A 104,555-nucleotide genomic window follows, 5' to 3' on the forward strand; every position below is an offset into this window, starting at 1 on the left:
AGGCCGTCGGCGGCCGCGGCGACCGCCTCGCCACCCTGATCCGCGAAACCCGGGACCTGGTCAACAACCTCGCCGCCCGCTCCGACCGCATCCGCGACATCCTCGCCACCACAGGCGATCTGAGCGCCACACTGGCCGGGCAGCGACAAAGCGTGACCGACGCGATGGCCTCGGCCGGGCCCGCGCTGGAGGTCATCGGCGACAACACCCAGACCATCGTCGACCTGGTCGGCCAGGTGAACCGGATCTCCACGCAGATCGCCAAATTCCCCTCGATCCAGGGAACCAACGACCGCAGCCTGATCGACTCGGTGAACAAGCTCGCCGACGGCCTCAACGTCGCCTCGAACACCCCCAGCGCGAACCTGAACGGACTCATCTCGGTCGTTCCGATCATCCTCAAAGCCACCGACTCGTCGTCGGCACACGTAAACATCGACATCGTCAAACTCGCGATCGGCACGACCGCGGATCCGAACACCCCCGCCGACTCCGGCGCCAGACCCCCCGACACCACGGACTGGACCAACTTCATCGGATCGCTGACCTACACCCTCGACCGCCTGAAAGACAAAATGACCGGACCAGGCCGTTGACGCGCCTCGCACACGCCCGGGCGGCACTCGGCGGCGCGCGGTCCAAGCATCCATGCGGGCGAGTTCGGCACCGGTGAGCGAGCATCTTGGTCCCGTTCATGTAAGGCCGGCGTCGGGGGTATGTAGTTGTATCGGATCTCAGCGAGGCCGGACGCTGTCCAAGGTCCTGGCCAGATAGTCCTCGATCACCTCGTCACGGGTGGTCCGGGCGCTCATCGTGATCAGCAGTGCATACAATCCCAGCAGGAAGAACACGGCACTGTTCATCGGGTTGACGGCCTCGTCGACCTCGCCGCGCTCCTGTGCCTCTGCGAACTCCCTTACGACCAGCATGATGAAGGGATGACCCTCCTCGGTGTTCTCCGCCTCGACCGCAGTACGCGTTTGCGAGAAGTGAAGCGCCAGCAAATCTTTGAATAACACCTCACCCAACCTGCGCTCCAGACCGAGCACCAGCCGAACCGCCTCCTGCAAGGCGGAGGCAAGGTCGTGGTCGGTGTCGAAAACCCGGGCGAACTGGGCGGTAATGCGTTCTTCCTCGCGTTGCTCCAAAGCGAGCAGCACATGCTCCTTGGTGGGAAAATGGAAGAAGAACGTGCCATGCGCCACACCGGCCGCTGCCACAATCGCACCCACATCCGCTGCGGCCATACCCATTCGCTTGAACTCCGAGACCGCCGCGCCCAGCAACCGCTCCCGAGTCTGCAAGCGCCGAACTTCGCGCGCCGACAGACCGTCCGCCACCGCCATCACCACCACCCCGTCTACCCATCGACACAAGCCGTCCCGGCACCCTCGACAGTATCCCTAGCGGCAGGCAGACCCGTCTCGCTGCGGTCCCGCCGGTGGCGTCGACCAGGTGCCACCGCTCCCGGCTCCCGCTCTGTACCCCTGGTTCCTGGGCAGCGGCCAGTCGCAATTCCTTCGAACAGATATGGATGAGGTCAAGCAGATCGAGCCTGAGTGGGTCCGGTGCCACCAAACCGCATCAACGTACGGCGCGGGCGATCGTGGTCGACCGACCCGGCAGTGAACTGCCGATACCCGGTAGGGAAGGGAGCGATCGAGTTCACCCGGATCCCACTGGGTGCAAGATCAATGGCCCAGCTGCGCGTGAGCGCGTCCAGAGCCGCTTTCGACGCACCGTAATAGGCCCCCTGGCACCGACCGGCATCAGCCCGATACCCACGACAGCGGCCCGCTGCGCCGACGAAACGACGGCGCGGCGGACGGGCGCGAGCATGGTTCGCGACCCTGACCTCGGGTACGGCGGATACAGGCGACGCCGCCTCGCGGGTTCGGCCCTTCTGCCGGTACCCGATACCCGAGGTCAGGAGATGAACGATGCAGAGAAACACTCACCGTGGAGACCCGGGGAACTCTGACCTGCCCGACGCCGTACCGGTCGACCGGCCTTCGGGGTGTCTGCGATCGATGATGCCGTCGGCGGTCACCGCACGGCTGACATTGTTCGACCGGTTCGCCAGTCGCACAAGTAAACTCGTCTCGCGGGCCTGGTTTTTCGTGCTGTGCGTACTGATCGTGACGGTCTGGCTGCCCACCGCGTGGGTCATGCCCAGCATCGACACCTGGCAGCTGGTCATCAACACCGTCACGACGATCATCACCTTCCTGCTGGTCGCCCTGCTGCACAACACCGAAACTCGCGCCGACGGCGCCACCCAGCGCAAACTCAATGCCGTCGCCGACGGGCTCTGGGATCTCATGGGTGAGCTGAGCACCCGCTACCCGGAGCTGGGCAGGCATCGAGACGAACTGGCCGCCGCGGTCGGCCTGGAAACACGGCAGGGCTCGCAGTGAGCATCCAACGCCCGTCCCGCCCGTGCCGTTTCTGCGGAACTGCCGCTACCCGTGCAGGTTTCGCGGTCAGGTGGCGAGGAACGAGAGCAGCTCGGCGTTGACTTCCGCGGCGTGGGTCCAGGCGATGTTGTGCGGGCCGTTGTCGACGGCGACCACCCGCACGTCCTTGACCAGTCCCGGCAAGCGTGCCGCGGTCGCTTCGAAGGGCAGGATGCGGTCGGCGGTCCCGTGCACGACCAACGTGGGGACGTCGATGGCGAACAGATCGGCGCGGAAATCGGTGAGCCACGCGTCCACACACACCCGCGTCGCATACGGCGACGCCGCCGCGGCGACATTGAAACTCGCCTCCCACACCTGCCGGCTGACACGGGTACCGCCGAACACGTCGACGTTGTAGAAGTTGTCCAGGAACTCCTCGAAGTAGGCGTAGCGATCCTCGTCGATCAACGCCTTGATACCCTCGAACAGCTGCCCGTCGACGCCCTCCGGGTTGTCGCCGGTCTTCAGCAGAAACGGCGGAATCGCTGCCAGCAGAACCGCCGACAAGGTCGACATCGGACAGATCCAGATGCTCCAGCAGCACCTCGAGGTCGGCGGCGAGGGTGTCGTAGTCGTAGCCGACCGTCGGCTGGCTGGACCGGCCGAACCCCCTCCGGTCGTAGGTGATCACCCGGTACCCGGCCGCGAGCAGGACTCGTTCCTGTTTCTCCCAGGAATTCCCGTCCAGCGGATACCCGTGGATCAGCACGACCGGCCGCCCGCTGCCGTGATCGCGGTAATGGATCACGATATCCGCGCTGTTCTCCGTGCCCACCTTGATATCCGGCATGAGAAGTCCTCCTGAACGGTGATGGCCCCGCGCCGATTCTCCCCCGCCCGTGCGCCTGTCCGGCAGATCCCGCAACCGACCCCTAAAGGGTCGATTCGGTTGCGGCACAGGGGGGTTGACGCTCACGGGGAACGGCTCACGCGTCTCCTCCGGACCAGTTTCCCGCGACGAACGCCCTGCGACCTCGCATCGCGGCTGATCGAGGACAGCTGTTGTGGCACATGCACTTACACCGCCCATCCGATGCGGTTGGCGGCCACGGGCAGCGGCGTTACAAAGAACTGGTCCTCGTCCGTCGTGGTGCGGGAAAATTTCGTAGCCGAGCCGGCCCCGAGTCGAGGCCGGACCTGCCATGCCGACGTTCGCCTCAATCGTGATGGTGCTTTCTTCGCTGCTGCGCAATGTAAACCGGTGAGAGGTCGAGGAGACCTCCGAGGCATCGCTGGTAATGCCTGCCTACCGTCCGGCCAGCTCAGCAACGACCGGTGCGAGAGCACCGGCGACGTCAGCGCCGAACACGAAGTAGGAGAAACCGATCTCCTCACGTCGCCGTTGGATCTCCTCGGCGGCGGCTGAGGGATCACTGGGCAGGAACGCCAGCGAGTCCGCGGCTCGGACGGCGGTGGTGTCGGTGTCGGGTCCGGCCATGAACGCGGCGACCGAGTCGCCGATCACGGGTACGTGCAACGCCAGTTCCGCACCGCGACGGTTGTCGAAGCGTTGTACCCGTTGCATCGTCGCGGCCCGCGTCTCGGTCTGGGGCATCACGAAGGTCACCGTGTCGGCGAGTTCGGCGGCGAGCGCTTGTGCCTTCGGGCCGCCCACGGCCATGACGACCGGGGTGTGCAGGTCCGGGCCGTCGAGGTCGCGCAGGGCCACGACGACGTCACGCACTTGGTTCGACCGTTGGCTCACTGGAGTGTCCGGTAGACCCAGCTCGCGGAGTTGGTCGGCGATCCCGGGCCGGCCGGTGCCGATACCCATGTCGAAACGACCGTCGGTGAGCACGGACAGCGAGTGTGCCTCCCACGCGGTGATCCACGCGGGGCGAACCGGAGACGCGTAGACCCAGGTGCCCACTCGCAGGTCGGTGATCGTTGCCGCCATGGCGAGCGCAGGGCCCGGCGCCGGTTGCCACTGCGGCACATCGGGCATCAAGATCGTCGAGTAACCACTGTCCGCAAGACCACGTAGTTGATCGTGCCATGTCGGAATGTCGGTGGTGATCGGCGCGAGGACCCCGAACCGCAACGGCCTGATCTCGCGTGTCGGGTTACCTGTCATGGTGCACCTCTTCCCGTCGAAGCAGTGGTGGATGGAGGATGCGGGTGGCCGAGGTGATGGTGGTTGTCATGGCGGGTCTTTCGATGAGCAGTCGCCGGGATTGGTGGATCAGGGCAGGGTGAGCAGGGTTTTGCCGATGCTGCGGCCGTTTTCGACGGCGCGGTGTGCCTCGGCGATGGACTCGAGGTTGTAGCGGGCGGCGATGCGGTGGGTGAGCGTGTTGTCGGTGAGTAGACGGGTGATGTGGTCGGTGCCTGCGCGGAGGGCGGGGGCGGGCATCACGAACACGAGGACGGTGCGGATGGTGACGCCGCGGCGCATGAGGGTGTAGAAGGGCAGTGCCGGCTCGGGGTCGGCGTCGGACGAGTAGGTGGCGATCGTTCCGCCGGTGCCGATGACTGTGGAGGTCAGGGGCAGGTTGGCACCGAAGGCGACGTCGACGATTCGGTCGACGCCGGCGGGGACCAGGTCGAGGATCGCTTGGGCGGCATCGGGTTTGCGGTAGTCGATGACGTGGTCGGCGCCGGAGCCGCGGGCGGCGGCGGCTTTGTCGGCGGTGCTGGCGGTCGCGAGGACGGTGGCGCCTGCCTGTTTGGCGAGTTGGATGGCGTAGTGCGAGACGGCGCCGGCGCCGCCGGTGACCAGGACCGAGGCGCCGTCGATGGGGCCGTCGGCGAACAGTGCGCGGTGGGCTGTGAGGGCCGGGACCCCGAGGCAGGCACCTTCGTCGAAGGAGGTGCGGTCGGGTAGCTCGATGGCTTGGGTGGCCGGCACCACCACGTACTCGGCCGCGGTGCCGAATGCGCTGGTGTGGTTGGCGGAGTGGACCCACACGCGGTGACCGACGCGGGCGGCGGGCACACGAGGGCCCACCTTGTCGATGATGCCCGCGCCGTCGTCGCCGGGAACGACTCTGGGGTGGGTCATTGTGCGCCCGCCGACACCCGAGCGTCGTTTGACGTCGGCGGGGTTGATCCCGGCCGACTTCATCCGGACGCGGACCTCACCGACGCCGGGCTCTGGATCGGGCAGCTCCCCAACGCTGAGCACCTGGTCGGCGGGGCCGTTGTGGTCATACCATGCCGCGCGCATCACCGACCCGCCTCGGGCGCCACGGCAGGTACGAACGCGGCGAGCGCGGCGGCGACCAGGTCCGGCTGTTCGAGGGTTTGCATGTGCGGTGTACCGGGCAGTTGCTGGTAGCGGGCGCCGGTGATGCGGTCGGCGATGCCGCGCATGATGTCCGGTGTGGTGGAGGCGTCGAGTTCCCCGGCCAGGACGAGGGTCGGAGCAGGGAAGTCGGCGAGCTTGTGTTGCACGTCGAGGCCGACGAACGAGCGCCACGCGGTGGCCCAATCGGTGGGATTGCCGTGCAGCACCATCTCGCGGGCATAGCGCACGCCCCAGCCGTTGAGTGCCAGGGCGGCGGGAGTGAACCAGCGAGTCAGTGACGGCACGATCTGCGCGGGCATGCCGTCGACCTCACCCGAGTGGGCGCGGGCCTCGAAAGAATCGAACGGGTAGTCGGTGGTGGCCAGCAGCGACAGCGATGCGAAGCGTCCGGGGTGGGCCAGCGCGGCGGTTTGAGCGATGCCGCCACCATAGGACAGGCCCACGACGTGGGCGCGGTCCAGGCCAAGGGCGTCGAGCACGGCGATGAGGTCTTCGGCGGTGTCGTCCATGGTGAACGGTGTCGGCGAGCCCGCGGCCCAACCGTGCCCGCGGATGTCGTAGGCGTAGACGCGGCGGCCATCGGCGAGTTGTTCCATGACCTGGTCCCACATGCGCCAGTCGAGTCCGAGTGCGTGGATCAACACGACGGGCGGGCCGTAGTCGCCGCGCTGGGCTACCACGGTTTCGTGGTCACGCACCCGGATACGTTGCAGGTGGGCCGGTCGGGCGATGCCCTGTTCGGTCAGTACCTCGTCGATCACGGCGAGGGCATCGAGGGCACGGGGGAAGCCTGCGTACACCGCGACGTGCTCGGCCAGCGCGAGCAGTTCCGACGCCGCGGCCCCGTTGTGCAGCGCAGCTCGCGTGTGACTGGCCAGGTGGCGTTCGGCGCCGCCCTCGGTGGCGAGCATGGCGACTGTGGCGAGTTCACGAACCGCGCGTGGGAGTTCGGCGTGGGATAGTGAACCGCCGAACGCGCCCTCCACGACCGCGTCATACAGCTGCGGCGAGCGTTGCTTGACCTCCGCCAGGGCGTGTTCGGGGGCGGCGCCCATCAGGACGGCGTACTCGCGCTGTCCGCGTTCGATGCGATTCATTCTTGCGTCCTTGTCTGCGGTGCTCGGGCCTGTGCACACCAGACTGGCCGCCCGCCGATCATCAGTCCAAGACATGATTGCGCTTTTGGTCAGTCGATTGAGATATCACCGATCGAGCCGGTGTCGGTGAACTCGGGGTGTCCGACCAGGTAGGTGGTGAATGCCGTCTGCGCGGGTGTCGGCCGACGGGTTGCCGACCGCGCCAGGGTCGGGGTCCAGACCGGTTCGGGTTCCAGCCGCACGATGGCTATCGGCGGGCCTGCGGCTTCGGCGACCGAGGCGGGCATGATCGCGGCGGCCAGTCCGACACTGGCCAGGGCTCGAGCCGTGGTGTAGTCGCGGCTCTCGAAGCGGGCGCGTACCCACACCTCCGCGGTGGCCAGAGTGGCGGTAATGATCGCTCCCACCGCAGAACCGGTGGGGTAGACGACCAGGTCGTGGCCGTCGAGTTCGGCAATGGCGATCGACGTCCGTCCAGCGAAGGCGGCGTCTGGACCGGTGACGAGGACAAGCGGTTCTTCCCCGAGCCGATGCCAGGACAAACTGCGCTCGCCCACGGCGGGAACCTCCGCCAGAGTGGCGATGTCGAGACGTCCCATGTGCAGCCCGGCGATCATCTCCTGAGTGTTGAGTTCGGATAATTCGATCTCGACGGCCGGATACGTCCGGCAAAACCCGGCCAGGACGCGGGCCAACTGGAGCATCAGGCCCCGAGCTGCGCCGAGGCGTATCCGGCCGCGAACACCTCCCGCCCAGCCCAGCATGTCCTCTTCGACCGCCGTCAGGTCGGACAGTATGCGTTCGGCGTGTTCGAGCAGGGCGGTACCGGCCGGGGTGAGCTCGACCCGATGGTTATTGCGCTCGAACAGCACCAGCCCAAGCTGGCGTTCGAGTTTGCGAATCTGCTGAGACAGGGCCGGCTGCGCAATACGCAACGCGGCAGCGGCCCTGGTGAAATGCAGCTCACGCGCCACCGCCTGGAAATATTCGAGTTGCCGCGAGCTGATCATCACTAAATCCTCTCACCAGCCGGGTTCGTGAGAAGACCAGCATTCCACCGGCGAGAGTCGATAGCATCGGTGAAATTCGAGTCACGGTCATGCGTGACACCGCCGAGCAAGCGTTCGAGGCGCTGATCTGGCGCTCGCAGCAGACCAACACCTACCTGCGCGCCACCGCCGCGCAGGTACCCTCCGCCGAGCTTGCCGAGCGGCGCACCACGCAAACGGGCGCAGTCTTTCGGCATCTGGCGGCTCAGCTCACATCGTCGAGCGCCGCTGTGATCGGCAGTCGAAAACGAATGCTGACCACCGGAAATCTGAGCAAAGTGACACCAAAGTGACACTTTGGGGACCTGATCAACTGATCACAAGCCCCTGACCAGCGGAAAGAGCTATCCCTTCTTCATCAGCTCGTAGATGCGCCAAAATCGGCCGCTGACCAGGCAATCTTGGCGGGTTAACTATTTGACCCGGCTTTTCCGATTCCCAACGCGTCCGCCCAGATCTCACTGGAACCCCAGAATTCCCACCGTTTCGGCCGCAAAATGGCACTCAAAATGGCACTGCGGTTCCCGGCACATCCCGACATTGCAGGCCGCCGGCAAGCGTAGGACGGCACAAACCGCTCCTGGAATCGAGACCGACAGACGGTCTCACGGTCCCACCCGAACCACGCAGGGCGCGCCATCAGCACGAGCCGAGTCGGCTCCGGTTCACTTGAGCCGTTGATCTTCCACATAGTAGTACGACCGCGTCAGAACGACCGGATCGGCGGCTATTAGGAGACTGGTGTCAGGATCGGATCCAATCTCCGAGAGCGGTGAAGGCCTCATCGCTGTCGAGTTCGTGTCCGCGGTCCAGGCTCTTCAATCGGGCGATGGAGCCAGTGATGCGGTCGGGGTAGTAGAGCTCGGGTGTGAGACACGTAGGACAGTCGCTGAGCAGACAGAACGGCGACAGCAGCAGAGGTGCGCCGCGTGGCGAGATGAGATACAAGTGGCTATCGGCCAGGGGGTGTGTGGTCTCGAAGGTGGTGGTCGCAAAATCGGGGTGGTCTCCCATCAACGCCAGTCCAGAGACATGGAATTGTCCAGAGCCGGGGTGCCATTGAAGGCGGTCGGTGTGAACCCACTTGCTGCGTGCGAGGAACGCGCACCTTGCCAGGCTGCTGAGCAGTAGCTTTTCGATGCGTTCGAGGCTCCTTTCGAGCTCCGCCCTTGTGCGTGGCGCCGCACCGTGCCTGAGCTTGTTGCGCACGGTCACCAGCTGGTCAAGATCGGAAACTAGCCCGTTTGCGCCCTTCTTGCGAGCCATGGCCTCAGCGAGCCCCACAGCCGAATCACCGTGTTGCCGTGCATCTTCGGCGACAGATTTGATGGACGCGACCCAATGTCCGAGCGAGACGCCGCCTTGGGACAGGGACTGGGACCACTGCGCGACCGCTGGCAGATCCCTGCGGCCGCGGTCGGCGGCCACCGCTAGTGCCATGATCCCCAAGGACAGGATCAACGATTCAGCGCATTGGTTCGCTGCTTCGTGCCTTTCCGCCAAGGTTTGAGAATGACGGAACTTGCGGACCGCGCGTGCGATCGAATAGGGATAAGACTCTTGGAACAGCCTGTACGGGTCGCTGTGCTGGCGTAGGTTCTGGGCAGTCAACGAACTGATGGCCCCGGCATCGTCGAGATGCTTGCGTCGGACTGACCCCGGCCCGCTCTCGAATATCTTGGCTCTGGCCTGCTGAAGCTTCTCGAGGAGGAGATGTGCCTCGTTTTCTCCGTCCTTGAGCATGGCCAGTGCTGCACGAATTTCTGCATGGTCACCGTCACAGCGGGGGATCCACATCTCGGCCATCGATGACGCCTTAATGCGCGGGATGACTGTGCCTGACCGGGGAAACTGCTGTTCGGCCCTGGGACTGGACAGATAGGCGATCAAATAGTCGACGGGCACTGTCTCGTGGGTGAGCCGGATGACGATCAGACCCTGCCCAGGCTGGACACCGTCGTAATGCATCGGAACAACTGTCCAGTGGCGATTCCCGGCGAGGTCTCGACCGACGATGTCACCCGGGCGCAGGCGCCGTTGCGGCTCACGAAGACTCGCACGTGACGGAAGGTCGACCGAATCGGGCAAGGTAGCCGACAGCAACTTCGCGGTCAGTACCCGCTGCTGGGCAGCCGGGAGGGTATCGGGGTCAGTGACCAGGTCCGACTTGGGCACGAATCCCGGGAAGATCTGAGCAAAGTCGCCGAGGCGGATACCCTCCTTCGAGGCCTGAAGTCGTTCATAGATCAAGCGAAAGCCGTTCAACTGCAGATCATAGGAGGCAGCGGTGATGTCTGCGCGGCTGACACAGAAGCTCTGGTCCGACCGTTTCCGGCTGCGTTCACTGCCTTGTCGTAACTGCCACCGCTGCAGCAGATCTGGAAGGTTGTTGCGTGTGAGGTCGCTACTGTCGAGTTGCCCGCTGGGGCATACTCCGAGCTTGTCCTGGTCCAGCAGAGGTAGCCGCCGGTCATCGAGACTCCAGCCATCCGCAGTGAGATCGTAGAACCACACGAAATCCTTGGGGCCCGCGTCTTTGGTGAAGATCACGATCGCGGCCGACACCCCCGCATACGGTTTGAAAGTGCCTGAAGGCAGCTGTATTACGGCCTCAAGTCCGTGCTCTTCCACCAGCATTCGCCGCAATGCGGTGTGTGCGTTGCTGGAGCCGAACAGTAGGCCGGTAGGCACGATGACCGCAGCGCGCCCACCGGGTTTCAACAGGTGCAGGATCGAACCGACATGGAGGATCTCGGCGTTCCTGGTGGGCATTCGCTCCCGCAGATACGGGGCGACCGAGTCGTAGTCAATGGAACCGCCGAACGGAGGATGCGCCAACACCAAGGAGTAGCGTTCGCGATCGTCGCCGAGATCGTGGGCAACGATGTCGTTGTACCGCAGTTCAACCCCGTCGAAACCGCCGAGTGCAAGTCGCATACTGCTAAGGCGAAGCATCGTCGTGAAGCGATCAAAGCCATACAGTTTCTCGAACATGGTGGTTTGTGCGGCCGACTTCCCTGCTGCGGGAGAGAGGAATTGAGCCGCCGCGATCAGTAAGGCACCTGTGCCACATGTCGGGTCACAAATCTCCTCGTCGACCGTGGGCCTCGTCAGGGCGACCATCAACTCCGCGAGGTGCGCAGGTGTTCGAGGAATACGTGATGCCGCGGCTTTGAGGAGAAGGTGCTCATACAGGTGCGCAGCTTCGAAGTCCCCAGCGGCACAGATGGATTCGAGCAGCGCGACGGCCCTGGCCAATAGGCCGGGTGACCGGATCGTGAACCGCGCATCGCGAAAATGCCAGGAGTAACCCACTCCCACAAATGTTCGATTACGAATCGACGGAAAGACCTCAAGCTCAAGTGCGGCATGCATGTCCTGCGGATTCATGGCGATGAGCGTGGACCAGCGCAGCCGCTCATCGATCGGTGGTGAAGGAACCGAGTTCGGTTCAGGTGCGGATGGCTCGGCACTAGCGGGTTCGTGTGCGCAATCGAGTGCGCGGATGTAGAGCAGATGCGATATCTGCTCGACGATCTCGAGCGGGTCCGACACGCCCGCTGACCAGAAGGCATCGAAGAGTCGCGCGCCAGCGGTTCGCATCACACCGTCGTTAATCACGTTCGGGACACTAGCTCTGTGCAGGATACGAGCACCAGTGAGTTCAGGTACCGATCACGCAGCGCAGGCGCTCCAGCCCGAACCTCACCGAGCCCGCAGCCGAGTTCTCGGTAGAGATCAAGGCTCAGATCTGGATAGTTGAGGGTCGCGACGGTCTACTCAGCCGGGTGGTCGCTGGTCGACTCCACCGAGACCTGTTCGGCCTGGTCTAGCAGAACGCGGACATCCTTGGTGAGTTCGCTGCGGGCGGCAGTTCGCAATCCGCTGACCAGTAGATGCGGCCAGCCCTCGCTCATCGTCTCGCCGATTGTAAGGACTCGACGGCGTTGCCAGTGCCACAGGACACGAACCCACGACCTAACGGTCGGTTTCCAAATACTCTATTACGCACTCGCACTGAATGACTCGGACTTGTCGGTGGGCACCGCTATCGTCGATCGCGCACTAGGCCAGCCACACTCAACACCATTTGCTGCGGGTTCCAATCAGACATCGGAGCGCATCCGACACGGAGTCGAGATCACTGGATTCCATTGCTCCACTGCTTGTTCCGAACCGCGCGGCTTCCAGAGGAGAAGCGATGGACCCGATTTCGATTGGCACTGCGGCGGCGGTGCTGCTTGGCACGAGGCTCGGCGAGGAGTTCGCCAAGAATGCTGGCGCCAGCGCCTGGGAGGCCGCGCTGCGCTTGCGGGCGTTGGCCCTAGCCAAGTTCCGAGACAACCAGCCCGGCCGAGCCGCGATCGAAACGCTGACGGAAGCGCCGTCCGAGGAGAATGTCACAATAGTCGCGGAATTCGTCGACGAAGCCGCGCGGGTAGACCCAACATTCGCCCACGAGGTCCGCCAGCTGGTCGAAGAGGCGCGCGGCCGGACACAACTAGGGACCTTTCGGCCCCAGGCGTTCGACCAAGCCAAGCAGGTCAATGTCGTGGGTGACAACCACGGACCGGTCACTCTGTCATGACCACCGCCGACTTCCTCCCCAAGGCCGATGGGGCTGCCCGGCAGGTGAACATAGCGGGTGACAACCACAGCCCGGTGCACCTCGCCGACCAGCAATACGTGGTTCACGTTGGCGGCGACACGCAACTCCAGATCGGGGCGTGCAGCGCGGTCAGCATCACAATGCCAGCAGATGCGAAGCGCTCTCGCTACTTCCACGAGTCACTCGCGTTGGTATCGGTTGAAGCGCCATTCGGCAGATTGCCCGAAGCTGTCGTCGGCCGTGACGACGTCGTCACGGCCATCATGGATAGGACGAGCGATCGGCCCCCACGCATTGAGGTCCTCTCCGGTATGGGCGGAGTCGGGAAAACCACCGTTGCATTGAGTATCGCCGAACACGCCAAGTGTGCCGGAGCCGACGTCTACTGGGTCCCCGCGGGATCAGCCGCAGCGGTGTCGGATGGTATGCGACAGGTTGCTCTGTCGGTTGGCGTGCCCGCCGACCAAGTCACCCATGCATGGGAAGGCGGAGGGCGTCCCGCTGCAGATCTCGTCTGGCGTCATCTCAAGTCCCTCGATCGCCCTTGGATCCTGGTGTTCGACGATGCCGATGAGTTGGACGTTCTGTCCTGCGAAGGAGCCGCGCTCGCTGATGCGACTGGCTGGGCTAGATCCCCCGTCGGCCGATCGCAAGGTGTCCTGGTGACGACACGCGACCGGAATTCCCGATCGTGGGGCACCCGCATCGCGCGCATCCATCGGCTAGGCGTTCTCAAGCTCCAATTCGCCGCCACAGTGCTACAGACACTCGCGCCAATGACCGCGGGGGACACTCGCGCTGCGGAGGCGTTGGCCGATCGCCTCGGATGCCTGCCACTAGCCTTACATCTCGCGGGAACGTATCTCGCCCAGGCGCAAGACGATCCGCTGGCCGACGCCCACACGTTCGAGAAATACGCCGACCGTCTCACTGACTCGCCGCTACTACTCGACGATGCCGCCGAGGGTATCCGCGGAGATCTTCGCAGCGCGGAGGATCGCGCCCGCGCGACAATCGCCGACACGTGGAACCTTTCCCTTGACCTCCTTGAACGCCAAGACATAGCCCACGCACGCGTGCTGTTGCAGCTGCTCTCATGTTTTGCACCGGCAACACCACTGCCCCACGCACTGGTCGATCCGAAAGCCATTGCAGCACTACCGATGTGGGCTGATCCAGTGACGCATCGCACGGTGTGGATGACCATTCGCGGCCTGCACCGCTTCGGGCTGGTGGATGTCGACGGTTCCGCAGACGAACCAGTCCACCAGATTCACCGGCTCGTCGCCGAAGTCTCATTGGCCCCCATGCTTGCGGCGCCGTCAAACTATCGACGGGTGTGGGATTCAGCCGCTGATCTGCTAGCTGAGGTCACACCGTATGAGGAGAATCCACGCGGTCCTAGTACCTGGCGCGCATGGCAAGGACTGATTCCGCATTGGCGAGTCATGATCAACCGTGCGCCGGATTGGGGTTCCGGTTCCGAATCCCGTTTCGACGCGGTCCTACTCTGCACAAGTATCGCGGTGTCGTACCTCCACTTTCGTGGCGAGTACACAGCCGCCTGCACACTCGCAGATACGGCATTGGGTCGCTCCGAAACCGCACACGCCGACCTGACGATCGTGTCCAACGTTCGCCGTCACAGGGCTGTCGCCGTGATGAGTAGAGGCGACCTCAAGCTTGCCGAAGCCGAGTTCGACGATATCGTTGACAATTGCGTCACACACCTCGGTGCTGCGCACCCCATGACGGTCTCGGTCCGGTACGACCGTGCTCGAGTACTCACGATGCGAGGCAAGAACAAGCAGGCAAAGGAAGAGTACGACGAGGTAATTCGACAGGAAACCGCACTTTACGGCGCTGATGCCGTCACGACGCTGCTCACACGTCACGATCGCGCAATATGTGTCAGGAGTACTGGGCGGTTCCAGGAAGCAGCGGACGAAGGAGAACTCGTCCTGGCAGGGCTGCAAGCCGCGCTCGGCGAATCACATCCTGATGTACTCCAAGCCCAGCATGAATATGCTGTCTCGCTGCGTGACCGAGGGAACTTTGAGGAGGCGGCGGCGGCCTTCGTTCGGGTTCTGGAGGCTGAAAGGGAGATCCTTGGGATCAACCATCCCTCCACTCTCATCACCAGAGTCAATCTGGCTCTCACCCTCATGCTGTGTAAGAACATCGACGCAGGCGAAGCCGACCTTCGAGCCGTGGTCGATATACGCAGCGAGATCCTGGGCTCCGATCACCATGACACGCTAGAAGCGCGCGGAGCGCTGGCCATGATCTTGGTACAGAAAGGCGAACTCGACGCCCAGAGCGCTGAAATGGAGTTCTCCGAGCTCACTGCAAGAATTCGAACCCAGTTCATCGACGACCATCCAACCGTGCTCGCAAGCCGAGGAAGCCACGCAGCCGCGCTCCGCCTACTCGGCGAACGGATCGACGCCGAAGTGCAATGCCGGACGGTCCTGGATGCCGCGAAATCGCGCCACGGCGAGGATCATCCCACCACGCTCGGCGCAAACTTCGACTGGGCAGTTGCCCTGGGAGATCTCGGTCGAACCACCGAAGCAATCGCAGAGATGCGCACTGTTCTCGCCCGTTTCGAAGCAGTTCCCGGAACCTCGTATCGTATGATCACGAGCGCACGACATACCCTGGGCTCATTTCTGCTCGACCAAGGTCAGTTGGTCGAAGCCGAAGAGATCTTCCGGGCTGCCCTGGATGAGCTCCCCGAGTGCAGCGACAGGCACGACGACATCCAACACGATCTAGCTGCCGTGCTCCTGGCACGCGGCCAATTTCAGGACGCGATCAACCGTCTGCGCGTCATCGTTGAGGAGCGCCGACGGGCTTCGGGGCCAACGCACCCGGACACACTGACCGTCCGCAACAACCTCGGCATCGCGTTGAAGGAGTTCGGCGAATTGGAACAAGCCGCGACGGTATATCGTGCGGCGCTGCACGATTCGGCCAGCAATCACTCCAATGACCAGCCCCTCACATTGACTCTGCGCCATAACCTTGCCGTTGTTCTCCGCATCCAGGGCAGGCTCGACGAAGCCCACGACGAACTCGTGCAGATCCTCAAGATACAGCTGCGCAAATCCGGTCCCGAACATCCCGAAACCCTTGCCACACGGAAATCGCTAGCACGTGTGCTTGACGACAAGGGAGCGGCAACCGAGGCTGAAGCAGAGTACAGGGATATTCGGGCCATGTGTAGCCGGGTACGAGGTGAAAACCACCCTCACACCTTGTATGTTCAGGGAAATCTCGCGTACTTTCTGCTTGCACAGGGAAGGTTCCGAGAAGCTGAGACCGAGTATCGCGACGCACTCAAGCGGTGCCTCAAGCACTTGGCGCCCGATCATCCGGAAACTCTTCGAATGAAGCATAATCTGGCGATGGCGCTCGCACAACAGGGAGGATTGCCTGAGGCCATCACTCGTTTCCAAGACGTAGTCGAGCGTCGACAGCGAACGCTTGGCGCGAATCATTCCGAAACCTTGACAGCACGAACCAATCTCGGCCACGCACTGTATAGACTAAATCAGCCAGCAGAGAGCGCAGAACAGTTCCGGCTCGTGGCCGACGGCACGGCGGCCACCCATGGGCCAGACCACGACTCCGTATGGGACGCACGCGCACGGCGAGCCCAGCACCTCTGGGAAGCCGGCCAACCCCGCCAAGCGCAACGGGAATTCGAAGCCTTACTGTCAGATACCTCCGGGGCACGACAGCTGGATGATCCTCGCGTCCTTGCGGCCGAGCGAGTGCTTGAATTCGTGCGCGCCGACGCGGACTGGACGGATGATGTGTAGGCAGGGCAGGCCGAGGCACTCAACGCGAACCTTCCGCGGCGAGCAGAGTATCCGCGAATCCCGCTTCTAATCATCAGCCCGCCAGCCTTCGGAGGCAGACCGAACCTCCTGTACTGCCTGCATGTTCAGCCCGTGCTGCGGCCTTCAGGTATGGTCTGTGACTCACTACCGTGAGAGCGGCGAGATACCCTGACCATCTCGAATACGACGGCGATTTGCCCGACGCGTTCCCCGAGTTCCTCGCCAATACCCAAGCCAAATTTGAAGACTGCGGCGACTGCCTCTACCGGGTCCCGGTCGACCTCGCCGCGCGCAGATCACCGGGTTCCGCGAGGATGGGGAGTTGGACATGACTCAACTTGCGTGGGCCAGTTGACGAGGCACAGGCGCTCAACTCGGCTAGTTAGACACTTGCTGTCAGGATCAGGTCCGGCCAGGATTTGATCCAGGTGCCCGGTGGGGTGCTCCCAATATTCGGCTGGCCGAACCCTCTCGAACCAGCTCAAAGTGGCACCCAAAATGGCACTCCGCAGCCACAAACGCCCATCGAGCGGGCGAAATGCCGGGTCTTAGCGCATCACTTTTTCATCAGTTCGTAGATATGCCAAGACCGTGCGGCGACCTGGCGACCTTGGGGTATTTAACCGCCCTGAACTGGTATTTCACCGTCCCAACACGTCCTACGAGTTCCGACCGGAACCCTGGGATTCCCACTGTTCCGAAGCGAAAATGGCACGCAAAATGTCACCCGAGTTCCCGCTGCATCCCGCCACTGCCGATTGGCCGGGACGCCCCTCGATCGCTTCTGGAGGCTCAGGAGGAGCGGCCTCCAGCTCATCAGGCAGATACTGGTTCAGGTGGACCAAGGCTGTAATCCTCGGTTAATCAAGACAGCTCGGACCCTCGTCGCCGTCATCGGTGCACTTGTCCAGTTGCGATCTTCGGTCGTCCCGGAGGGCGGACCGCCAGGTCGTCGAATCCGATCATAACGAGCCAGTATTCGAGGTTGTTGCGATCCTCGGTCGCTCCAGAAGACGACCGCCAGTGGGCTATACCCACCAGCACCCTCGCTTCACCGGGGGCGCTGGGATACTCGGCTACCCTAAAGGCCGACCCGTCGGCATGCGACAAATCCGACATCAGTTGCCGGTTTCCATTTATTGCGATCCTCAGCCGTCCCGAAAGGCGACTGCCAACAGTTCAAGCTCAAACCCGTCGAGGTCTTCCTTGCCGTTGCGATCCTCGACCGCCCGAGGACAGCCAGCAGTCGGCTGACCGACAGCATCAACAAAGGTGTACTGGCGGTTGCGATCCTCGGCCGCCTGGGAGGGCGGCCGCCAGTGATGCGATCCCATATCTGAGCGCCGCCCGCGGTGTCGTTGCGATCCTCGGCCGCCATAGAGACAGACCGCCAGTCCCAGGCCAGCTCCACGTCCTCGACTTGGTCCACGTTACGATCCTCCTCCCCCTTGTGGCGAACGCCCTGGGAGCTTCCGCCAGCAGCGCCGGCCTGCGCGTCGAACGCGCACCCATCGCGCAGTTGCGATCCTACGTCGCCTGGGGGCGGCCGCCGATGTCATTCCAGCCAGACGAAAGTTACGATCCTCGGTCGGCTTAGGGCGACCGACGGCAGCGCCTGCCAGCCGATTTCAGCCTCGTAGGTGTTGCGATCCTCGGGTTGCCCTATGGTGGCCCGCCAGCTCAAATATAACAGTTCAGCCGAATGCGTTAAAAATCGTTACTATCCTCGGTCGCTCAGGTGGACGACCGCCAATGCTCAAGACACACCAAATGAGGCCGTCCGCCGGCGGTTGCGATCTTCGACTCTCCGGAGCGACCGCAGGCTTCGAGGATGTCGTTGAACATGTCGAACCAATATTTGTTGCGATCCTCAGTCACCCGGAGCGACCGCCAGCTCGAGCCCCCACTGGTAAGTTTGTGGGATGGGGATTGGTTGCGATCCTCGGTCACCTCTGAGAGCTACCGCCAGGCTGAATGAAATGGGCTTTCGGTCCCCATTCACACTTGCGGACAGAAGGTAGGTCTGTGGTCATGTTGTTTACCCTTGGCGGCTGACTAGGAACCTTCCTGCTGTTCGGCACGCACTTAGGGTTCCGAACCGAGTTCGTTGTGTTGACGCTCCGGTCATCGTTGTAGTCCTTACGTGAGTTGTGTTGGGAGCCAAAGTTATCCGATGAGTGTGGTGAGAGTGATGTCGTCGGGGATGGCAACGTGGTTGACGGTGATGGTGTAGTCGGTGAAGGCCCGGATAGGGGCTGTAGGTTGTTGGGCTGCGTCGGGGGTGATGGTGATGGTGTCGGTGAGTTTGTGGGCGGGGATGGTGCCGTAGGGGTCAGGGTGGGTGAAGATGTGCAGGCCGCGCAGGGTCATTTCGGTGCGAGCGGATGCGCGGTCGTGTTCGAACATCAGGGTGAAGCTGCGCCAGAGCAGGGTGAGGTCGTCGGAGGTGACGCCGGTGCGGGCGGCGAGCGGGGCGCTGTAGTGGCCGATGCCGCGGTAGAGACCGTAGGGGATGGTGTGTTTGCTGCCCATTTCGGTTTCTTTGGTGTCGGCTTCGCGGGTGCGGGTGACGCGGGTGATGCCATGTTCCTGGGTAAGGACGGGGTGAATGCTGCGGGAGAAGCCAAGCTGGAGCGGGCCTTGCACGCGGCCGGCAGTTTTGGCGTCTTTGCCGTTCTCGCCTTTGCCGGTGGACATGACGGCGCCGAACATGCGGACGTCGTAGAAGGTTTCACACATCCACCGCCGCGCGATGGGGACGGAGTCCTTACCTTCGGTGAGTCCGAGTGCGGAGTAGGCGCGTTCGTGCTGGGAGTTGAGGGAGATTCCAGCTTGGACATAGATATCGGTGCCGGGTTTGCCTTCACCGAGGAGGCTGACCATGTTGCGGATCTTGCGTTTGATGGCGACGTCGGTGACCAGGCCCTGCATGGTTTCGGGGTCGGTGCGGGGCGTGCCGGCGGCGTCAGGGTCGCCGTTGGGGTTGCCGTCGGTGATATCGAAAAGGAACACGAAGTCATGTTTGCGTGCCGGGTCGGTGTGCACGGTGGCGGTTGTGGTCATGCGGATAACTCCTGAGTCGTGAATAGTGAGAATTGGATGGTCAAGCGGCCGGCGCGTCGCCGGTTTCAGTCTGCTTGGCGGCCTTGGCTTTTCGCACGGCGGTCAGGTCGGCGGCACGCTGATGGTCGTAGCCGAGGATGAATTGGGATTGGCCGCGACCGTCGAGATTTTCGGGGATGCCGGTGTCACGATCGAGGAGTTCGGTGAGTTGGGCAAGCCGGCGGTCGAGTGCGATGCCCTTGCCTTTGGTGGCGTCTCGTCCAGTGAGTTTCTTGATGTGGGCGTTGGCATTGGTACGCAGGCGTCGCATGGTGGTGGCGGGCTGGATCATGGCTGCGGTGAAATAGCGGTCACGGATGGTGGCGTTGATACCAGGAATCGCGGCGCTCTGGATTGCTTCCAGGACGGCGAACATGCGGCCCCACACATATGCGGGGTCGGTGGCGGTCTCGTCGAGACCGGGCATGATTTTCTCCTCGTTGCGGGTGAGGTAGGGCGAGCGGTTGGCGGCCAGGCGCAGCAGCGCCACGCGGGGCAGGTCGACGTGATGGTCGTTGCGAATCCGGTGCAGCAGCCCGGCGACCAGGTGCGGTGGCGGTGCGGTGCCGTGAAGCGCGCAGCGCAGCAGGTCTTTCTCGATGCCATGGATGCTGCTGCCGGGGACATAGGTATTGCGGTGGTGATCCCATCGGCCGGTGGCGCCCACCATGGCGCGCAGGGCGACGTAGTGGGTGCCGTCAGCCCACAGCTGGGTGGATTGGTGGTCGTTGAACCAGGCGGCGAGCCGTCGTTTGATCCTGGGCACCGGGATGTCCATCCAGTCGCGGACGATGACCCGGCTCCGGTTGGCAGACAGGGTGAGTGCGTAGAACTGGTTGGAGTCGTCGTCCTCGTCGTCTTCCCTGTCGTCGGCGCCGGTGTGCACGCCACGGTGTGCTTGGGCCAGGAGTGCCTCGACGGTTTCGCGGACAGGGGCGTCGAGGTCCATCCAGCTGGTGTCATCGGGCTCGCGGAGCCACCAGGTAATGACGGTGTCCTCGCCGCGACGGCGTTGGTCCGGGTCGGACAGCAGATCGGTGAGCGCGGCCATGGCGCCGTTGCCACAGTCGGCACAGAGGGGGGTATTAGCGAGTTTGATCGTTCCGCTACGGCCCTGCGCGGGGGTGTTGATCGACACGATCGCGGCGTCGCGGCCCCGCTTCGGGCGGCCTTTGTTGTCGACACCGACGGGGATCAAGGCGCCTGCGATCATCTGAGGCATGCTGGTCAGCAGCGGGCCAGGCTCGCCGCAGGCCAGGCATAGACCGTCGGAGCCGCTCTTCTTGCGGGCACCGGCCACCCCGGTCCAGAACTCGACGGCGGAATCGCGGCGGTGGGCCCAGTGCTCGTCGACCATGACACCAACCAGAGCGCCGGAGGTCAGTTCGCGTTCTTTCGCCTCGTCGAGTCGACCGAGTAGCGTCAGATGGCCTTCGCGGGTGAAGAATTCGTCGACGATCCGCGCGACTGGGTCGGGCGTGGAGTGAGCCCAGTCTCGCAGGAGGTCGAGGTAGGCGTCGTTGCGTTGGATGGCGTCCGTGTAAGACTTTTCGGTGTCGTCCTTGGCGACGCCGAATACGTATTCGGCGGTGTCGACCAGAAACATCGGCGGCGGTTTCTGCCCTGACCGCACCAGATACGGCGTCGGAATCGGTGAACCGGACTTGTGCTCGGCGGTGGCGCGGTCGATCAGGGCAGCCGTGCCGGCAGCCGGGTCGATCGAGATCACCCACCGCACCGGCCGCTCGCGCTGGTAGTGATCGCGTGTGTCGCCTTCGCGGGTGGAAAGGGCGACGAGCGCGGTGATCAGCACCGGGCCTCCCGCGGGCCTCGACTGGTGCTGTGGTGCTGGGTGCGGCCCGCTGGTGGGCGGGCGGAGGGGAGTTCGATTCCCTGGGGCGGGACGTGCAGGGTGCCTCCCTCGAGGGCGGCGTGGAACCAGTCGTAGGTTTCGCTGCCGTCGGGGTGGTAGCGGATGCGGTGGAGCATCACTCCGAGGTCCTTGTTCGCGTCGCGTCCGCGGATCGGTTTCCGGCTGGTGGGTTTGCCGAAGGTGGCGGAGAATTCCCGGCAGCCCAGGAACGGCTGGGAGAAGCAGGCGCCGCGGTCGACGCGGCGGCGGAACTGCTCGCGGTATTTCACCTCGGTGCCGTGCGCGCCGGGCAGGAGTTTGATCTGGGCGTAGATGCGGTAGGCGACGTCACGCAGGGCGACGGTGTTGCGTTGGTCGCGGTCGGCTTCCGCGTCGAGGTGCAGACCGGGATCAGCTTGCGCGCGGCGGACCCAGTCGTCGGTGGTGACGGATTTGACTTCGTTGCGGCGGATCGAGAACCAGCGGATCGGTTCCAGCACCTCGATTTTCGTGATTACATACTCGAATCCGGGTTTCCAGAAGATCGCGTCCAGGATCCCCCGGGCTGCGGACGGGGTCATGACCTCGTAGCTGAGTCGTTCGGCCTTCAACTCTGGGCGGGTGAAACATGCGTAGTCACCACGCACCTCCACCACTAACGCCGGATGCTGGTATCTGGGATGGGTGTTCAAAAGATGAAACCTCCTGTGCCATAGTCGATTCCACGGTCCGGGTGATAGTCACCGGTCCATTCGTGCAAGTCGCTGAGTAGCGGGCGGGCGTACCCGGCGGTCGCCGCCCGCACGGCCAGTGGCCGCGGCAGGGCGGCCAGGTACGGTTGCAGGCGCCGATACGCCGACCGATCCACCGGTCCGTCCGCCAGCAACTGGTCAAGAATCCGGTAACGTTCCGCCGAATCGCCGTAGGGAACGAGGACGGGGACGGTGCGCTCGTCGATCATCGTGAACAGGTCGGCGACCTTGGTGAAGTTGAAATCCCGTCGTAGCGTCGTTATTTGTGTTGCGGTGGAGGAGTTTTCGATGTTGTCGACCGCGTACCGTATTTTGTAGTAACGGGCCAACGCGTCCAGCCGGTCCAGGTCGCGGCCGGGTCCGAACTGTGCTCGGGTGATCTCCAGCGCCGCCCCGTACATCAACTGCGCGGCCCTCGCATCGCCGTCGGCGGGTTCGAACACAACCACTGTGCCCTCCGGCAGCAGCCCGTTGCGGTTGCAGCGACCCGCGGCCTGCAGCAACGCCTCCGCCGGCGCGAACGCCCGGTACACCCGTGGGAAATCCAGGTCCACTCCTGCCTCGACCAGCTGCGTGCTGACTACCGCCACCGGCTGTCCGTCCCGCAAACGCGTCTCGACCGTCCTCATCACCGCCCGCACGTGCGCGCCCGCCATGCGAGTCGACAGATGCAGCACCGGGCCCCCGCAGCGGCGGACCGCAGCGAGGTGACGATGCACCCGGGCCGCGTCCCGGGTGGTGTTCACGATCAGCAACACCTGATGCTGGTCGGCCGCTTCGTCGGCGATCTCTGCCAGCGACAGTTTCGGTGTGGTGCGCCACTGGAACCGCACCCGCCGTATCGCCTGGAGTTCGTCGAACAACTCCTGTGGCTGCTTGATCACCTGTGTGGGTGTGAGATCCCGGAAGATGTCGAGGCCGAAGAACTCCGGCTGGGTGGCCGAGGCCAGCACCACGCTCGTACCGAAGTACTCGGTCAGATGCCGCAGCACTGTCAGGATCGGCATCAGCATCGCGTCGGGCAGCGCCTGTACCTCGTCCAGCACGATCACTGCGCCCGCGAGCCGGTGCAGCTTCCGCATCGCCGCTGGCCGGCGATCGAACAGCGACTCGAACAGCTGCACCGTCGTGGTCACCACCACCGGCTCATCCAGTTCTCCGCCCCCAGTCGATGCCGCCGCCGTTCGCCCTCGGGCAGTGCGTCCACATCCACTCCCGAATGGTGCTCGAGCACATGCTCGGCACCGAACAACCGCCGATACACCCGCGCGTTCTGACCGGTGATCGAGGTGAACGGCACCGCCACGATCAACCGCGACCCGCCCCGCGCCCGCGCGTGGTGCACACCGAGCCCAGCGACCGCGATGGTCTTGCCCGCACCAGTCGGCGCCGCAAACGGGAACAACGCCGCCTCTCCCGCCGCCACGCCCGCGGCAACCGCCTGCTCGTAGACCCGCGACCGCACTCCGTCCACCGGCGACACCCCACACGCCGCGGCCTGCTCAGCCAAATACTCGACACGGTTGGCCTCGAACACCTCCACCAGCGATGCCAACGAAACCGCCTGTGGTTCAGTCTGTTCGGCGTAATGGCCGCGGGTGTCGAGAACATCGGCGTCGACCACCGCGCTGAATACCAACCGCACCAGCAGCTCGATAGCTTCCCGGTTCTCATCCCGCAGCACCCACTCGGGCACCGGGACCGGGCTGCCTCGCTGAACCTCCGGGACGATCGCCGCGACCGCGCCGACGGCTTCCTGCACCGCGTCGCGTTCACCCCGGACCTCTTGTCTGACAGCATCTTTCAACAGCAACAGATCGGACAGGCCACCGTGGTGGCCCCACACCACCATTGCGAACACCGGCGGCCGGATATGTTGGGCCGCAAGCCACGTCCCCGCCCGCTTGTGATCGATCGACTGGCCATCGACCCCGACCACGCGGCCGCCCGACGCCTCGGCACGCAGCAGGCCCTGCTGCCACACCAACCTCGCCTTCCCCGCATCATGAACCAGCGCAAGGTAATAGGCGATGCACTCGGCGCCGAACACCGCCGCGAAGCTCCCCGCCAGCCCGGCGGTCCCCCGCAAATGCGCCACCAACGGATGACGCACCCCTCGGGCGTTCTTGCTGTGCGCCCACAGATCCGACATACACACCCCTGCTCGCCGAACAATGAGCCAGACCGTACGCCCGAGGTACGACAAGAACGCACACCACCCGACGAACGCACCGGTCCAATGAGTGTGGAGAGCCGAACTCATTGCCACCCATCGAATTTAGGGTTGAAACCGTACCGTGTGCCCGTTCTCGTCCGTCCAGAAATCACAGCCGCTCGACACCGGCATATCGGCCTCGGCGGTTTCGCGTCTCACCGCTTCCGGTGCCGACTGGTGTCCGTCACGCTGTGCGGCGTCGGGTTGTGGGGTGTTACGGCTGTTATTCGGATAGGCCTTCGGCGGTCAGCGCATCCACCAGCGCCTTGGCGCTTGCGCGTAGCGTGTCGCTCTCGGCCTGCTCCGCCAATGCGAACAAATAGTCGAAGAACGCTTGCAGACCGAGTTCATCCTTGCCGTTCTCGGTTCGCGTGGTCCTTGAGATCGCTTCTGCCCCAAGGGTGAGGAGGGTGTCCAAGACTTTGGCCAGCGCGGTCTCCGGCGAATCCTTCATCGCCTCGGCCACGGTGCGGTTTAGGAACGCTTGGACCACCGACGCTTCGACGGTGGAGGTGGCGAACTGCTGTCGCGACCACAGGTCATCGTCGCTGCGTTCGTTCTTTCCGGCGGCGTAAGGCGCGAGGTAGCCGCGTTTGCGTGCTTCGCTCAGCCAGCGACTTGCGGTGATGCGTGAGACACCCCAGTGCTCCGCTATCGCTTTGCGGGCGGCGACACCGTCGGCCTCCGCCTTGATATACCACCAGGCGACCTGCATGTAATGCTCTGCGTGCCATGACCGTCCAGACTTTGGCGTCTGGGTTCGAGCATCGCCGAGCAACTGCGAGACGCGATTTCCCCATTCCGTCTTCAAGGCGCGTTTGACGCGGTTGAGAATCAGGCGCAGCTGCACGCGACGCAATCCGGTCTGGGTGATCGCCACGGGTACGGACGGATCACGCTGGCTCACCAACAGCTCCGTGATCATGGGCACTCCGTTCACGAGGCGCCCTTCGGCCGCGTATTTCCACGGCCCTGGCGCATCGTCGTAGCTCACCACGACCGATTCGGTCCCGTCGTCGTTGGCGAGGACCCGACCGCCCGTTCCAGGGCCTCCGAACGGCGGAACGCTGAGCATAGCGACGACCTTGTTTTCGTCCGAAATGATAAGCCCCTGACATAGTGATGTATCTCTGATCGTAGACAACGACCCAGTGCGGGTACCAGGCTGGATACCAGCAGATGGCCATGAGCGGCCGTCCGATTTGGTGGACATCCAGAGCGAAAGGCGTCGTCACGTGACATCTAGCACCGCGAACCGGTCCGGTTCGCACCCCGACCCCGAACGCTTGTCGTTGCGCTGGTTCGTGATCCTCACAACCGCAGGGGCGAGCGGGACAGCCATCGGGGCGATCACCGACGTGAGCCTGGGAGTCGGGATTGGCCTCGCGGTGATCGGCTTGCTGCACACGATCCTCGACCGGTAACAACCGGCCGCCAGCTCCGACGCGTCCGGCGAAGGGCGTGTCGGAGCAGCGGACGAAGGCTGGCAACAAATAACACCAGCCACAGCTGTCTTGTGTGATGCCCCGGGGTCTCCCGCACCGGCGCACACCTGGGCACCGCGGAGCTGGCCGACCAGGCGGACGCGGAGACCCGCCGGAGGTGCGCCGCGCCCGCCACCGCAAGGTGCGTGTCTCGCCTGGCGAAGGCACGGAATCGACTAGATTTGACCAATTGGCCGCTGATGAGGGTGCGGCACGTTTCGAAGCCGGAGGTTTAGTAGGCATGGATCCGCTGAATGGTCGCGGGGGCGGTGGCTATAGGTGCATCCGAAGGGGCACGTCAGACCGTCAAGAAGATAGTCACCGATTCGTATGACGCACTGCGGCAGTGGATCGTTGACCGCTACGCGGTTGCGACTGCAGCTGTCGAAGAGATCGAATCCGATCCCAGCGAAGAACTGCGGCGACAACTGCTGGCCAAGAAACTCCGCCAGGCCGGTGCGGGCGAGGACGCCGAACTGCAGGATCTCGCGCAAGCGCTGCTGAACCAGATCGAGGAACATGCGCCCGGCGCCGCGGCGGCAGTGGGCGTCCGACTTCAGCGCGTTGAGGCCGGTGGCGATATCGAAGTCATCGATGTCGAGGTCGAAGGTGGCAGTGGAGTGACGGCCGAGGATGTGTCCGCCGGCGGGTCCGTGAGGATCCAGGGTGTCAAGGTGCGGGCCACTCAGGAGCCGCCCCACCCTCCCAGGGCGCGGCGGTAGACGGCGAAACTGCCTCCGCGCTAGTCGGTTACACCTCCAGTCAGAGCCATCTGTCCGCCGGAGGGGACATCAATACCTACCTCGGCGCAAGCCCGATGGGCGGCAACGGTGGCCGAGTTCGCGCAGTCACAGTGTCGGTGGACAGGAATCCACTAATCGAGAACTGCTGGAACATCAAAGTCAACAACGGCACCCCCGGCCCGATCACGGCCCTCGCCGTGGACGTCTACTGCGTCGACGACCTGGGGAACCGCACCGTTGACCAGTGCGTTCCCGCGAAAAGACGCATTTCGATCCAACAGGTATTCGAGAAGATGCTGGGCCAGGTGCTTGAGGGCACGTTGGGAGCCATCGGCAACCGAGCGCAGATGTATCCCGGGTTCCCGCCAGGTGCAGGTGCCGGGCTGGGCGCCTACGGGGGGATGATGGCAAACGGCTTGGCTTCCGACCCAACGGCAGCGGCTCGTCTGCAGCAGGTTCAGGCAGCCATGACCGACTCGTTTCCGGAGGTCCTGTACGCGGTGACCACCGCCGAGGTGGTGTTTTTCGCCGAGGGTGCAGGTCGGGTGCGCGCGGACATCACATTCGACGATGAGGACGGGACGCGGTGGACTCGCCGTTTCGGCGAACTTCCGCAGAAGGCCGGATAATTGTTGCCCGGCACTGACTGACTAGCCTTACTGACGAAGAAGGACCCCCACCGGGTGAGAGTTACATGCGTACGGCTGGGGAACGCCACCGCAGAACGCATCGTCGACCTCGCCCGCGCCGGCCGCACCGTCGATCAGATCGCCGAGACCGTGGCCCGAGAATCCCGAACCTTCCCGGAGCGGGTAACCGTCGATGTCCTAGGACTGCTCGACCGCTTGGCGCCCCCACACGAGAACAGGGCTGCGTGATGAGCCTCGCCACCACAGAAAACCTCACATCCCGGCAACGCTACCGCCGCGACCTGGGGCTGCTCTTCGACCCCAATATCGGGGCATTCCATCGGTTGCGCAACGCTGTCGCCAAGCAAATGGTCGACCAGATCTACTCCGGCGCCGACCACCAAGACGTCGTCGAAGCCGTCACCGACCGGTATCACGCCGACCCTGCCAGGGTCGCCGCCGACCTCAACACGCTCATCACCACCCTGACTGCACCGCAGCCGCCATCCTCGACGCACGGCGGATCGCTGCTCGAGATCGATAAACGGTTCGATGCCCGGCTCAAATTTCCGCTGCGCATGGAGATCGAGCTGACCGCGGTCTGCAACTGGGACTGCGGTTTCTGCTACAACGTGTGGAAGATCGACCCCACGATGTCGGACCGCGATGTCCGCCGTGCAGTCCGTGAACTGCCCGAAAAACATATCCCGACCGGCTTGGCCATTTCGATCCTCGACGAGTGCGCAGAGCAAGGCTGTTTCGTAATCCGCTACAGCGGCGGCGAAACCCTGCTCCATCCGGACGCAATGGAAATCTTCGAGCACGGCGGACGGCTCTGCTTGTATCAGGTGGTGTTCACCAACGGGCACTTCATCACCGCCGACCGCACTGCGCGCCTGGCCGCCGCGAACGTGCGCTGTGCTCTGGTGTCCATCCACGGCGACCGCAACCAGCACAACCAACTCACCGGCCATCCCCGGGCCTACGACAAAGCCACCACCGCCATGCGGCTGCTGCTCGATGCCGGCATCGCCGTGGTCGCCGAGCTCACCCTCGTTCAGGAGAACGTGTCCGGCGCGCTCGATGTCATCCGCGACGCCTACCGGCTCGGAGTGCGCGAGTTCGGCGTCATGCGCTACGTACCCACCGGCCGAAACGACGACCGCTACGGCGTCCCGGTCTCGGTGACCTTGCCGCTGATGCATGAGATCGACCGGCTCATCGCCACAGAATGCCCCGGCATGACCGTCGCGTGGCCGTGCGCGCAGAAGCTGTGCACCAGTGACGCTGACACTCCGCTCCGCTCCGACGACCCCACGCTCGGGTTGAGGTTCTCCCAATTGGCAGGGCACTGCGAATCCGGCATGGTGTGGGCGAGCGTCAGCTACGACGGCCAGCTGCGTAACTGCCCGCACAGCAACGTCTACTTCGGCCGTCTCGCCGGCGGGGCTGCTGCACGGATAGGTGACAACTGAGATGGCTGGCCGGGAGGCGGGCCTGAGAGGATGTCACTGTGCCCAAGCCGTATCCGCAGGAGTTCCGCGATGACGTGGTCCGGGTTGTTCGTAACCGTGAGGACGGGGTGACGCTGGAGCAGATCGCCGCCGATTTCGGTGTGCATCCGGTGACGTGTCGAAATGGATGCGCCAGGCCGACGTCGACGACGGGGACAAGCCGGGCACGACGCGAACCGAGTCGGCCGAGTTGCGTGATGCGCGGCGTCGTATCCGGTTGCTGGAGCAGGAGAACGAAGTCTTGCGGCGGGCCGCGGCGTATCTGTCGCGGGCTCAGCTACCGGGAAAAGGCTCTACCCGCTCGTGAAAGAGCTTGCCGCCGGCGGGATTCCCGTGGCGGTGACGTGCCGGGTACTGCAGCTCGCTCGCCAACCGTACTACCGATGGCTGGCCGAACCCGTGACCGCCGGCGAACTCGCCGCAGCGTATCGGGCCAACGCGTTGTTCGACGCGCACCGAGACGACCCCGAGTTCGGATACCGGTTTCTGGCCGACGAGGCCCGCGAACCCGGTGAGGCGATGGCCGAGCGGACCGCGTGGCGGATCTGTTCGAGCAACCGGTGGTGGAGCGCGTTCGGCAAACGCCGCAGTGGCAAGAGCGGACGGCCGGGACCGCCGGTTCACGATGACCTCGTCCGCCGGAACTTCACCGCCGATGAGCGAAACCGGCTGTGGCTCAGTGATATTATCGAGCATCGCACCGATGAAGGAAAGCTCTATCTGTGCGCGATCAAGGATGTGTTCTCGGGCCGGATCGTGGGCTGCTCGATCGACTCACGCATGAAGTCCAGGCTCGCGGTCGCGGCCCTGCGCAATGCGGCGGCGCGCCGTGGTGAGGTCTCTGGCTGCATCCTGCACACCGACCGCGGGTCTCAATTTCGTTCCCGCCGGTTTGTCCACGCGCTCAACCGATTCGGCATATCCGGATCGATGGGCCGGGTCGGCGCGGCCGGCGACAACGCCGCGATGGAGAGCTTCTTCAGCCTGCTGCAACGCAATGTCCTGGACCGGCAGCGATGGGCCACCCGTGAACAGTTGCGGACAGCGATCGTCACCTGGATCGAACGCACCTACCACCGCCGCCGACGGCAAGCCCGCCTCGGCCGGTTGACCCCGATCGAATTCGAAACCATCATGACCCCAGCAGCCCCACAGGCTGCTTAACCACTGTCACCTCATCGTGCAGCAGCCCCATGAACCCGGTCACCCTGCTCGGTGTGCTCGGCCCCGAACCCTGGCGCGTTGCCTACGTCGAACCCTCCGTCCGGCCCGACGATCCGCGGCGAAGGAATCGTCATCGACCGTGATGAACGCCGCGCCATTGTGGTCCGCACGGCCGGCGACCTCGCCGCCAGTCGCAACGGCACGATCGACACCGACGCGGAAGCAGGACTCATCGACGAGATCACCAATTTGGTCGAGACTCTCGTCGGCGTTCTTGGCCGGTTCGATGGGAAGTACCTGCAATTGCCGGAGCAGATCCTGACCACGGTAATGCGCAAACACCAGCGTTACCTACCCATCCGCGACGCCGACGGCCACCTGCTGCCGCTGTTCGTCACTTTCGCGAACGGGGCCTGCGATTCCAACGCCGTCCGCGACGGCAACGAAAACGTGCTCCGCGCCCGCTTCGAAGACGCCACCTTCTTCTGGAACGCCGATCTACACACCACGCCCCAGCAGTTCCGTTCGCAGCTCACCGCACTCACCTTCGAGAACCGACTCGGATCCATGGCAGACCGCGCCAACCGCATCGCCACCGCCAGCCGCGACCTCGCCACACGAATCACCTTGTCTCCCAATGACTCCAGCACACTCCAACGTGCCGGCGAACTGGTGAAGTTCGACCTGGCCACACAGATGGTCATCGAGATGACCTCCCTCGCTGGCACCATGGCCCGCGAATACGCCCGCAAGGCAGGCGAATCCGACGCCGTCACCGACGCACTGCTCGACACCGAACTGCCACGCCACCACCACGATCGCCTCCCTGCCACGACGCCGGGCGCGATATTGGCCCTGGCCGACCGGTACGACCTGCTCGTCGCCATGCTCGCCATCGGCGCCAAACTCACCGGCACCTCCGACCCCTACGGGCTCCGCCGCGCGGCCCTCGGCGTCATCCGCATCCTCCCCGAATCCCCACAGCTCGAAACACTCACCTACCGAGACGGACTCACCACCGCCGCGGACAAGCTGCGCGCACAAGGCATCACCGTCGACGACGCCGTACTCGACACCGCCGAAGACCTGCTCGCCACCCGCTACGAGCAACGACTGCGCGATGAGAACGTCCCCATCGCCCTGATCGAAGCAATCCGGCCGGGCTCAGAAAACCCACGGCGAGCGGACCGACTGCGCATCGACATCGAACACGCACGCAACACCGCTCCCCAGGAACTTGCCGAGATCGTCGAAGGACTCCAACGCATCGCACGAATCGTTCCGCCCGGCACACCCGCAACCATCGAGACCGAAACACTCACCGAGCCCGCCGAACGAAACCTGATCACCGCGCTCAGCAGGCTCGCTGACAGCCAGGAACAGCGTCTGACCGCTTGGGCGGTTACCGCACAGCCGCTGGCGGCCGCCCTTAGGACCTTCTTCGACGAAATCCTCGTCATGAGCGACGCCCCTGCGACCCGCGCAGCACGCCTCAGCCTACTCGCAACCGTTCTTCACTCTGCACCGTTCGAAATAGATTGGAAAGCGTTGCACCACTTGCGGTCTGACACATTCGACGACATCGCAACCGATGCGGTGGTTGTCGAGTCTGTGTGATAGGACGACGACCGTTGCCGCCGGGTACCTTGCGCACGCGCTTATCCCGCCTGGCATGGAGCCGTACCTGGGTCTGACCAATCCGTAGTAGTCGCGTTCGAGAGGCCTAAGCCGGCTACCAGGCGAATCGTGGGCTGGCCGATTCGAGGCCAATCGAACGCGGCTACCGAGTCGAGGATGTTGTTCACAGCGCTGGGGGTCCATGCGGGTTCGGAAGTCCCGAAGACCAGCTCATCCGCCTCGAGCCAGACGGCGGCCTGACACTTTTTCGCGACCTCGGCTCGCCGTTCGCGAGTGTTCTTACCGTTCAGTTGCGCGGCACTCTTGGCTTCTCCCACGGTGAGTTTCCCATCGTGGTAGGCGATCAGGTCTAGCTCGACCCTCGATTTGGCCTGCCCGACCAGTTCAATTTCTGCCAGGTCATGGTAGGGCAGGGCCTTTTCGCCTGAAGCCGCAAGATGAGCGGCGAGGGCGATGGGCACGTCACCGTGGTCATCAAGCAGTTGCCTCCCGACCGGGTGCAAATCATAGAACCACCGCGGCTCGGCCAGAGGCAGATTCCATGCTGGCTGATCGAGATCGTTCATGGAGTCGCATCGCTCGCACGTCCACCGTTGCCCCAGCCTGTCAATCGGCTGAAACTGGACTTCTGTACAGACGACACACCGGAGTACGAGTCCGCAGCGAATAACGCCCGCCCGTAAAGCTGTGTCCAGTAGGTACCTGATCTCTGGCTCCGTGATGGCTGGGGATGAGACGACGAATCCGTTGAAATTCAAGACGCCGTAACCAGCACGGATCCGAACCCCCTCGTCATGCGGGTAGCAGTCGATAGTCCGTTTCGCCTTGGCGTCCATCTTGTGCAGCGCAGGCAGGAGCGGACCAGCAAACAATTCCACAACCGCTGCACGATCACCGAGCATCCGCGCCAGTTGGGCGGTCTTCTGGCCCGCCGAGCTAAGCCTGCTGGTCAGGCCGTGCTGTGCCAGCTTCGCATCGACCCAATCGGCGAGGCTCAAATCACGAAGTTTGATGCGCGGCAACCGGTTGACAGCCGGGATCCCATCGAGGACAAGATCGTAACGTCGTGATGGATAGGAGGTCCCGTGTCTGCTGCTGCGTGCGAGCGTCATCTGAAGGCCCTCGGTCGAGGGCAATAGATCTCGGCCCGTAAGTCCACAACCGAGGACCGATTGATCATCCAGCCACGTGATGTCGATGTGCCACGTCATGTTTGGATGTTGCGCGAGCAGATTGTCTTCCAGTAACGGTGGCGGCAACGGAGCCAACATCGTTCTCGTCCCAGTCGAATCAGCTTTGGTTGGGACCGTGAGTACCTCGTCGAACTGCTCCCTGACCGCGAGATAGGTGGTGTTACGTCGTGGCCAGGCGAGATCGCGTGCGCCCGCTGCCTGGCTGATGCCATCGGGATTCTGGTCTCCACCCGGCCATTCGATAACTGCCGCTCTGAACCGCTCCAATACATCGGCGATGTCTGCCTCGGGCAAGGAAGCAGAGGTGACCGTCAACTTTCTCGGGCCCACACTGCAACTGTCGAAAATCCTGGCTAGCCCTTCCACAAAGGCAGACGGAAGAGGATCGCGATCGATTCCGAGGAAACTGGGCAACCAGACACCCTGCCCGTAGGTGAGCTGCCACAGCCGGGCCAGGGCGAAGTCGTCGGGCGAATCGCCCACTACCAGTAGAGCTTCGGCCGGAACAAGGGACTCAGAAACCTGCAATAAACTAGTCATCGTGTAGCCCCAGGCACGACCGACCTCAGAATGTGCGGCACCGTCACGCGGCAGCCTGATCAAACACGCGGGAGGCGACGGCCGGGTTCCCATCAACCAGGCGGTCAGGCGACCGAGCGCGCGATCGTCGATGTCGGGCTCGATGGCCGCAGGGTTCGGCGAATCGACGAGCCCGGCGTGCGACGCGACGGCGACACCGAGCAACCCACCCCAGTTCGGAGGACACTGCACGCAGTTCCCAACAGCCAAACCCGGCATGAGATTCACGTCCGGGAACTCCGCACCCTTGCGGTACTCACGAACCGGTTCAACCCGCGAAGTGTTGTGAACTCGCATGTACGGCGAACACACGGCAGCAACCTGATCCCTCGCCATACGATCGCCGGCAGTCACCGTGTCCGACAGCACGATCCCCTCCGCCAACGCGTTCCAGCGTTCCGGACCTTCCAGCAGCTGCCCATCGACTCCGCGAACTTGCAGTTGGCCCTGCATGAAGTACTCGAAGTCCACAAGTTCCCGCGGATAAGTCACCACGTAGTCCGGATCGTAAATCCGGCAAGCCCTCAAGATCGCGGCGCGACCTGCCCGTCGTGATGGGGCACAAGCGCGAAGCCCGACCCGCCCCACGTCTGGTTAGCAAGCCACAGAGCTCGTCGTGCCCAGTACGACCAGTCCTGCCCACCGTCGAATACGAGCGCGACTCGGGCCGAACCCAGCCCTCGCCTGACGGTGGAGTACGTGACCTCCGACGCTGCACACACTCGGCTACCAAACCACATCCAACCCACAGCGACCGGAGATTCGATTGCCATCGTGATCGATCCACCCGAGGTCGACCGGTTCACTAGTCTTTCGCGGGCGGCATACTGGACGACAGGCCCCGTTCGGGTCCCTGTCCACGCGAGCCGTCAGGGTAGGTAGAGGTCCCGCAGTCCCGTATCGACGGCTGCGATCGCGCCGCCGGAGTGCGTCGCAAGCCATGCCTCGAAACTATCCGCATCGTGTTCGGCAACGGCAACGGTGAACATGGCTTCCGCTCCGTACTCGATGCCCTGGAGTCTGTAGGCCGAGTTGCGCAGGTCGTTCTCGAGACGCCCGGACCGGGCATGCGGGGATTCGAGGAGGAATATGTGGTGGCGAACGCAACGGAGTTCTCCGACGAGGTCCAATGTCTCGGCCAGGACGCCGGAGTAGGCACGGATCAGGCCGCCGGCGCCGAGTTTGGTACCGCCGAACCAGCGCGAAACAACGGCGACGACATCGGTTAGGTCCCGGCGGGCGAGCACTTCCAGCATCGGGACGCCTGCAGTGCCCGCAGGCTCGCCGTCGTCATTGCTGCGGGCGCCGAGCCCGCCGGTGGCCGGATCACCGACCCGCAGGGCTGTGCAATGGTGACCGGCTCCGGGGTTGGATTTCCGAACTCGCGCGATGACCGCGGAAGCGGCTTCGATGTCGCGGACCCGGGCGACTGTGCACAGAAACCGAGACCGACGTATCTCGACCTCGTGGGTACCGTCCCGCGCGATTACTCGCACAGCGGCTTTGCGGGCAAGGTGACCTTCATCGACGGGTCCTTCCATGGCACCGATCGGCTTCGCAGACGGGCGAGCGGTGCGGTCGGCCACTGGAATGGATGCCGACCGCGCCCACCGATCTCAGCTCGCCTTGTTGTACGCCGCCACGACATCCGCCTGAATACGGCCGCGGCTCGACACGTTGTAACCGTTCTTCCGAGCCCAATCCCGGATCGCCGAGGTCTGCTCCCGATCGGTCGACGAGCGCGCCGCCGCCTTGTTCTTGCCCTTCGGGATCCGGCCGACCTTCCGTGCCGGGCCGGTCCACGGTTCGAGCGCTTCACGGAGCTTGCCCGCATTCGCCATCGACAAGTCGATCTCGCATTCGACACCGTCGATACCAAATCGAACCGTCTCCGCCGCCTTGGACTTACCGTCGTAGTCGTCCACCAACTCGACGGTGACCTTCTTTGCCATACAATCGCCCACTTTCTTACGAATAGTACGAGTGCAACTACTGTAATCTGCACACAATACAAAAATCAATTCAATGAGCTGAAGGACGGGCTCTCAGCCGAGAATTACATCGGTTAATGAGCAGTGGAAGGTCTCTGTCGGGCAAGCGACCGCAATGTGGTCGACTCAGTCGAGCAGAAGGCGTTCGACGACAGCGAGGATTTGATCACGCGTCAGCGCCTTACGGCCCGCCAGGCTCACATCCGACGTAGATCTCCGCGTGAGCTGCACAAACCTTGCGTCTTGTTCGTCGATAATTGACGAGGAGGCGTGCACACCGTATTCACCGTCCTGAATGCCGGCGGTACCGCGAACGAAAACAACGAACTGTTTCTGAGCGATGGCGGTGACATGGACCGGCTCGTCTCCCAATGACAAGAGTTGCCCTATGCCCCGCAGATGACGGGCCAAGATTTGGTGGTCCTCGTCCAGGTCGGCCCTGGCCGCCCACACCTGCCACATCGGCGGTGCAGTCCGGCACCGATAGATCCAATCCAGCTCACTACGACTGATGATGAACCGTCCGGGCTCGCCCGACGCGTAGACCGCGACCGTCTTCGCCGCCCACGCCACCAAGCTATCGGCTCGAGCCGCGACAATTTCCGTCTCGCGCCCCTCAGCGAGATCGACCAGAATTGTCTCCACAGCCAGATCGAGGTCGTTCATCCAGCCGTTGTTGCACGGCGCGCACACCGTCTTGACCTGCCAGTCGTACAACGAGTTCTGCGCGGCCCGATCCTGCACCTGTGGGCCGTCTTCATCCAGCCAAGCTCGCCAAAACCGATGAGTCCAGCCACTTCGAAGCGCGAGCTTATTGCCCATTTCCTGGCGAAACACATGCTCACGAGAGGAATTCCCGACCATCTCACAGAACAAGCATGGCCTGGCACCACCAGTCATCATTACCTCCACGCAGCGAAGTCCGGGCTCCCCGCCTCAATCTGCGGAGTCGGATACCGGGCCAGAATCGCTACAACGCACAGCGGGGCTACCTCAGTAGCCCGACTGGGACACAAGCCGAAACGCGGCATCGGCACCTCACTACGAGAGACGCCGTCACGCATTTGTTGTCACGCACCGGCTAGCGGCCCGCAACGGCGGCTCCCAGGCCCCGGCTGCGACACCCGTGCGCCAGGCCAGCATATGAGGTGGCCATGGTGCACCACCGAGTCCGACCAACCAGGCAGGCGCCCGGAGCGGACTTAACCCCGCGACCCAAACCAGCACAGGGCCAACCGAAAGCATCACATCCACAACCACCGACCCCGAGCAGCGCCGAAACCCGCTTTCGGACGCCCTCCCCCGTTGCCCCGAGCCAAACCAACTCACCCCGATGAACCGCCCTTACAGTGGCGGCCCAAAACGGACCTTGACCACCGGGAATCCGGGCAAAGTTACACCAAAGTGACAGTTAGGGGTCCTGGTCAACTGACCACAAGTCCCTGACCAGCGGAAAGGGCTAGCCCTTCTTCATCAGCTCGTAGATGCGCTTGCATTCCGGGCAGACCGGGGAGCCGGGCTTGGCGGAGCGGGTGACCGGGAAGACCTCGCCGCACAGGGCCACTACGTGGGTGCCCATGACCGCGCTTTCGGCGATCTTGTCCTTCTTCACGTAGTGGAAGTACTTGGGGGTGTCGTCGGTGGTCGACTCGTCGGTGGTCGTATCCGGACGTACGAGGGTGTCGGTACTCACGGGATCCATTTTGCCAGCATCGCGGGATCGGGTCGCATCGCCGTGTGCAATCGGCGGGCTCGAGTGGAAGACTCGAGGTATGCAGCGTGACGGCGAATCCCCCGATGCCGAAGACCGCGACGGCGAGGTTCGCCCCGAGTTCGAGCGCCTTCCACCCGGTTCGATCCCCCGTCCGCCGCGCCGCTCCGAAGGCTATTTTCCCGGTCAGGAGGAACAGCGGCCCGTCCTCATCACCGAGGCCGCGCCCTCCCTCGAGCAGCAGCATCGCGCGCGGGTCCGCCGATATACGGCGATCATGGCGTTCCGTATTCCGTGCCTGATCCTGGCCGCGGTCGCCTACGGCCTGTGGGCCAATCCGCTGATCTCGCTCGCCATCATCGGCGTCTCGATCCCGCTGCCCTGGGTCGCGGTGCTGATCGCCAACGACCGACCGCCGCGCCGTAAGGACGAACCCAGCCGCTGGGACGAGCGCCGCGCGGCCAAGGCCCTCTAGTCAGGCCACCACCGCTCGATCGACGGGTGAGCCCCGGCGCACCGCGGCGGACATGAGCGCCGCGGCGCCGCACAGGCCGCCCGCGATGTACCAGGCGAGGTCGTAGCTGCCCTGGAGGTCGCGGATGACGCCCGCGCCGGTGGCGGCCAATGCCGCGCCGACCTGGTGGGAGGCGAAGACCCAGCCGAAGGCGATCGGACCGTCGTCGCCGAAGTGCTTGCGGCACAAGGCCACAGTGGGCGGCACGGTCGCAATCCAGTCGAGGCCGTAAAAAATGATGAACACCCACATGCTCGGGCGGGTATCGGGCGCGAACAGCGCGGGCAGGATCAGCAGCGACAGCCCGCGCAGCGAGTAGTAGCCGATCAGCAGGTAGCGCGAGTCGACGCGGTCGGTGAGCCAGCCGGAGGCGATGGTGCCGGCCACATCGAAGATCCCGACCACCGCCAGTAGCCCGGCCGCGGTGGTCGGCGGCATGCCGTGATCGTGCGCGGCGCTGACGAAATGCGTGCCCACCAGGCCGTTCGTCGAGGCCCCGCAGACCGCGAAGCCGCCCGCCAGCAGCCAGAACGCGGGCGTCCTGGCGACTCTGGCCAGTACGGTCAGCGCCCGGGTGGCTCCGCCCGTCACCGCGGTCCGCACCCCGGCCGTACTGTCCGGCGCGGCGCCGTAGGCCCGCTCGCCGATATCGCTGGGATAGTCCCGGATGAACAACAGCACCAGCGGGACGACCGCCAGCGCCGTCCCCGCCACCACCAGCGACGGCACCCGCCAGCCGTGGGCCTGCGCCAGCGCCGAGATCAGCGGGAGGAATACCAGCTGACCGGTCGCCCCGGCCGCGGTCAGGACGCCGGTCACCAAGCCGCGGTGACGCACGAACCAGCGGCCCGTGATGGTGGCGACGAAGGGCATCGACATCGAGCCGACGCCAATACCCACCAGCAGCCCCCAGGTCGCCAGCAGCTGCCACGACTCGGTCATGAACACCGTCAGCCCGCTGCCCGCCGCGACCAGCAGCAGCGCGCAGGCGACCACGCGGCGGATGCCGAAACGGTCCATCAGCGCCGCCGCGAACGGTGAGATCAGCCCGTACAGCAGCACATTCAGAGACACCGCCGAGCCGATGGTGCCGTGCGACCAGCCGAACTCATCGTGCAGCGGGTCCATCAGCACGCTGGGCACCGACCGGAATCCGGCGGCGCCGATCAGCGCCACGAATCCGGCCGCCGCCACCGGCCAGGCCGGATGCACGCGTCGAAATCTTCTGGGCCGCACCGCGGCCGCGGTGGGAGCGGGGTCTCGCACGTCGGTCACCACCAGATCGTGCAGCACCGGCCGGTTGCGGACGAGTGGCCTGAATGCCACAATCCGTCAATATCTGGCCACTTCGGGAGGACGGCATGATCTATTGGAACTGGGCCTTCATCGACCGCCCCGCCGCCGCGTTCGACGAGGCATTCGCGTTCTGGACGACCGTGACCGCGACACGACTGTCCGAACGCCGCGGCGAGCACGCCCAATTCACCACGCTGCTGCCCGAGCACGGTGACGCGTGTGTCCGGGGTCAGGCCGTGGGCGGTCCCGGTGGCGCGCATCTGGATCTCGATGTCGAGGATCTCGGCGCGGCCCGCCGCCGGGCGCACGCGCTGGGCGCGACCTCCGTCATCGATGAGGACAACTTCAGCTACCTGAAATCCCCTGGCGGTACGGCGTTCTGCCTGACGACCGAGCAGGGCGGGCGGGTGCCGCCGCCGGTCGCGGGCCCCGACGGCACCCTCAGCCGCCTCGATCAGGTGTGCCTGGATATCGGTGCCTCCAGCTTCGATCGCGAGGTCGCCTTCTGGACGGAGCTGACCGGATGGGGAACGCGCCCCACCTCCCTGCCGGAGTTCGCCCGGCTCGACGTCCCAGACGGCCTTCCCATCCGAATCCTGCTGCAACGCAAGAACACCGACGAACCGCCCACGGCCCACCTCGACCTCGCCTGCGCGGATGTCGACGCCACCGCCGCCTGGCACGAATCCCTCGGCGCCCGGCGCATCTCCCGCGGCGCGCACTGGATGGTGATGAACGACCCGACCGGCGGTGTCTACTGCCTCACCGGCCGCGACCCCCACACCGGGCGAGTGCCGGCATGAGCGCGGCGGGCAACGGCGGTGAGGGTGTAGGTGGGGCCGTCGTGGCGGAAGGCCGTGCTGCGCAAGGGATCGGGCGGCATCGAGTGGCGGTGCTGGCGCTGGCGCCGGTGGTGGGATTCGATATGACCATTCCGCCGACGGTGCTGGGGAACGCGACCGCCGCGGATGGGACGAAGCTGTACGACGTGCGCGTCTGCGGCCTGGACGAGCGCCCGGTGCCCGCGACGATGGGGTACAGCATCGTCCCGCAAGCCGGTCCGGACTGGCTGGCCGGAGCGGAGACGGTGATCGTTCCCGGCACGCAGATGCCCGGACCGCGCGAGCACGGGACGCTGCCGCCCGCGCTCGCCGAGGTGCTGGCGAGTATCCGCCCCGGCGCGCGGATCGTGTCGATCTGCACCGGCGCGTTCGTGCTCGGCGCGACGGGACTGCTCGACGGCCGCCGCGCGACCACGCACTGGTCCTTCGCCGACGATTTCCGCCTGCTGTTCCCGCGGGTTCGCCTGGACGAGAACCTGTTGTTCGTCGAGGACGGGAACCTCTACACCTCGGCGGGTCTGGCGGCCGGTCTGGATCTGTGCCTGCACCTGCTGCGCACCGACCACGGCAGCGAGGTCGCCAATCGCGCGGCGCGCTACTGCGTGGTGCCACCCTGGCGCGAGGGCGGCCAGTCGCAGTTCATCGACCGCCACGTGCCCGACGACGGTTCCGACGGCACCGCGCCCACCCGCGCCTGGGCACTGCGGCACCTCGACCGCGAACTCGATCTGACCACCCTGTCCGCGCACGCCCGGATGAGCGTGCGGACCTTCACCCGCCGCTTCAAAGCCGAAACGGGACTCGCGCCGGGCGCGTGGCTGCTGCAGCAGCGGCTCCGCCACGCCCGGCACCTCCTCGAATCCACCGACCTGCCGATCGACGAGGTCGCCCGCGCGGCGGGGCTGGGCACCTCCGCCTCCCTGCGCCACCACATGCGCGCCGAACTCGGCGTCCCGCCGCTGGCCTACCGCAAGACCTTCCGCTCGGGGACGCCCGCCGCCGTCCGGTGAGCGAAACCTAGTGCCGCACGGCCTTTTCCGCACCCGCACCGGTCAACGCGCGCACCTGCATCTCGACGTACTTCCGCTCGTCGTGCTCCCGCGACAGCATGGTGCCCAGCCAGCCGAGGGCGAACGACACCGGAATCGAGACCAGGCCCGGATTCGACAGCGGGAACCAGTGGAAGTCGGCGGATTTGATCATCGCGGACGAGGATCCGGACACCGCCGGCGAGAAGATGATCAGCACGATCGTCACGAGCAGCCCGCCGTAGATACTGAACAGCGCGCCGGTGGTGTTGAACCGCTTCCAGAACAACGTGTACAGGATGGTCGGCAGATTCGCCGACGCCGCCACCGCGAACGCCAGCGCCACCAGGAACGCCACATTCTGATTCTTGGCGAGAATGCCGCCGACGATGGCGACCGCGCCGATCACGACGGCGGTGATGCGCGCCACCCGCACCTCGCCGTCCTTGCTGTCGGCGCGCCCGCGCTTGATCACATTGGCGTACACGTCGTGCGCGAACGAGGCCGACGCGGTGATCGTCAGCCCCGCCACCACGGCCAGAATGGTCGCGAACGCCACGGCCGCAACGAATCCCAGCAGTAGCGGCCCGCCCAGTTCGAGCGCCAGCAGCGGCGCGGCCGCGTTCTCCTTACCGGGCGCCGCGGCGATCTTCTCCGGGCCGACCAGCGCCGCCGCGCCGTAGCCGAGGACGAGCGTGAACAGGTAGAACACTCCGATCAGCCCGATCGCCCACACCACCGAGCGGCGCGCCTCCTTCGCGGTCGGGACCGTGTAGAAGCGCATCAGCACGTGCGGCAGGCCCGCGGTGCCGAGCACCAGTGCCAGTGCGAGCGAGAGGAAGTCGAGCTTGCTGGTGTCGTTCTTGCCGTACTTGAAGCCGGGCTCGAGCAGTTTCGCGCCGGTCTTGCCGCCGTGGTCGACGGCGTCCTGCAGCAGCGACGACAGGTTCAGCCCGTACTTGGCCAGCACCCACACCGTCATCGCCGCGGCCGCCGCGATCAGCAGCACCGCCTTCACGATCTGCACCCAGGTGGTGCCCTTCATCCCGCCGACGAGCACGTAGACGATCATCAGCGCACCCACCACGGCGATCACCAGGTTCTGCCCGAGATCCCCGGACACGCCCAGCAGCAGCGAGACCAGCACGCCCGCGCCGGCCATCTGCGCGAGCAGGTAGAACAGGCTCACCGCCAGCGTCGAGGTGGCCGCCGCGGCACGCACGGGACGCTGCCGCATCCGGAACGCCAGCACGTCACCCAGCGTGAATTTGCCGGTGTTGCGCAGGAGTTCGGCCACCAGCAGCAGGGCCACCAGCCACGCCACCAGGAAGCCGATCGAATAGAGGAACCCGTCGTACCCGTAGAGCGCGATGGCCCCGGCGATGCCTAGGAAGCTGGCCGCGGACAGGTAGTCGCCGGAGATGGCGATGCCGTTCTGCGGTCCGGAGAAGGCCCGCCCGGCGGCGTAATAGTCGGCGGCCGTGCGGGTGTCGCGGCTGGCACGGAACACGATGACGAGCGTGATCAGCACGAAGATCGCGAAGATGGTGACGTTGAGCCAGGGGCGGCTGCCCTCGACCGCGGCGGCGAGGTGGGTGGTCATCGATCGGTTCCCTCCAGCTCGGCGCGCAACTCGTCGGCGATCGGATCCAGTTCACGATCGGCGTAGCGCACGTACAGCCAGGTGATGACGAAGGTCGAGACGAACTGCAGCAGCCCGAAGATCAACCCGACGGTGATGTTGCCCCACACCTTCTGGGACATGAAGTCGTGTGCGTAGTCGGCCAGCAGGACGTACAGCGCGTACCAGGCCAGGAACAGTGCGGTCATCGGAAAGACGAAGAGCCGGAATCTGCGTCGCAGTCGCTGGAAGTCGGGGCCGTCGTAGATCCGGGACCATTCGCCGGCGGGTTCCGCGAGGCGTTCTTCGGTTGTCACTCCCACTTACCTCCTCGTGAGCCAGGTCACAATATCAATAAATCGGACGTTTGGTATGTCGTATTGCCGCAGGTAGAGGTGACGAATTCGGTTGCGCGACATGCAACACCGACCACTCCGGCCGCTCCCGGCGGCGCCGCGCGGCCGCGAAGGCGGGGCTTGGCGGGATGCCCGATTGTTGCGGTGGCAGAGTTCTGGTTCATGCCGACTGCCGCTGCCGCCACCGGATCCGCGCTCGCCGCCCTCGCGCCCGACCTGCGCACCGCGCTGACCCGCACGCGCTACGACGCCGACACACTCCTCGAAGCGCTCGGCGCGGACGCGCACACCGCCCTCGGCCGGTCCGAACCGGTGCCGGTGCGCCGGGCCGTGCGCGGGGCCGGGGACCTCGGCACGCTGGTCCGGCTGCTCCTGCTCGGCGATCCGGTACCCGAGCGCGAGGCCGCCGCGGCGTTCGCGCCCGTGGGCATCGACCGCGCGATTGCCGCCGGACTGCTGGAACGCGACGGCGGCGAGGTGCGCGCGGCCCTCGATCTGCGGCCGCTGGATCTGGGCAACGACGACCGCTGGGTGCTGTCGGATCTCGACGACAGCATGCGGCGGCGCACCCTCACCGCCGACCATGTCCTGGGCGTCGGGCAGGCGTCGCTGTCGCTGTTGCGGGCGACGCCGACCGCACCCACGGGCACGGTGCTGGATCTGGGCACCGGCTGCGGGGTGCAGGCCGTGCACGCGGCGGGCTACGCGCGGACGGTCACCGGCACCGACGTGAACCGGCGGGCCCTGTGGCTGGCCGGCGCGACCGCGGCGCTCAACGACCTGGACATCGAACTGCTGGAGGGTTCCTGGTTCGAGCCGGTCGACGGGCGGCGGTTCGACCGGGTCGTCGCCAATCCCCCGTTCGTGGTCGGCCCGGCCCGGGTGGAGCACACCTACCGCGACTCCGGGCTGGCCCTGGACGGCGCCAGCGAGCTGGTGATCTCGCGGGCGCCCGAGTTGCTCGCGCCCGGCGGCACGGCGGCCATGCTGGCGTCCTGGGTGCACGTGGACGGCGAGGACTGGCGCACCCGGGTGTCGTCGTGGCTGCCCGGCCACGGCGTCGACGCCTGGATCGTGCAGCGCGATATCGCGGATCCGGCGCTGTACGTGGGGACCTGGCTGCGCGACGCCGGACTGGATCCGCGCGACCCGATCGCCCAGGAGCGGGCCGAGCGGTGGCTGGCGGCGTTCGACGCCGCGGACGTCGAGGGCATCGGCTTCGGCTTCGTCTATCTGCGGGCCGTCGACGGGCCCACCGAGGTGCTGGCCGAGGACCTCACGCACGGCTTCGACGATCCGCTCGGCGCGGAGGCCATCGCGTACTTCGAACGCTCGGCCTGGCTGCGCGCGGTCGCCGCCGACGAGGAGATCGCCTGGAACGCGCGGTTCGAGGTCGACGCGGCCACCGCGCTGGAACGGGTCTTCCTGCCCGGATCGGACGGCTGGGATCAGGCCGTGGTCCGGCTGCACCGCGGCAACGGCCCGCGCTGGCAGCACGAGGTCGACGACACCGCCGCCGCCCTGCTGGCGGGAATGCGCGCGGACGGTCTGCCGTTGGAAGAACTGGTCGAACTACTGGCAATCGGCCACACCGGCACCATCGCCACTCCCGAGTTGCGCTCCGCGGCCCTGGCCGTCACCACGGGACTCGTGCGGCACGGTTTGATCCGTCCCCTCTAGTCACGTTTGGATGCCTTCTCGGTAGATATCCGGCAACAGTGCGAGCCCGGCGTTCCCCGCCTGCGTCGTTCTTAGGAACTTCTCAGACGGAAGTGGCGAAATCCGCAGCTCAGCTACTGTTTATCGGGACAGTGGCGGGGAACTTTCCCAGTGTCGGGTCCGTTGTTCGGAGTGAGACACCACCGACAGGAGGCAAGTCATGACAAGCCCCGCCACCACTGGAATGCGCGCCAGCGATGGGGACCTCGACGCCCAGAGCCCCGCCGCCGACCTGGTACGCGTGTACCTGAACGGGATCGGCAAGACGGCGCTGCTCACGGCCGCCGACGAGGTCGAGCTGGCCAAGCGCATCGAGGCGGGCCTCTATGCCCAACACCTGTTGGAGACTTCCAAGCGACTGGCCGCCACCCGCAAGCGCGATCTGGCGATCCTCGTCCGCGACGGCAAGGCCGCCCGCCAGCACCTGCTCGAGGCCAACCTGCGCCTGGTCGTCTCGCTGGCCAAGCGCTACACCGGCCGCGGCATGCCGTTGCTGGATCTGATCCAGGAGGGCAACCTGGGCCTCATCCGCGCGATGGAGAAGTTCGACTACAGCAAGGGCTTCAAGTTCTCGACCTACGCCACGTGGTGGATCCGTCAGGCCATCACCCGCGGCATGGCCGATCAGAGCCGGACCATCCGCCTGCCCGTGCACCTGGTCGAGCAGGTCAACAAGCTCGCCCGGATCAAGCGCGAGCTGCACCAGCAGCTGGGCCGGGAGGCCACCGACGCCGAACTGGCCGCCGAATCGGGCATCCCGGAGGAGAAGATCGCCGATCTGCTCGATCACAGCCGCGACCCGGTGAGCCTGGACATGCCCGTCGGCAACGACGAGGAGGCTCCGCTCGGCGACTTCATCGAGGACTCCGAGGCCACCTCGGCCGAGAGCGCCGTCATCGCCGGCCTCATGCATCGCGACGTGCGCAGCGTGCTGGCCACGCTGGACGAGCGCGAGCAACAGGTCATCCGGCTGCGCTTCGGTCTCGACGACGGTCAGCCCCGCACGCTCGACCAGATCGGCAAGCTGTTCGGCCTGTCGCGCGAGCGCGTGCGCCAGATCGAGCGCGAGGTCATGGCGAAGCTGCGCAAGGGAGAGCGGGCCGACCGCCTCCGCGCCTACGCCAGCTGACCCCACAGACGCTGGGCCGTCCGGAATCCGGCCCAGCATCCCCGCGGTGATCACGTGGGTTGGTGATCACCACGAGCGCCGGTCGGCGCACGCGCGCCCTGTCCCCTCCGGGCCCAGCGCGAACCGGCCGGCGTCATGAGCTTTCCTCCGTTGTAGCGGCCGCGCCGTCCCGGTCTCCGTTCGCCGACACGCGCAGTGGGATCCCGGTTTTCGGCCGCAGAACACCCCCTGTTCCAGCATGCCGCCCGAGCCTGTGCCCGTGATCTCGCGACACCGGCCGGGCGCGTCGACCTGCCGGGTGTGCGGGGTCCAGCGGGAACAGTCCCTTCGTGTGCGACGTCGACGGGTACGCCGGTCGCCGCGGCGAGTGTCCGGCGAGTAGCCACGATCGGTGATGCGGGGACGGGCAGATCGGGGATACTGGCCCGTGCTACGCGCACAACGGAGGGATTCACATGTCATACAGGGCCGTCCGCACCGCCGGCCTCGTCCTGGGCAGTGCGGGGATCGTGCTGCTCGGTACCGCGAGCGCCTCGGCGAGTACCAGGCTGGACGTGAACGGTCAGGCCGTGCAGGGCTGCAAGACCACCGTGACGGCGACGACGTCGTCCAGCAATCCGATGCACATGGATTTCTACGACGACGAGATCTATCTCGGCCGGGTGCAGGTCACCAATCAGGACGGGAAGATGCGGGCCGACGTCGACTGGACGCCCGGCACCACGGGCGACCATGTGATCACCGCCCGCGCCGTCGGCTCCTACATCGCCCCCGAGGACCAGGTGAGCACCCTGTACGTGCGGGTATCCACCGGCACCGACCTCGGATCCTCGTGCGTCCCCATGCCCTTGGGCTGACCGCACCCCCGGTCCTCCGGGCTAGCCGGAGTTCCGCAGGGCGGTGGCCAGGCCGTTCATCGTGAGCAGGATGCCGCGTTCGACGAGTTCCGAGTCGTCTCCGGCGCGGCGGCGGCGAAGCAGGTCGACCTGCATCTGGTTGAGGGGTTCGAGGTAGGGGAAGCGGTTGCGGATGGATTCGGCGAGGGCGGGGTTGTCGGCGAGGAGCTGATCACTGCCGGTGACGGCGGCGTGCATGCGAGCCGTGCGGTCGAATTCCTCGCGGATCATGCCGAAGATGGTGTCGCGCAGGGCCGTATCCTCGACCAGCTCGGCATAGCTGGCGGCGATGTCCATGTCGGCCTTGGCCATGACCTGCGCCAGATTCGACATGACCGTGCGGAAGAACGGCCAGCGGCGATAGAGGTCCGACAGCCGCGCCACACGCTCCGGATCTCCGCCCACCCACTGCTCGATGGCCGAGCCCGTGCCGTACCAGCCGGGCAGCATCACCCGCGACTGGCTCCACGCCATCACCCAGGGGATCGCGCGCAGGTCGCTGACGGAGTTCGTCGGCTTGCGCGAGGCCGGGCGGCTGCCGAGATTCAGATCGGCGACCTCGGCGATCGGGGTGGAGGCGCGGAAGTAGTCCACGAATCCGGGGGTGTCGTGCACCAGCCGCGCGTAGGACTGCCGGGCCAGCTCGGCCAGTTCGTCGAACAGGTCGTAGGCCGGTTCGGCGGCGGCGCCCAGGCCCTCCACGTCCAGGAGCGTCGATTCCAGGGTGCCCGCGACGAGGGCCTCCAGGTTGCGGTGCGCCGTCCCCCGCTCGGCGTATTTGGTGGAGATGACCTCACCCTGTTCGGTCAGGCGCAGCGAACCGCGGACCGCGCCGGCGGGCTGGGCGAGGATGGCGTCGTAGCTGCGCCCGCCGCCGCGACCGACCGTGCCGCCGCGACCGTGGAACAGCCGCAACCGGATTCCGGTCTTGCGGGCCGCCTCCACCAGATCCAGTTCCGCGCGGTAGAGCGCCCAGTTGGCGGCCAGGTAGCCGCCGTCCTTGTTCGAGTCGGAGTAGCCGAGCATGACCTCCTGCTGCATGCCGCGCGCGGCGACCAGCCGGTGGTAGGCGGGCACCTGGAGGGCCGCGACCAGCGTCTCGGCGCCCTGCCGCAGGTCATCGATGGTCTCGAACAGTGGCACGACGCCCGCCGGGCTGCTCGGCGCGGTATCCGCGTCGCCCGGATCGAGGATGCCGGACTCCTTCAGCAGCAGCGCGGCCTCCAGCACATCGCTGACGGAGGTGCACATGCTGATGATGTAGTTGGGCACCGTATCGGGACCCAGATCGTCCAGGGCGGCCTTCGCGGCGGCGAGCACGCCGAGTTCCCGGGCGGCCAGATCGCTCAGCCGCGCGGTCGGGCCGAGCAGCGGGCGGCGGGTGTCGAGTTCGGCGGCCAGCAGTTCGACGCGCTGCGCCTCGGGCAGGCTCGCGTAGTCGGAATGCACTCCGGCCCAGGCGAACAGCTCCGCGACGACCGTCTCGTGCACCTCCGAGTTCTGCCGCATGTCCAGGCCCTGCAGATGAAAGCCGAAGGTCTCGACCGCGCCGCGCAGTCCCGCGAGGCGATCGTCGGCGAGCAGCCCGTCGCCGGAGGCCCGCATCGAGGCGTCGAGGACGTCGAGATCGTCCAGCAGTTCCCGTGGGGAGTCGTAAGGGCGCGGCTCCGGCGTCGTCGCGCGACCACCGATCCCCTCGCCCGGGACCTCGCCCAGCGCGCGCTCCGCGGTCGCCGTCAGGCGCGCCCGGATACCGCGGACGGCGCGGCGGTAGGGTTCGTCGGCGCGTTGCGGGGAGTCGTCGAACCCGGCATCGGCGAGTTCGGCCAGCTCAGGCGTGACGGGCACCAGCCGCGCCGACTGCGACAGCGACTTCTCCAGCCCGACAAGCTCTTTCAGGTAGTGGCCGAGTGCGATGGAACCCGCGCGGTGGGTGGCGCGGCGCACCACCTCGCCGGTCACGTTCGGGTTGCCGTCACGGTCGCCGCCGATCCAGGATCCGGGACGCAGAATGGGCCGGGCCAGCAGGTCGTGGCCGGGCCAGCGGGTGCGTAGCGCGGCGCGCACGTCGGCGTTGATGCGCGGGATGACCTCGAGCAGGGTCAGATCGTAGTAACGCAGTCCGACCTCGATCTCGTCCTGAATCCGCAAGCGCGCCAACCGGATCAGCGCCGTCCGCCACAGCGTGAGGATCTGGCGGCGCAGCCCGGTGTCGATCTCGGCGTACTCCGGTTCCGCCTCGGTGTAGCGCTGCCGCTGCCGCATCAGTTCGGTGATACGGGACTGGACGTCGAAGACGGTGCGGCGGCGCGTCTCGGTGGGATGGGCGGTGATCACCGGCGAGACCAGCGCGTCGCCCAGCAGGTCGGCGACCGCCGCCCCGTCCGGGCGGGCCGCGTCGAGCTTGCGATAGGTGGCGGCCAGGCTCGACTCCTGCGGCGGCTCCCCCGCGGTCACGTGCACCGCGCGGCGGCGGTCGCGCTGCAGGTCCTCCGAGAGGTTGGCCAGCAGCAGGAAGTGGCTGAACGCGCGGATCAGCGGGATTCCCACCCAAATGTCGATGTCGCGCAACATATCCGCGACGGCGCTGCGCTCCACCTCCGACCGGCGCACCCGGAACGCCTCCACCCGGACCCGTTCGATGAGGTCGAACACCTCGGGGCCCTCGTGGTCGCGGATCGTCTCGCCCAGGATCGCGCCCAGGAACCGGATGTCGTCCCGCAGCGGCGCGGTGGCAGCTTCGATCTGATCTTCGCGCATAGGGCCAGTATCGACCATCGCGGCACGGTCGCCACGGTGGCGCCGGTCACGCCGGGATGCCGCGGCGGGCCGCTGTGGACGTCGCCACCGGCCAGGCGCGGAATAGGGCGTCACGGTCGCCGGGTTGCGCAGGCGTGCGTATCTTCATCGTTCACGGCTATTCGGCCGACGTCACCTCCCACTGGTTCCCCTGGCTGGCCCGGCAGCTCGGCGAGCGCGGACACCAGGCCCGCGTGGTGGATCTGCCCACCCCGGACACGCCGGTCCGGGAGGAGTGGGAGTCCCGGCTCGCCGCCGAGATCGGCGCCGTCGACCCGGACACCGTGCTCGTCACGCACAGCCTCGGCACCATCACCGCCCTGCGATTCCTGACCGGACTCGCCCCGCAGTGGCGACTCGGCGGCCTGGTCGCGGTCTCGGGATTCCTCGGCGCGCTGCCCGCGATTCCGGATCTCGACGACTACCTCGCCGACACCCCCGAGGTCGCGGCGGTGGTCCCGCACATCGCCACCCGCACCATGATCCATTCCGACAACGACGAAATCGTCCCACCCGAGGCCTCGCGCGCACTCGCCGCCGACCTCGACGCCGAACTCCTCGAAATCCCCGGCGCCGGCCACTTCCTCGGCGACGAGGGCTTCACCGAGCTGCCCGCGGTACTAGCAGCCGTCGAGAAGATCGCGCACGCGCGCGGGTAGCTGACCGCCGTCGTTCCGGTGGGCCGCTCATCTGCTCAGGCCAGGCGGCGGGGGCCCACGTCGAAGCGGCTCGGTTCGGGGCCGATGCGGACGCGGGCGTAGAGGATGGCCGCGCCCTGCGGTGAGGCCAGGACCGGTTCCACGGAGAGTTCGCGGATCTCGGGCAGATCGTCGCAGAGCGCTGAAATGCGTTGCGCGAGTTCGGAAAGCGCGCGCTTGTCGACGGGCTCGCCGATCGTCTTGCCCGGGACACCGGTCCCGCCGTCCAGCAGCGGCGCGGCGCGGGGCGCGTCGATGAGCGCCACCGATTCGGATTCGGTCAGCGGCAGCGCGCGGTAGACCCGGTCGCCGAGCAGGTCGATGATGGTGCCGGACAGGCCGAAGCTGATCACCGAGCCGAACGACGGATCGTCCTGCACGCGCAGAACACACCCCACGCCCTTGGTGGCCATTCGCTGGATGTGCACCACCTCGTCGCCGGACACCTCGGCCAGGTCGGTGTAGCCGCGGCGCACCGCCGAGGGCCGCCACAGATCCAGGCGCACGCCCGTCAGATCGGGCCGGTTGCGCCACAGCTCGCCGGTCGCCTTCGCCGCCACCGGATAGCCCAGTTCCGTGGCCGCCCGCTCCGCCGCGTCCTCGTCGCGCACCTCCCGGAACTCCACCACTCGAATGCCGTAGCAGCCCAGCAGGTCGACCGCCTCGAGATCGCCCAGCCAGCCGCCCTCGGGCGCGCGGGACATCCACTCCCCCACCAGATCTCGCGCCCGCTCGGTATCCAGCCCGGCGGGCCGGACGATGGCCGAGACCGGCCGCGTGCGCCAGTCGGCGTAGCGGCGCACCCGCGCCAGCGCCCGCGCCGCCCGTTCCGGATCCGGATAGGACGGGATCGACCCGCGCTCCACCGTGCCGCCGGTGCCGCGCACCGCCAGCAGATTCGGCATGCCGTGATCGGCGACGAAGGTCGTGAGCACCGGTTTCGTCCCCGTCTGGGCGCCGGCGCGGATCGCCTCCGCGAACGCCGCCACCGAGACCGGGACCGGCGGCGCGAAGATCACGATCACCGCGTCGACCTCCGGCGAATCCATCGCCGCCGCCACGGCGGTCAGGAAATCGGCCGGAGCGGCCTGCGGCCCCAGATCGGCCGGCGCGGTCACCACCAGCCCCTCGCCGCGGGCCGCGTCGACCGCGAGCCAGCCGAGCGCGGCACTGTTGCCGACGACCGCCAGCCGCGGCCCGCCCGGCAGCGGCTGATACGCCAGCAGCATGGCGCAGTCGAACAGTTCGGAGATCGTATCGACCTGCACGATCCCGGCCTGGGCGAACAGATCGCGCTCCACCGACCGTTCCAGCGCGCTCACCGGGATCGTGCGCGTGGCGTTGCGGCCGCTGCTGACCACGACGATGGGCTTGGTGTGGGCCACCCGCCGCGCGATGCGGGAGAATTTGCGCGGGTTGCCGAAGGTCTCCAGATACAGCAGCACCACATCGGTATCGGGATCGGTGTCCCAGTACTGGAGCAGGTCGTTACCGGAGACGTCGGCGCGGTTACCGGCCGACACGAACGTCGACAACCCCAGCTTGCGCGCGGCGGCCTCGCCGAGAATCGCCGCACCCAACGGGCCGGACTGACAGAAGAATCCGACCCGCCCGCGCCCGGGGAGCACGGTGGCCAGCGTGGCGTTGAGCGAGACCGCCGGATCGGTGTTGGCGACGCCGAGCGCACTCGGACCCACCACCCGCATGCCGTGCCCGCGCACCGCGTCGACCAGCTCCCGTTCGGCGGCGAACCCGGCCGGGCCCGTCTCCGAGAATCCGGCGGTGAGCACCACCAGGCCCTTGACGCCCTTGGCCATACAGTCGTCGAGGACCGGCGGGATCTCGGCGGCCGGCACCGCCACCACGGCCAGGTCCACCTCGTCGGGGATGTCGCGGACGGTGGCGTAGGCGCGGACCCCGCGCACCGAACGACGATTCGGGTTGACCGGGTACACCGGCCCCTGGAACACACCCGACAGCAGGTTGGCCAGTACCGCGCCGCCGACCCGCCCGCCCGACGGCGTCGCCCCGATGACCGCCACCGATCCCGGGCTCAGGAGATTGCCGACGCTGCGCGCCTCGGACGCGCGCTCGCGCGAATCGCGCACCGACAGCAGCGCTTCGGTCGGGTCGATCGCGAACTCGAGGTGCAGCACCGAACCGTCGCGGCTGCGCTGCACCTGATAGCCGGCGTCGCGGAACACCGTCACCATCGCGTTGTTCTCGGCCAGCACCTCGGCGACGAAGGTGTCGATGGCGTTCTCGGCGGCCGCGCCCGCCAGGTGCTCCAGCAGGATCGAGCCCAGCCCGCGGCCCTGATGCTCGTCGGCCACCACGAACGCCACCTCGGCCGCGCGCGGTCCCTCCCGGTCCGACAGCAGTTCGTAGCGGCCGACGGCCAGGATCGTCTGGTCCAGCACGATCACCAGTCCGACGCGGTCGTGGTAGTCGACATGGGTGGTGCGGTACAGATCCTTCGGCGTCATGCGCGGGTACGGCCCGAAATAGCGCAGGTAGCGGGTGCGATCGGACAGCCCGGCGTGGAAGCGCTGCAGCGCCTCGGCGTCGTCGGGGGTGATCGGGCGCAGGCGCACGACGCCGCCGTCGGAGGCGAGGACGTCGGCGAACCAGTGCTGGGGCGGCGGGGGCGGGTCCTGCGGTGTGTCGGGCCCCCACTCCGTGCCGCCCGGCGGGGGCGGCGTGCCGGATTCAGTCACGGGGATCCTCCGGGTCCAGGCCCAGCAGCCCGAAAGCCGCTCGGCGAGTGGCCAATACGGCCGTGTCGACCGCGCGCTGCGCCCGGTCGATCCGGTCGTCTCCGGTCTCGTAGGTGCCGCCCGGGCCGTCCCAGCGCAGATAGGCGGTATCGCCGCCGTCGCCCATGGTGTGCGGCGGCCGGACCACCGGCGCGTACGCGAGGACCTCTTCGCGCCAGTCGCCGGGCGTCGGCGCGCCCGGATCGATATCGCGGTCCAGGGCGGTCGCGAGCAGATGCGTCCACGCCCGCGGCACCACCCGGACCAGGCCGTATCCACCCCCGCCGACGGCGAGCCAGCGTCCCTCGGCGTAGCGGTCGGCGAGATCGCGCAGCGCGCGGAACGCGGCCCGCTGGCCGTCCACGGTCAGGTCCAGATCCGCCAGCGGGTCCTCGCGGTGCGTGTCGACCCCGCACTGGCTGATCAGGATCTGCGGCCGGAACGCCGCCAGCGCGCCCGGCACGACCGCGTGGAAACCACGCAGCCACTGCGCGTCCCGGGTGCCCGGCAGCAGCGCCAGATTGAGCGCGGTGCCCTCGGCGGCGCCGGAACCGGTCTCCTCCGGCCAGCCGGTATTGGGCCACAGCGTGGCCGGATGCTGATGGATCGAGACGGTCAGCACCCGCGGATCGTCGTAGAACGCGCGCTGCACCCCGTCGCCGTGATGGACGTCGACGTCGACATAGGCGATGCGGTCGAAGCCGTGATCCAGCAGCCACGAGATGGCCACGGCGACATCGTTGTAGATGCAGAAGCCCGCGGCCGCGGCGGGCATCGCGTGATGCATGCCGCCGCCGATGCTCACCGCGCGCCGGGTGCGCCCCGCCGCGATCTCCCCGGCCGCGGCCAGGGTGCCGCCGACGACCACCGACGCCGCCTCGTGCATGCGCGGGAAGACCGGATTGTCGGCCGAACCCAGCCCGAACGGCGGCGCCACGGCCGGATGCACTCCGGCTGCCGCCGGTTCGGCGTGCCGGACGGCCTCCAGGTAGGCGGGCGTGTGGACGCGCAGCAGGTCCGCGTCGCCGGCCGGATCGGGGGCGAGGGTCTCGACGCCCTCCAGCAGTCCCAGACCGCGGGCCAGCGCCATCGTGAAGCGCAGGCGGGCGGGCCTCATCGGGTGTTCCGGCGTCCAGCTGTAGTCCAGGAACCGGTCGGTCCACACGACGGTGGCGTCGCTTGCCATGGTTGCCACGCTAATGCACGCCCGTCCCCGGTCGGCGGCCGTGCGGGCCCGGCGCGAGCGCCGGGAAGCAGCGAGCCCACTTTGTCGTTGGAATGCAGTAGAAATGCAGGTGTGTGGACGCGCGCAAAGGCGGGCGCGCACCGAGGGCGCGCCCGGCGTCCTCCGAGTCTGCGCGGGACGAGCCAAATATGCTGACGCGCGGGATCGCAGCCGCGCGCAGGTAGAATTCGTGCCGACGAAGGGGAAACAGGTGAAGGATCTGGTGGACAGCACGGAGATGTATCTCCGTACCATCTACGACCTCGAGGAGGAGGGCGTCACGCCGCTGCGCGCGCGTATCGCCGAACGCCTCGAGCAGAGCGGCCCGACGGTCAGTCAGACGGTCGCCCGGATGGAGCGCGACGGCCTGCTGACCGTCGCCGGCGATCGTCACCTCGAGCTGACCGACAAGGGCCGTGCCATGGCCGTCGCGGTGATGCGCAAGCACCGGCTCGCCGAGCGGCTGCTGGTCGACGTCATCGGGCTGGACTGGCAGAACGTGCACGCCGAGGCCTGCCGGTGGGAGCACGTGATGAGCGAGGACGTCGAGCGCCGCCTCGTCGAGGTCCTCAACAACCCCACCACCTCCCCGTACGGCAACCCGATCCCCGGCCTCGACGAACTGGGCGTGCTGCCGCAGTCCGACGCGGACGAGAAGCTGATCCGGCTGTCCGAACTGCCCGGCAACCAGGTCTCCGCGGTGGTGGTGCGGCGGCTGTCCGAGCACATCCAGACCGATCCCGACATCATCGGCCAGCTGCGGCGGGCGGGTGTGGTGCCCGACGCGCGCGTGACGGTGGAGACCAAGCCGGGTGTGGTGATCATCTCGGTGCCCGGGCACGAGGGTTTCGAACTGTCCGACGAGATGGCGCACGCCGTCCAGGTGAAATTGGTCTGAGGAATGATCTGAGGCATGAAACTTCTGGTGACGGGTGGCGCCGGCTATGTCGGCGGGGTGTGTGCGCAGGTCCTGATCGAGGAGGGCCACGACGTGCTCGTGGTCGACGATCTGTCCACGGGTAATGCGGACGGGGTGCCCAGCGGCGCCAAATTCGTCGACGGCGATATCGCGACCGTCGGCGTGGAGCTGATCGAATCCGAGAACTTCGACGGCGTGCTGCACTTCGCCGCGCAGTCGCTGGTCGGCGAGTCGGTACAGCAGCCGGAGAAGTACTGGCACGGCAATGTCGTGAAGACGCTCGCGCTGCTGGAGGCGATGCGCCGCGCCGGAACTCCGCGGCTGGTGTTCTCCTCGACGGCGGCGGTGTACGGCGAGCCGGAACAGGTGCCGATCACCGAGGACGCCCCGGCCCGGCCGACCAACCCGTACGGCGCGTCGAAGCTGGCCATCGACCACGCCATCACCTCCTACGCGGCGGCGCACGGCTTGGCGGCGACCAGCCTGCGCTATTTCAACGTGGCCGGCGCCTACGGCGGGCTCGGCGAGAACCGGGTCGTGGAAACGCATCTCATCCCCTTGGTGCTGCACACCGCGCTGCGCCACCGGGAATCGATCTCGGTCTTCGGCACCGACTACGCGACTCCCGACGGCACGGCGATCCGCGACTACATCCACATCCGCGACCTGGCACAGGCGCATCTGCTGGCGCTGGCCGATTCGCGGCCGGGCGAGCACCGCATCTTCAACCTGGGCAGCGGCACCGGTTTCTCGGTGCGCCAGGTGATCTCGGCCTGCGAGCGGGTGACGGGCCGCACCATCCCGGCGGTGGATTCGCCTCGCCGCCCGGGTGATCCGGCCGTGCTCATCGCCTCCAGCGAGCGCGCCGTCGCCGAACTGGGCTGGAATCCCCAGCACAACGATCTCGACGAGATCGTCTCGGACGCATGGGATTTCCTGCAGTCGCTGGGTGATCGGGCGCACAGCGCGCGCTAGCGGCGCCCCGCCGGTGCTCACGATTCCGGCCGCCTGTCGGGAGGCAGTTCCACGCCCAGCGCGGCGGCCTTGGCTCGCCCGCTGACCGCGAGCTTGCGCACCTCGCGAGGCGGCATTCCGGTACGCAGCGCGGTGTCGAGCAGGACGGCGACGGTGTGCTGCGGGTCGGCGTCCAGCGCGGCGTCCAAAGCCACTCCGGCGAAGGGCCCGTCGCCGTTGGCGTAGGCGCTGTAACCGAGCAGGGTGGCGGCCTCCGCGCGGTCGGATCCGGTGAGGCCGCGGCACAGCAGCGACCACAGCACCTCGGCCGGGACCACCTGCTCCCCCAGCGCCAGCGCGAACATGGCGTCGCGCACCGCCGGATCACGCAGGGCCACGGCCACTTCCGCGAGATCGCGCGCCGCGGCCCGGCCGCCGGAGTCGAGGACGGTCACCTTTCCCAGGACCAGGTCCAGCGCCGCACGACTGTAGATGCCCGGCTCGCCCCGGCACACGGCCTGCCGGTATCGGTCGGCGGCCGCCGCGGTCACGCGTTCCAGGTCGCTCGCCACCTCCGCGCACAGGTCCGGATCGGTGCCGACCACATCGGTCATCTCCTCGCGGGAGGCCCGGATCGGGCGGCCGTCGAGGACGTGCGCCACGGCGATCGGCGAGGTCGCCGGATCGAGTTGCGCGCCGGTGCATTCGAGATCGAGCAGGCTCCACCAGGGCGCGCCGTCGGCGATCTCGCGCACGGCCCACGCCTCGGCCACCTCGACCCCCACGGCATCCAGCGCGCCGTCGAGGATCCGGAGCAGATCGCGAAGCCGGGCGGTACGCGCGCCCGGACGCCCGGCGCAGGGCGGCCCCGCTCGATCATCCACCAGCAGCACGAGCACTCCGGCCGCCTTCTCCTGCGCGCAGAGCCCGGCCAGCTGCCGGGCTACCCGCAGCCACGCACCGCAGCCCGGGATATCCAGATCGTGACGCGCCACGGCCCCGAGGACCACCGCATCGGACCGGCCGGGCACCTCCTGCAACATGCACGCCACCAGCGAGCGGTGCGGTACGAAGCCGAGCAGAGCCGGAACGGCCGCGATGAACTCACCCGGCTCCCCGACCCGCAGGGGCAGATCGGCCCACGGCGGGGTGTGCGAACGACGCGCCGGATCTGGTTGTGCGCGTGGCGAATTCACACACGGTCCGGATCCGGTGTGTGACCGGGCGGGCTGCGGCTCGCCGCCGGGGCCTGAGTCGTTGTCGGTGGGTGCGGGTTCCGCGGGACTCGTCATGCCGCACAGCGTGCTCCCCAGCCTCACCACCGACTCCGCCGCGACCTGGGCTTTCACCTCCCCGAAAATTAGTCTGGGGATAACTCTCCGCCTGTGGATCACCCCAGCGGCCGGCTCACCTCACCCCCCGTTTTCCGGCATGCTTTTGGCCGGAATCCACAGGCGGCGCGGTAGATCCCGGCCAAAAGCGTGCCGGGAAAGAGGAGGGGTCACCCACGGGAATGAGGACGGGCACGCACGCGGACAAGTACAGGCACGCACGGGGGATGAGGACAGGGCGCGCAGGGAGGGCGGTACGGGCACGCACGGAAATTGAGAGGGGCGCGCAGCACTAATGAGGGCCGTGAGGCCCTCATGTCGGCACGGGTCAGTTCGAGGCGGTGGTGAGGGCGGACAGTTCCTCGTCGGAGAGGCGGAGGGTGCCTACGGGGAGGAGGTCGGCCAGTTGTTCGGGGGTGCGGGCGCTGGCGATGGGGGCGGCGACGGTGGGCTGGGCGGCGAGCCAGGCCAGGGATACCGCGGCCACCGGGACGCCGTGGGCGGCGGCGACGCGGTCGAGGGTGTCGAGGACCCGCACGCCGCGCTCGTCGAGGTAGGCCGCCGCGCCCTTGGCACGGGGGCTGTCCACCGCGCTGCCCGGCCGGTATTTGCCGGTCAGGAAGCCCTTGGCGAGCGCGTAGTACGGCACGGTCGCGAGGTTCTCCGCACTCGCGAACGGCAGCACGTCCCGCTCGAACCCGGCGCGCTCGACCAGGTTGTAGTGCGGCTGGATGGCGGCGTAGCGGGCCAGGCCCTCCCGGTCGGCGAAGGCCAGCGACGCCCGGATGCGGTCGGTGGACATATTCGAGACGGCCACGTACCGCACCTTGCCGGCCCGCACCAGCTCGTCGTAGGCGGCGACGGTCTCCTCGACCGGCGTCTCCGGATCGTCGTAGTGCGCGTAGTACAGGTCGATGTAGTCGGTCCCGAGGCGCCGCAGCGACGCGTCCACCGCACCGTGGATCGCCTTGGCGGACAGGCCCTCGAAGGGCGCGAGCCGGCCGTTCTTGGTGGCGATCACCACATCGCCGCGATTCCCGCGCTCGGCCAGCCACTCGCCGAGAACCGTCTCCGATTCACCCCCGCTGTTCCCGGGCACCCAGGCCGAGTACACGTCCGCGGTATCGATGAAGTTCCCCCCGGCCGCGGCATAGGCGTCCAGCACCGCGAAGGAACCCGCCCGGTCGGCCGTCCAGCCGAACACGTTGCCACCGAGGCACAGGGGGAAAACATCCAGGTCGGTCGTACCAAGTTTCGCCATGATCCCGAACGTACTCCGGCGAAAGCGAACTGCCCGGTACGCCTTTCATCCTTTCCGGACATTCGCGACTGTGGCGTCGAACACATGGTCCAGGGCCGTCGTATCCGGCGCCCCGTCACCGAAGCTCATATACGTCACCGTGATCCGGACGTCGCCGATCTGGGCCACGAGCGTCCGCATCGATTGCGTCAGCCCCGGACCGCCCACCGGCCCGGAGACCGTCCGGCGCAGCGCCAAGGCATCGTCGGCATCGATCGGCGGCGGCGGATCGAGCTGCGTGACAACGGCATTGGCGAGCGGACCGCGCTGCACGCGCACGGTGTCGCATCGCCGCACCTGATCCCGCAACCCGGACAGCGGCTGATCGGTCCGCGCCAGCTCGACGGTGAGGGTGGCGCGCGCGCCGTCGTCGGTCCCCACCACGACCGCGGTCCGGTCGGTGTCGAACCGCGGCGTCGACGGCGCGCAGTCCTGCGGATCGGCCCGCGCGCCCGGCGGCACACCCACCAGATCGGCGGCGGCCCGGCGGGCTTGATCCGCCGGCAGCACCACCGCGGCATAGCTCGCGGGGAAACGGTCCTGACCGGGCAGCAGGGCCGGCAGCGGCGTGCCGACGTGGCGCGTGATCGAAGTCTGACGCTCGGCGACCGGATGCCCCGCGACCGTCGCGCCGCACCCCGCGAGGACCCCCGCCACCAGCACCGCGACCAGTGCCCGCGCGGCGGCGCGGGCGTCGAGACGCGGCCGCGGGCCAGGCGAGTCCGGCACGATCACGTAATTCACTATGCCGAACGCCCGCCGTTCGCCGGAAATCGCCACGCCGGGGTACCGGGCGGGAATGCGCGTAGCCTCCGGTCGGTTGTTCGATGGAGCGGCGCACCCCGCCCGGCGCGACCTCCGAAGTAGATGAGAGACAATGAAGGTGGTTCGCGACATCACATCCGCCGCCGGTTGTGACGACGAGCCCCGGCGACGCCCACGTAACGACGAATTTCGCCGGGCACGTCGGCCCCGGCGCCGCGGAGGCGGGCGGGCCACGCAGGAAGGAGTACGCGATGGACTACGAGTCGCGAATGTACGAGCTGGAGTTCCCCGCTCCGCAGCTGTCGTCCGCCGACGGCGCTGGTCCGGTGCTGGTACACGGTTTGGAAGGCTTCACCGACGCCGGTCACGCGGTACGCCTGGCCACCACGCATCTGCGCGAGAGCCTGGAGTCGGAGCTGGTCGCCTCGTTCGACGTGGACGAGCTGCTCGACTACCGGTCCCGGCGACCGCTCATGACGTTCAAGACCGATCATTTCTCCGATTACGCCGATCCGGAGCTGAATCTGTGGGCGCTGCGCGATACCGCGGGCACCCCCTTCCTGCTGCTGGCGGGGCTGGAGCCGGATCTGCGGTGGGAGAAATTCGTCACGGCCACGCGGTTGCTGGCCGAACAGCTGGGCGTGCGCCGCACCATCGGGCTGTCCGCCATCCCGATGGCGAGCCCGCACACCCGCCCGCTCGGCATCACGGCGCACGCCAGCGACCGCGACCTGATCGGTGAGCATCAGCGCTGGCCGGGTGAGCTACAGGTGCCGGGCAGCGCGTCGTCGCTGCTGGAGTACCGGATGGCGCAGCACGGCCACGAGTCGATCGGCTTCTCGGTGCATGTGCCGCACTACCTGGCGCAGACCGCTTACCCGGAGGCCGCGCAGACGCTGCTGGAGAGCGTCGCGGAGAACGCCGAGCTGGAGCTGCCGCTGGCGGCGCTGAGTGAGGCCGCGGCGCGCGTACGCGAGCAGCTCAACGAGCAGATCGCCGGAAACACCGAGGTCGAGACGGTGGTGAGCGCGCTGGAGCGGCAGTACGACAGCTTCGTCACCGCGCAGGAGCGCCAGGCCAGCCTGCTGGCCGGCGAGGCCGACCTCCCGACCGGCGACGAGCTGGGCGCGGAATTCGAGCGCTTCCTCGCCGAGCAGTCCGGATTCGGCGACGGCGAGAACCCCGAGGGCGGCGAACTGCGGTAGCCGTACGGTCACGGTTTGCGGTGGGGCCCGCCCCTGCCGGTAACGTTGCCGCACGTGCAGCTGTCCGACCTCATCCCCGACCGTGTCGTGCCCGACGTGGATGCGGACTGGCTGTACGAGTCCTTCGCCGACTGGACCCTCGAACAGGGCCTGACGCTGTACCCGGCGCAGGAGGAGGCGCTGCTGGAGCTGATGACCGGCGCCAACGTCATCCTCGCCACCCCTACTGGGTCGGGGAAGTCGATGGTGGCGGTGGGCGCGCACTTCGCCGCCCTCAACCGCGGTCAGCGCTCCTACTACACCGCTCCGATCAAGGCGCTGGTCAGCGAGAAGTTCTTCGCGCTGTGCGAGGTGTTCGGCGCCGACCGGGTCGGCATGGTGACCGGCGACGCGGCGGTGAACCCGACCGCGCCGATCATCTGCGCGACCGCGGAGATCCTGGCCAATCTGGCGCTGCGCGAGGGCGCCGCCGCCGATGTCGGCCAGGTCGTAATGGACGAATTCCACTTCTACTCCGATCCGGACCGTGGCTGGGCCTGGCAGGTGCCGCTGCTGGAACTGCCGAAGGCGCAGTTCCTGCTGATGTCGGCGACGCTCGGCGAGGTCGACTTCTTCGCCCGCGATCTCGAGCGCCGCACCGGACGCTCCACCGCCATCGTGGCGGGAGCGGAACGCCCTGTGCCCCTGACGTTTTCGTACCGGCGCACACCGATCACCGAAACGCTGGAGGAACTGGTCACCACCAACCAGTCCCCGGTGTACGTCGTGCATTTCACCCAGGCCGCCGCCCTGGAACGCGCGCAGGCGCTGACCAGCGTCAACTTCGCCAGTAAGGCGCAGAAGGACGCCATCGCCGAGGCGATCGGGTCGTTCCGCTTCTCCAGCGGCTTCGGCAAGACGCTGTCGCGGCTGATCCGGCACGGCATCGGCGTCCATCACGCCGGCATGCTCCCCAAGTACCGCCGCCTGGTCGAACGTCTGGCGCAGGAGGGCCTGCTGCAGGTCGTCTGCGGCACCGACACCCTCGGCGTCGGCATCAACGTGCCGATCCGCACGGTGCTACTCACGGGGCTCACCAAATTCGACGGCACCCGCACCCGCCGCCTCAAGGCCCGCGAATTCCATCAGATCTCCGGGCGGGCCGGCCGCGCCGGATACGACACCACCGGCACGGTCGTGGTGGAGGCGCCGGAGCACGAGATCGAGAACGCGCGCCTGCTCGCCAAGGCCGGCGACGACCCGAAGAAGCAGCGCAAGGTGCAGCGGCGCAAGCCGCCGGAGGGTTTCGTGTCCTGGTCCGAGGAGACCTTCGACCGCCTGGTGTCCGCCGCGCCCGAACCGATGGTCTCGCGGTTCCGGGTCACCAATTCCCTGCTGCTCAACGTGATCGCGCGCCCGGGCAACTGTTTCGACTCGATGCGGCACCTGCTCGAGGACAATCACGAGCCGCGCGCCGCGCAGCGTAAACATATCCTCAAAACCATCCGGTTGTATCGCGCGCTGCGGGACGCCGGAGTGGTCCAGCAACTGGACGAACCGGACGAATTCGGCCGCCGCGCACGGCTCACCGTCGATCTGCAGCGCGACTTCGCCCTCGATCAGCCGCTGTCGCCGTTCGCGCTGGCAGCGCTGGAGCTACTTGACACCGGCTCGCCGACCTACACACTGGATGTAGTGTCCATCATCGAGTCCACGCTGGAGGACCCGCGCCAGCTGCTGCTCGCCCAGCAGCACAAGGCGCGCGGCGCCGCGATCGCGGAGATGAAGGCCGACGGCATCGAATACGACGAGCGCATGGAGCTCATCGAGGACATCACCTGGCCCAAACCCCTCGTCGAACTGATCGAACCGGCCTTCGAAACCTATCGCGCCGGACACCCGTGGGTCTCGGAGTTCAGCCCGGCGCCGAAGTCCGTGGTGCGCGAGATGATCGAGCGCGCACTGACTTTCGCCGAACTCGTCAGCGAGTACGAGCTGGCCCGCTCGGAGGGCATGGTGCTGCGGTACCTGGCCGACGCCTACCGCGCGCTGCGCCGCACCGTCCCCGAATCCGCGCGCACCGAGGAACTCGAGGATCTCACCGAATGGCTGGGTGAGCTGGTGCGCCAAGTGGATTCGAGCCTGCTCGACGAATGGGAGCAGCTCACCGATCCGGGCGCGGAGACCGATGCCGAGCAGGTGGCGTTCGGCGCGGAGACCATCCGCCCCATCTCGGCCAACGAGCGCGCCTTCCGGGTGCTGGTCCGCAACGCCGTATTCCGGCGCGTCGAGATGGCCGCGCTGCATCGCTGGCAGGCGCTGGACGACCTCGGTGACGGCCCGGACTGGGAGGCCGATCTCGCGCCCTATTTCGCGGAGTACGGCGAGATCGGCACCGGGCCGAACGCGCGCGGTCCGCGGCTGTTCCAGGTCGAGCAGCGGCCCGGTTTCTGGCACGTGCGCCAGGTCCTGGACGACCCGGCCGGCGACCACGGCTGGTCGGTCGACGCGATCGTCGACCTGGCCGAATCCGACGCCGCCGGTGAGGTGGTGTTCGACGAGGTCACGGTGACGGCGGGATGACCGGCGCGCGATCGGCCCCGCGGTTCCGAAGACCCGCCACCTCCCGCACCCAGTGATCAAGACGACGTAAATCCGGTTCGTTTTTCGCGGCGTCCCGCTGATACTCTCGCGTCCGCTGCCCGCAGCGGGAGGCTGCCCAGAAGAAAGAGAGTTCCCTTAGATTGTTCGGTCCAAACGCGCCCGAGTCGCCCTATCTCGTCATCGACCTCGCCCGGGTGCGCGAGAACTACCGTGCCCTCCGGTCCGCCCTCAGCGGGCTGGGAGATCGGCACGAAGCGCGAATCCGATTCGCGGTCAAGGCTTCTCCGATGCCGGAGATCATCCGGCTGCTGGCCGCCGAGGGCGCGGAATTCGACGTCGCCAGTATCGGTGAGATCGAGCAGTGCCTGAGCCTCGGCGTCGATCCGGCCCGTCTCTGCTACGGCAATCCCCTCAAGAAGGCGAGCCAGATCGCCGCCGCCCATGCCGCCGGGGTGCGCCGGTTCGCCTTCGACACCGAGGACGATCTGGACCGCATCGCCGAATGCGCCCCGGGCGCGGAGGTCGAATGCCGCTTCCTGGCCTCGGCGCCGCAGTCGCAGACCCCCTTCGGCGCGAAGTTCGGCTGCGCCCCCGGCGAGGCGGTGCGGCTGCTGGTGCGCGCCCGCGACCTGGGCTTACGGCCGGTGGGCCCGTACTTCCACGTGGGCTCGCAACAGCTCGACCCGGTCGCCTGGCAGATCGGCATCGAGCAGGCCGGCGCCATCGCGGAAGCGTTGGCGGTCAAGGACATTCCGGTGGGATCGGTGAATATCGGTGGCGGACTGCCGATTCCGTACGCCACCCCGGCGCCGGAACTGTCCTATCTGGGCGCGGTGATCGCCGAGGCGACCGCGCGCCATCTCCCGGAGCACGCCGATCTGGTGGTGGAACCCGGCCGCGCCCTGGTGGGCAACGCCGGGGTGATCCACGCCGAGGTCGTGAACGTGCGCATCGCGCCGGACGGGCGGCGCTGGGTATACCTCGATGTCGGCCGCTACAACGGCATGGCCGAGACCGAGAACGAGTACATCGCCTACCGGATCGAGACCTCGCGCGACGGTGACCCCTGCGACGAGGCGGTGATAGCCGGTCCGACCTGCGACGGAGACGATGTACTGTATCAACGCACACGGGTCCTCCTTCCGACCACGTTGCGAGCCGGTGATCCCGTTCGGATCCTCGATACCGGCGCTTATACGGCGAGCTATTCGTCGGTGTCCTTCAACGGTTTTCCGCCTTTGACTGTCCATGTCATCGGCGCTGAGCGAGAGTGAGTTTGCCCATGACGGCAGAATTCACCGGCTGGCACGTGCTGGCCGAGTTCGGTGGTGTCGACGTAGCCCTCTGCGACGATCTCGAACGCCTCGAAGCAGCGCTTCGAAAATCGTTGGTCGCCGCGGGCGTGACGATCTGCGATGTCGTGCACAAGAAGTTCGAGCCGATGGGCGTCACGGTGCTGGCGCTGCTGTCGGAGTCGCACGCGTCGATCCACACCTACCCGGAGTCGGGTGACATCTTCGTCGACGTGTTCACCTGCGGCAGTATCGGCGCGGGCGCCACCGAGGCGGTCGATCTGCTGGCGGCGGAGCTGTCGCCCGAGACCGTGCACACCGAGGTCATCCAGCGCGGGCATGCCGCGCGGCGGATCCACGAGCCGGTGGGCGCGGGCCTGACCCGCATCTGGGATCTGTCGGAGGTTCTGGTCGACACCCGAACTCCGTTCCAGCACATGGTGATCGCGCGGACCGAGCAGGGCATCTCGCTGTTCTCCGACGACGACCGCCAGTCCACCGAGTTCTCTCAGCTGACCTATCACGAGGCGATGCTGGTCCCGGCGTACGCGCTGGCGGCGAAGCTCGACAACGTGCTGATCGTCGGATCCGGCGAGGGCGTCGCCAGCCAGATGTCGGTGGCGGCGGGCGCGTCTCGCGTCGACCATGTCGATATCGATCAGCTCGAGGTCGAGCTGTGCGCGCGGCATCTGCCCTATGGCTACACCGAGGCCGATCTGGCCGAGGCGGTCGCCGGCACGGGCCCGATCCGGATGCACTATGCCGACGGCTGGGACTTCCTCGCCGAGGCCGAGCGGGAGGGTGTGCGCTACGACGTCATCGTGATCGACCTGCCCGACGAGCGGGTCGAGGACGCGCAGCACAACCGCCTCTACGAGGAGGAGTTCCTCACCCGATGTCGGGCGTTGCTGTCCGACGGCGGCGTGCTCGCGGCCCAGGCTGGCTGTGCGACCATGTGGCGCAACGAAACCCTGAAGCGGTCGTTCCAGCGTTTCCACGATCTGTTCGACACCGTGGTGCCCTACGGCTCCGACGAGCACGAGTGGACGTTCCTGTTCGGCGTCGCGCAGCCGATCGCCGACCCGGTCGCGGCCATGACGGACCGTCTCCCCCGGCTCCCCTACCGCGCCGAGACCATCGACGAGCGGGCCCTGGTCCGCGGCGCCGTCGAACCGCACGCCCTGCGGACCGTCGCCACCGTCTGACCCACCCGAAACGCCCGCCCGGATGAGTTGTCCGGGCGGGCGTTTTCACCCTTCACGCACCCCGTTCAAGCCCCCGCACCCGGTGTGGCGTCATGCAACGGGTACGAGGACATGGACGGGGTGCGTGAACGATGCGCACCGGCGTGCCGCTTCTCGCCCCCTCCTTTCCGCCGCGCGGTCTTCCCTTTCCGGCACGCACCCTTCTTTTTCCGGCTTTTTCCGGCACGCACGCTCCCTTCTTTTTCCGGCACGCTTTTGGCCGGAATCCCCTGGTGGAGAGTTTCCGGCCAAGAGCGTGCCGGAAACAAGGTGCTGACGGAAGGTGGCGGGAAGAAGGGACTACGGGAGAGCCGGTGGTTCGATTCCGATCTCTCGCAGGCGGTTTCGGTAGATCTCGACGTTGGCGAGTTTGATGTCCTCGTAGCCGCGGACCACATCGTGGAGTGCGGCCGCCTCGACGGCGCGGTCGTAGTCGGTGGCGAGGGTGTCGGCGAGCGTGGTGATCATCTCGGTGTAGTGGGCGAGGAGGGCGCGTTCGACCTTGCGGACGTGGGCGTGGCCGAAGGGGTCGAAGACGGTGCCGCGCAGGCGCTTTCCCTTGGCGAGCAGCCGCAGGGCCACGTGGCTGCGGGGGCCGAGGCCGATCTTCTTGCGGCGGCCCAGCGCCCGCAGCACCGGCGGGTGCAGGCGGTAGGTGAGGTTGGCGCCGTCGGGCACCTGCGCCGCGACCTCCGCGAGGAAGGCCGGATCGACCAGGCGGCGGGCCACCTCGTACTCGTCCTTGTACGCGGTGAACTTGTACAGCCCCCGCGCCGCCTGCTCGCTGAATTCGGTGCGGTCGGTGACCCGCCGCTGTGCCTGCCAGACGCGCTCCATCGTCCGCGCGTAGTCACGGGCGACCCGCACGCCCTGGAATCCGATCAGCTCCGCGGCGCGGATCTCGATCAGGCGGCGGGTCTCCCCGGTGGCCGCCAGCTCGTCGAAAAGATCTGCGGGGATATCGATGTCGGCGCGGCGCGAGGGTGCGGAGGACGTGGCGGCGGCGAACTCGTCGGGCTTGGCCACAGCCGCGCGTCCCCACCGGAAGGCCGCGACATTCGCCGCGACCGCGACGCCGTTGATCTCGATGGCCTCCTCGATCGCCGACGCGGGCAACCGCAGCGCGCCCAGCTGATAGGCAGCGCCCACCAGCAGGAAGTTGGCGGCGGCGGTATTCCCGAAGAGTTTCTCGGCGGCGGCGAGCGCGTCGAACGAGCGCACCGTGCGCGACACCCGCTCCAACCGGGACAGCAGCGATGCGGTGTCCGGATACTCGATCGTCTTGTCGTACACCATCTCTCCGGTCGGCGTCCGGCTGGTCGAGGCCACCGACAGCGTGGTCTCGGCGGATCCGTAACCCAGATTCTTGGCGTCCGCGGCGGCCAGCAGATCGAAGGCGACGATGCAGTCCGCGGAGCCGGGCGTGAGCCGGTTCGAGGGTTCCAGCGCGCCCGGGGCGAACCGCAGATGCGACACCACCGGCCCCGCCTTCTGACTCAGGCCGATCTGATCGAGGCTCGCCACGTCGTATCCGGCGCGCAGGGCGGCGGTCGCCAGCACCTGGTTGACGGTGACGATGCCGGTGCCGCCGATACCGGCGAGGAAGACGTTCTGCGTGGCGTCCGGTACGGCGATGTCGAGGTCGTCCAGCTCGGGCGGTTCCGGCCGAGTAGGCGTGCGCCGCTTGGCTTCCGCCGCATCCGGCAGCTCCACGGTCACAAACGACGGGCAGTCCCCGTCCAGGCAGCTGTAGTCGGTATTGCAGGAGGTCTGGTCGATGCGGGTCTTCCGGCCGAATTCGGTGTCGACCGGCTGCACGGACAGGCAGTTGCTCTTCACACCGCAGTCGCCGCAGCCCTCGCACACCGCCTCGTTGACGACGACGCGGGTGCGCCGGACCGGCAGGGTGCCGCGCTTGCGCTGCCGGCGCGCGTCGGCCGCGCAGTGCTGGTCGTAGATCAGGACCGTCACGCCGGGGACTTCGCGCAGGAGGCGCTGGGCCTCGTCGAGCCGGTCCCGATGCCACAGCAGCGTTCCGGGCGCGAGGTCGCGACGGCGGTACTTCTTCGGCTCGTCGGCGCAGACGATGATCCGGTTGACGCCCTCGACGGTCAGTTTGTGCGTCAGCCGCGGTACCGCCAGCGCGCCTTCCGCATCCTGCGCACCGGTCATGGCGACCACATCGTTGTAGAGCAGTTTGAAGGTGATGTTCACCCCGGCGGCCACACACGCCTGCACGGCCAGCTGCCCGGAGTGGAAATACGTTCCGTCGCCGATGTTCTGGAACAGGTGCGGCACGTCGGTGAACGGGGCCTGCCCGATCCACTGCGCGCCCTCGCCACCCATCTGGGTCAGGCCGGTGACCTGGCTGTCGGTGCGGCCCGACATCGTCACCATGGTGTGGCAGCCGATCCCGCCGCCCGCGAGCGAGCCCTCGGGCACGGCCGTGGACCGGTTGTGCGGGCAGCCGCTACAGAAGTAGGCCGCGCGCTGCGCGGGGAGGACCGACAGGGAGAGCGGCTGCGGCAGTGGGCGTTTCATGTCGAGATGCCCGTCGAGGGCCCGGCGCAGCGGCTTGGCGATCCGGCCGGCGGTCAGCTCGCCGTCCTGGTCGAACAGCGGCCGCCCCGCGGCGTCGCGCTTGCCGATGATTTCCGGCGCGGACGGCGTGCCGTAGAGAATGTCGCGCAGCTGGGTCTCGAGGAACGCCGTCTTGTCCTCGACCACGACGATGCGCGACAACCCCTCGGCGAACGCCCGGACCGGTTCGGGGGCGACCGGATACGGCATGCCGATGCGCAGCAGCCGGATTCCGGCACGGTACAGCGCGTCGTCGTCGACACCGAGGTCGACGAGGGCTTGGCGGACCGCGTCGAAGGTGGTTCCGGTGGCGGCGATGCCGACGGTCGCCCGCGGCGGATTCACCTCGACCACATCCAGCCGGTTGCGAGTGCTGTAGGCCTTCACCATCTCCCAGCGCGGACCGTACAGATCGGCCTCGGCAAGCACGCTGTCGGCAGGCGCCGCCATCGGCCGCTGCCGGTAGGCGAACGGCTTTCCCTCCCACTCGATCTCGGGGACGACGGTATCGATATCGCCGACCAGTCCGTCGACGGTCCAGGCGCCGTCGGCCACATCCGCGACGATCTTCAACGCCACCAGGCAGCCCGACGCCCGCGACAGCGCCACCCCGTGCAGCCCCATCGTGATGATCTCGGAGGCATTGCGCGGGAACAGCACCGGAATGTTCAGCGCCGCCAGCGACCGCTCCGACACCGCGGGCACGGTCGAGGACTTCGACGCCGGATCGTCGCCGACGAGTAGCAGCACGCCGCCGTGCGCGCTCGCGCCGTACATATTCGCGTGCCGCAACGTATCGGTCGACCGGTCCAGGCCGGGACCCTTGCCGTACCAGACCCCCACCACGCCGTCGTGCGTCGCGGTCGCGCCGGGCAACTGCCCCTGGCTGCCCCACACCGAGGTGGCGGCCAGCTCCTCGTTCAGTCCCGGGACGAAACGGATGTCGTGCTCCGCCAGCACGTCCGGCATGCCGCCCAGCATCCGGTCCACTCCGCCCAACGGCGAACCCTGATATCCGGAGACGAACGTCCCGACCCGCCGCCCGGCCCGCAGATCGCGCACGTGCTGCTCGACCAGCTGCCGCGCGATCGCCTGCACGCCGGTCAGGACGACGGTTCCGGCGCCGACACGATAGCGGTCGGCGAGGTCGTACGGTGTCGAGATCAGTTCGCGGTCGGCAAGCTCGGTCATCAGGTCCACCCGTCCCTAGTTGAGCATTCTTCCCCGCCATCCTGTCTCCGGAGCGCTGAATGAACAACCGATAGATTCCAAGTTGAGCAATCTGCGAAATTTCGCCCGACCCGAATGGGCACCAGCTATGCAGGGTGCGGTACGCGCTGTGACCCCGACCACCCAGCCCCCAATCCCGACCGGGTGCACACGACCCACTCACCCCGCACCGACACCCCCTCGCATGGCACACGCCCACTCAGCGCCGCATCCCACCGCCTCGCCGGGCGCACTCCCGCTCCCCCCGCACGCCACGGCCCCGCCAGGCGCACACCCGATCACCCCCGCACCCCACCGCCTCGCCTGGCGCACGCCCACTCACCCCGCACACCACCATCCCGCCGGGCGCACACCCGATCATCCCCGCACGCCACTGCCTCGCCGGGCACAGGCCACTCACCACCGCACCAACGCCACCTATGGGGGCGCACACCCAAGCGCCTCTGGCCAGGCAACCCTCCGGATGGGCATTTGCCCACTACCCCACACCGCCGCGCCCGCATGCCCACCTCCGTGGCCACCGCACACGCACTAGCGAGCGAGGTCGCCCACTTCGATTGGGCGCATTCCACCCCCAAATTCACCGGCGATTCGGGGCAAATGGGCGCATGCCCACTAAGGTGATGCAGGCACCACTCCTCGCCTTCCGCCGCGGCCACGCACACTCGTCACCGGCCCCGACCCCGTCTATCACCAGCACCTCGACCCCGCCTATCACCGGCACCCCGCCCACACCTGCCACCGGCACCCCGCCCACACCTGCCACCGGCACCCCGCCCACACCTGCCACCGGCACGCCCGCACACGCCTATCACCGGCGGCCAGCAACACCCATTGCGGACATCACGCACGCCCACTTCGAGTGGGCACATCCTCACTCCAGCCCACCGGAGATAGAGATAAATGGGCGTATGCCCACCACTGTCGACTACACGAATACTGACGGACGCGGTACATGCCAAGACATAATGGGCAAACGCCCATACGATGCCTTCAGGCAGGTCAGAGGACGGTTGGGGTCAATCCGGGGGCAGGGGGCGGCGGAGGTCGGTGACCGCGATTCGGGCGGTCTCGGCGATGGCGGCGTCGACGACGGGGAGTTCCGGATCGGCCCGGGCCGCGCGCGTGAACACCGCGACGGCGACCGGATACTCGCCGGGGAACTCGACGACCGCGACCTCGTTGCGGATCACGCCGATGGTTCCGGTCTTGCCCGCGACCGACACGCTGCGGTGCGGGAAGGCGGCGGCGATGCGATGTGGCCAGACCTGGTGGCGCATCACCGACCGGACGAATTCCGTCTGCTCGCCGGACAGCACCTCGCCCGTCCAGAGCGCGCGCAGCAACCGGGTCATCTCCTCGGGCGTGGTGGCGCTCGTATAGGACGGGTCGTACGCCGACACCGACCACGCGTCGTCGTTCTCCGCGAGAATCGCGAAGGCCTCGGCCGTGGTGTGGGTGTCGGTGTCGCGAACCAGGCTGCGATGCAGGTCCGCGGTGCCCCCGATTACGCGGGTCCGAGTCAGGCCGAGATCGTCCAGCAGTTCCTCGACCGCCCCGAGCCCGGTCTCGCCCAGCAGCACGTCGGCCGCGGCGTTGTCGGAGACCGTCATCATCGAGGTCGCCAGGTCGCGCAGGCTCAGGGTCACCGGATCGCGCATGACGGCGAGACCGGTCGGGCCCGGCGTGCAGTCGGCGGGGTGCACGGTGAGCCGCGCGGTCGGATCGATGCGCCCGGCGTCGACCTGCCGGCAGAACGCGAGCAGCAGCGGCAGTTTGTACACCGACGCGACGACCACCCGTTCGCCGCCGCCGACGGAGATCTCGGCGTCGGAACCGTCGCAGCGGCGGGCGTGCAGCCAGCCGACGCATCCGGCATCGGCGAAGACGGCGCGGATCCGGTCCGTGGCGCTCACCGCAGCCGCTCCCGGAACAGCACGCGGTCCACCGCGTCGGCGTGCGCGCCCGCGCCCGGGCGGTGGACCACACGCACGCGCAACGCCACCGCCTGCGGCGCGATGCGCACCCATGCCACGCCGGGTGTATCCGAGGGAGGAATCGCGGTCAGCCCGAAGCTCGCTCCCGCCGCGACCGCGGCGAGAACGGACCGATCATCGGGCGCCGGCAGGGTCGCGACGTCCAGACCGCGCTCGCGCAGCAGATCCAGCAGGGTGTCGAAGGCGGGCGGGTTCGCGGCGCGCGGCGGGCAGGCGAGGCTCAGCCCGGCGAGCATCGGGAAGCTCGGCCGCTCGGCGGCGGCGCTGCGATGATCGGCGGGCACCACGAGCCAGCGCGGTACTTTGACGACCGGGCGGGCCTCGACGCCGTCCACGAGGGCCGGATGTTCGATCACCGCGACATCGCACAGTCCCGCGCGCACGTCCGCGACCAGATCGACGGTCGTCCGCACCGCCGTGGACACCGCGTCGACCTGCCCCACATCGTTCCGGAGCGCGCCCACGCAGGCCGTGACCACCCGATCCGGCAGAGCGGCGGTCACGCCCCAGTGCACGGAGCCGTGGGCGCGCGCGATGCGCTGCGACTCCGCGAGCAGGCGTTCGGCGTCGGCGACCAGCAACCGCGCCCGGGGCAGCAGCTGCACCCCGGCCGCGGTGAGCACGGCACCCTGCTGGGTGCGATGGATGAGGTCGACGCCGAGATGCCGTTCGAGCCGCCGCAATCCCTGCGACAACGGCGGCTGGGTCATATCGAGCGCGGCCGCCGCCCTGCCGAAATGCCTCTCGTCCGCGACGGAGACGAAGAAGCGGAGGTGGCGGATCAGATCCATGCGGTCATTGAACCAGCGGCACGGCCGGACCTCGGCCGCGCTGCCGGGCAGGACCCGATACCGGGACCGAATCACACGGTGCACCTGCGGCGATATCGAAGCCGACTCGCCCGCGCCGGGGTCCGATATTGGCGACGGAACCCGGACGGATGGTGAGGTGCCGGAGTGATCTTCTCAGCAGCAAGACTCCGCGCCCCGGCCGCCCGCCGGATCCTCGCCGCCGCCGCGGTGGCCGCGCTGTCGGCCGTCGCCACCGCGTGCGGTTCGGACACCGCACCCGCCGCCCCGGCTCCGGGGCAGACGCAAGCGCCGGCCGATACGAGCAAGCCCTTCGCCGAGTTGGAGAATCAGCACACCGCCCGGCTGGGCGTCTACGGGATCGATACCGGCTCCGGTCGCACCGTCGCCTATCGCGAAGGCGAGCGGTTCCCGATCGCGTCCACGTTCAAGGGGATCGCCTGCGGCGGCCTGCTGCGCGCCCATCCGCTGTCGACGGGCTACTTCGACCAGGTGATCCATTACCCCGCAACAGATCTCGTCGCGAACTCGCCGATAACCGAGAAGCGCGTCGACACCGGCATGACCGTGGCCGAGCTGTGCCACGCCGCCATCACCGTCTCCGACAACACCGCCGGAAACCAGCTGCTGAAACTGCTCGGCGGCCCCGAGGGCTTCACGGCGTTCGCGCGGTCCCTCGGCGACACCGTCACGCGCCTGGACCGCTGGGAGACCGAGCTGAACACCGCCATCCCCGGCGACGAGCGCGACACCACCACACCCGCGGCCCTGGCCGCCGACTACCGCGCCCTCGTCCTCGGCGACGTCCTCGCGAAACCCGAACAGGATCAACTGAAGTCGTGGCTGGTCGCCAACACCACCGGCACCGCCCGCATCCGCGCCGCCCTCCCGCAGGACTGGACCGTCGGCGACAAGACCGGCAGCCCCGACTACGGCGGCGCCCTCGACATCGCCATCACCTGGCCACCGAACCGCGCCCCCCTGGTCATAGCCGTCCTGACCGCCACCACCAACCCCAACGCCCAACCGAACAACCCTTTGGTCGCCGCCGCCGCCCACAACACCGTCACCGCCCTCGGCTGAGTGCCGAAAATGCTGGGCCGGAACGGAATTCAGCGGGTGGTGTAGGCGCCGCCGTTGAGGTGGAGCGTCTGGCCGGTGAGGTGGCGGGCCTGGGGGGAGGCCAGGAATTCGATGAGGTCGGCGACGTCGTCGGGGCGGCCGGGGCGCTTGTCGTGGGTGGCCGCGACCAGGTGGTCGCGGCGCTCGTCGGTGAGTTGGCCGTGGAAGAAGTCGGTGTCCTCGATATAGCCGGGGGACACCGTATTCACGGTCACTCCGTTCGGGCCCAGCTGAGCCGACAGGCCCGCCGACCACGCGGCCAGGGCCGCCTTGGCGGCGCCGTAGGAGGATCCGGCGTATTCGGCGCCGATCGATCCGACATTGATCACCGATCCGCCGTCGGCGAGGCGGTCCCGCAGGGCGGTGGTCGTCAGCACCGCGCTCAGCAGGTTCGCCGCGAGGTTGGCATTCCATTGCGCGGCAACATCTTTCAGTGACTCCGGCGCGGATGCGGTGAAATCGGTGTTACCGCCGGCCATGTTCACCAGCACGTCCACGCTCGGGCCGAGCCGTGCGGCAAGATCCTCGACACTCGCGGGATCTGTTGCGTCGCATTCGATTCCCTCGACACCCAACTCCGACGCGGTCCGGTGCACACGTTCCGAACGGCCGGTGACCACCACCCGCTCCCCCAGTCCAGCGAAGCGTCGCGCCACCTCTCGTCCCAGCCCGCGGCTGCCGCCCGTCACCACGATCGTTCTCGTCACAGTCGACCTCCTTCGTGTATATTTAGCGCTAAATATACACGCGATGGCGGACGGGACGACAAGGGTGACAGCTGACACAGTGCCGACATCGGCACAGATCGCCGAGGCATGGCAGCGCGAATTGCCCGGCGCCCGTACCGAATCCATCGGAATCATCACCCCGCTGTGGCGGGTGGCCGGACTCCTGAGCGACGAGCGCCAGCGCACCCTGCGCCGGCTCGACATCGACGAGTCCACCCTCGACCTGCTCAGCACCCTCCGCCGCGCGGGCCCGCCGTATCAACTCACCACTCGCCAGATCACGGCCCGCAGTCTCGTCACCGCGGGCGCCATCTCGCAGCGCCTGGCCCGCGCGGAGGCGGCGGGCCTGATCACCCGCGCGCGCACCACCGCCTCCCGCCGCGGCATCCTCGTCACCCTGACCCCCGCGGGCCATACGCTCATCGAGCGCGCGGTCCGCGACCTGCTCGACTACGAGACCGCGCTCACCGACCGCCTTCCCGCGGATCAACGCACCGCCCTCGCCGCCGCCCTCCATGCCCTGGCGAAGGTACTCGCCCCCGAACACGAGATCTAGCTCGGCATCACACGGCCACGGCTTCGGCGGCGAGGAAGTCGGCGACGAATTCCTCCGTCCTGCGGTCGAATTCGGCGTACTGGCGCTCCCTTTCCGCACTCGCCGCGGCGGCGTCGAGCAGGAAGTTTCCCTGGGCGTCGACCCGCTGGCGGCGCTCCTCGGCATCGGGGAGGAGGCCGACGGTCGAGTAGGAGAATCCGCAGTAGTAGGCAATGCCCTCGCTCAGGGCGGTCTCGAGGACCGCGCGCATGGGTTCGACCATGGGATCGTCGGAGGCGACGCCTCCCAGCCCGAGCCACAGCATCCGCTTGCCGGCCAGCCGGGGCTTGCTGCGGCCGTAGGCGAATCCGTAGTTCCACACGCGGTCGATCCAGCCCTTGAGGATGGCGGGGACGCTCTGCCAGTATACCGGGAACACGGCGACGACAGTGTCCGCGGCGAGGACCCGGCGCATGTGGTCCTCCACTTGCGCCGAATACGTTTTGTCGCGGTTGCCCCAGTCCGGCTGGTCCTCCGAATTCATCCGGGGGTCGAAGCCCTCGGCGTGCAGATCGACGACGTCGACCCGGTAACCGGCGGATTCGAGCTGCGCGGTGGCCCGGCGGGCGGTGTGCGCGGTGAGCGAATCGGACCGGTGGTGCGCGACGACCACCAGGGCGGTGCGGGCGGACTCGGCATCGGTGTGCTGCACGGTTTCTCCTGACTCTCATCGATCTCGACGAACCCAGTACACCGGCGATCACGTGGATGATCCATGGGAGAAGCGCTCCGATATATAGGAGATCGTCTATCCTGGCGAGCGTGGATCCCCTGAGTTCGCTCCTCGGCGGTATCCGGGCCGAGGGCTCGGTCGTCAGTTACGCGGTGCTGGAGGCGCCGTGGACCATTCGCTTCGCCGACCGCGCGCCGCTCACCATGGTCAGCGTCCTGCGCGGCGGCGGCACACTGCGGCTGCCCGACGGCACCGAGCGCGTGGTCGGCGTCGGCGATACGGCCATCGTGCGCGGGCCCGAGCCCTTCCACCTGACCGGCGGCGCGGCCACCGCGGACCGGCCACCGGTCGAGTACGAAATCGCCTGCTTCACACCGGATGTCGACTGCACCGCCCAGGACCTCGGCGGCATCCGGTGGGGCAACGATCCGGACGGCGCGACGGCCCTGATCGCCGGCGCCTACCGTGCCTCGGGTCACCGCCACGAACGCCTGCTGCGCGCCCTGCCGCCGGTGCTGATCGTCAACGAGGACACCGAGGTGTGCGCGTGGCTCGAATCCGCCGCCGCGGACGCCGCGCTGCGCTCGGCCGGGTCACAGGCGTTGATGGACCGGTTGCTCGACTGGGCGCTGGTCTGCACGCTGCGCACCTGGTTCGAACGCGAGGGCGCCGACGCGCCCGGCTGGTATCGCGGCCTCGCCGATCCGATCCTCGCGCCCGCCCTGCGCGCCTTCCACGACCGGCCCGCCCAGACCTGGACCGTGGCCGCGCTGGCCGCCGAATCCCGAGTATCCCGAGCGCTTTTCGCCAAGCGCTTCACCGAGGTGATGGGCAGCCCGCCGCTCACCTATCTCACCGAATGCCGCATGGACGAGGCCGGGGTCCTGCTGTCGGACACCGATCTCTCCGTCGCCGAAATCGCCCGAACCATCGGATACGCCGACGCTTTCGGCTTCAGCGCCGCCTTCAAACGCCATCGCGGCGTGAGCCCCAGCGCCTACCGAACCGCAGTCGCCTGATCACCGAAACGCCTACTCCTGCCCGACGGGATCGGTCTCCGGTGCGCCGTGGGCGAGGGCGTGGAATGCGGGGCGTAGGAGGGCGGAGATGTGGTCGGGCTCGGCATCGCGCAGGCCATCGAGGTGCAGGAGGTGCCGTCCGATGACGGCGCCGATGGTGAGCGCGCCGATCAGGCCCGCCCGCAGGTCCGCGTCGTCGTCCGCCAGGTGCCGGGCGGCCTGTCGCTGCTGCGACACCATGCCGGAGCGGACCTCCCCCGCGGCGTCGGGATGGGTGAACATGGAGCGGATGGCCGCCAGCGCGTCGGTCGGCGGCTCGGCCAGCTTCTGCGCCAGCGCGGCCAGCAGGGTTTCGGCCGCATGCTCCGGCGGTCCCGTCACGCCGCCGTCTCGCCCGAACTCCGAGACCTGGGCGAACAGCTTGTCCTTGGACCCGAAATACCGCATCACCAGACCGGGATCGGTCTCGGCCGCCGTCGCGATCGCCCGGATGGTGGTCCGGTCGTACCCGGATTCGGCGAACAGCCGCCGCGCGGCGTCCAGGATCCGGGACTCGGTGCGTTGCCGTTGTTCTGCGCGGGTGCCCATGTACTCAGTCTACGACCGTTGACCGAACCTGGATCCGGTGCTACGTTCAGTCTACGGTTGTTGACCGAACGAAGGATTTCCATGATCCACACGATCGTCCTCGCGCTGCTCGCCGGTCTGATGGGCGCGAACGCTGTCCCCCACTTCATCAAAGGCATTGTCGGCGAAGAGTTTCCGAATGTGTGGGGCAACGGCCCGCTCCGCAATGCTGTGGCAGGAACCCTCGGCTTGGCCATCGCGGTCGCCTTCGGTTGCTGGGCCGATCTACCCGCGCACACCGCCGAAGGACTGGGCGCGCTCTTCTTCGGCGCGCTCGTCATGGCCGTCTTCCACGCCCTGGGCGGTGCCTACAAGCTCAATTCCACACTCCGGCTACCCAATCCGGCCCACCCCACCAGCGCGGCGTAACCGCTCCCGACTCCCCGCCCAGCACACCCGCCTACAGCCCACCTCATTTTCCGGCGTGCTTTTGGCCGGAATCCACTACAGCCGAGGGAGATCCCGGCCAAAAGCACGCCGGGAAAGCAGCCCCCTGACAGCAGGCCGAGCAAGTAGTCATCCGACAGCATGCCGGGAAGTAGTCACCAGACAGCGGGGCGGCAAGCAGTCACCGCACAGCGGGGCGAGAAGCAGTCACCGCACAGCAGGCCGAGAAGCAGTCACCGCACAGCAGGCCGAGAAGCAGTCACCTGACAGCGGGCCGAGACGTAGTCGCCTGACAGCACGCCGGGAAGTAGTCACCCGACAGCACGCCGGGAAGTAGGGAGCCGCTCACCGCACCTGTCCCCCGCGCCAGCGGGCGCAGTGGGTCAGGTAGCGCGGGAGGTGGTCGGTGGCGAAAGCTTCGGCGTGCCAGTCGTTTCGGGTGACGTCGGCGGTCCAGATGTAGGTGGGGACGGGCTTGTCCTCTCCGATTACCGGGATGGGGCGCAGCACGTACTCCTCGTCCTCGAACGCGTCGACGGTCTCCCACTCGGATTCGGTCAGGCCGTTCAGGATCAGGCCGCCCGCCATCCGGCCCGGCCGAGGGACGAGACCCGGATAGAGCCGCCCGGGCAGAGCCGCCACTCGCCAGTCGCGCGCCACCGCGACGTCGTGGTCGGGCACGCGCCCGATCAACTCCTCCAGCACCGGGCCGAACTGCAGGGTGCCGTAGACGAACAGCCGATCGCGCACGCCCTCCAGCCGCGCGCTCATACCGCCCCCCGCATCGGACCGGAGGTTCGCTGTCTCGTTGCCACACTCCTCGAACCGCTCGCACCGCCACGTCTGCATCCCATGTATCCACTGTGCCGAATCCGAGCCCACACCGGGCCCGATGCACGACGTGACCTGTCTCACCACCGCGGATGAGAAGGCATAACCGCACAGCACAACTTAGCGAAGGCATGACCGGACATTCCCGACGCCAGGAAAGCTACGCGCGCTGGGTAATAGCTCGAGCCAGCGACCAGCGACCGCATGCCCGACGGCCGTGCGGAGACGCACCGCACGGAACCCCGTCACCCGGCGGGCCGCACCGTCGAACCGGACAGCCGCGCGAACGCGTTCGCGTCGTGCGAGCAGAACAGGGTGATCTCGTGCCCGTGCGCGCGATTGAGTTCCACCAGCCTGCGCCGGTTCTCCCGATACGCGCCCCGCACGATCGAGCCCAGCTCGTAGAACTGCCACATCAGCGGGGTGCGCGGCCCGGCCGGATCGACCTCGCTGTCGAGGTAGTACGCGTCGCCGGCGTGCAGCAGCCAGCCGTGGCCGGTGTCGACCGCGACGCCGACGTGCCCGCGCGTGTGACCCGGCAGCGGGACCACCAGGATCTCCGGCGGCAGTCCGGGCAGATCGCGCACCGCGCGGAAGCCGAACCACTCGTCGCCGCCGTCCAATTCGTTCACCATCCAGCGCGGACCGTGCGCCCACTGCACCGCCCGGTAGCGCATCCGCTCGGAGAACGTGCGGCCCGCGGTCGCGGCGCGGAACTCCGGACCGTGCACGTGCACGGTGGCCTCCGGGAAGTCGGCGAGACCGCCGGCGTGATCGAAGTCGAGATGGGTGAGCACGATGTGCCGCACATCGGCCGGGTCGTAGCCGAGCCCCTGGATCTGCCGGACCGCGGTCTCGTGCTCGGCGAGCTGCGGACCCAGCACGAAGCGGCTCGGACCCACCAGGCGCGCGGGCTCGCGCACGCAGTCGAGCCCGAATCCGGTGTCGACCAGTACCAAGCCCGCCTTGGTCTCGATGAGCAGGCAGTGATCGACCATGCCCATTGCCATGCTGCCGCAGTTGAGATGATGAATCCGCACGTCGAGAGCGTCCCAGACGCTCACCGGCTGGTCAATCGCGCAGTCGGCGCGCACGCGCGCCACGCCGCGCGGTTGTGCGAATTCACACCGGACGCTGTGCGCGAATGATTTCCGCCAGCTGCTCGTAGTCCTCGGTGCGCGCGGTCGACCCGCGGAACACCAGCCCGAGCGTGCGCCCCGGGGCGGGCGGGGCGAAGCGGGCGATATCCAGTGTGCCGCGGGCGGTTTCGGCTGCCACCGCCATCTCCGGGATCAACGTCACGCCGAGGCCGCCGGCCACGCACTGGACCACCGTCGCCAGCGACGCCGCGCGGGTGTCGCCGACCGGACCGGGCCGCACGTCCTGCGATCGGCACAGGTCCAGCGTCTGATCGCGCAGGCAATGCCCCTCGTCGAGCAGCAGCAGCGGCAGGTTGTCCAGCGCCGCCGGGGAGACGTCGGTCCGGCCCGCCAGCTCGTGCCCGCGCGGGGTGACCAGCACGAATTCCTCGGTGTAGAGCGGAATCTCGACCAGGCCCGTCGCCTCGCTCGGCAGCGCGAGCAGCGCCACGTCCAGGACGCCGGTGCGCAGGCCGTCGAGCAGCCGCGCCGTCTGGTCCTCGATCACGTGCGGAATTAGGGCGGGCAGCTGCCCGCGCAGTTCCGGCAGCAGGCTCGGCAGCACATACGGGGCAACCGTCGGGATCAGGCCGAGGCGCAGCGTGCCGCTCAGCCCGTCGCCGGATGCGGACGCGACGAAACGGTCGGCCGCCTCCAGTGTCGCCATCGCTTGCGGGAGAAGCCTTTTGCCCGCGGCCGTCACCAGCACCCGGCGCGTACTGCGCTCGATCAGTTGCAGGCCCAGGCCGTTTTCCAATGATGCCAGCGCCTGCGATAACGTGGGTTGGCTCACAGACAGCCGCGCGGCCGCGGTGCCGAAATGGCGATACTCCGCGATCGCCACGAACGCACGCAGCTGTGACAGGGTGGGCTGATAAGTCTGATCAGTCACACCTATGAGTGTAGTGCGACTGATCACCTTTACCTTTTAGAGGCCCCCGTGCAAGATCGACAGCGAACGCTTCGCACGGCAATCCGACAAACGAAGAAGGAGAAAGCATGGCTCTGCTGACCATCGGCGACCAGTTCCCCGCCTACAACCTCACCGCGGTGATCGGTGGCGATCTGTCCAAGGTGAATGCTCAGCAGCCCGACGACTACTTCACCCAGATCTCGAGCGACGATTACGCGGGCAAGTGGCGGATCATCTTCTTCTGGCCGAAGGACTTCACGTTCGTGTGCCCGACCGAGATCGCCGCCTTCGGCAAGCTGAACGAGGAGTTCGCGGACCGTGACGCGCAGGTGCTCGGCGCCTCCGTCGACAACGAGTTCGTGCACTTCCAGTGGCGGGCCCAGCACGAGGACCTCAAGACCCTGCCCTTCCCGATGCTGTCGGACCTCAAGCGCGAGCTGGCCGAGGCCACCGGCGTGCTCAACGCCGACGGTGTCGCCGACCGCGCCACCTTCATCGTCGACCCGAACAACGAGATCCAGTTCGTGTCGGTGACCGCCGGTTCCGTCGGCCGCAACGTCGACGAGGTGCTACGGGTGCTCGACGCGCTGCAGTCCGACGAGCTGTGCGCCTGCAACTGGAAGAAGGGCGACCCGACCATCGACGCCGGTGAACTGCTGGCCGCGAGCGTCTGATCTGCCGGAAAGGACTGTTTGGCTGTGTCCGTCGAAAACCTGAAGAACTCGCTCCCCGAGTACGCCAAGGACCTCAAGCTCAACCTCTCGTCCATCGCGCGGTCCACCGTGCTGACCGAGCAGCAGCTGTGGGGCACCCTGCTCGCCACCGCGGCGGCCACCCGCTCGGCGAGCACGCTGCGCGAGATCGCCGACGAGGCCGCCGACACGTTGTCGGCGGAGGCGTACAACGCCGCCCTCGGCGCCGCGTCGATCATGGGTATGAACAACGTGTTCTACCGCGGTAAGGCGTTCCTGGGCGGCCGCTACGACGATCTGCGGGCCGGTCTGCGCATGCAGATCATCGGCAATCCGGGGGTCGACAAGGCCGACTTCGAGCTGTGGTCGTTCGCGGTGTCGTCGGTCAACGGCTGCCAGCACTGCCTGGAGGCGCACGAGCACACGCTGCGTGAGGCGGGCGTCGGGCGCGAGGCGATCTTCGAGGCGCTGCGCGTGGCCGCCATCGTCGCCGGTGTCGGTCAGGCCGTGCAGTCCACCGAGACGCTGGCCTCGGCCGCCGTCTGATTCGGTCACGTAGGTGCCCTGCCCCGGGATCTCCTGGGGCAGGGCACTTTTCGTCTGGTCGAGCGGCCACGCTGTCCGGTGCCGTGTGCGCCACAGCGCGACGGCGGGAGAGACGCTCGTCACCTGGGCATCCCGGTGCCCGGTGGGCCGCGAGTAGGCTGAGCAAACATGGGCGCACTGGAAAGTGACAGCACGCAGATCGAGGTGGTCCGGGTCTTCACCGATGCGGCGGGCCGGTTCGGCAACCCGCTCGGCATCGCCCGCGCCGCCGATGTCGTCGACGTCGACCATCAGGCGCTGGCGGCACGGGCCGGATACAGCGAGACGGTCGTCGTCGAGCCGCCGGTCGAGGACGTCGCGCGCATGCGCATCTACACCCCCGCGGTGGAACTTCCCTTCGCCGGACATCCGACCGTCGGCGCCGGGTGGTGGCTGTCCGAGCAGGGCACGCCGGTCAAGGTGCTGGAGGTTCCGGCCGGACCGGTCACCGTCACGCCGGTCGAGGGCATGACCTGGGTCCAAGCCCGCGCGGAGTGGGCCCCGACGTTCAGCTTCCACGAATTCGACGACATCGAACTCCTCTCGACCCTCGACCCGGCCGATTTCGCCGAGGGCCAGCACTACGTCTGGGCCTGGACCGACCAGAATCGCGGCGCCGTCCGCACGCGCATGTTCGCCCCGGCCATGGGCATCGCCGAGGACGAGGCAACCGGCGCCGCCGCCATCGCCCTCACCGCCAAACTCCGCCGCGGCCTCATCATCACCCAGGGCCAAGGCTCCCAGCTCTTCACCGAATGGGACTCCGACGGCTGGGTCCGCCTCGGCGGCCGCACCGTAGCCGACCACCCCGTCCTCGTCTGACCCTCCCGGCAGGGCAACCCCTCTGGCTTCACGCACCCTTTCCACGTTCTCGCACGCCTTTCCTCACACTGGAGAGGGTGCGAGAGTACGCAAGGGGTGCGAGAAGGTGGAGCCAGCGTCGCCGGCTTGCACCCCGCGTTCTCGCACGCATTTCGTCACGCTGGAGCGGGTGCGGGGGTGCGGGAGGTCAGTGGGCGGCTGCGGCGATGAGCATGTAGGCGGTGCCTAGGTCCATGACGAGGTGGGGGACGACGGCTATGCGGCCGGGCGGGTGCGGGAGGGCGTGGCGCAGAACGGTTTTGGCGCCGGGGGTGAGCATGAGGACGGCGTCGGCGGTGAAGAGGGCGGCCAGGAGGAACATGGGGAGGGCCGGGGCGCTGTGGTGGCCGCCGTGCGAGTGTCCGGACATCGCCCACAGCATGGCCGCGGCCGCGATCAGGTGGTAGGCCAGCGGGGCAGCCGGTGCGGAGAGTCGACGTTGCAGAATGCGCGCGGCAAGGAGTACGGCGTACACGACGACCATCGCGGTCAGCACGCCTTGGACGGCGACCGGCGCGGCAGTGGGAAATATCAGCATCGCGAGCATGACCAGACACATGAGCAGATGCGCAGCGTCGGACTCGTGATCGAGCCCAACCGAAATACTCTGTACCCCAATCTTATCCGTAGCGACTACTACCCCGTCGCTGCCCTCGATATCTGTTGCCCCGTCGCGACCCGACGAACCTGCCGCCCCATCGCAACCTGCGAGACCTGCCGCTCCATCGCGACCCCCAAGACCCACCGCCCCACCATGGTCAGCGTATTCGCGGGTGGTGGTGGTCAGGCGCATCGTGACGATTACGGCCGTGACCAGGAATGCCGCCGTCACCCCCCAGCGCAGCGATTCGTGTTCCATCATGAAAGCGCCCACACCCCACCACCTCTCGCCGTCGAGCCGGTAGTTCCATGCTCGCATTCGCTGAGGGGACCGACCAGACTTTTCGCCGTGGCCCGCACCGCCACGGCCCTGCCTCAGCACTGCCCATCGGGCCGCTGTGGGTAGAGACCGGGCGAGCGTGCGGAATTCATCGGCGATTACCGTGCGCGTATGCGGATCGAGCTCGACGACCTGACTGCCGGCGAGGTGGTCGCGCTGCTGGAGGACCATCTCGCGGAGATGCGGGCCCATTCGCCGGAGGACAGCATGCACGCGCTGGACCTGGCGGGCCTGCGGGCGCCCGGGGTGAGTTTCTGGTCGGTGTGGGACGGCGACCGTCTCGCGGGATGTGGTGCGCTGAAGGAACTCGATCCGGCACACGGCGAGATCAAGTCGATGCGCACCGCTCCCGGCTACCGTGGTCGCGGCGTCGGATCGATGCTGCTGCGGCACCTCGTCGGCATCGCGCGCGACCGCGGATACAGCCGGCTGAGCCTGGAAACCGGTGCGCGGCCGTTCTACGCGCCCGCGCACCGGCTCTACGAGCGATACGGCTTCCGCCGCTGCGCGCCCTTCGCCGACTATCGCGAGGATCCCCACAGCATCTTCATGACGCTGTCACTGGACGCCGACCGGTGACGGATATCAGCCCAGCGCGCGGGCGAAGGCCGCGGCCATCTCGGCGACCTGATCCTCGGTGATCACGAACGACGGCGAGATCTGCAAGGCGCCCTGACCCGCCGCGCGTCCCGAAACCCCTTGTGCGCGCAGCGCTTTCACCATGGTCGGGCCGTCGGCCGGATCGGCCATCTGGACCGCCGCGACCGCGCCGAGCCCGCTGCGCACCTCGGCGACCCGCGGATGCGCGGCCAGCGGCGCGAAGTGCTCGTGCAGCAGCGATTCCAGATTCTTGCTGGCGTCCAGGAGGTTCTCGCGCTCGAGGATGTCGAGGTTGGCCATCGCGGCCGCCGCGGCGCCCGCATGCCCGCCGTAGGTGTAGCCATGGCGGAACCACACGCCGCCGGAGAAGAACGGATCAGCCACCCGGGGCGCCACGAAGACCGCGCCCATCGGCAGATATCCGGAGGTGAGCCCCTTGGCGGTGGTCATCATGTCCGGTTCGAGGCCGAAGCGGGAGGACGCGAACCAGGAACCGCCGATGCGCCCGAACCCGGTGACGACCTCGTCGGCGACGAACAGGATGTCGTGCTCGCGGCAGATCCGGCGCACCTCGGTCAGATATCCCTCCGGCGGCGGGTAGACCCCGCCCGCCCCGATGATCGGCTCGCAGAAGAAGGCCACGATCCGATCGGCGCCCACCTCGCCGATCAGCGCCCGCAGCGCACCGGCGTCGTCCCAGTCGATCGTGCGGGCGTCGGGCATCAGTTCGCCGTAGCCTTCCCGGTTCACGCCGATACCGCCGAGGGCCGTACCCGCGACGTGCATGCCGTGGTAGGCCATGCGGCGGCCGACGATCAGCGTCTTCTCCGGCTTGCCCTGTTCGTGCCAGTAGCGACGGGCCAGTTTGGCGGCGGTGTCGACGGAATCGGACCCGCCGGAGGTGAACATGATCTTGCTGCCCGGGACCGGCGCCAGCTCGGCCAGGCGCTCCGCCAGCCGCTGCGTCACCGGCGCGGTGATATCGCCGAAGTTGGAGTAGTGCGCGAGGTCGGACAGTTGCGCCGCGACCGCGTCGGCGATCTCGCGGCGGCCGTGGCCGACGTTGGTGAACCACAGGCCGCCCGTGGCGTCGAGGTAGCGGGTTCCGTCCTGATCCCAGATGTAGGCGCCCTCGCCGCGGGCCACCACGAACGCCCCGTCTCGCTCGACGGCTCCCATATCGGCGAATCCGTGCCACAGCGCACCCATCTCGGGCTCCTCTCCTCACACCGGCCGGGCACGGTCACTGTCCACCGTGCCCGCACGCGGCACCGCTACTCGGCGGGATTTCTCGGGCGAAAGTCCTGGCTACGCGAGCCGCCGGCCTCCCTCCGGCCGGCACGGATGCCGCGCCGCCAGACTACCCGTGGGTAGGACGGCCGTCGCGCGCGGCGGGTGGCGCTGCCTGCGGCTCCGCCGGCTCGGGCGCCCGATGCCTGCTGAACAGCACGCCCAGCCCGGCGACCGCGACCGCCAGGAGGGCGAATACCGCCGCCAGCAGCACCAGGCCGATCAGCAGCGACGGGTAGCCCTGTCCGCGCGGGTCCAGGAACGGATACGGATACCAGTCGACGATCGCGCCGCGAATCAGGCTGTACACCCCGTACACCGCCGGGTACGCCAGCCAGCCGCCGATCAGCCGGGCGCTCACGGTGAGCCGGGCCGGCATCAGCAGCCAGTCGGCGATCAGCACGATCGGTAGCACGCGGTGTAGGACGTCGTTGATCCACTTGTCGCTGAGCATCACGTCGATGTGGGCCAGCAGCACCGCGTACACCACGCCCGTGATCAGCAGATACAGCGCGGACGCGCCACGAACCACCTGCCAGCGCCTCGACCCGGGATCCAGCAGACCGCCGGCCAGCAGCACCACCACGCCGAGGATGTTCGACTCGATCGTGAAATAGCTGAGGTAGTTGCCGAGCGAGAACCCGGCCTCCCCGATATTGCGCGCCGGAATCCACACCAGCGCGACCAATCCCAGCACCCCGAACCCGATCCGCAACACCCGGATCCACAGCGGCGTCCCTGCCCCGGCGGTCATCGCCCGATCTTCGCACGGCCCACCCCCTCCCCGGCGGATTGACAGCAGCATTCCGGCAAACGGGGCCTAATGCCCCGGAGAAGAGAGTTCCGGGGCAATGTCCGGATTCGCTCCGGGGCAGTGTCCAGGCGCGTTCCGGGGCAGTGTCCGGGTGCGTTCCGGGGCAGTGTCCAGGTGCGTTCCGGGGCAGTGTCCAGGCGCGTTCCGGGGCAGTGTCCAGGCGCGTTCCGGGGCAGTGTCCGGGTGCGTTCCGGGGCAGTGTCCAGGTGCGTTCCGGGGCAGTGTCCAGGCGCGTTCCGGGGCAATGTCCAGGTGCGCTCCGGGGCAATGTCCCTTCCCGCTTGGTTTCAGGGTGAGCCGGTCACGGGGTGGTGGCGGGGGCCGCGTAGGCGGTCGGACAGGGTGCGGAGAGTGGTGGTGGCTGGGGCGGTGAGGGTGCGCAGGCGGGCGCGGAGGAAGGCCGCGATGCCCAGGAGGACGGAGACGGCTCGCAGGGCGCGGACCCACATCGGTGTTCCGGAACCAGCGGTCATATCCCGATGGTGGCATACCGATCGGTACGCATCGAGGGAATCGGGGCGGTAGCAACCGATCGGTAACCTGGGCGCCGACCCGCGACTGCAGGTCACGGCGATGACTTCGCTACCCTGGAAGGCGCAATGACCAGGACCGCCGCCCTTCCCCGCGAGCTCCGCACCCGCCTGGCCGATCTCTCGATCCGCGACGAACACCGGTTGCGTCGGCGGCTCGACAAGGCCCGCGGCGGCGATCTCACCGACCTCGAGGCCGAAATCGGCGCCGCAGAACAGCGCGTCGCCGCCCGCCGCGCCGCCGTACCCGAGATCCGTTTCCCCGAGCAGCTGCCGGTCTCGGCGCGCCGCAAGGACATCGCCGAGGCCATCGCCGAGAACCAGGTCGTGGTGGTGGCGGGCGAGACCGGGTCGGGCAAGACCACCCAGATCCCGAAGATCTGCCTCGAGCTGGGACGCGGCATCCGCGGAACCATCGGCCACACCCAGCCGCGCCGGCTCGCCGCGCGCACGGTCGCGGAACGCATCGCGGAGGAACTCGGTACCGAACTCGGCGATGTCGTCGGCTACACCGTCCGCTTCACCGATCAGGCGTCCGATCGCACCCTGGTCAAGCTGATGACCGACGGCATCCTGCTCGCCGAGATCCAGCGCGACCGGCTGCTGCGCCGTTACGACACGATCATCATCGACGAGGCCCACGAGCGCAGCCTCAACATCGACTTCCTGCTCGGCTACCTGAAGCAGCTGCTGCCCCGGCGGCCGGACCTGAAGGTGATCATCACCTCGGCGACGATCGATCCGGAACTGTTCGCCCGCCACTTCGCCGACGAGCAGGGCACGCCCGCGCCCATCGTCGAGGTGTCGGGCCGGTCGTACCCGGTCGAGATCCGGTATCGCCCACTGGCGCTGGAACTTCCGTCCGCCGACGAGGACGACGACGAGGATCCCCGGGTGGTCGACCGCGACCCCGTGGACGCCATCGGCGACGCCGTCACCGAACTGCTCGGCGAGGGCGACGGCGACGTGCTAGTCTTCCTGTCCGGCGAGCGCGAGATCCGCGACACCGCCGACGCGCTGCGCGATCTGCGACTCCCCCGCACCGAGATCCTGCCGCTGTACGCGCGGCTGTCGGCGGCCGAACAGCACCGGGTGTTCCAGTCCCACACCGGGCGCCGCGTGGTGCTGGCCACCAATGTCGCCGAGACCTCGCTCACGGTGCCCGGCATTCGCTACGTCGTGGACCCCGGCACCGCTCGGATCTCGCGATATTCGATGCGCACCAAGGTGCAGCGCCTGCCGATCGAACCGATCTCGCAGGCGTCGGCCCGGCAGCGGTCCGGGCGCTGCGGTCGCGTCGCGGACGGCATCTGCATCCGGCTGTACTCCGAGGACGACTTCGAGAGCCGCCCGCAGTTCACCGAGCCGGAGATCCTGCGCACCAACCTGGCCGCGGTCATCCTGCAGATGGCCGCCCTCGGACTCGGCGACATCGAGAGCTTCCCGTTCGTGGAGCCCCCCGACAGCCGTGCCATCCGCGACGGCATAGCCCTCCTGGAGGAACTGGGCGCCCTCGCCCGAAAGCCCAGCGACACAACACGATCAGCTGTCCCCGGCCAAGAGACCGCCGAGGACACGAGTGGAGACGCCGCCGGGGACACGAGTGGAAGTGCTGCCCGGAGCACGAGTGGGGATGCTGCCCGGGACACGAGTGGAAGTGCTGCCCGGAGCACGAGTGGGGATGCGGGCCGGGACACGAGCGGGAGTGCTGGCCGGGACACGAGTGTAAATACTGCCGGGGGCATGAGTGCTGCTGAAGGCAGTGGCGGGGAGGGTGGTGGAGACACCGGTAGGGACGCTGGCGGGGGCACCGGGCGAAACGAGGGCCGGGGGTCGCGTAGGCGCGGGCGCGGGGAGCGGGAGACCATGGTGGGGGATCTGGTGCTCACTGCCGTGGGGCGGGAGATGGCGCAGATACCTGTCGATCCGCGTATGGGGCGGATGCTGGTGCAGGCTCATCGGGACGGGTGCCTTGCCGAGGTGCTGGTGATCGTGGCGGCGCTGTCGATCCAGGACGTGCGCGAGCGGCCCGCCGAATTCCAGCAGGCCGCCGACGCCAAACACGCGCGGTTCACCGTGGCGGGGTCGGACTTCCTCGCCTACCTGCGGCTGTGGGACTATCTGCGCACGCAGCGGAAGGCGTTGTCGTCCAACCAGTTCCGTCGGCTGTGCCGCGACGAGTTCCTGCACTACCTGCGCATCCGGGAGTGGCAGGACCTGCACGGGCAACTGCGCACCATCACCAAGGGACTGGGCTGGAACACCGAGGGCGTCATCGCGCCGATGCCCGACGACGACGAGACACTGCCCTGGGACGCCACCGCGATCCACCGGTCGCTGCTGGCCGGCATGCTCTCCCACATCGGGGTTCGCGAGGGCGAGGCCCGCGAGTTCCTGGGCGCGCGCAACGCGAAGTTCATGATCTTCCCGGGTTCGGCGCTGGCCAAGAAGCCGCCGCGCTGGGTGATGGCCGCGGAACTGGTGGAGACCTCGCGCCTGTGGGGCCGCATGGCGGCGCGGATCGAACCGGAGTGGGCCGAGCGGCTGGCCGGCGACCTCGTGAAACGCACGTACTCCGAACCGCATTGGTCGTCGAAGCGCGGTGCGGCGATGGCCTACGAGCGGGTCATGCTGTATGGCATCCCGCTGGTGACCCAGCGACGCGTCGACTTCGGCCGCATCGATCCCGTGCTGTCGCGCGAGCTGTTCCTCAGACATGCTCTGGTGCAAGGCGAATGGCAGACCCGGCACGAGTTCTTCCACCGCAATCGCGAATTGATCGACGACGTCGCCGATCTGGAGAACCGGGCGCGGCGGCGCGATATCCTCGTCGACGATCAGGTTCTGTTCGACTTCTACGATCAGCGCGTACCCGCCGATATCGTCTCGGTGCGGCATTTCGACAGCTGGTGGCGGCGCGCGCAACGCGACGATCCGGAGCTACTGGACTTCACGGCCTCGACGGTGGTGAACGAGGATGCGGCGCGCCTGGATCCGACCGCGTTCCCGGACAGCTGGCGCCAGGGCGAGCTGACCTTCGGCCTCACCTACCAATTCGAGCCCGGCCAGGCCGATGACGGTGTCACCCTGCACATTCCGGTCGCGCAGCTGGCGCATGTGCGAGCGGTCGGTTTCGACTGGCTGGTCCCCGGCATGCGCGAGGAACTGGCGGCCGCGCTGATCAAGACGCTGCCGAAACACCTGCGGCGCAGCGTCGTTCCCGCCCCGGACTTCGCTCGGGCGGCGCTGGCGCGGCTCACCCCGCGGGCGGAACCGCTGCGTATCGGGCTGGCCCGGGAGCTGTCGCGACTCGGCTCGGTGACCATCGCCCCGACCGATCTGGACCCCGCCGCGCTACCGGACCACTTGCGCATGACCTTCGCCGCGACCGCGCCCGACGGCACGGTCATCGAGCGCGGCAAGAATCTGGCGGCGCTGAAAACCGCTCTCGCCGACCAGGTCTCGAAGTCCGTGGCGCGGGCGACGGCCGCCGCCGAACGCGCGCCCGCCGCGGTGTGGACCTCCGAATCGCTGGGCACACTCCCCCCGACGGTGCGCCGCGAGGTGGGCGGCCAGACCATCACCGGCTATCCGGCGCTGGTTCCCGAAGGCGACGGCGTCGCGGTGCGCGTGCTCTCGTCGCCGGGACGCCAGGCCGCCGCCATGCGGGCGGGAACCCGGGCCCTGGTGCTGCGCGAGCTGCCGTCCTCCCCGCGGGCCGTGACGGCGGGGCTGTCGCCCACCGATCGCCTTGCGCTGAGCCAGAATCCGTACGGCTCGCTGGACGCGCTGATCGAGGACTGCCGTGCCTGCGCCGCCGACGAGCTGATCGCCGCGAACGGCGGTCCGGTTCGCAGCCCCGACGAGTTCCGGACGCTGGTCGATGCGATCCGGCCGCAGTTCTCCACGGCCGTCGGCCGGATCGTGCGGCTGGTGGTGTCGGCGCTCACCGAGGCGCATCGCGTGCGAACGGCGCTGTCGGACACCACCGATCGCGAGGTCGCGGACGACGTCGCCCACCAGCTCGACGAATTGGTATTTCCCGGTTTCGTCCGCGAGTTCGGCAGCGTGCGCCTGCGGGAGCTGCCCCGGTACCTGGAGGCCGCGGTGGTGCGCTTGGAGGCGCTGCCCGCCTCCGCCGACCGTGATCGCCGCGGCATGCTGGATCTCGACCGCGTGCACGCCGCCTACCAGCGACTGCTCGACGCCCTGCCGGAGGCGCGGCGCGGGGCGGCGGATGTCACCGAGATCTGGTGGATGACCGAGGAATTGCGGGTCAGCTTGTTCGCCCAGCAGCTCGGCACGCCGTATCCGGTGTCGGCCAAGCGAATCGAGAAGGCGATCGCCTCCGTCCGCGCGGCGCCCGCGCGGAATGCCCGCCGCTGAGCCGTATTCCGGCTCGGCGGCCACCCGTCAGTCCGCGGTCGCGCCGACCGTGTGCTCGGAGCGGTGTCGCCGCAGATCGGCGATCTCCCGCTCGAAGTCCTCGGCGGAGCTGAAAGACCGGTACACGGAGGCGAACCGTAGGTACGCCACCTCGTCGAGATCGCGCAGCGGTCCCAGGATGGCGAGCCCCACCTCGTGGCTCGGCACCTCCGGCGAGCCCGTGGCCCGCACGGCGTCCTCCACCTGCTGAGCGAGCAGGTTCAGCGCATCGTCGTCGACTTCGCGGCCTTGGCAGGCGCGGCGCACGCCGCGAATCACCTTTTCGCGGCTGAACGGCTCGGTGACGCCACTGCGTTTCACCACCGACAGGATCGCGGTCTCGACGGTGGTGAACCGCCGCGCGCATTGCGGACACGCGCGACGGCGCCTGATGGCGGAGCCTTCCTCGGCTTCGCGCGAGTCGACGACCCGGGAATCCGGGTGTCGACAGTAGGGGCAATGCATCCGAGATCCTTCGTCGATGCCTGCATCGGTCTACAGCAACGCGGTCGGTTCGTCGCTGGATGGGTCCATCGCAACGCTGTATTCGGTCACAGCAATCCCGAGGATACCCGCAGGACAACGAAGAATGCCGGGTGCACCCCGGTTCAGGCCCCTCAGCCGCTGTTTCGCGACGAGGTCGACGATCGAGTCGGGCAGGCGACGCGGCGCGGCACCGAGTCGGTAAGAACGTCAGCGCTCGGTGGACGGCACGATCAGGGTGCGCCCCGAGGCCACCTCCGCACCGCGTAAGCCGTTGAGCTCCACGATCTTTCGTACCGTGTCGCGCACCGGCTCGCCGGGAGCCACCCGTTGCGCCACATCGGACAGCGACTCGCCCTCGGCCACCTGCACCACCGCGGTGGACGGCTGGGCCGGAGCGCTCGCCCGCAGGTGTGCCACGCCGATCAGGCCCGCGACCACCGCGGCGGTGACGAGCGCGGTGGCGGCCAGCGTCGCGAAACCCACCCGGGCCCGCTCCACCCGGTCGGCGGGGTGGAGGCCGCGCGGCGGCTCGGCGCGGGGCCGGTCGTAGCGCACCACGGCCGACCGGGGGCGGGCGCCCCGCGGGCGGCGGATATCGGTATCCGGGCGGACGAGCCCGGTCGACGGCGAACGCGCGGGCAGCAGCGGCGCGTGCGGGACGGTGTCGAAGCCCAGATCGCTCTCGGCTACCTCGAATTCGCGGATCGCGGTGCGCATCGGACAGACCTCCAGATGGGGTGCGGGACGGAACGCGGCGTTCGATCATCTGTTCGAAGAACTGATGTTCGATTCTTACCATGGGGCACCGACAAAGTCACGAGTTCACGCGACATGCGTCGAACAGATGTTTGAAACCTGGTGGCGAGCGGACTACATTCGAGTCACGAAATCCGGTGAGACCCAGCACGAGCGCCCGCGAGCCTGCTCGGCGCGGCGCAAGGAGGATCCAGAACACCCATGAACGGAGGACGGCGACTGTGAGCGAGCGCAGCGAGCGAACCATCGATACAGCACGCCTCGCGCGCGAGGCAGCCGAACGTCAGCGAGGTGAGTCGTGAGCGAACGCACGGTCGGCGGAGACCCCGACCTCGACGACACCACCACCGATACCGCCGAAACACCCAGCGCCGGTGCGGATCTCACCGCCCGCCAGCGCAAGGTGCTCGAGGTCATCCGCAGTTCGGTCAGCGAGCGCGGCTACCCGCCGAGCATCCGCGAGATCGGCGACGCGGTCGGCCTCACCTCGACCTCCTCGGTCGCGCATCAGCTGCGCGCCCTGGAGCGCAAGGGCTATCTGCGCCGCGACCCGAATCGGCCGCGCGCGGTGGATGTCCGCGGCCTGGACGAGACGGCCGTGCGCGCGGTCGGCGCGGTCGCGAGCCTGCGCGCGGTGGAGACGGAGGCCGAGGGCGACCAGCCGGCCCCGACCTACGTGCCGGTGCTGGGCCGCATCGCCGCCGGTGGCCCGATCCTGGCCGAACAGGCCGTGGAAGACGTCTTCCCGCTGCCGCGCGAGCTGGTCGGCGAGGGGTCGCTGTTCCTGCTGAAGGTCGTCGGCGAGTCGATGGTCGACGCCGCCATCTGCGACGGCGACTGGGTGGTCGTCCGTCAGCAGAACGTCGCCGACAACGGCGACATCGTGGCGGCGATGATCGAGGGCGAGGCGACGGTCAAGACGTTCAAGCGGGCCGGTAAGCAGGTCTGGCTGATGCCGCACAACCCGCTGTTCGAGCCGATCCCGGGTAACGACGCCCAGATCCTCGGCAAGGTCGTCACGGTGATCCGCAAGATCTGAGATCGCTCAGCGAGTGGTCACCACGGTCTCGCGGCCGAGACTGTGCGTGGCGACGTCACCGCGCAGGCGGTTCTCGCACAGCACGCGCACCAGATGCGGCCCGGCCCGCACGGGCCCGGAGTCGAGATCGACGGTGCCGTCGAGGCCCACCGGCTGCCACGGCCCGTCGATGTCGCGCGCCGCGATCTGGCAGTCGTGACCGGGCTTCGCGCCGGTGACGTGCGCGGTGACGGTGGCACCGCCGCCGAAGGTGACCGCGGGCGCCGCCCCCGCCGGGCCGGAACCGGCCGCCAGCAGGCCGACGGTCGCCCCCACGACCAGCACGACACGGATCGCGACCGGACGGTGACGGTTCATGCCATCATCGTCCACCCGCGGGCGGAGAATTTCGTGAATCCGGGGGCGGTGGCGCGCCGCCGGATTCAGCGACCGCCGGTGGCAGCGTTTCCTCGCACGTGTGCGGGGCCGTGGGCGTCCTCGCAGTGTGCGGCGCCCCGCGCGCCGAGTTCGATCAGTTCCGGCTGTGCGTGGTCGACCTGCAGCGTGGCGTGCTCGATGTGGTGCTCGTGTGCCAGCCACTCGGCCAGGTCCTCCCGGACCGCGTGGCAGTCGCGGCCCGGCTCCACCAGGACGTGCGCCGACAGTGCCGGGGAGCCGGAGGTGATCTCCCAGATGTGCAGGTCGTGCACCTCCACCACGCCGGTCCGGGCGGCCATGGCCTGACCGATCTCGGCCGGGTCCAGATCGGGCGGCGCGGCCTCGAGGAAGATCCGGCTCGACGCCCGCACCAGCCCGACGCCCGCGCGCACCATCAGCGCCACCACCACCAGGGTCGCGATCACGTCGGCGCGGGCGAAACCGGTGGTGATGATGACCACGCCGGCGACCGCGGTGGCGATGAAGGCGAACAGGTCGTTGAGGATGTGCTGGAACGCGCCCTCGACATTCAGGCTGGTGCGGTTGGCGCGCGAGATCATCCACGTCGCCGCGAGATTGACCACGATGCCGACCAGCGCGGTGCCCAGTACCAGGCCGCCGGTCACCTCCGGCGGATCGGCCAGACGGCGGATCGCCTCGTAGGCCAGCCAGGCCGCCAGCAGCAGCAGGGTCAGCCCGTTGGCCTGAGCGGACAGGATCTCGACGCGCTTCCAGCCGAAGGTCATCCGGCCCGCCGCGGGACGCGCGGCCAGCCGGATCGCCCACAGCGCCAGCGCGATCGAGGCGGCGTCGGTGAGCATGTGCGCGGCGTCGGACAGCAGGGCCAGCGAGCCGGCGATCACGCCGACGACGACCTCGCCGAGCAGGAACAGCACGATAATCACCAGCGCCCCGGTCAGCCAGCGCTTGTCGCTGTCCGGAGTCGCGTGCGAATGTCCCGCGTGCGCACCGCCGTGGCCGTGTCCCGCGCCCATCGGATCCCCTTTCGTTCGTCTCCGCCGTCCGCGATCATATGCACACATCGCTATGTGTTCAAGTTCCAGAGCCCGAGCGTCGCCTGATAGACAGGCAAACTTGCAAGTTTTACTGCCTTCGAGGAGACTGGCGGCGTGACACGGACAGCGGCGGGCAGACCCGCGAGCGATCTGGCCGAGGCCGCCAGCGAGTTGCGCGTCTCGGTCAGCCGGTTGCTGCGGCGGCTGCGAGCCACCCACTCCGCCCTGGAGGTGACACCGTCGCAGGCCGTGGCGCTGAGCCGGCTGCTCTCCGACGGACCGGCCACGGTGGCCGACCTGGCCCGCGCGGAGTCCGTGCGGCCGCAGTCGATGCGGCTGACGGTCGGCGCTCTCGAGGAGCGCGGGCTGGTCGAGCGCATGCCGCACCCGACCGATCAGCGCCAGGTGCTGATCAGCCCGACCTCCGAGGCGCAGCGGCTGGTCGCCGCCGCCCGCGCCGCCAAGGAGGACTGGCTGGCACACGCGATGGCGACGAAATTGTCCCGCGCGGAACAGGATTCGCTGCTCGCGGCGATTCCGCTGCTGCGCCGGCTCCACGACGACTGAACCACCGAGAGGAACCCATGCCCGCCACCACACTCGATCCGCGGACCGCCCTGGTGCTGATCGATCTGCAACGAGGCATCGTCGGCACGCCGACCGTCCCGCACACGACCGCCGAGGTGGTCGCCCGCGGCGCCGAGCTGGCCCGCGCCTTCCGCAAGGCCGAGCTGCCGGTGGTGCTCGTGCGGGTGTCCTTCGCGCCGGACGGCGCCGACGCCCCGCCCGGCCGCACCGAGGCCGGCGGCCGCTCCGGACCGATGGCGCAGGGCTGGGATTCGCTGGTCGACGAGCTGGACGTGCAGCCGAGCGACATCGTGGTCACCAAGCGGAACTGGGGCGCCTTCCACGGCACCGATCTCGACGTGCAGCTGCGGCGCCGCGGCGTGACCGGCGTCGTCCTGGGTGGCGTCGCGACCAGTATCGGCGTCGACTCCACCGCGCGCGCCGCCTACGAGCACGGCTACCACGTCACCGTCGCCACCGACGCCAGCGCCGACCGCGACGACGACGCTCACACCCACAGCGTCACCAAGATCTTCCCGCGCCTCGGCGAAACCGCCACGACCGACGAGATTCTCGCACTACTCCCCCAGTCCTGAGCCGTCCCGCATGCCCCGCCCTGTCGCCGCGAAGGCGGAACCGGCGGGGCATGCGGCATTCAACGGCCGGGCGGCGGGAACTCGGCGGCCGACCGAGCGGAGCCCGGCGATCAGCCGTCAGACGGAAAGCGCACGCCCAGTTGGTGATAGAGGTCCAAGCGGTCCTGGTATTGGCGGTCGCGGACGACCTTTCGCTCGGCGTCGAAGACGAGGACCTTCGCGTAGGCGAGGCGGAAGCGGCGGCCCGTCGCGGGCAGCAGGGTGACGCCGCCCAGGACGAAGTCACCGGCCGAGGTCGCCTCGCCGACCAGTTCGGCGACGGCGGAATCCGGCCCGGCGTGCACCTCCGCGACCCGCTCGGTGTAGTCCGGGAACGCCGCGAACCAGGCCTTGCTCCAGGCCAGCGTGCCCGCCAGGTCCAGCCGCAGCCCCGTCCCCGTATCGAAGACATAGCCCTCGGCGCAGGTCGCCGCCCACGCCTCCCAATCCTGCCCGGTCCAGGCCCGCTGCACCGCCGCCTGCGCCCGCTCGATCGCTTCCATAACCCTCCGCCCATCCCGGCCCGATCTGACTACAGCATTTCATAGCCAGCGTTCCCCGTCCACCCCACGCTTCACGCACCCTTTCCGTACTCGCGCACCCCCTCCAGCGCTCTGGAACGGGTGCGGGAGTGCGAAAGGGGTGCGTGAAGTGTTGGGGCGAGGGGGCGGGCGTGCTCAGGCTGTGCGCGGCGAGGTGCGGGAAGACCGGAGGTGGGCGGGGGGCGCGGAAGGGGGTGCGAGACGTGGAGGCTGGGTGGTTGGTGGGGTGCGGGGGTCGCGGAACTTGGGGGTGTGGGTGGGAAAGGGGAGGTCAGAGGGGTGGGTGGGGGTGGGAGGGTCGCGTAACTGGAGATTTACCGGGATGTGTTGTCGCGTAATCGTGGGGTAGGCACGCTACGGCCATGTCCTCCATGGCGATTGGACCCGGTGGTGAGATGGGCCGGGCAGAGGGGCGCGGGGTGGCGCCGACGGCGTCGCATCTGGCGGCGCGGCGGGTGCGGGATCTGTTGCGCGCGGCGTTGCGGGCCGGAGAGTTCGGGAGCGGGCGACTGCCGGCCGAGGCGGAGCTGATGGTGCAGTATCGCGTGCCGCGGGACGTGCTGCGCGAGGCGCTGGATCTGCTGCGCCGCGACGGGTTGATCGAACGGCGGCGCGGGCTGGGCACGCTGGCCGTGCACGCCGACCACGTGGTGCCGGGGGCGTTGCCGCCGCGCGGCCGCGCGCTGGACGAGCATCTGGCGGTCGGGCGGATCACGCCGCGGTTGCTGCACTGGACCTGGATTCCGGCGCCGCGGGTGATCGCCGATCAGCTCGACGGCGCCGCGGTCGGCGACGACTGCCTGTGCGTCGAATACGTCCTGCTCGCCGAGCAGCGGCCGATGGCGGTGTTCACCAACTACATTCGCGCGCCGGAGGCGGCCGGGATCGACCGGTCCGGCTTCCGGCGCGACTTCTACGCGCTGTTGCATTCCGGCGGTATCGACACCGTCAGCTGTGACGTCGGCGTCCAGGCCGGACGCGCCGACGACCACACCGCCGCCCTGCTGCGGGTCCCGCCGGGCGAGCCGGTTCTGCTCGTGCAGCAGCGCATTCGCGACCATGCCGACCAGGTGGTCGACTACGCGCTCGGCACGTGCCGCAACGAGTTGCTCATCGATATCGGCCGCATTCCCCGCATCGACCTCATCGGCACGCACCGACGGAAGGATCCCGCATGACCGAAACAGTCACCCGCCCAGCCTCGTTCGAGACGGTCACCGATGCGAGCGCCGCGCTCCGCCGCGGCGATGTCACCGCGACCGACCTGGTCGACGGGGCACTCGCCACGACCGACGACCTGGGGGTGTATCTCGCCCGGTTCGACGAACGCGCCCGTGCCCGCGCCGCCGATATCGACCGGCGGCTGGCCGACGGGGAATCACTGCCGCCGCTGGCCGGAATCCCGGTGGGCGTCAAGGACATTCTCGCCCACACCGAGGGCCCGACGACGGCGCAGAGCCTGGTGCTGGACCCGGCCTGGGCCGCCGGGATCGGTGACTGCGCCGTGGTCCGCCGACTGGAGCGCGCGGGCGCGGTCGTCACCGGCAAGACCAGCACGATGGAATTCGCGATCGGAGTTCCCGATCCCGACAAGCCGTTTCCGGTGCCGCGCTGCGCCTGGGACACCGATCGCTGGGCCGGCGGTTCCAGCTCCGGGTCGGGCTCCGGGGTGGCCGCCGGGATATTCCTCGCCTCGATCGGCACCGATACGGCGGGCAGCATCCGGATACCGGCGGCGTTCAACGGCGTCACCGGGCTCAAACCCACCTTCGGCCGGGTGCCGAAATCCGGTGTGGTGCCCCTGGGTTACACCCTCGATCACGTCGGGCCGCTGGCCCGCTCCGCGGCCGACTGCGCGCTGCTGCTGTCGGTGCTCGCGGGTCCGGACGCCGACGATCCGTACAGCGCGGCCGTCCCGGTCGCCGACTATCCCGCCGCGCTCACCGGCGACCTGCGCGGCGTCACGGTCGGCGTCGACGATCTCGACCGCTTCGCCGACGGCGGCATCGACCCCGAGCAGCCGGCGCTGTTCGCCGCGGCCCTCGACGCCCTCCGCGCCGCGGGTGCGACCGTGGTGCCGGTCGAGGTCCCGATGTACCCGGAACTGGTGGCCATCGACCTCGTGGTGATGCTCGCCGAGGCGCACGCCTATCACCGCGCGACCCTGCGCGACCGCTGGACCGACTACGGGCGCGGCACCCGCATCGTGCTCGCGGGCGGCGCCGCGGTCACCGGCCCGGACTACGTTCAGGCGCAACGGGTCCGGCGCCTGGCGCAGCAGCGGATGTCCGATCTGCTCACCCGGGTCGATCTCGTCGTCACCCCGACCGGTCATCTCGGCGCGCCGCCGCTGTCCTCGCTGGATCCATTGCAGCCGCTCGGCGCGCTGTCCTCGCTGCACACGCCCTACTGGAATCCGCTCGGAAATCCCACCCTCGCGGTACCCATCGGGTTATCCGCCGACGCGACTCCCCTGTCGATGTCGATCAGCGGGCGGTATTTCGACGAGGCGACCGTTCTGCGCGCCGGTGACGCCTTTCAGCGCCGGACCGCTCACCACCTAGCCAAGAAAGGCGTCCGATGACTACCCCTGCCTGGTCCACCGAGCCCGAGGAAAACGCGGCGATCGACGCGCTGCACACGATGCTGGCCGAGCTGGCCGACCTCCTGCACGGCTGCGCCGACGCGCGGTACGGCGACCCGAGCGGCGGCTACCGCGTCGGCTGACGCGCCCCCGGCCGAATACACGGTGCGGACGAACCCCGCTGCGCTGGGAAAACGTGCGCCCGATGCCCGGGAATTACGTCCGGAGCGGATTGTTTAAGCCCTTTCGCACATTCGCGGAGGAAACGCCGAATAACGTCGGATTCGCTACGCCGCACTCGGCTGCGGTACGGTATACACAATCCGAGTAGATCCGTGTCCGTGCGAAAGGGCTGGCTCATGGCCAAGAAGGTCACCGTCACGCTCATCGACGATTACGACGGGAAGTCCAAAGCGGATGAGACCGTACAGTTCTCGATCGATGGCGTGGCCTATGAAATCGATCTCTCCACGTTGAATGCCGGTAAGCTCCGGGGCTCCCTGGAACCCTGGTCGGAAAAGGCCCGGAAGGTGGGCCGGGTGAAGTCCGGCGCCGTCGCACGGCCGAAGTCGGCGGCCGACCGCGAACAGACGGTCGCCATCCGAGAATGGGCGAAGAAACACGGCTACAACGTGTCGGCACGTGGGCGAATTTCGTCCGAGATCGTCGCCGCCTATCACAAAGCGAACAAGTAACTGCTGCTCCGGGGCCTGTGCCCCGGTAAAGGGGTTCCGGACGGGCCCGGATTACCGCGTCGTAGGGCGCGATAATCCGGGCCCGTCTCGTGCGCGGCCGAGGGGATCCGCCACCGTCCGCTACTGCGCAGCACCGGCCGTCAGGCGGCGTACCGGCCGCATACCTGTCGGACCGCGGCGGTAGCCTGTGATCATGGTGCGGCAGCGAGCCGTTACCGCATGTCATCGAGTGCACGTCTATTCCGGGCGGGGGTAGTTGGCATGACACGCGAACAGACCGTCGCCGCGCTGGCACGGGAATGGCGAACGGCGGTGTCCGGCACCGGATTCGTGCCGATGACACAGAGCGAGCTCGAACAGTTGCTGACCAGGCTGCTCGAGCAGTTGCTGACGGCTGTCACCGCCGACCCGTTCGACGGCGCCGCCGCGGCCGACGTCGGGGCCCATCTGGTCCGTGCCAATCTGACCGACCCGCAGGTGCTCGCCCGCACGTCCCGCGCGCTCGCACCGTTGGCCGAGTGGATGGCGCCGCTGCGCGAGCGGGTGATCGCGGGCCTCGGCGAACTCGCCAACGGCTACACCACGGAATTGATGGCCACCCGGGCGCGCCACCAGGAGATGCTGCACGCCGCCATGGCCGATGCCCGCCAGGCCGCCGAGGTCCGGTTCCGCGTGCTGTTCGACAATGCCGCGGTCGCGATCGGCATCGGCGATATGGCCGGCCGGGTCGTCGACGCGAATCCGGCCCTGGCCGCCATGTTGGGCCGGCCGGTGGAACGACTACGCGGGCTCCCCGTCTCGGAACTGGTCCATCCCGACGACCGCGCGGAGCTGAAGACCCGGGTATTCGACGAGTTGCTGGGCGCCGGCTCCGGCACGACGCGCCTGGAACTGCGCTACACCCGCCCCGACGACGAGAGCGGCTGGGCCGCTTGGGCCATCACGCTGGTACCGGCGGCGGGCGGCCGCTCGGCCTATCTGCTCGTGGTCGGCGAGGACACCACCCAGCGCCGCGCTCTCCAAGCCGAGCTGAGCCGCCAGGCCCGCCACGATCCGCTGACCGGCCTACCCAATCGCCGCCAGCTGGTCGAGACGATCTCGGAGATCATCGCCGCGGCGGGCCCCGCCGACCGGATCGGTATCGGCTTCATCGACCTGGACGGTTTCAAGGCGGTCAACGACACCTACGGCCACGGCGTCGGCGACCGTTTGCTGGCGGCGGTGGCGCCCCGCCTGACCGCGCGGGCCTCCGGCGCCATGCTGGCGCGCGTCGGCGGCGACGAGTTCGTCGTGCTGTTCCCGCCGCCCTGCGACGCGGCCCGGGTCGCGACGGTGACGACCGCGCTGCTCGACGCGCTGTCCGAACCGATCACGGTCGACGATCTCCGGCTGACCATCTCGGCCTGTATCGGCGCGGTGGTCACCCCGGTGGTCGGCGCCGACGCCGAGCGATTGCTGGACGCCGCCGACGCCGGCCTCTACCGGGCCAAGGCCGCGGGCCCGAACCGCTGGGTCCTGCACAATCACGACATCACGGCGGGCGCGGTACTCCCCGGCCTGCACTGAGGGCCCAGCGTGGCCCGATGCCTCAGGGGAGCAGCAGCTTACCGAGGAAATCGGAGATCGTGCCCATGAGCTGATCGATGAAATGCGGGATCATCGCCTGGTCCTTCCGTCGGGTCGCGAATACCGGCCGTGTCGATCCGGACAATTCGCTGAGGATTTGCAGGTACTGCTCGGTATTCGGCGCGACGGTGGCCGTGGATGGGCGGCGGGGCTCCCCGAATCGGGTCAGTCGAATCGGGTCAGTCGGCGGCGCGGCCGGCGCTGAGGTAGGCGCGGAGCACGTCGGCGGGCACGCGGCCGCGCGACGGAACCGGGAGACCGTTCTCGCGCGCCCATTTTCGCGCCGCCGTCGACTGGACCGCGGTCAGCGTCGTCGGTTGCTTGACGCCGAGCGCGGTGCGGCGGACGCGACGGGCGTGCGCCGTCCACTCCTGCAGTGCCTCCCGTAGCCGGGCGGCATTGGCGGCCGACAGGTCGATCTCGTAGGTCACCCCGTCCAGCCCGAAGACCACTGTCTCGTCGGCCGTCGACGCGCCGTCGACGTCGTCGACGTGCGTGACCAGTACACGATGTGCCATTGCGTGCTCCTTCGCACCCCGACCCCGATCCCCCTCGTACTCCCCCATGCTCGTAACCTACTGAGCGGCACGAGTATTCGCGGCGCCACTGGGAAACTTCACGAATTCCGGGACGTTCACCTAGTGACATGTGACAACCCGAATCCGGCCAGGGGACTCCGCGACGGTGCCCGCCCCACCGGATCCGTTGGGCCCCAGCCACTTCCGCTCCGCACCGGCCACGTATTCCACCGCCATGGCCCGATTCCCGGTGTCACAAGTCCGGGCGATCGAATCCAGGGAATAGTCACAAGTATTCACGGCACAATTCTCGATCGGCCATAAGCCCGGTAAACTGCCCCGCAAAGAGAGTGAAATAGGTCTGCCTCGCACTCCGAAATGCGTTCCGTGACAACATCCTTGACCGGCATCGATGGAACCGGCTACAAAGGAGTTCCCGCCGGTCCAGCCCGTTCGAACCGGCCCGCGAGAAGTGTACGAAGTTGACTACCGATGTCATCGACGCGACCGTAGAATTGCCGGTCGCACGGCAATCCGTGTGGGAACTCCTCACGGATGCGCCGACCTATTCACGAATTTTCACCGGGATCGGCGCGTGCGATCGCCTGGAGACGATCGGCGGGCATCCGCTGTGGCAGTTCCGGATCGGCACGCCCCGCACCGGAATCCGCACGTTCGCCGCGACGATCGTCGTCGGCAGACCCGGCGATACGCTCGAACTCGAGTGCGCCGCCACCGGGAGCTTCGTGGCCGTGCGGCTGCGCGACGGCCGCGACGGCGACGGCACCCGGGTCACGGTCACCTTCTTCAGCCCGGGGCGCATCCATCCCGTGGTGGCCGCCATGTCCAATGCCGACATCGTCGCCTGGGCCGAGGACGGGCTGGAGCGGCTGGCCGAATGGGCCTCCGGCGCGCAGACATCGGTGGTCGTCAACGGCGAGGACACCCCGCTGCGCCGGCGCGCCGATGTGGCCCGCCAGATGATCGCCAGCGGCGTCGTGCGCAGCTACCGCCCGGACCGGGGCGCCAAGCAGATGGCGAACCTCGCCAAGTGGGGCTTCAACCTGGCCGGCGGCTATGCCGCGGCGGCCGCGTACGCCCCGCGGCGGATCGCGGTCGTCGACGATCACGGCACCCGCACGTTCACCGAGATCCACCAGCGCAGCCACGCGCTGGCGGCGGCGATGGCCCGGCTCGGGCTGGGTGCGGGCGATGCGCTCGGCCTGCTCGCCCGCAATCACGCCGGCATGGTCGAAACCATGGTCGCCGCGGGCAAACTCGGCGTGGACGTGGTGCTGCTGAACGCCGGCCTGTCGGCGCGGCGGATCGAGGAGATCGTGCAGCGGCACCGGCTCGAGCACCTGTTCGTCGACAGCGATCTGGAACAGCTGGTGCACTACCTGCACTCCGATATCCAGCGGGTGTTCACCGATGCCGCCGGGCCGGACCGCACCACGATCGACGATCTGATCGCGGAGGGGCACACCAGCTTCCGCAAACCGGCGCACGGCGGGCGGCTCATCGTGCTCACCTCCGGCACCAGCGGCACCCCCAAGGGCGCCCGTCGCCCGCACCCCAAGGGTTTCGCGACCGTGGCGGCGCTGCTGTCGCGCATCCCGATGCGGATGAACGAGACCATGCTGATCCCCGCGCCGCTGTTCCACACCTGGGGCATGGCGGCACTGCAACTGAGCACGCCGCTGCGGGCCACCGTGGTCCTCCCGGAACAGTTCGACGCCCGCGACACCCTGCGCCTGATCGCCGAGAACCGGGTCACCACACTGATTCTCGTACCGACCATGGTGCAGCGCATCCTCGACCTGCCCACCCACGTGCGCGCCCGGTTCGACACCTCCAGCCTGCGCATCGTGGCCAGTTGCGGCGCGCCGCTGGCCGGCGCCACCGTGCAGCGCTTCATGGACACCTACGGCGAGGTCCTCTACAACGTCTACGGTTCCACCGAGGTCTCGTGGGCCACCATCGCCACGCCCGAGGATCTGCTCACCTCCCCCACCACCGCCGGCCGCCCGCCGCTGGGCACCCGGGTCGCGGTGCTCGGCGAGGACCTGAAGCCGGTGCCCGTCGGCACCACCGGACGCATCTATGTGGGCAATCACATGCTGTTCGACGGCTACGTCAACGCTGCCCCGCCGGAGGAGGCCGAGGGCATGCTCGACACCGGCGACCTCGGCTATCTCGATGCCGCCGGGCGGCTGTTCATCGCCGGCCGCGACGACGAGATGATCATCTCGGGCGGCGAGAACGTCTTCCCGCGTCCGGTGGAGGAGGCGCTGGCGCATCTGCCGCAGATCACCGACGTCGCCGTGGTCGGGGTGCCCGATCGCGAATTCGGCCAGCGGCTGGCGGCGTTCATCGTCAAACGGGAGGGTTCCGGCCTGGACCCGGACATGATCCGCACCTATGTCCGCCACCGGCTCAGCCGCTTCTCGGTGCCGCGCGACGTCACCTTCCTGCCCGCGTTGCCGCGCGGGGAAACCGGCAAGGTGCTCAAACGACTACTCACCGGCTCTCCGGCCGATCCGTCGCCGCTGTGACCGCGCTGCCACTGTGATCGCTCACCAGGCACGCGGGGTGGGTTCTCCCGAGATATCACGATCGATTGTGAAACTTGCCCTAGCGGATCTCGAAACGGTTACGTTGATACCGCAGCGCAGTCAACGGGGGTGTAAGGAGTTTCTCCGATGTCCGTTACCACTCCGGACCGCCCGGGCCTGACCGTCTCGGGGCGACCGATGTCGTCACCGCTGAAGGACGTCTGGGCCCTGTCCCGCCACATGGTCGGTCACTTCGTCGAGAACGTGGCGCCCTGCGGGACGCTTCCCGGCGACGCCATCCACGGCGACGTCACCGTCATCACCCGCACCTGCCTGGAACTGGCCGTCAGCATGATGGACGGTCACAACATCCCGGAGAAGACC

91 protein-coding genes and 4 pseudogenes are annotated in these 104,555 nt (G+C 67.9%); 45 read left to right on the plus strand and 50 right to left on the minus strand.

Annotation, left to right across the window (positions count from 1 at the left end; genetic code table 11):
• Positions 1 to 596 (plus strand): annotated as a pseudogene (locus ON41_RS20335) (MlaD family protein); the annotation flags it as partial.
• Positions 597 to 734: 138 nt separating this feature from the next.
• Here ON41_RS20335 and ON41_RS20340 read toward each other — a convergent pair.
• Complete coding sequence (locus ON41_RS20340) at positions 735 to 1,346, minus strand: TetR family transcriptional regulator (RefSeq protein WP_040749358.1); 612 nt, start codon at positions 1,344 to 1,346, stop codon at positions 735 to 737.
• Positions 1,347 to 1,540: 194 nt separating this feature from the next.
• Positions 1,541 to 1,954 (minus strand): SDR family oxidoreductase, encoded by a 414-nt coding sequence (locus tag ON41_RS43465; RefSeq protein ID WP_083905492.1) that lies wholly within the window; start codon positions 1,952 to 1,954, stop codon positions 1,541 to 1,543.
• A 79-nt stretch (positions 1,955 to 2,033) separates the two neighbouring features.
• Between ON41_RS43465 and ON41_RS20345 the strand changes: the two genes are divergently transcribed.
• Positions 2,034 to 2,417, plus strand: coding sequence for a low affinity iron permease family protein (locus tag ON41_RS20345; RefSeq protein ID WP_040749298.1), 384 nt, complete (start codon positions 2,034 to 2,036; stop codon positions 2,415 to 2,417).
• Here ON41_RS20345 and ON41_RS43815 read toward each other — a convergent pair.
• From ON41_RS43815 to ON41_RS20370, 5 genes are all read right to left on the minus strand, one after another.
• Entirely contained in the window at positions 2,320 to 3,603 is a 1,284-nt protein-coding gene (locus ON41_RS43815) for an alpha/beta fold hydrolase (RefSeq protein WP_373281353.1), read from the minus strand. The two genes, ON41_RS20345 and ON41_RS43815, sit on opposite strands and share 98 nt — an antisense overlap.
• A 102-nt stretch (positions 3,604 to 3,705) precedes the next feature.
• Positions 3,706 to 4,533 carry an LLM class flavin-dependent oxidoreductase gene (locus ON41_RS20355; protein WP_040749299.1) on the minus strand — a complete coding sequence of 276 codons (828 nt, stop codon included), beginning with the start codon at positions 4,531 to 4,533 and terminating at the stop codon, positions 3,706 to 3,708.
• A gap of 108 nt (positions 4,534 to 4,641) precedes the next feature.
• Positions 4,642 to 5,625, minus strand: coding sequence for an NADPH:quinone reductase (locus ON41_RS20360; RefSeq protein WP_040749300.1), 984 nt, complete (start codon positions 5,623 to 5,625; stop codon positions 4,642 to 4,644).
• Positions 5,625 to 6,803 (minus strand): alpha/beta hydrolase, encoded by a 1,179-nt coding sequence (locus tag ON41_RS39205; protein ID WP_051162011.1) that lies wholly within the window; start codon positions 6,801 to 6,803, stop codon positions 5,625 to 5,627. Before ON41_RS39205 ends, ON41_RS20360 begins: the two co-directional genes overlap by 1 nt.
• 89 nt (positions 6,804 to 6,892) lie before the next feature.
• Positions 6,893 to 7,813 (minus strand): LysR family transcriptional regulator, encoded by a 921-nt coding sequence (locus tag ON41_RS20370; protein ID WP_051162013.1) that lies wholly within the window; start codon positions 7,811 to 7,813, stop codon positions 6,893 to 6,895.
• An 89-nt stretch (positions 7,814 to 7,902) separates the two neighbouring features.
• On the opposite strand from ON41_RS20370, the gene ON41_RS20375 reads away from it, so the two are divergent.
• The gene (locus tag ON41_RS20375) at positions 7,903 to 8,145 is read left to right on the plus strand and encodes a hypothetical protein (RefSeq protein ID WP_040749301.1); all 243 of its coding nucleotides are present in this window, start codon (positions 7,903 to 7,905) and stop codon (positions 8,143 to 8,145) included.
• 451 nt (positions 8,146 to 8,596) lie between these two features.
• On the opposite strand, the gene ON41_RS39210 is transcribed toward ON41_RS20375, so the two are convergent.
• Both ON41_RS39210 and ON41_RS41695 read right to left on the minus strand, forming a co-directional pair.
• Positions 8,597 to 11,473 carry an N-6 DNA methylase gene (locus ON41_RS39210; RefSeq protein ID WP_083905494.1) on the minus strand — a complete coding sequence of 959 codons (2,877 nt, stop codon included), beginning with the start codon at positions 11,471 to 11,473 and terminating at the stop codon, positions 8,597 to 8,599.
• 155 nt (positions 11,474 to 11,628) lie between these two features.
• The gene (locus ON41_RS41695) at positions 11,629 to 11,769 is read right to left on the minus strand and encodes a hypothetical protein (RefSeq protein WP_157185557.1); all 141 of its coding nucleotides are present in this window, start codon (positions 11,767 to 11,769) and stop codon (positions 11,629 to 11,631) included.
• 284 nt (positions 11,770 to 12,053) lie between these two features.
• Here ON41_RS41695 and ON41_RS20385 point away from each other — a divergent pair, with 284 nt between their 5' ends.
• Both ON41_RS20385 and ON41_RS40430 read left to right on the plus strand, forming a co-directional pair.
• The gene (locus ON41_RS20385; RefSeq protein ID WP_040749302.1) at positions 12,054 to 12,440 is read left to right on the plus strand and encodes a hypothetical protein; all 387 of its coding nucleotides are present in this window, start codon (positions 12,054 to 12,056) and stop codon (positions 12,438 to 12,440) included.
• Positions 12,437 to 16,288: a tetratricopeptide repeat protein gene (locus tag ON41_RS40430; RefSeq protein ID WP_083905495.1), complete on the plus strand. Its 3,852-nt coding sequence runs from the start codon at positions 12,437 to 12,439 to the stop codon at positions 16,286 to 16,288. Before ON41_RS20385 ends, ON41_RS40430 begins: the two co-directional genes overlap by 4 nt.
• Before the next feature lie 1,169 nt (positions 16,289 to 17,457).
• Here ON41_RS40430 and ON41_RS41700 read toward each other — a convergent pair.
• The 7 genes from ON41_RS41700 to ON41_RS20425 form a co-directional block, all read right to left on the minus strand.
• Positions 17,458 to 17,643: a hypothetical protein gene (locus ON41_RS41700; RefSeq protein ID WP_157185558.1), complete on the minus strand. Its 186-nt coding sequence runs from the start codon at positions 17,641 to 17,643 to the stop codon at positions 17,458 to 17,460.
• 832 nt (positions 17,644 to 18,475) lie between these two features.
• A complete protein-coding gene (gene cas7c / locus ON41_RS20405; protein WP_040749306.1) occupies positions 18,476 to 19,372 on the minus strand; it encodes a type I-C CRISPR-associated protein Cas7/Csd2 in 897 nt (298 codons plus the stop codon).
• 40 nt (positions 19,373 to 19,412) lie between these two features.
• On the minus strand, positions 19,413 to 21,224 hold the full coding sequence (gene cas8c / locus ON41_RS20410; protein WP_040749307.1) for a type I-C CRISPR-associated protein Cas8c/Csd1: 1,812 nt from the start codon (positions 21,222 to 21,224) through the stop codon (positions 19,413 to 19,415).
• Positions 21,218 to 21,919, minus strand: coding sequence for a type I-C CRISPR-associated protein Cas5c (gene cas5c, locus ON41_RS20415; RefSeq protein ID WP_218003528.1), 702 nt, complete (start codon positions 21,917 to 21,919; stop codon positions 21,218 to 21,220). Before cas5c ends, cas8c begins: the two co-directional genes overlap by 7 nt.
• Positions 21,920 to 21,951: 32 nt before the next feature.
• Positions 21,952 to 23,154 (minus strand): CRISPR-associated helicase/endonuclease Cas3, encoded by a 1,203-nt coding sequence (locus ON41_RS42745; RefSeq protein ID WP_218003529.1) that lies wholly within the window; start codon positions 23,152 to 23,154, stop codon positions 21,952 to 21,954.
• Entirely contained in the window at positions 23,148 to 24,167 is a 1,020-nt protein-coding gene (locus tag ON41_RS42750; RefSeq protein WP_051162019.1) for a CRISPR-associated endonuclease Cas3'', read from the minus strand. Before ON41_RS42750 ends, ON41_RS42745 begins: the two co-directional genes overlap by 7 nt.
• A 286-nt stretch (positions 24,168 to 24,453) precedes the next feature.
• Positions 24,454 to 25,305 (minus strand): hypothetical protein, encoded by an 852-nt coding sequence (locus ON41_RS20425; RefSeq protein WP_040749308.1) that lies wholly within the window; start codon positions 25,303 to 25,305, stop codon positions 24,454 to 24,456.
• A 160-nt stretch (positions 25,306 to 25,465) separates the two neighbouring features.
• On the opposite strand from ON41_RS20425, the gene ON41_RS20430 reads away from it, so the two are divergent.
• From ON41_RS20430 to glyS, 8 genes and pseudogenes are all read left to right on the plus strand, one after another.
• The gene (locus ON41_RS20430) at positions 25,466 to 25,654 is read left to right on the plus strand and encodes a hypothetical protein (RefSeq protein ID WP_040749309.1); all 189 of its coding nucleotides are present in this window, start codon (positions 25,466 to 25,468) and stop codon (positions 25,652 to 25,654) included.
• A gap of 314 nt (positions 25,655 to 25,968) precedes the next feature.
• Complete coding sequence (locus ON41_RS20435) at positions 25,969 to 26,436, plus strand: Het-E N-terminal domain-containing protein (protein ID WP_040749310.1); 468 nt, start codon at positions 25,969 to 25,971, stop codon at positions 26,434 to 26,436.
• Positions 26,437 to 26,531: 95 nt separating this feature from the next.
• Positions 26,532 to 27,086, plus strand: coding sequence for a hypothetical protein (locus ON41_RS20440; protein WP_157185559.1), 555 nt, complete (start codon positions 26,532 to 26,534; stop codon positions 27,084 to 27,086).
• A 54-nt stretch (positions 27,087 to 27,140) separates the two neighbouring features.
• Positions 27,141 to 27,335: a PqqD family peptide modification chaperone gene (locus ON41_RS41705; protein WP_157185560.1), complete on the plus strand. Its 195-nt coding sequence runs from the start codon at positions 27,141 to 27,143 to the stop codon at positions 27,333 to 27,335.
• The gene (locus tag ON41_RS20445) at positions 27,335 to 28,561 is read left to right on the plus strand and encodes a radical SAM protein (protein WP_083905497.1); all 1,227 of its coding nucleotides are present in this window, start codon (positions 27,335 to 27,337) and stop codon (positions 28,559 to 28,561) included. Before ON41_RS41705 ends, ON41_RS20445 begins: the two co-directional genes overlap by 1 nt.
• A gap of 38 nt (positions 28,562 to 28,599) precedes the next feature.
• Positions 28,600 to 29,764 (plus strand): annotated as a pseudogene (locus tag ON41_RS20455) (IS3 family transposase).
• Between the two features lie 29 nt (positions 29,765 to 29,793).
• Positions 29,794 to 29,838 (plus strand): annotated as a pseudogene (locus ON41_RS43820) (hypothetical protein); the annotation flags it as partial.
• Positions 29,839 to 29,842: 4 nt separating this feature from the next.
• Positions 29,843 to 31,381, plus strand: a complete 1,539-nt coding sequence (gene glyS, locus ON41_RS20460) for a glycine--tRNA ligase subunit beta (protein ID WP_221332776.1) — start codon at positions 29,843 to 29,845, stop codon at positions 31,379 to 31,381.
• 41 nt (positions 31,382 to 31,422) lie between these two features.
• Here glyS and ON41_RS20465 read toward each other — a convergent pair whose 3' ends face one another.
• The 5 genes from ON41_RS20465 to ON41_RS20485 form a co-directional block, all read right to left on the minus strand.
• The gene (locus tag ON41_RS20465) at positions 31,423 to 33,669 is read right to left on the minus strand and encodes a hypothetical protein (protein ID WP_157185561.1); all 2,247 of its coding nucleotides are present in this window, start codon (positions 33,667 to 33,669) and stop codon (positions 31,423 to 31,425) included.
• Positions 33,670 to 34,043: 374 nt separating this feature from the next.
• Complete coding sequence (locus ON41_RS20470; RefSeq protein ID WP_218003531.1) at positions 34,044 to 34,760, minus strand: IMPACT family protein; 717 nt, start codon at positions 34,758 to 34,760, stop codon at positions 34,044 to 34,046.
• Between the two features lie 30 nt (positions 34,761 to 34,790).
• Complete coding sequence (locus ON41_RS20475) at positions 34,791 to 35,126, minus strand: histone-like nucleoid-structuring protein Lsr2 (RefSeq protein WP_040749314.1); 336 nt, start codon at positions 35,124 to 35,126, stop codon at positions 34,791 to 34,793.
• A gap of 165 nt (positions 35,127 to 35,291) precedes the next feature.
• Entirely contained in the window at positions 35,292 to 36,002 is a 711-nt protein-coding gene (locus tag ON41_RS20480) for a hypothetical protein (protein ID WP_157185562.1), read from the minus strand.
• 622 nt (positions 36,003 to 36,624) lie between these two features.
• Positions 36,625 to 36,858: a DUF3039 domain-containing protein gene (locus ON41_RS20485; RefSeq protein ID WP_040749366.1), complete on the minus strand. Its 234-nt coding sequence runs from the start codon at positions 36,856 to 36,858 to the stop codon at positions 36,625 to 36,627.
• Positions 36,859 to 36,937: 79 nt separating this feature from the next.
• Here ON41_RS20485 and ON41_RS20490 point away from each other — a divergent pair, with 79 nt between their 5' ends.
• The gene (locus tag ON41_RS20490) at positions 36,938 to 37,351 is read left to right on the plus strand and encodes a DUF3099 domain-containing protein (protein ID WP_040749316.1); all 414 of its coding nucleotides are present in this window, start codon (positions 36,938 to 36,940) and stop codon (positions 37,349 to 37,351) included.
• On the opposite strand, the gene ON41_RS20495 is transcribed toward ON41_RS20490, so the two are convergent.
• Positions 37,352 to 38,668 carry an MFS transporter gene (locus ON41_RS20495; RefSeq protein ID WP_373281354.1) on the minus strand — a complete coding sequence of 439 codons (1,317 nt, stop codon included), beginning with the start codon at positions 38,666 to 38,668 and terminating at the stop codon, positions 37,352 to 37,354.
• A 41-nt stretch (positions 38,669 to 38,709) separates the two neighbouring features.
• Between ON41_RS20495 and ON41_RS20500 the strand changes: the two genes are divergently transcribed.
• Together ON41_RS20500 and ON41_RS20505 are read left to right on the plus strand one after the other, a co-directional pair.
• Positions 38,710 to 39,489: a VOC family protein gene (locus tag ON41_RS20500; RefSeq protein ID WP_246460827.1), complete on the plus strand. Its 780-nt coding sequence runs from the start codon at positions 38,710 to 38,712 to the stop codon at positions 39,487 to 39,489.
• Positions 39,490 to 39,530: 41 nt separating this feature from the next.
• The gene (locus ON41_RS20505; protein ID WP_276325745.1) at positions 39,531 to 40,538 is read left to right on the plus strand and encodes a GlxA family transcriptional regulator; all 1,008 of its coding nucleotides are present in this window, start codon (positions 39,531 to 39,533) and stop codon (positions 40,536 to 40,538) included.
• A gap of 7 nt (positions 40,539 to 40,545) precedes the next feature.
• On the opposite strand, the gene ON41_RS20510 is transcribed toward ON41_RS20505, so the two are convergent.
• Together ON41_RS20510 and ON41_RS20515 are read right to left on the minus strand one after the other, a co-directional pair.
• The gene (locus ON41_RS20510; RefSeq protein ID WP_040749319.1) at positions 40,546 to 42,159 is read right to left on the minus strand and encodes a monocarboxylic acid transporter; all 1,614 of its coding nucleotides are present in this window, start codon (positions 42,157 to 42,159) and stop codon (positions 40,546 to 40,548) included.
• On the minus strand, positions 42,156 to 42,494 hold the full coding sequence (locus tag ON41_RS20515) for a DUF485 domain-containing protein (protein ID WP_040749320.1): 339 nt from the start codon (positions 42,492 to 42,494) through the stop codon (positions 42,156 to 42,158). The genes ON41_RS20510 and ON41_RS20515 overlap by 4 nt, the downstream gene beginning before the upstream one ends.
• Before the next feature lie 201 nt (positions 42,495 to 42,695).
• Between ON41_RS20515 and ON41_RS20520 the strand changes: the two genes are divergently transcribed.
• The 3 genes from ON41_RS20520 to ON41_RS20530 all read left to right on the plus strand — a co-directional run bounded on the left by ON41_RS20520 (position 42,696) and on the right by ON41_RS20530 (position 46,238).
• The gene (locus ON41_RS20520) at positions 42,696 to 44,213 is read left to right on the plus strand and encodes a DUF7782 domain-containing protein (protein WP_040749368.1); all 1,518 of its coding nucleotides are present in this window, start codon (positions 42,696 to 42,698) and stop codon (positions 44,211 to 44,213) included.
• 199 nt (positions 44,214 to 44,412) lie between these two features.
• The gene (locus ON41_RS20525; protein WP_040749321.1) at positions 44,413 to 45,381 is read left to right on the plus strand and encodes a sigma-70 family RNA polymerase sigma factor; all 969 of its coding nucleotides are present in this window, start codon (positions 44,413 to 44,415) and stop codon (positions 45,379 to 45,381) included.
• A 455-nt stretch (positions 45,382 to 45,836) separates the two neighbouring features.
• Positions 45,837 to 46,238: a hypothetical protein gene (locus ON41_RS20530; protein WP_040749322.1), complete on the plus strand. Its 402-nt coding sequence runs from the start codon at positions 45,837 to 45,839 to the stop codon at positions 46,236 to 46,238.
• A gap of 21 nt (positions 46,239 to 46,259) precedes the next feature.
• On the opposite strand, the gene ppc is transcribed toward ON41_RS20530, so the two are convergent.
• The gene (ppc, locus tag ON41_RS20535) at positions 46,260 to 49,037 is read right to left on the minus strand and encodes a phosphoenolpyruvate carboxylase (RefSeq protein ID WP_040749323.1); all 2,778 of its coding nucleotides are present in this window, start codon (positions 49,035 to 49,037) and stop codon (positions 46,260 to 46,262) included.
• Positions 49,038 to 49,171: 134 nt separating this feature from the next.
• Between ppc and ON41_RS20540 the strand changes: the two genes are divergently transcribed.
• The gene (locus ON41_RS20540) at positions 49,172 to 49,735 is read left to right on the plus strand and encodes an RBBP9/YdeN family alpha/beta hydrolase (protein ID WP_218003533.1); all 564 of its coding nucleotides are present in this window, start codon (positions 49,172 to 49,174) and stop codon (positions 49,733 to 49,735) included.
• Positions 49,736 to 49,770: 35 nt separating this feature from the next.
• On the opposite strand, the gene ON41_RS20545 is transcribed toward ON41_RS20540, so the two are convergent.
• Positions 49,771 to 52,491 carry a bifunctional acetate--CoA ligase family protein/GNAT family N-acetyltransferase gene (locus tag ON41_RS20545; RefSeq protein ID WP_040749324.1) on the minus strand — a complete coding sequence of 907 codons (2,721 nt, stop codon included), beginning with the start codon at positions 52,489 to 52,491 and terminating at the stop codon, positions 49,771 to 49,773.
• Entirely contained in the window at positions 52,484 to 53,716 is a 1,233-nt protein-coding gene (locus tag ON41_RS20550; RefSeq protein WP_051162026.1) for an acetoin utilization protein AcuC, read from the minus strand. The genes ON41_RS20545 and ON41_RS20550 overlap by 8 nt, the downstream gene beginning before the upstream one ends.
• Before the next feature lie 250 nt (positions 53,717 to 53,966).
• On the opposite strand from ON41_RS20550, the gene ON41_RS20555 reads away from it, so the two are divergent.
• Positions 53,967 to 54,653 (plus strand): iron-dependent transcriptional repressor DtxR, encoded by a 687-nt coding sequence (locus ON41_RS20555; RefSeq protein WP_040749325.1) that lies wholly within the window; start codon positions 53,967 to 53,969, stop codon positions 54,651 to 54,653.
• A gap of 15 nt (positions 54,654 to 54,668) precedes the next feature.
• On the plus strand, positions 54,669 to 55,649 hold the full coding sequence (gene galE / locus ON41_RS20560; protein ID WP_040749326.1) for a UDP-glucose 4-epimerase GalE: 981 nt from the start codon (positions 54,669 to 54,671) through the stop codon (positions 55,647 to 55,649).
• A 17-nt stretch (positions 55,650 to 55,666) separates the two neighbouring features.
• Here galE and ON41_RS20565 read toward each other — a convergent pair whose 3' ends face one another.
• The 3 genes from ON41_RS20565 to ON41_RS20575 form a co-directional block, all read right to left on the minus strand.
• Positions 55,667 to 56,920, minus strand: coding sequence for a DUF4192 domain-containing protein (locus tag ON41_RS20565; RefSeq protein ID WP_157185563.1), 1,254 nt, complete (start codon positions 56,918 to 56,920; stop codon positions 55,667 to 55,669).
• 367 nt (positions 56,921 to 57,287) lie between these two features.
• Positions 57,288 to 58,220: an aldo/keto reductase gene (locus ON41_RS20570; RefSeq protein ID WP_040749327.1), complete on the minus strand. Its 933-nt coding sequence runs from the start codon at positions 58,218 to 58,220 to the stop codon at positions 57,288 to 57,290.
• A gap of 45 nt (positions 58,221 to 58,265) precedes the next feature.
• Positions 58,266 to 58,994, minus strand: coding sequence for a DUF5642 family protein (locus tag ON41_RS20575; RefSeq protein WP_051162051.1), 729 nt, complete (start codon positions 58,992 to 58,994; stop codon positions 58,266 to 58,268).
• 281 nt (positions 58,995 to 59,275) lie between these two features.
• Between ON41_RS20575 and ON41_RS20580 the strand changes: the two genes are divergently transcribed.
• From ON41_RS20580 to speD, 4 genes are all read left to right on the plus strand, one after another.
• Positions 59,276 to 60,229 (plus strand): PAC2 family protein, encoded by a 954-nt coding sequence (locus ON41_RS20580; RefSeq protein WP_040749373.1) that lies wholly within the window; start codon positions 59,276 to 59,278, stop codon positions 60,227 to 60,229.
• Between the two features lie 54 nt (positions 60,230 to 60,283).
• Positions 60,284 to 62,791: a DEAD/DEAH box helicase gene (locus ON41_RS20585; RefSeq protein WP_040749328.1), complete on the plus strand. Its 2,508-nt coding sequence runs from the start codon at positions 60,284 to 60,286 to the stop codon at positions 62,789 to 62,791.
• 161 nt (positions 62,792 to 62,952) lie between these two features.
• Entirely contained in the window at positions 62,953 to 64,086 is a 1,134-nt protein-coding gene (locus ON41_RS20590) for a type III PLP-dependent enzyme (protein ID WP_221332779.1), read from the plus strand.
• An 8-nt stretch (positions 64,087 to 64,094) separates the two neighbouring features.
• Entirely contained in the window at positions 64,095 to 65,309 is a 1,215-nt protein-coding gene (speD, locus tag ON41_RS20595; RefSeq protein ID WP_040749329.1) for an adenosylmethionine decarboxylase, read from the plus strand.
• Between the two features lie 339 nt (positions 65,310 to 65,648).
• Here speD and ON41_RS20600 read toward each other — a convergent pair whose 3' ends face one another.
• The 3 genes from ON41_RS20600 to ON41_RS20610 form a co-directional block, all read right to left on the minus strand.
• Positions 65,649 to 69,119 (minus strand): indolepyruvate ferredoxin oxidoreductase family protein, encoded by a 3,471-nt coding sequence (locus ON41_RS20600; RefSeq protein ID WP_040749375.1) that lies wholly within the window; start codon positions 69,117 to 69,119, stop codon positions 65,649 to 65,651.
• 1,058 nt (positions 69,120 to 70,177) lie between these two features.
• Positions 70,178 to 71,074, minus strand: coding sequence for a serine hydrolase (locus ON41_RS20605; protein ID WP_040749330.1), 897 nt, complete (start codon positions 71,072 to 71,074; stop codon positions 70,178 to 70,180).
• Positions 71,071 to 71,946, minus strand: a complete 876-nt coding sequence (locus ON41_RS20610) for a LysR family transcriptional regulator (protein WP_040749376.1) — start codon at positions 71,944 to 71,946, stop codon at positions 71,071 to 71,073. Before ON41_RS20610 ends, ON41_RS20605 begins: the two co-directional genes overlap by 4 nt.
• A gap of 168 nt (positions 71,947 to 72,114) precedes the next feature.
• Here ON41_RS20610 and bla point away from each other — a divergent pair, with 168 nt between their 5' ends.
• A complete protein-coding gene (bla, locus tag ON41_RS20615) occupies positions 72,115 to 73,047 on the plus strand; it encodes a class A beta-lactamase (RefSeq protein ID WP_051162053.1) in 933 nt (310 codons plus the stop codon).
• 29 nt (positions 73,048 to 73,076) lie between these two features.
• On the opposite strand, the gene ON41_RS20620 is transcribed toward bla, so the two are convergent.
• Entirely contained in the window at positions 73,077 to 73,793 is a 717-nt protein-coding gene (locus ON41_RS20620; RefSeq protein WP_040749331.1) for an SDR family NAD(P)-dependent oxidoreductase, read from the minus strand.
• Between the two features lie 64 nt (positions 73,794 to 73,857).
• On the opposite strand from ON41_RS20620, the gene ON41_RS20625 reads away from it, so the two are divergent.
• A complete protein-coding gene (locus ON41_RS20625) occupies positions 73,858 to 74,370 on the plus strand; it encodes a MarR family winged helix-turn-helix transcriptional regulator (protein ID WP_218003534.1) in 513 nt (170 codons plus the stop codon).
• Between the two features lie 7 nt (positions 74,371 to 74,377).
• Here the strand turns inward: ON41_RS20625 and ON41_RS20630 are convergent, their stop codons facing one another.
• Positions 74,378 to 75,061, minus strand: a complete 684-nt coding sequence (locus ON41_RS20630) for an NAD(P)H oxidoreductase (protein WP_040749333.1) — start codon at positions 75,059 to 75,061, stop codon at positions 74,378 to 74,380.
• Positions 75,062 to 75,171: 110 nt separating this feature from the next.
• Between ON41_RS20630 and ON41_RS20635 the strand changes: the two genes are divergently transcribed.
• Complete coding sequence (locus ON41_RS20635; protein WP_040749334.1) at positions 75,172 to 76,101, plus strand: AraC family transcriptional regulator; 930 nt, start codon at positions 75,172 to 75,174, stop codon at positions 76,099 to 76,101.
• 12 nt (positions 76,102 to 76,113) lie between these two features.
• Here ON41_RS20635 and ON41_RS20640 read toward each other — a convergent pair whose 3' ends face one another.
• Positions 76,114 to 76,689 carry a TetR/AcrR family transcriptional regulator gene (locus ON41_RS20640; protein ID WP_040749335.1) on the minus strand — a complete coding sequence of 192 codons (576 nt, stop codon included), beginning with the start codon at positions 76,687 to 76,689 and terminating at the stop codon, positions 76,114 to 76,116.
• A gap of 81 nt (positions 76,690 to 76,770) precedes the next feature.
• Between ON41_RS20640 and ON41_RS20645 the strand changes: the two genes are divergently transcribed.
• Positions 76,771 to 77,097: a hypothetical protein gene (locus ON41_RS20645; protein ID WP_040749336.1), complete on the plus strand. Its 327-nt coding sequence runs from the start codon at positions 76,771 to 76,773 to the stop codon at positions 77,095 to 77,097.
• A 363-nt stretch (positions 77,098 to 77,460) separates the two neighbouring features.
• Here the strand turns inward: ON41_RS20645 and ON41_RS20650 are convergent, their stop codons facing one another.
• The 3 genes from ON41_RS20650 to ON41_RS20660 all read right to left on the minus strand — a co-directional run bounded on the left by ON41_RS20650 (position 77,461) and on the right by ON41_RS20660 (position 79,977).
• The gene (locus tag ON41_RS20650; protein ID WP_040749378.1) at positions 77,461 to 77,886 is read right to left on the minus strand and encodes a gamma-glutamylcyclotransferase family protein; all 426 of its coding nucleotides are present in this window, start codon (positions 77,884 to 77,886) and stop codon (positions 77,461 to 77,463) included.
• A 305-nt stretch (positions 77,887 to 78,191) separates the two neighbouring features.
• Positions 78,192 to 78,986: an MBL fold metallo-hydrolase gene (locus ON41_RS20655; RefSeq protein ID WP_040749379.1), complete on the minus strand. Its 795-nt coding sequence runs from the start codon at positions 78,984 to 78,986 to the stop codon at positions 78,192 to 78,194.
• Between the two features lie 82 nt (positions 78,987 to 79,068).
• Positions 79,069 to 79,977, minus strand: a complete 909-nt coding sequence (locus ON41_RS20660; RefSeq protein WP_040749337.1) for a hydrogen peroxide-inducible genes activator — start codon at positions 79,975 to 79,977, stop codon at positions 79,069 to 79,071.
• Positions 79,978 to 80,084: 107 nt separating this feature from the next.
• Here ON41_RS20660 and ON41_RS20665 point away from each other — a divergent pair, with 107 nt between their 5' ends.
• The 3 genes from ON41_RS20665 to ON41_RS20675 all read left to right on the plus strand — a co-directional run bounded on the left by ON41_RS20665 (position 80,085) and on the right by ON41_RS20675 (position 82,097).
• A complete protein-coding gene (locus tag ON41_RS20665; RefSeq protein ID WP_040749338.1) occupies positions 80,085 to 80,672 on the plus strand; it encodes a peroxiredoxin in 588 nt (195 codons plus the stop codon).
• A 24-nt stretch (positions 80,673 to 80,696) separates the two neighbouring features.
• On the plus strand, positions 80,697 to 81,236 hold the full coding sequence (gene ahpD, locus ON41_RS20670; protein WP_040749339.1) for an alkylhydroperoxidase, AhpD family: 540 nt from the start codon (positions 80,697 to 80,699) through the stop codon (positions 81,234 to 81,236).
• Positions 81,237 to 81,404: 168 nt separating this feature from the next.
• Complete coding sequence (locus ON41_RS20675) at positions 81,405 to 82,097, plus strand: PhzF family phenazine biosynthesis protein (RefSeq protein ID WP_040749340.1); 693 nt, start codon at positions 81,405 to 81,407, stop codon at positions 82,095 to 82,097.
• Positions 82,098 to 82,284: 187 nt separating this feature from the next.
• On the opposite strand, the gene ON41_RS43470 is transcribed toward ON41_RS20675, so the two are convergent.
• Positions 82,285 to 83,268, minus strand: coding sequence for a DUF5134 domain-containing protein (locus tag ON41_RS43470; protein WP_083905502.1), 984 nt, complete (start codon positions 83,266 to 83,268; stop codon positions 82,285 to 82,287).
• On the opposite strand from ON41_RS43470, the gene ON41_RS20685 reads away from it, so the two are divergent.
• A complete protein-coding gene (locus ON41_RS20685) occupies positions 83,188 to 83,655 on the plus strand; it encodes a GNAT family N-acetyltransferase (RefSeq protein WP_040749342.1) in 468 nt (155 codons plus the stop codon). The two genes, ON41_RS43470 and ON41_RS20685, sit on opposite strands and share 81 nt — an antisense overlap.
• A 6-nt stretch (positions 83,656 to 83,661) precedes the next feature.
• Here the strand turns inward: ON41_RS20685 and ON41_RS20690 are convergent, their stop codons facing one another.
• The 3 genes from ON41_RS20690 to ON41_RS20700 form a co-directional block, all read right to left on the minus strand.
• A complete protein-coding gene (locus ON41_RS20690) occupies positions 83,662 to 84,885 on the minus strand; it encodes an aminotransferase family protein (RefSeq protein WP_040749343.1) in 1,224 nt (407 codons plus the stop codon).
• Between the two features lie 151 nt (positions 84,886 to 85,036).
• Entirely contained in the window at positions 85,037 to 85,720 is a 684-nt protein-coding gene (locus tag ON41_RS20695; RefSeq protein ID WP_051162034.1) for a Pr6Pr family membrane protein, read from the minus strand.
• 347 nt (positions 85,721 to 86,067) lie between these two features.
• Positions 86,068 to 86,253, minus strand: a complete 186-nt coding sequence (locus ON41_RS20700) for a hypothetical protein (RefSeq protein ID WP_040749344.1) — start codon at positions 86,251 to 86,253, stop codon at positions 86,068 to 86,070.
• A gap of 126 nt (positions 86,254 to 86,379) precedes the next feature.
• Between ON41_RS20700 and hrpA the strand changes: the two genes are divergently transcribed.
• Positions 86,380 to 90,696 carry an ATP-dependent RNA helicase HrpA gene (gene hrpA, locus ON41_RS40435; protein ID WP_040749345.1) on the plus strand — a complete coding sequence of 1,439 codons (4,317 nt, stop codon included), beginning with the start codon at positions 86,380 to 86,382 and terminating at the stop codon, positions 90,694 to 90,696.
• Positions 90,697 to 90,723: 27 nt separating this feature from the next.
• On the opposite strand, the gene nrdR is transcribed toward hrpA, so the two are convergent.
• On the minus strand, positions 90,724 to 91,200 hold the full coding sequence (nrdR, locus tag ON41_RS20710) for a transcriptional regulator NrdR (protein ID WP_040749346.1): 477 nt from the start codon (positions 91,198 to 91,200) through the stop codon (positions 90,724 to 90,726).
• Between the two features lie 228 nt (positions 91,201 to 91,428).
• Positions 91,429 to 91,938 (minus strand): LysM peptidoglycan-binding domain-containing protein, encoded by a 510-nt coding sequence (locus ON41_RS20715; protein WP_051162037.1) that lies wholly within the window; start codon positions 91,936 to 91,938, stop codon positions 91,429 to 91,431.
• Between the two features lie 337 nt (positions 91,939 to 92,275).
• On the opposite strand from ON41_RS20715, the gene lexA reads away from it, so the two are divergent.
• Positions 92,276 to 93,016 (plus strand): transcriptional repressor LexA, encoded by a 741-nt coding sequence (lexA, locus tag ON41_RS20720; protein ID WP_051162039.1) that lies wholly within the window; start codon positions 92,276 to 92,278, stop codon positions 93,014 to 93,016.
• Between the two features lie 6 nt (positions 93,017 to 93,022).
• Here the strand turns inward: lexA and ON41_RS20725 are convergent, their stop codons facing one another.
• Together ON41_RS20725 and ON41_RS20730 are read right to left on the minus strand one after the other, a co-directional pair.
• Positions 93,023 to 93,373, minus strand: coding sequence for a hypothetical protein (locus ON41_RS20725; RefSeq protein ID WP_040749347.1), 351 nt, complete (start codon positions 93,371 to 93,373; stop codon positions 93,023 to 93,025).
• A 65-nt stretch (positions 93,374 to 93,438) separates the two neighbouring features.
• Positions 93,439 to 94,428: a cation diffusion facilitator family transporter gene (locus ON41_RS20730; RefSeq protein WP_040749348.1), complete on the minus strand. Its 990-nt coding sequence runs from the start codon at positions 94,426 to 94,428 to the stop codon at positions 93,439 to 93,441.
• Positions 94,429 to 94,563: 135 nt separating this feature from the next.
• Here ON41_RS20730 and ON41_RS20735 point away from each other — a divergent pair, with 135 nt between their 5' ends.
• Together ON41_RS20735 and ON41_RS20740 are read left to right on the plus strand one after the other, a co-directional pair.
• Positions 94,564 to 95,016 (plus strand): MarR family winged helix-turn-helix transcriptional regulator, encoded by a 453-nt coding sequence (locus ON41_RS20735; protein WP_040749349.1) that lies wholly within the window; start codon positions 94,564 to 94,566, stop codon positions 95,014 to 95,016.
• Positions 95,017 to 95,033: 17 nt separating this feature from the next.
• A complete protein-coding gene (locus ON41_RS20740; protein ID WP_040749350.1) occupies positions 95,034 to 95,612 on the plus strand; it encodes a hydrolase in 579 nt (192 codons plus the stop codon).
• 110 nt (positions 95,613 to 95,722) lie between these two features.
• On the opposite strand, the gene ON41_RS20745 is transcribed toward ON41_RS20740, so the two are convergent.
• Positions 95,723 to 96,154 (minus strand): ester cyclase, encoded by a 432-nt coding sequence (locus tag ON41_RS20745; protein WP_040749351.1) that lies wholly within the window; start codon positions 96,152 to 96,154, stop codon positions 95,723 to 95,725.
• A 410-nt stretch (positions 96,155 to 96,564) separates the two neighbouring features.
• Between ON41_RS20745 and ON41_RS20750 the strand changes: the two genes are divergently transcribed.
• The 5 genes from ON41_RS20750 to ON41_RS20765 all read left to right on the plus strand — a co-directional run bounded on the left by ON41_RS20750 (position 96,565) and on the right by ON41_RS20765 (position 101,038).
• Positions 96,565 to 97,371, plus strand: coding sequence for a GntR family transcriptional regulator (locus ON41_RS20750; RefSeq protein ID WP_169336500.1), 807 nt, complete (start codon positions 96,565 to 96,567; stop codon positions 97,369 to 97,371).
• Positions 97,368 to 98,777 (plus strand): amidase, encoded by a 1,410-nt coding sequence (locus tag ON41_RS20755; protein ID WP_040749352.1) that lies wholly within the window; start codon positions 97,368 to 97,370, stop codon positions 98,775 to 98,777. The genes ON41_RS20750 and ON41_RS20755 overlap by 4 nt, the downstream gene beginning before the upstream one ends.
• Positions 98,774 to 98,920, plus strand: a complete 147-nt coding sequence (locus ON41_RS41715) for a hypothetical protein (protein WP_157185567.1) — start codon at positions 98,774 to 98,776, stop codon at positions 98,918 to 98,920. The genes ON41_RS20755 and ON41_RS41715 overlap by 4 nt, the downstream gene beginning before the upstream one ends.
• A gap of 216 nt (positions 98,921 to 99,136) precedes the next feature.
• The gene (locus tag ON41_RS20760; protein ID WP_040749353.1) at positions 99,137 to 99,472 is read left to right on the plus strand and encodes a histone-like nucleoid-structuring protein Lsr2; all 336 of its coding nucleotides are present in this window, start codon (positions 99,137 to 99,139) and stop codon (positions 99,470 to 99,472) included.
• Positions 99,473 to 99,733: 261 nt separating this feature from the next.
• Positions 99,734 to 101,038: a sensor domain-containing diguanylate cyclase gene (locus ON41_RS20765; protein WP_040749354.1), complete on the plus strand. Its 1,305-nt coding sequence runs from the start codon at positions 99,734 to 99,736 to the stop codon at positions 101,036 to 101,038.
• A 22-nt stretch (positions 101,039 to 101,060) separates the two neighbouring features.
• Here ON41_RS20765 and ON41_RS43475 read toward each other — a convergent pair whose 3' ends face one another.
• Complete coding sequence (locus ON41_RS43475) at positions 101,061 to 101,183, minus strand: hypothetical protein (protein WP_276325746.1); 123 nt, start codon at positions 101,181 to 101,183, stop codon at positions 101,061 to 101,063.
• Positions 101,184 to 101,277: 94 nt separating this feature from the next.
• Positions 101,278 to 101,616, minus strand: coding sequence for a histone-like nucleoid-structuring protein Lsr2 (locus tag ON41_RS20770; protein ID WP_040749355.1), 339 nt, complete (start codon positions 101,614 to 101,616; stop codon positions 101,278 to 101,280).
• A 482-nt stretch (positions 101,617 to 102,098) separates the two neighbouring features.
• On the opposite strand from ON41_RS20770, the gene ON41_RS20775 reads away from it, so the two are divergent.
• Complete coding sequence (locus tag ON41_RS20775; protein WP_040749356.1) at positions 102,099 to 104,171, plus strand: AMP-binding protein; 2,073 nt, start codon at positions 102,099 to 102,101, stop codon at positions 104,169 to 104,171.
• 147 nt (positions 104,172 to 104,318) lie between these two features.
• A pseudogene (locus ON41_RS20780) lies at positions 104,319 to 104,555 on the plus strand (PucR family transcriptional regulator); the annotation flags it as partial.

Origin of the sequence: Nocardia transvalensis NBRC 15921 (assembly GCF_000308875.1) — a bacterium.
Lineage (GTDB): Bacteria > Actinomycetota > Actinomycetes > Mycobacteriales > Mycobacteriaceae > Nocardia > Nocardia transvalensis.

Excerpts from the sequence above, each read along its gene's own strand:
- ON41_RS39205 (WP_051162011.1), bottom strand. The coding sequence starts at position 6,803 with ATGAATCGCATCGAACGCGGACAGCGCGAGTACGCCGTCCTGATGGGC.
- ON41_RS20695 (WP_051162034.1), bottom strand. The coding sequence starts at position 85,720 with ATGACCGCCGGGGCAGGGACGCCGCTGTGGATCCGGGTGTTGCGGATC.
- ON41_RS20580 (WP_040749373.1), top strand. The coding sequence starts at position 59,276 with ATGGACTACGAGTCGCGAATGTACGAGCTGGAGTTCCCCGCTCCGCAG.
- ON41_RS20360 (WP_040749300.1), bottom strand. The coding sequence starts at position 5,625 with ATGCGCGCGGCATGGTATGACCACAACGGCCCCGCCGACCAGGTGCTC.
- ON41_RS20765 (WP_040749354.1), top strand. The coding sequence starts at position 99,734 with ATGACACGCGAACAGACCGTCGCCGCGCTGGCACGGGAATGGCGAACG.
- ON41_RS20440 (WP_157185559.1), top strand. The coding sequence starts at position 26,532 with ATGGGCGGCAACGGTGGCCGAGTTCGCGCAGTCACAGTGTCGGTGGAC.
- cas7c (WP_040749306.1), bottom strand. The coding sequence starts at position 19,372 with ATGACCACAACCGCCACCGTGCACACCGACCCGGCACGCAAACATGAC.
- ON41_RS41700 (WP_157185558.1), bottom strand. The coding sequence starts at position 17,643 with ATGGGATCGCATCACTGGCGGCCGCCCTCCCAGGCGGCCGAGGATCGC.
- ON41_RS20665 (WP_040749338.1), top strand. The coding sequence starts at position 80,085 with ATGGCTCTGCTGACCATCGGCGACCAGTTCCCCGCCTACAACCTCACC.
- ON41_RS20340 (WP_040749358.1), bottom strand. The coding sequence starts at position 1,346 with ATGGCGGTGGCGGACGGTCTGTCGGCGCGCGAAGTTCGGCGCTTGCAG.
- ON41_RS20740 (WP_040749350.1), top strand. The coding sequence starts at position 95,034 with ATGCCCGCCACCACACTCGATCCGCGGACCGCCCTGGTGCTGATCGAT.
- ON41_RS20445 (WP_083905497.1), top strand. The coding sequence starts at position 27,335 with ATGAGCCTCGCCACCACAGAAAACCTCACATCCCGGCAACGCTACCGC.
- ON41_RS20645 (WP_040749336.1), top strand. The coding sequence starts at position 76,771 with ATGATCCACACGATCGTCCTCGCGCTGCTCGCCGGTCTGATGGGCGCG.
- ON41_RS42750 (WP_051162019.1), bottom strand. The coding sequence starts at position 24,167 with ATGTCGGATCTGTGGGCGCACAGCAAGAACGCCCGAGGGGTGCGTCAT.
- ON41_RS20600 (WP_040749375.1), bottom strand. The coding sequence starts at position 69,119 with ATGACCGAGCTTGCCGACCGCGAACTGATCTCGACACCGTACGACCTC.
- ppc (WP_040749323.1), bottom strand. The coding sequence starts at position 49,037 with ATGCGCGAAGATCAGATCGAAGCTGCCACCGCGCCGCTGCGGGACGAC.
- ON41_RS20745 (WP_040749351.1), bottom strand. The coding sequence starts at position 96,154 with ATGGAAGCGATCGAGCGGGCGCAGGCGGCGGTGCAGCGGGCCTGGACC.
- ON41_RS20510 (WP_040749319.1), bottom strand. The coding sequence starts at position 42,159 with ATGACCACCCACCTCGCCGCCGCGGTCGAGGGCAGCCGCCCCTGGCTC.
- ON41_RS20565 (WP_157185563.1), bottom strand. The coding sequence starts at position 56,920 with ATGACGAGTCCCGCGGAACCCGCACCCACCGACAACGACTCAGGCCCC.
- ON41_RS20730 (WP_040749348.1), bottom strand. The coding sequence starts at position 94,428 with ATGGGCGCGGGACACGGCCACGGCGGTGCGCACGCGGGACATTCGCAC.
- ON41_RS20715 (WP_051162037.1), bottom strand. The coding sequence starts at position 91,938 with ATGCGCACCGCGATCCGCGAATTCGAGGTAGCCGAGAGCGATCTGGGC.
- ON41_RS20375 (WP_040749301.1), top strand. The coding sequence starts at position 7,903 with ATGCGTGACACCGCCGAGCAAGCGTTCGAGGCGCTGATCTGGCGCTCG.
- ON41_RS20530 (WP_040749322.1), top strand. The coding sequence starts at position 45,837 with ATGTCATACAGGGCCGTCCGCACCGCCGGCCTCGTCCTGGGCAGTGCG.
- ON41_RS20385 (WP_040749302.1), top strand. The coding sequence starts at position 12,054 with ATGGACCCGATTTCGATTGGCACTGCGGCGGCGGTGCTGCTTGGCACG.
- ON41_RS43815 (WP_373281353.1), bottom strand. The coding sequence starts at position 3,603 with ATGGCAGGTCCGGCCTCGACTCGGGGCCGGCTCGGCTACGAAATTTTC.
- nrdR (WP_040749346.1), bottom strand. The coding sequence starts at position 91,200 with ATGCATTGCCCCTACTGTCGACACCCGGATTCCCGGGTCGTCGACTCG.
- ON41_RS20755 (WP_040749352.1), top strand. The coding sequence starts at position 97,368 with ATGACCGAAACAGTCACCCGCCCAGCCTCGTTCGAGACGGTCACCGAT.
- speD (WP_040749329.1), top strand. The coding sequence starts at position 64,095 with ATGACGGCAGAATTCACCGGCTGGCACGTGCTGGCCGAGTTCGGTGGT.
- galE (WP_040749326.1), top strand. The coding sequence starts at position 54,669 with ATGAAACTTCTGGTGACGGGTGGCGCCGGCTATGTCGGCGGGGTGTGT.
- ON41_RS20525 (WP_040749321.1), top strand. The coding sequence starts at position 44,413 with ATGACAAGCCCCGCCACCACTGGAATGCGCGCCAGCGATGGGGACCTC.
- ON41_RS20760 (WP_040749353.1), top strand. The coding sequence starts at position 99,137 with ATGGCCAAGAAGGTCACCGTCACGCTCATCGACGATTACGACGGGAAG.
- ON41_RS20610 (WP_040749376.1), bottom strand. The coding sequence starts at position 71,946 with ATGGATCTGATCCGCCACCTCCGCTTCTTCGTCTCCGTCGCGGACGAG.
- ON41_RS20685 (WP_040749342.1), top strand. The coding sequence starts at position 83,188 with ATGCGGATCGAGCTCGACGACCTGACTGCCGGCGAGGTGGTCGCGCTG.
- ON41_RS20370 (WP_051162013.1), bottom strand. The coding sequence starts at position 7,813 with ATGATCAGCTCGCGGCAACTCGAATATTTCCAGGCGGTGGCGCGTGAG.
- ON41_RS20770 (WP_040749355.1), bottom strand. The coding sequence starts at position 101,616 with ATGGCACATCGTGTACTGGTCACGCACGTCGACGACGTCGACGGCGCG.
- ON41_RS41715 (WP_157185567.1), top strand. The coding sequence starts at position 98,774 with ATGACTACCCCTGCCTGGTCCACCGAGCCCGAGGAAAACGCGGCGATC.
- ON41_RS20725 (WP_040749347.1), bottom strand. The coding sequence starts at position 93,373 with ATGAACCGTCACCGTCCGGTCGCGATCCGTGTCGTGCTGGTCGTGGGG.
- ON41_RS20490 (WP_040749316.1), top strand. The coding sequence starts at position 36,938 with ATGCAGCGTGACGGCGAATCCCCCGATGCCGAAGACCGCGACGGCGAG.
- ON41_RS40430 (WP_083905495.1), top strand. The coding sequence starts at position 12,437 with ATGACCACCGCCGACTTCCTCCCCAAGGCCGATGGGGCTGCCCGGCAG.
- ON41_RS20500 (WP_246460827.1), top strand. The coding sequence starts at position 38,710 with ATGCCACAATCCGTCAATATCTGGCCACTTCGGGAGGACGGCATGATC.
- ON41_RS20345 (WP_040749298.1), top strand. The coding sequence starts at position 2,034 with ATGCCGTCGGCGGTCACCGCACGGCTGACATTGTTCGACCGGTTCGCC.
- ON41_RS41695 (WP_157185557.1), bottom strand. The coding sequence starts at position 11,769 with ATGAGCGAGGGCTGGCCGCATCTACTGGTCAGCGGATTGCGAACTGCC.
- ON41_RS20700 (WP_040749344.1), bottom strand. The coding sequence starts at position 86,253 with ATGACCGCTGGTTCCGGAACACCGATGTGGGTCCGCGCCCTGCGAGCC.
- ON41_RS20550 (WP_051162026.1), bottom strand. The coding sequence starts at position 53,716 with ATGGCAAGCGACGCCACCGTCGTGTGGACCGACCGGTTCCTGGACTAC.
- ON41_RS20650 (WP_040749378.1), bottom strand. The coding sequence starts at position 77,886 with ATGAGCGCGCGGCTGGAGGGCGTGCGCGATCGGCTGTTCGTCTACGGC.
- ON41_RS20640 (WP_040749335.1), bottom strand. The coding sequence starts at position 76,689 with ATGGGCACCCGCGCAGAACAACGGCAACGCACCGAGTCCCGGATCCTG.
- ON41_RS20435 (WP_040749310.1), top strand. The coding sequence starts at position 25,969 with ATGGTCGCGGGGGCGGTGGCTATAGGTGCATCCGAAGGGGCACGTCAG.
- ON41_RS20355 (WP_040749299.1), bottom strand. The coding sequence starts at position 4,533 with ATGACAGGTAACCCGACACGCGAGATCAGGCCGTTGCGGTTCGGGGTC.
- ON41_RS20570 (WP_040749327.1), bottom strand. The coding sequence starts at position 58,220 with ATGGCGAAACTTGGTACGACCGACCTGGATGTTTTCCCCCTGTGCCTC.
- ON41_RS20690 (WP_040749343.1), bottom strand. The coding sequence starts at position 84,885 with ATGGGTGCGCTGTGGCACGGATTCGCCGATATGGGAGCCGTCGAGCGA.
- ON41_RS20750 (WP_169336500.1), top strand. The coding sequence starts at position 96,565 with ATGGCGATTGGACCCGGTGGTGAGATGGGCCGGGCAGAGGGGCGCGGG.
- ON41_RS20675 (WP_040749340.1), top strand. The coding sequence starts at position 81,405 with ATGGGCGCACTGGAAAGTGACAGCACGCAGATCGAGGTGGTCCGGGTC.
- hrpA (WP_040749345.1), top strand. The coding sequence starts at position 86,380 with ATGACCAGGACCGCCGCCCTTCCCCGCGAGCTCCGCACCCGCCTGGCC.
- ON41_RS43470 (WP_083905502.1), bottom strand. The coding sequence starts at position 83,268 with ATGGGCCCGCATCTCCGCGAGATGGTCCTCCAGCAGCGCGACCACCTC.
- ON41_RS20425 (WP_040749308.1), bottom strand. The coding sequence starts at position 25,305 with ATGCTCAGCGTTCCGCCGTTCGGAGGCCCTGGAACGGGCGGTCGGGTC.
- ON41_RS20475 (WP_040749314.1), bottom strand. The coding sequence starts at position 35,126 with ATGGCAAAGAAGGTCACCGTCGAGTTGGTGGACGACTACGACGGTAAG.
- ON41_RS20520 (WP_040749368.1), top strand. The coding sequence starts at position 42,696 with ATGCCGACTGCCGCTGCCGCCACCGGATCCGCGCTCGCCGCCCTCGCG.